Source organism: Acinetobacter gyllenbergii CIP 110306 = MTCC 11365 (genome assembly GCF_000413855.1).
Classification (GTDB): Bacteria; Pseudomonadota; Gammaproteobacteria; order Pseudomonadales; family Moraxellaceae; genus Acinetobacter; species Acinetobacter gyllenbergii.
The window spans coordinates 115,344-198,479 of record NZ_ATGG01000012.1 but is presented as its reverse complement, the minus strand read 5'-3'; the positions used below and the strand labels follow the sequence as shown (position 1 = coordinate 198,479).

The 83,136-nt window shown below is 40.7% G+C and carries 81 protein-coding genes (1 of these 81 cut by a window edge); 48 read left to right on the top strand and 33 right to left on the bottom strand.

The annotated features are described in order from the left end of the window. From F957_RS22120 to F957_RS12120, 3 genes are all read right to left on the bottom strand, one after another. Positions 1-131 (bottom strand): hypothetical protein (locus F957_RS22120; protein ID WP_016660292.1); only part of this gene is annotated, 131 nt, incomplete at its 3' end. Positions 132-370: 239 nt separating this feature from the next. Beyond that, positions 371-733 carry a 5-carboxymethyl-2-hydroxymuconate Delta-isomerase gene (locus F957_RS12115; protein ID WP_016541001.1) on the bottom strand — a complete coding sequence of 121 codons (363 nt, stop codon included), beginning with the start codon at positions 731-733 and terminating at the stop codon, positions 371-373. Positions 734-746: 13 nt separating this feature from the next. Next, positions 747-2,459, bottom strand: a complete 1,713-nt coding sequence (locus F957_RS12120) for an AAA family ATPase (protein WP_016660291.1) — start codon at positions 2,457-2,459, stop codon at positions 747-749. 194 nt (positions 2,460-2,653) lie between these two features. On the opposite strand from F957_RS12120, the gene F957_RS12125 reads away from it, so the two are divergent. Continuing rightward, a complete protein-coding gene (locus tag F957_RS12125) occupies positions 2,654-3,619 on the top strand; it encodes an alpha/beta hydrolase (protein WP_016540999.1) in 966 nt (321 codons plus the stop codon). Between the two features lie 30 nt (positions 3,620-3,649). Here the strand turns inward: F957_RS12125 and F957_RS12130 are convergent, their stop codons facing one another. Further along, positions 3,650-4,828 carry an ArsR family transcriptional regulator gene (locus F957_RS12130; protein WP_016540998.1) on the bottom strand — a complete coding sequence of 393 codons (1,179 nt, stop codon included), beginning with the start codon at positions 4,826-4,828 and terminating at the stop codon, positions 3,650-3,652. A gap of 127 nt (positions 4,829-4,955) precedes the next feature. Here F957_RS12130 and exaC point away from each other — a divergent pair, with 127 nt between their 5' ends. From exaC to F957_RS12155, 5 genes are all read left to right on the top strand, one after another. Beyond that, entirely contained in the window at positions 4,956-6,467 is a 1,512-nt protein-coding gene (gene exaC / locus F957_RS12135; protein ID WP_016540997.1) for an acetaldehyde dehydrogenase ExaC, read from the top strand. 207 nt (positions 6,468-6,674) lie between these two features. Further along, complete coding sequence (gene eat / locus F957_RS12140; RefSeq protein WP_016540995.1) at positions 6,675-8,105, top strand: ethanolamine permease; 1,431 nt, start codon at positions 6,675-6,677, stop codon at positions 8,103-8,105. A gap of 23 nt (positions 8,106-8,128) precedes the next feature. Then, a complete protein-coding gene (locus F957_RS12145; protein WP_016540994.1) occupies positions 8,129-9,514 on the top strand; it encodes an ethanolamine ammonia-lyase subunit EutB in 1,386 nt (461 codons plus the stop codon). 15 nt (positions 9,515-9,529) lie between these two features. Beyond that, complete coding sequence (eutC, locus tag F957_RS12150; protein WP_016540993.1) at positions 9,530-10,342, top strand: ethanolamine ammonia-lyase subunit EutC; 813 nt, start codon at positions 9,530-9,532, stop codon at positions 10,340-10,342. Between the two features lie 116 nt (positions 10,343-10,458). After that, on the top strand, positions 10,459-11,184 hold the full coding sequence (locus F957_RS12155) for a glutamine amidotransferase (protein ID WP_016540992.1): 726 nt from the start codon (positions 10,459-10,461) through the stop codon (positions 11,182-11,184). A gap of 474 nt (positions 11,185-11,658) precedes the next feature. Here the strand turns inward: F957_RS12155 and F957_RS12160 are convergent, their stop codons facing one another. After that, complete coding sequence (locus tag F957_RS12160; RefSeq protein ID WP_016540991.1) at positions 11,659-13,386, bottom strand: glutamine--tRNA ligase/YqeY domain fusion protein; 1,728 nt, start codon at positions 13,384-13,386, stop codon at positions 11,659-11,661. A 167-nt stretch (positions 13,387-13,553) separates the two neighbouring features. Between F957_RS12160 and F957_RS12165 the strand changes: the two genes are divergently transcribed. From F957_RS12165 to nfsB, 6 genes are all read left to right on the top strand, one after another. Beyond that, positions 13,554-14,063: a peptidylprolyl isomerase gene (locus F957_RS12165; RefSeq protein WP_004661403.1), complete on the top strand. Its 510-nt coding sequence runs from the start codon at positions 13,554-13,556 to the stop codon at positions 14,061-14,063. Positions 14,064-14,151: 88 nt separating this feature from the next. Further along, positions 14,152-14,868: a UDP-2,3-diacylglucosamine diphosphatase gene (locus tag F957_RS12170; RefSeq protein WP_016540990.1), complete on the top strand. Its 717-nt coding sequence runs from the start codon at positions 14,152-14,154 to the stop codon at positions 14,866-14,868. A gap of 166 nt (positions 14,869-15,034) precedes the next feature. Beyond that, a complete protein-coding gene (locus F957_RS12175; RefSeq protein WP_016540989.1) occupies positions 15,035-16,042 on the top strand; it encodes a chymotrypsin family serine protease in 1,008 nt (335 codons plus the stop codon). Between the two features lie 119 nt (positions 16,043-16,161). Then, entirely contained in the window at positions 16,162-16,446 is a 285-nt protein-coding gene (locus tag F957_RS12180) for a hypothetical protein (protein WP_016540988.1), read from the top strand. Beyond that, positions 16,433-16,870 (top strand): hypothetical protein, encoded by a 438-nt coding sequence (locus tag F957_RS12185; RefSeq protein ID WP_228129630.1) that lies wholly within the window; start codon positions 16,433-16,435, stop codon positions 16,868-16,870. Before F957_RS12180 ends, F957_RS12185 begins: the two co-directional genes overlap by 14 nt. Positions 16,871-17,038: 168 nt before the next feature. Further along, on the top strand, positions 17,039-17,692 hold the full coding sequence (gene nfsB, locus F957_RS12190; protein ID WP_016540986.1) for an oxygen-insensitive NAD(P)H nitroreductase: 654 nt from the start codon (positions 17,039-17,041) through the stop codon (positions 17,690-17,692). A gap of 40 nt (positions 17,693-17,732) precedes the next feature. On the opposite strand, the gene F957_RS12195 is transcribed toward nfsB, so the two are convergent. The 5 genes from F957_RS12195 to tsaE all read right to left on the bottom strand — a co-directional run bounded on the left by F957_RS12195 (position 17,733) and on the right by tsaE (position 22,639). Beyond that, the gene (locus F957_RS12195) at positions 17,733-18,593 is read right to left on the bottom strand and encodes an EamA family transporter (protein ID WP_016540985.1); all 861 of its coding nucleotides are present in this window, start codon (positions 18,591-18,593) and stop codon (positions 17,733-17,735) included. A gap of 81 nt (positions 18,594-18,674) precedes the next feature. Then, positions 18,675-19,190 (bottom strand): RNA chaperone Hfq, encoded by a 516-nt coding sequence (gene hfq, locus F957_RS12200; RefSeq protein ID WP_016540984.1) that lies wholly within the window; start codon positions 19,188-19,190, stop codon positions 18,675-18,677. A gap of 91 nt (positions 19,191-19,281) precedes the next feature. After that, positions 19,282-20,226 carry a tRNA (adenosine(37)-N6)-dimethylallyltransferase MiaA gene (gene miaA, locus F957_RS12205; protein WP_016540983.1) on the bottom strand — a complete coding sequence of 315 codons (945 nt, stop codon included), beginning with the start codon at positions 20,224-20,226 and terminating at the stop codon, positions 19,282-19,284. Positions 20,227-20,232: 6 nt separating this feature from the next. Then, positions 20,233-22,173 carry a DNA mismatch repair endonuclease MutL gene (mutL, locus tag F957_RS12210; protein ID WP_016540982.1) on the bottom strand — a complete coding sequence of 647 codons (1,941 nt, stop codon included), beginning with the start codon at positions 22,171-22,173 and terminating at the stop codon, positions 20,233-20,235. Continuing rightward, positions 22,163-22,639 carry a tRNA (adenosine(37)-N6)-threonylcarbamoyltransferase complex ATPase subunit type 1 TsaE gene (gene tsaE / locus F957_RS12215; RefSeq protein WP_016540981.1) on the bottom strand — a complete coding sequence of 159 codons (477 nt, stop codon included), beginning with the start codon at positions 22,637-22,639 and terminating at the stop codon, positions 22,163-22,165. The genes mutL and tsaE overlap by 11 nt, the downstream gene beginning before the upstream one ends. A gap of 120 nt (positions 22,640-22,759) precedes the next feature. On the opposite strand from tsaE, the gene F957_RS12220 reads away from it, so the two are divergent. From F957_RS12220 to F957_RS12235, 4 genes are all read left to right on the top strand, one after another. Continuing rightward, the gene (locus F957_RS12220; protein ID WP_004654374.1) at positions 22,760-23,053 is read left to right on the top strand and encodes a hypothetical protein; all 294 of its coding nucleotides are present in this window, start codon (positions 22,760-22,762) and stop codon (positions 23,051-23,053) included. An 18-nt stretch (positions 23,054-23,071) separates the two neighbouring features. After that, positions 23,072-24,031 (top strand): pseudouridine synthase, encoded by a 960-nt coding sequence (locus F957_RS12225; protein WP_016540980.1) that lies wholly within the window; start codon positions 23,072-23,074, stop codon positions 24,029-24,031. Between the two features lie 61 nt (positions 24,032-24,092). Next, positions 24,093-24,401: a type II toxin-antitoxin system RelB/DinJ family antitoxin gene (locus F957_RS12230; RefSeq protein ID WP_016540979.1), complete on the top strand. Its 309-nt coding sequence runs from the start codon at positions 24,093-24,095 to the stop codon at positions 24,399-24,401. A gap of 98 nt (positions 24,402-24,499) precedes the next feature. After that, positions 24,500-24,943, top strand: a complete 444-nt coding sequence (locus F957_RS12235; RefSeq protein ID WP_004654380.1) for a GNAT family N-acetyltransferase — start codon at positions 24,500-24,502, stop codon at positions 24,941-24,943. Here F957_RS12235 and F957_RS12240 read toward each other — a convergent pair. Continuing rightward, entirely contained in the window at positions 24,935-25,657 is a 723-nt protein-coding gene (locus F957_RS12240; RefSeq protein WP_016540978.1) for a pseudouridine synthase, read from the bottom strand. The two genes, F957_RS12235 and F957_RS12240, sit on opposite strands and share 9 nt — an antisense overlap. 246 nt (positions 25,658-25,903) lie before the next feature. Between F957_RS12240 and F957_RS12245 the strand changes: the two genes are divergently transcribed. Together F957_RS12245 and F957_RS12250 are read left to right on the top strand one after the other, a co-directional pair. After that, positions 25,904-26,416 (top strand): glycine zipper 2TM domain-containing protein, encoded by a 513-nt coding sequence (locus F957_RS12245; protein ID WP_005204696.1) that lies wholly within the window; start codon positions 25,904-25,906, stop codon positions 26,414-26,416. Positions 26,417-26,555: 139 nt separating this feature from the next. After that, positions 26,556-27,557 carry an LLM class flavin-dependent oxidoreductase gene (locus F957_RS12250; RefSeq protein ID WP_023270255.1) on the top strand — a complete coding sequence of 334 codons (1,002 nt, stop codon included), beginning with the start codon at positions 26,556-26,558 and terminating at the stop codon, positions 27,555-27,557. Positions 27,558-27,607: 50 nt separating this feature from the next. Here the strand turns inward: F957_RS12250 and F957_RS12255 are convergent, their stop codons facing one another. Together F957_RS12255 and ppsR are read right to left on the bottom strand one after the other, a co-directional pair. Continuing rightward, positions 27,608-29,707: a sensor domain-containing protein gene (locus F957_RS12255; protein ID WP_016660289.1), complete on the bottom strand. Its 2,100-nt coding sequence runs from the start codon at positions 29,705-29,707 to the stop codon at positions 27,608-27,610. Between the two features lie 275 nt (positions 29,708-29,982). Continuing rightward, a complete protein-coding gene (gene ppsR / locus F957_RS12260) occupies positions 29,983-30,819 on the bottom strand; it encodes a posphoenolpyruvate synthetase regulatory kinase/phosphorylase PpsR (protein WP_004654391.1) in 837 nt (278 codons plus the stop codon). Between the two features lie 158 nt (positions 30,820-30,977). Here ppsR and ppsA point away from each other — a divergent pair, with 158 nt between their 5' ends. The 7 genes from ppsA (at position 30,978) to cyoE (ending at position 39,662) form a co-directional block, all read left to right on the top strand. Continuing rightward, entirely contained in the window at positions 30,978-33,356 is a 2,379-nt protein-coding gene (gene ppsA, locus F957_RS12265; RefSeq protein WP_016540975.1) for a phosphoenolpyruvate synthase, read from the top strand. A gap of 351 nt (positions 33,357-33,707) precedes the next feature. After that, entirely contained in the window at positions 33,708-34,469 is a 762-nt protein-coding gene (locus F957_RS12270; protein WP_016540974.1) for an RDD family protein, read from the top strand. Positions 34,470-34,768: 299 nt separating this feature from the next. Next, positions 34,769-35,824: a ubiquinol oxidase subunit II gene (gene cyoA, locus F957_RS12275; RefSeq protein ID WP_016540973.1), complete on the top strand. Its 1,056-nt coding sequence runs from the start codon at positions 34,769-34,771 to the stop codon at positions 35,822-35,824. A gap of 3 nt (positions 35,825-35,827) precedes the next feature. After that, complete coding sequence (gene cyoB, locus F957_RS12280; RefSeq protein ID WP_004806017.1) at positions 35,828-37,819, top strand: cytochrome o ubiquinol oxidase subunit I; 1,992 nt, start codon at positions 35,828-35,830, stop codon at positions 37,817-37,819. A 4-nt stretch (positions 37,820-37,823) separates the two neighbouring features. Then, positions 37,824-38,444: a cytochrome o ubiquinol oxidase subunit III gene (gene cyoC, locus F957_RS12285; protein ID WP_005274296.1), complete on the top strand. Its 621-nt coding sequence runs from the start codon at positions 37,824-37,826 to the stop codon at positions 38,442-38,444. Further along, the gene (locus F957_RS12290) at positions 38,444-38,773 is read left to right on the top strand and encodes a cytochrome o ubiquinol oxidase subunit IV (protein WP_005242336.1); all 330 of its coding nucleotides are present in this window, start codon (positions 38,444-38,446) and stop codon (positions 38,771-38,773) included. The genes cyoC and F957_RS12290 overlap by 1 nt, the downstream gene beginning before the upstream one ends. A 10-nt stretch (positions 38,774-38,783) precedes the next feature. After that, positions 38,784-39,662 carry a heme o synthase gene (gene cyoE, locus F957_RS12295; RefSeq protein WP_016540972.1) on the top strand — a complete coding sequence of 293 codons (879 nt, stop codon included), beginning with the start codon at positions 38,784-38,786 and terminating at the stop codon, positions 39,660-39,662. Positions 39,663-39,816: 154 nt separating this feature from the next. On the opposite strand, the gene F957_RS12300 is transcribed toward cyoE, so the two are convergent. Further along, positions 39,817-40,311: a hypothetical protein gene (locus F957_RS12300; protein ID WP_016540971.1), complete on the bottom strand. Its 495-nt coding sequence runs from the start codon at positions 40,309-40,311 to the stop codon at positions 39,817-39,819. A gap of 175 nt (positions 40,312-40,486) precedes the next feature. On the opposite strand from F957_RS12300, the gene rpsF reads away from it, so the two are divergent. From rpsF to rplI, 3 genes are read left to right on the top strand one after another with little or no spacing between them, the layout of a single operon-like run. Further along, on the top strand, positions 40,487-40,870 hold the full coding sequence (gene rpsF, locus F957_RS12305; protein WP_004654408.1) for a 30S ribosomal protein S6: 384 nt from the start codon (positions 40,487-40,489) through the stop codon (positions 40,868-40,870). A gap of 11 nt (positions 40,871-40,881) precedes the next feature. Further along, positions 40,882-41,109, top strand: coding sequence for a 30S ribosomal protein S18 (gene rpsR, locus F957_RS12310; protein WP_000090661.1), 228 nt, complete (start codon positions 40,882-40,884; stop codon positions 41,107-41,109). A gap of 12 nt (positions 41,110-41,121) precedes the next feature. After that, on the top strand, positions 41,122-41,568 hold the full coding sequence (rplI, locus tag F957_RS12315) for a 50S ribosomal protein L9 (RefSeq protein ID WP_004654410.1): 447 nt from the start codon (positions 41,122-41,124) through the stop codon (positions 41,566-41,568). Positions 41,569-41,655: 87 nt separating this feature from the next. Here rplI and F957_RS12320 read toward each other — a convergent pair whose 3' ends face one another. Next, on the bottom strand, positions 41,656-42,210 hold the full coding sequence (locus F957_RS12320) for an NAD(P)H-dependent oxidoreductase (protein ID WP_016540970.1): 555 nt from the start codon (positions 42,208-42,210) through the stop codon (positions 41,656-41,658). A 124-nt stretch (positions 42,211-42,334) separates the two neighbouring features. Here F957_RS12320 and F957_RS12325 point away from each other — a divergent pair, with 124 nt between their 5' ends. The 4 genes from F957_RS12325 (at position 42,335) to F957_RS12340 (ending at position 45,903) form a co-directional block, all read left to right on the top strand. Continuing rightward, positions 42,335-42,670, top strand: coding sequence for a winged helix-turn-helix transcriptional regulator (locus tag F957_RS12325; RefSeq protein ID WP_004654415.1), 336 nt, complete (start codon positions 42,335-42,337; stop codon positions 42,668-42,670). Positions 42,671-42,790: 120 nt separating this feature from the next. Then, positions 42,791-44,236: a replicative DNA helicase gene (dnaB, locus tag F957_RS12330; RefSeq protein WP_005204716.1), complete on the top strand. Its 1,446-nt coding sequence runs from the start codon at positions 42,791-42,793 to the stop codon at positions 44,234-44,236. 60 nt (positions 44,237-44,296) lie between these two features. Then, complete coding sequence (gene alr, locus F957_RS12335) at positions 44,297-45,370, top strand: alanine racemase (RefSeq protein WP_016540969.1); 1,074 nt, start codon at positions 44,297-44,299, stop codon at positions 45,368-45,370. A gap of 62 nt (positions 45,371-45,432) precedes the next feature. Beyond that, positions 45,433-45,903 carry a DoxX family protein gene (locus tag F957_RS12340; RefSeq protein WP_016660288.1) on the top strand — a complete coding sequence of 157 codons (471 nt, stop codon included), beginning with the start codon at positions 45,433-45,435 and terminating at the stop codon, positions 45,901-45,903. A 55-nt stretch (positions 45,904-45,958) separates the two neighbouring features. Here the strand turns inward: F957_RS12340 and F957_RS12345 are convergent, their stop codons facing one another. From F957_RS12345 to F957_RS12360, 4 genes are all read right to left on the bottom strand, one after another. Further along, positions 45,959-46,693 (bottom strand): proteasome-type protease, encoded by a 735-nt coding sequence (locus tag F957_RS12345; protein WP_005293001.1) that lies wholly within the window; start codon positions 46,691-46,693, stop codon positions 45,959-45,961. 16 nt (positions 46,694-46,709) lie between these two features. Further along, on the bottom strand, positions 46,710-47,489 hold the full coding sequence (locus F957_RS12350) for a transglutaminase family protein (RefSeq protein ID WP_016660287.1): 780 nt from the start codon (positions 47,487-47,489) through the stop codon (positions 46,710-46,712). Next, the gene (locus tag F957_RS12355) at positions 47,486-48,088 is read right to left on the bottom strand and encodes an alpha-E domain-containing protein (RefSeq protein ID WP_016540967.1); all 603 of its coding nucleotides are present in this window, start codon (positions 48,086-48,088) and stop codon (positions 47,486-47,488) included. Before F957_RS12355 ends, F957_RS12350 begins: the two co-directional genes overlap by 4 nt. A gap of 67 nt (positions 48,089-48,155) precedes the next feature. Further along, positions 48,156-49,706 carry a circularly permuted type 2 ATP-grasp protein gene (locus F957_RS12360; RefSeq protein ID WP_016540966.1) on the bottom strand — a complete coding sequence of 517 codons (1,551 nt, stop codon included), beginning with the start codon at positions 49,704-49,706 and terminating at the stop codon, positions 48,156-48,158. 211 nt (positions 49,707-49,917) lie between these two features. On the opposite strand from F957_RS12360, the gene F957_RS21780 reads away from it, so the two are divergent. After that, positions 49,918-50,928, top strand: coding sequence for a helix-turn-helix transcriptional regulator (locus tag F957_RS21780; RefSeq protein ID WP_016540965.1), 1,011 nt, complete (start codon positions 49,918-49,920; stop codon positions 50,926-50,928). A 325-nt stretch (positions 50,929-51,253) separates the two neighbouring features. On the opposite strand, the gene F957_RS12370 is transcribed toward F957_RS21780, so the two are convergent. The 6 genes from F957_RS12370 to F957_RS12395 all read right to left on the bottom strand — a co-directional run bounded on the left by F957_RS12370 (position 51,254) and on the right by F957_RS12395 (position 56,552). Continuing rightward, complete coding sequence (locus F957_RS12370) at positions 51,254-51,565, bottom strand: putative quinol monooxygenase (protein WP_016540964.1); 312 nt, start codon at positions 51,563-51,565, stop codon at positions 51,254-51,256. Positions 51,566-51,641: 76 nt separating this feature from the next. Then, entirely contained in the window at positions 51,642-52,961 is a 1,320-nt protein-coding gene (locus F957_RS12375) for an adenylosuccinate synthase (RefSeq protein WP_016540963.1), read from the bottom strand. Positions 52,962-53,020: 59 nt separating this feature from the next. After that, positions 53,021-54,187, bottom strand: a complete 1,167-nt coding sequence (locus tag F957_RS12380; RefSeq protein ID WP_016540962.1) for an ATP phosphoribosyltransferase regulatory subunit — start codon at positions 54,185-54,187, stop codon at positions 53,021-53,023. 418 nt (positions 54,188-54,605) lie between these two features. Continuing rightward, positions 54,606-55,109, bottom strand: a complete 504-nt coding sequence (locus F957_RS12385) for a GNAT family N-acetyltransferase (protein ID WP_016540961.1) — start codon at positions 55,107-55,109, stop codon at positions 54,606-54,608. A 64-nt stretch (positions 55,110-55,173) separates the two neighbouring features. Then, positions 55,174-55,488, bottom strand: a complete 315-nt coding sequence (locus tag F957_RS12390) for a hypothetical protein (protein WP_016540960.1) — start codon at positions 55,486-55,488, stop codon at positions 55,174-55,176. A gap of 38 nt (positions 55,489-55,526) precedes the next feature. Continuing rightward, positions 55,527-56,552, bottom strand: coding sequence for a type I glyceraldehyde-3-phosphate dehydrogenase (locus tag F957_RS12395; RefSeq protein WP_016540959.1), 1,026 nt, complete (start codon positions 56,550-56,552; stop codon positions 55,527-55,529). Positions 56,553-56,809: 257 nt separating this feature from the next. Here F957_RS12395 and alaS point away from each other — a divergent pair, with 257 nt between their 5' ends. The 3 genes from alaS to csrA all read left to right on the top strand — a co-directional run bounded on the left by alaS (position 56,810) and on the right by csrA (position 61,347). Next, positions 56,810-59,500 carry an alanine--tRNA ligase gene (gene alaS / locus F957_RS12400; protein ID WP_016540958.1) on the top strand — a complete coding sequence of 897 codons (2,691 nt, stop codon included), beginning with the start codon at positions 56,810-56,812 and terminating at the stop codon, positions 59,498-59,500. 66 nt (positions 59,501-59,566) lie between these two features. Further along, positions 59,567-60,847, top strand: a complete 1,281-nt coding sequence (locus tag F957_RS12405) for an aspartate kinase (RefSeq protein WP_016540957.1) — start codon at positions 59,567-59,569, stop codon at positions 60,845-60,847. A 236-nt stretch (positions 60,848-61,083) separates the two neighbouring features. Next, on the top strand, positions 61,084-61,347 hold the full coding sequence (gene csrA, locus F957_RS12410) for a carbon storage regulator CsrA (RefSeq protein ID WP_004654447.1): 264 nt from the start codon (positions 61,084-61,086) through the stop codon (positions 61,345-61,347). Between the two features lie 56 nt (positions 61,348-61,403). Here csrA and rnhB read toward each other — a convergent pair whose 3' ends face one another. Next, the gene (rnhB, locus tag F957_RS12415; protein ID WP_016540956.1) at positions 61,404-61,970 is read right to left on the bottom strand and encodes a ribonuclease HII; all 567 of its coding nucleotides are present in this window, start codon (positions 61,968-61,970) and stop codon (positions 61,404-61,406) included. A 38-nt stretch (positions 61,971-62,008) separates the two neighbouring features. Beyond that, on the bottom strand, positions 62,009-62,392 hold the full coding sequence (locus tag F957_RS12420; RefSeq protein WP_016540955.1) for a hypothetical protein: 384 nt from the start codon (positions 62,390-62,392) through the stop codon (positions 62,009-62,011). A 224-nt stretch (positions 62,393-62,616) separates the two neighbouring features. Here F957_RS12420 and F957_RS12425 point away from each other — a divergent pair, with 224 nt between their 5' ends. Continuing rightward, positions 62,617-63,171 carry a cytochrome b gene (locus F957_RS12425; protein ID WP_016540954.1) on the top strand — a complete coding sequence of 185 codons (555 nt, stop codon included), beginning with the start codon at positions 62,617-62,619 and terminating at the stop codon, positions 63,169-63,171. Between the two features lie 41 nt (positions 63,172-63,212). Here the strand turns inward: F957_RS12425 and F957_RS12430 are convergent, their stop codons facing one another. From F957_RS12430 to F957_RS12445, 4 genes are all read right to left on the bottom strand, one after another. Continuing rightward, positions 63,213-64,211, bottom strand: a complete 999-nt coding sequence (locus F957_RS12430) for an adenosine deaminase (RefSeq protein ID WP_016540953.1) — start codon at positions 64,209-64,211, stop codon at positions 63,213-63,215. Positions 64,212-64,333: 122 nt separating this feature from the next. Then, on the bottom strand, positions 64,334-65,653 hold the full coding sequence (locus F957_RS12435; protein WP_016540952.1) for an NCS2 family permease: 1,320 nt from the start codon (positions 65,651-65,653) through the stop codon (positions 64,334-64,336). A 326-nt stretch (positions 65,654-65,979) separates the two neighbouring features. Next, positions 65,980-66,165: a hypothetical protein gene (locus tag F957_RS21870; protein WP_016540951.1), complete on the bottom strand. Its 186-nt coding sequence runs from the start codon at positions 66,163-66,165 to the stop codon at positions 65,980-65,982. A 317-nt stretch (positions 66,166-66,482) separates the two neighbouring features. Next, positions 66,483-68,687, bottom strand: coding sequence for a TonB-dependent receptor (locus F957_RS12445; protein WP_016540950.1), 2,205 nt, complete (start codon positions 68,685-68,687; stop codon positions 66,483-66,485). A 285-nt stretch (positions 68,688-68,972) separates the two neighbouring features. On the opposite strand from F957_RS12445, the gene F957_RS12450 reads away from it, so the two are divergent. The 4 genes from F957_RS12450 to F957_RS12465 all read left to right on the top strand — a co-directional run bounded on the left by F957_RS12450 (position 68,973) and on the right by F957_RS12465 (position 73,321). Beyond that, a complete protein-coding gene (locus tag F957_RS12450; RefSeq protein WP_016540949.1) occupies positions 68,973-71,045 on the top strand; it encodes a TonB-dependent receptor plug domain-containing protein in 2,073 nt (690 codons plus the stop codon). Positions 71,046-71,201: 156 nt separating this feature from the next. Continuing rightward, entirely contained in the window at positions 71,202-71,414 is a 213-nt protein-coding gene (locus F957_RS12455) for a DUF6500 family protein (RefSeq protein WP_016540948.1), read from the top strand. A 185-nt stretch (positions 71,415-71,599) separates the two neighbouring features. After that, positions 71,600-72,601, top strand: a complete 1,002-nt coding sequence (locus tag F957_RS12460) for an AraC family transcriptional regulator (protein WP_016540947.1) — start codon at positions 71,600-71,602, stop codon at positions 72,599-72,601. Positions 72,602-72,697: 96 nt separating this feature from the next. After that, entirely contained in the window at positions 72,698-73,321 is a 624-nt protein-coding gene (locus F957_RS12465; RefSeq protein ID WP_016540946.1) for a sterol desaturase family protein, read from the top strand. A 60-nt stretch (positions 73,322-73,381) separates the two neighbouring features. Here the strand turns inward: F957_RS12465 and F957_RS12470 are convergent, their stop codons facing one another. After that, the gene (locus F957_RS12470) at positions 73,382-73,714 is read right to left on the bottom strand and encodes a DMT family transporter (protein WP_016540945.1); all 333 of its coding nucleotides are present in this window, start codon (positions 73,712-73,714) and stop codon (positions 73,382-73,384) included. Positions 73,715-73,813: 99 nt separating this feature from the next. After that, on the bottom strand, positions 73,814-75,694 hold the full coding sequence (gene mnmG / locus F957_RS12475) for a tRNA uridine-5-carboxymethylaminomethyl(34) synthesis enzyme MnmG (RefSeq protein ID WP_016540944.1): 1,881 nt from the start codon (positions 75,692-75,694) through the stop codon (positions 73,814-73,816). 252 nt (positions 75,695-75,946) lie between these two features. Here mnmG and F957_RS12480 point away from each other — a divergent pair, with 252 nt between their 5' ends. The 7 genes from F957_RS12480 to F957_RS12510 form a co-directional block, all read left to right on the top strand. Further along, on the top strand, positions 75,947-76,339 hold the full coding sequence (locus F957_RS12480; RefSeq protein ID WP_016540943.1) for a hypothetical protein: 393 nt from the start codon (positions 75,947-75,949) through the stop codon (positions 76,337-76,339). A 183-nt stretch (positions 76,340-76,522) separates the two neighbouring features. Then, complete coding sequence (prmA, locus tag F957_RS12485; RefSeq protein WP_016540942.1) at positions 76,523-77,428, top strand: 50S ribosomal protein L11 methyltransferase; 906 nt, start codon at positions 76,523-76,525, stop codon at positions 77,426-77,428. Positions 77,429-77,442: 14 nt separating this feature from the next. After that, positions 77,443-78,303, top strand: a complete 861-nt coding sequence (locus F957_RS12490) for a DUF3426 domain-containing protein (protein WP_016540941.1) — start codon at positions 77,443-77,445, stop codon at positions 78,301-78,303. A gap of 374 nt (positions 78,304-78,677) precedes the next feature. Then, entirely contained in the window at positions 78,678-78,947 is a 270-nt protein-coding gene (fis, locus tag F957_RS12495) for a DNA-binding transcriptional regulator Fis (RefSeq protein ID WP_001086304.1), read from the top strand. An 82-nt stretch (positions 78,948-79,029) separates the two neighbouring features. Beyond that, entirely contained in the window at positions 79,030-80,604 is a 1,575-nt protein-coding gene (gene purH / locus F957_RS12500) for a bifunctional phosphoribosylaminoimidazolecarboxamide formyltransferase/IMP cyclohydrolase (RefSeq protein WP_016540940.1), read from the top strand. Positions 80,605-80,783: 179 nt separating this feature from the next. Beyond that, complete coding sequence (purD, locus tag F957_RS12505; RefSeq protein ID WP_016540939.1) at positions 80,784-82,070, top strand: phosphoribosylamine--glycine ligase; 1,287 nt, start codon at positions 80,784-80,786, stop codon at positions 82,068-82,070. Positions 82,071-82,681: 611 nt separating this feature from the next. Then, positions 82,682-83,136: the 5' portion of a MetQ/NlpA family ABC transporter substrate-binding protein gene (locus tag F957_RS12510; protein ID WP_016540938.1), read on the top strand. Its footprint extends 421 nt past the window's final position; the window shows 455 of its 876 coding nt (coding positions 1-455); it begins with the start codon at positions 82,682-82,684; its stop codon lies off the right edge, out of view.

Here is an 83,136-nt window from a genome sequence, read left to right as displayed (position 1 = left end):
TGATGCTGTCCATCAATACGCTGTAGGAAGACTTGAGTATTTAAATCTTGATTGGAAAATTGAATATGGATTGCACGTTTTTGTGCTGTAAGGCCCAAACTGTCCAAGGCCTGAAATATATTACTCAACATTATTTTAAAAATATTAACTAAAATTTACGCCATTTTATAAACAGCATACAAATCTGTCTATATTTTTAATGTTATGTTCTGCAACGAATATCAAAATAAGCCCTTTATTTTAATATAAATGATTAGAATAATTAGCAATATTTTTTTAAAGATCATTAAATCAAGACACACATCAATCAATATGTTTTATCAAATAAGGCCAATTCTCCCTATTTGATAAAACAGCGATGTTTTCAAAACTAAACTGTCGCTTTAAAATAATCTTCTTTGGGCATATCAATCACTTCAACACAGAGTTGAACGGGATAGTTGAGCTCAGATTGCATATAGCTTTTTTGCTGTAGTTGACGCAACAATGCCGCACCCGCTGCTTGCTTCTGCGCCTGCGTTCGTCCACTCAATATATACAGCTTTAAATGAATATAGGCCTCTTCTGTTTCATTCAAACCAATTAAAAATACGTCATCCTTAAATGCTCGAGATTTAATATCATTTGCGATAAACAATTCCGTTTCAACCAATGCAACATTCGCATCTTTTAATAATTGATGTGGATTTAATTCAGTTAAATTGGCTGAATAGTTGGCAATCAAATGCGGCATTTTTTTATCATTCCTATTCAATAAATAATAAGGCTAAACGGACTTGATCATACGCCATTCGCGGACTAGTGGCTTCCACAATAGGACGTAATTTAATTGCACCATCATCGGTAAAATGTTCGGGATTTTTACGTTTATGCAGACGCTTATAAATCTTGCGCACTTCTTCAATCACTTCATCACCTGGACTGGCCACCGAAATATCCAAACCCTGCTCTTTATGCAGACGTGCCAGATGATTAATAATCGTTGCAGGGGTTAAACCACGCTCATGTGCAATATCTTCAATTTCATAACCCTCTTCAAATAAAGTACGGGTTTCATCCAAGGTCGCTGCGGCATAGTTCTGTTTGGCACCCTTGGCAATTTTCTTTTCATTGCGGGCAATTTCAGTGGCATTCAATGTGCCACCACAATGTCGAATAAAAGCATTATGCTGGGTGGTTAAATCAATATTTTCAAAGTTGGTTTCTGCTTCAGTCGATAATTCCTGAAAACGGCGATCTGCTTTAATCGCCAAGCTATCTAGTTCAAGTGCCTGTTCATTAAAGCCAAGTAGTTTCAGCCCCGTCAGTGATTTTAAACGTGATAAAGCGACATAGCCCTGACCTTTTTCAAAGGTATGAGTCAGATTAATCTCTGCGGCTTCCAAAGTCATTCCCTGACTTTTATGGATCGTAATCGCCCAAGCCAAACGCAACGGAATTTGTTGGAAACTGGCAATCGCCTTCCCTGCTTCATTTTCAATCGACCATGTTTCAGGTTCAACCAAGAAGGTTGTACCATCAGTCAACTTCACTTTAGGCAGAATACCCTGCTTATCGTCTTCTTCAAAACCAATCACCTCACCCAAACTGCCGTTGATATAGCCCATATCAAAGTTGTTTTTAACAAACATCACTTTGGCATTTTTCTTTAAGGTCAGTTCTTCAGGCGCACGCACCGATGATTTTAAGGTTTCCATCAACTTTTCATTGCCATCGATAACCGCATTGAATTGATGGCTTTCATTGTCGATTTCATTGAGATGCTGATAATTAATATTATCGACATCCATATTGTGCGTATATAAACGAGTAAAGGTCTCGCCAATATCGTGCTGACGCGATTGCTGCAAAGCACTAATATGGTTGCTTTGAATATTCTGGGCACGAATCGCATTTAAAATCTGATTGAGAATTTCATCATCCTGACGATGCTGTTCTGTTAGATAACAGACACGGAATTTGGCTTCGACCCATGCATCAGACATAAAGCAGAATTTATCGCGATTGCTTTCATCCTTTTTACCAACGGGCGGTAACTGAAAGAAGTCACCTGCTACAATCACCTGAATCCCACCAAAGGCCTCATCACTTTCTTTAAAGTATTTCAGGACTTGATTGACCAGATTCAGTTGCTTGGCGTGCAACATGGAAATTTCATCAATAATCAGAACTTGGGCATTTTCCAAATGCTCTTTTAAATATTTACGCTCTTTCATTCGTTTCAGATCATCATCACTCAAACGATCTTTAATCCCGATTCCCGCCCAAGTATGAATGGTCATGCCATTCATATGGGTTGCCGCGATCCCTGTCGAAGCGGTAATTGCCACAGGTACTTTACGCGCTTTGAGATAATGGATGTATTGATTAAGCGTATAGGTTTTTCCTGCACCTGCTGAGCCCGTTAAAAAAACATTTTCGCCAGCTTTAAGTAACTTGAGTGCAGTCTCTTGTTTCATAATTTCTTCAGTCAAAATCAACAGCGCATAGCTTAACGATTTTTTACCCAAAATAAAAATGCAATACGAAATCTCACCGAATTTCCTTACCTAATCTCCAACATTGTTGAACGCTTGGTGTCGTAGAATTGCATTGACATACAGATGATTTCATTTAATGTGGTTGTTAATGAATTCAGACTTGATCTATAAAAATGACTACTTCAAATCTCTATGCATATCAACCAGATATACTCGGTGAAAATTACCAGCAACTGACCTTAAATTTTGCTGATGATTATGATGGAAAAGTTGTTGCTACTTTGGTTCGCAAGAAGGCTGCTGAAGCGACCAAAAAAGCGGTTTTATATATTCATGGTTTTGCAGACTATTTTTTCCAAAAAGAAATGGCTGAACAATTTAATCAGCATGGCTACGATTTTTACGCTCTTGACCTGAGAAAATATGGTCGCTCTCGCCTCCCTCACCAAAAATTTTACTATGTGCTTGATTTACGTGAATACGATGCTGAGATCAGCAAAGCACTGGAAATTATCGGTCAAGAAAATCACAATCAAGTGCTACTGGCAGGCCATTCCACTGGCGGTCTAATTGCCACCTTATATGCTGCACATTATCCAGACCATCGCTTAATCAAAGCAGTCTGGAACAACAGTCCATTCTATGATTTCTATAAAAGTGTGCTTGAGAAAAAAGTGGGGATTCCACTCTTGAGCGAAGTAGGCAAACGCCTACCGAATGGCAAATTTCCAAGTGGTCTAAACCAATGGTATACCCCAAGCTTACATAAAGATTTTTATGGTGAGTGGGATTTCAATCTGGATTGGAAACCAAAAACCATGCCTTTTGTGCACTTGTCTTTTGTGACGGCGATTCACGAAGCGCAAAAAGAAATTCATCAAGGTGTGACTTTAAATGTACCGACTTTGATCATGCATTCACATCAATCCAATAATCCAAGAAAATGGGGAATCGACGCTCAACAAAGCGATGTGATTCTCGATGTCAAAGACATGACCCAGAATGCCAAGAAAATGAAAGGTGATGTACAAACCCTGTCCATTCAAAATGGTCTGCATGATTTGGTGTTATCAGCACCGCCTGTGCGTGCACAGGTTTATAAAGATCTATTTGCTTGGTTAGCAGAAAAAATCCAGTAATACTGACGACCCTTTTCAATATCAGGATGCTCAGTGGTCATGGTACTTGCTGAGCATATTTTTAGCAGGATGCGAAGCTGGCAGTAATTCCAGTAAACGTTCAGCAGCATCCACCGCTTCAGGTGAATAGGCCAGATGCTTCAATAAAGCGTCACTGCCCTGTGTCTGAAAAATCGCATGACTCAAACGGGATTCCAAGCCATCTCGCCATGCACATAAAAATGGGCTTTCAGTTTTGGCCAAAAAAATGCCGGTATAACATTGCAGTGCGGTACTGATATAACCGGCATCCAAGGCTTGCTCAAGTTGCAAGAAATCTGCCTCAATGGCAACGTTGAGACGATAAGGTCGTGAACCAAGTGCATCACCCAAACGATCCCTTAAATGCGACATTTCTGCCTTTAAGGTCCCAATACTAACTTTACGCTCACCATAGAGAGCCTGATGTAAATTCTCTAAATTCAACCCCTGCGGGCACAAGGCCAAAATCACCAGAATTTCAATTTGTCTTGGAGTTAAAGTTAAATTCCGTCCGTTCAGCAAGACCTGTGCCGTATTTAAAGTCCGAAAATACAGATGCTGCTGTTGTAACTCCTGCACCGCCATTTGCAAAATTGCGGCACAACGCTCGACGGCCAATAGCCCTAAACTATTGTGGTTTTCCCATGTGGTCGATAAATCCACCACACCTAAAACCTGCTTGGAATAAGGGTCAATGATCGGTGCAGCATAACAAACCCAATCATGCACCGATGCCATATAGTGTTCATTGGAAAATACACAACTCGATTTACGGGTTTTGAGTGAAAGTGCCAAAGCATTGGTACCAACCAACTCTTCCTGCCACTGCCCCCCTGCAACAAAGTGAACTTGTTCAGCAGCATTGCGCATCTGTGTGCAAGATGCTGTCCAGATTATGGTACTGCCCATATCACCAACAGCAAGCACCATTGAAGACTGTTCTGCAATATGTTTAAGATCTTCCCGACAAGCTTGCAAGGCCAAGCTGAGTGAACTTCTTGGTTCAGTCAATTGATTAGATAAAGGGGCAGCCAGACGTTCTTTAGGAATATCAGCCAAACTCGAACGCTCCCATGAGCTGGCAATACTCTGTTCCATTTTTTCAGCATGCTGCGGGTTGAGGCTACTTTGCGTTCTCAGTTGTTCAACCTGCTTGCGCTGTTGCAATAATTCCTTTTTTGTATGCATTTGTAATTCCCTACGTCCTTGACATGCAATTCCAACCTTTTTCCAACCTTTGCCGCGATATGTTCAGTGTTAATAACGTACTTGGTACTTTATTTAAAAATATCACAACACATAAAGGAGTATGTCTATGCGCTATATTGATCCCAATCAATCTGGTTCAAAAATCCATTTCAAAGACCAGTATGAAAACTTTATCGGTGGGCAATGGGTTGCACCAGTCAAAGGAGTTTACTTTGACAATATTTCCCCTGTCGATGGCAAAAGTTTTACCCGTATTCCTCGCTCCAGTGCCGAAGACATTGAACTGGCACTGGATGCTGCCCATAAAGCCAAAAAAGAATGGAACAAATCCTCTCCGACCACACGCTCTAATTTGCTACTAAAAATTGCAGACCGCATGGAAGCCAATTTGGAAATGTTGGCGGTTGCTGAAACCTGGGATAACGGTAAACCAGTCCGCGAAACATTGGCAGCAGATATCCCATTAGCCATTGACCATTTCCGTTATTTTGCAGGCTGTATCCGTGCTCAGGAAGGTGGTATCTCCGAAATTGATGAAGATACCATCGCCTACCATTTTCATGAGCCACTCGGTGTGGTGGGACAAATCATCCCGTGGAACTTCCCGATTTTAATGGCGGCATGGAAACTGGCCCCCGCATTGGCAGCAGGTAACTGTGTAGTAATCAAACCTGCCGAACAAACCCCAGTCGGTATTTTATTGGTGGCGGAACTGATACAGGATCTATTACCAGCAGGTGTCCTCAATATCGTCAATGGTTATGGTGCTGAAGTTGGTCGCCCACTGGCCACCAGCCCACGCATTGCCAAAATTGCGTTTACTGGCTCAACCCAAGTTGGGCAATTGATTATGCAATATGCCACTGAAAACATTATTCCTGTGACTTTGGAGCTCGGCGGAAAATCACCGAATGTATTCTTTGCCGATGTGATGGATCATGACGATGATTTTCTTGATAAAACCCTTGAAGGTTTTGCGATGTTTGCGCTGAATCAGGGTGAAGTCTGCACCTGCCCATCTCGTGCTTTGATTCAAGAAAGTATCGCCGATCAGTTTATGGAAAAAGCCATCGAACGGGTCAAGCGAATTAAGCTTGGACATCCACTCGATACCGACACCATGGTCGGCGCACAAGCATCCTTAGAACAACAAGAAAAAATTCTACGTTGTATTGATACAGGCCGACAAGAAGGTGCTGAAATACTCTTGGGTGGGCATGGTCGTAACGAGGTAGGTAATGGTTATTACATCGAACCGACCATCTTCAAAGGTCATAACCAGATGCAAGTATTTCAGGAGGAAATCTTTGGTCCGGTGCTGTCTGTCACTACATTTAAGGATTTTGATGAAGCCATCCAGATCGCCAATGACACCATGTATGGTTTAGGTGCTGGGGTCTGGTCACGTTCAACCCATACCGCCTATCGTGCTGGTCGAGCCATTGAAGCGGGTCGAGTTTGGACCAATTGTTATCACATCTACCCAGCTCATGCCGCATTTGGAGGCTATAAAAAGTCAGGTGTAGGCCGTGAAAATCATAAAATGATGCTCGATCATTATCAACAAACCAAAAACTTGTTGGTGAGTTATTCAACCAAAGCGATGGGCTTTTTCTAAGTTTGTCGAATGATAAAAATACCGTATAAGTCTTGCGAAAAGAGCTTATACGGTCTTCGACAACCTGATGTTCATTGCTCAATAAACACGCTCTTTCCCTTCAAAACTGGATGATCCAAGCGAATAAAAATTAAATTTTGGCACAAGGTGTGCAACATCGGCATTGCTTTTGCATCTTGCTGATGAGACCCATACACGGAGCTTTGTATGAACAATCAAGACCCTATTTCTGCACTTTCAGCATCAACAACATCTTCCGAAGACTATTTTGCCCAAAGAAAACTCAAGCAAGGTGCCGTGGGCTGGTTATTACTGATCGGTTTAGGGGTCGCCTATGTCATTTCAGGTGATTTCGCTGGCTGGAATTTTGGTATTGCACAAGGCGGTTGGGGTGGCATGTTTGTTGCCACCGCAGTCGTTGCCGTGATGTATCTGTGCCTATGCCTTGCCATGTCTGAAATGGCGACCATGCTGCCAACAGCGGGGGGCGGTTATAGTTTTGCGCGTATCGCATTTGGCCCACTCGGTGGTTATTTAACAGGTACCGCAATTCTGATTGAATACGCGATTGCACCTGCAGCGATTGCGGTCTTTATTGGTGCCTATTGTGAATCGTTATTTGGTATTGGTGGCTGGCAAGTTTATTTAGCCTGTTATCTCATTTTTATGGGTATTCATCTCAAAGGTGCTGGTGAAGCCCTCAAAATTATGTTTGCCATCACATTGGTTGCGGCAATTGCACTGGCTGTTTTTATTGCTGCGATGCTGCCTCATTTTAATTCGCAGAATTTGTTTGATATTCCTGCGGGGCAACAATTTGGCGCAAGCAGCTTTTTACCCTATGGCTATTTAGGCATTTGGGCCGCTGTTCCCTATGCAATTTGGTTTTTCTTGGCTGTTGAAGGTGTGCCCTTAGCCGCAGAAGAAGCTAAAGATCCAGCCAAATCACTGCCACGCGGACTGATTGGTGCGATGTTAATTTTAACCGCTTTTGCCCTACTGATTTTATTTTTGGGCGCAGGTGCAGCCGGTGCCAGTACCTTGCAACACTCCAGTGCACCATTAGTCGATGCGCTCGTCAAAGTCTATGGTCAAGGCACATGGTTGGCAAACTTTGTCAATTTTGTCGGCCTTGCTGGACTCATCGCCAGTTTCTTTTCGATTATCTATGCTTATTCACGCCAAATTTTCGCCCTCTCCCGTGCCGGCTATTTACCTACATCGCTGTCATTAACCAACAAAAATCATGCCCCTTATTTAGCCATCATTATTCCTGGCATTATTGGATTCTTCTTGTCCTTAACTAAAGAAGGAGATTTACTGATTTTAATTGCAGTCTTCGGTGCGACCATTTCTTATGTCTTGATGATGCTGTCACATATTAAGCTCCGCGTATCTCGGCCCTTAATGCACCGCCCCTATAAAACACCTGGTGGTATCGTAACCTCAAGCATTGCCTTAATTTTAGCTGCCATCGCAGTTGTCGCAGGTTTTCTGGTCAATCCTAAAGTGTGGTGTATTGCAGCAGGCATTTATATGGTCTTTATTGCCTATTTTATCTTTTACAGCCGTCATCAACTCATTCAAGGAACACCAGAAGAAGAGTTTGCCCAGATCACCGCAGATGAAAAGCAATAATCAGGAAGATTAAGGAGAAGCGCATGCGTTACCGTCAAATCGTCGCCCAGCAACACTATCAGTTTGCTGATCTTAAAACCTTGCTGGCAAAAGCCACCCCTTTACGTTCTGGCGATCAACTGGCAGGCGTTGCGGCACAGGATGCAACTGAACGTGTTGCTGCACAAATTACGCTGGCAGAAGTGCCTTTAAAAAACTTTTTAAATGAAACCGTGGTGGACTACGAAAGCGATGAAATTACCCGTCTGATTATTGATGAACATCGTGCTGATCTGTTTGCACCGATTGCACATTTTACGGTTGGTGATTTCCGCAACTGGTTACTGAGTGAAGATGCAACTACAGACAAACTGCAACAACTTGCAGCAGGTCTCACACCTGAAATGGTCGCAGCTGTGAGTAAAATCATGCGTAATCAAGACTTGATTTATGTTGCAAGCAAATGTGAAGTGGTGACCAAGTTCCGTAATACTATTGGCTTGAAGGGACATTTATCCACCCGACTGCAACCCAACCATCCTACCGATGATGTGCTGGGTATTTCCTCCAGTATTTTGGATGGTTTAATGTATGGCAATGGTGATGCGGTGATCGGGATTAATCCTGCAACCGATAATCTGCATAATTTATCTGAACTGTTAAAACTGATCGATCACGTCATTCAGGAATATCAAATTCCGACCCAGTCTTGTGTTCTGACCCATATCAGTTCAGGCATTCAACTGGCAGAAAAAAATGTTCCAATTGACCTGATGTTTCAATCCATCGCAGGTACACAGAAAGCCAATGAGGGTTTTGGTATTTCTCTTGCCATGCTACAAGAAGGTTATGAAGCGACGTTGGCTTTAAACCGCGGTACGCTCGGCAACAATGTGATGTACTTTGAAACAGGCCAAGGCAGTGCCCTGTCCAGCAATGCACACCACGGCGTAGATCAACAAACCATTGAAGCGCGTGCCTATGCCGTGGCGCGTAAATACAATCCTTTATTGGTCAATACCGTAGTTGGTTTTATTGGCCCTGAATATCTGTATGACGGCAAACAAATTATCCGTGCGGGTCTGGAAGATCATTTCTGCGGCAAACTGCTCGGTCTGCCGATGGGCTGTGATATTTGCTATACCAATCATGCTGATGCCGACCAAAACGATATGGATGTGCTGCTGACCCTATTTGGTACGGCGGGAATTAATTTTATTATGGGCATTCCGGGTTCAGACGATGTGATGCTGAATTATCAAACCACTTCCTTCCATGATGCACTATACCTCAGACAACTGCTTGGGCTACAGCCTGCACCTGAGTTTGCATCTTGGTTAGAACAGCAAGGTATTTTAAAACAGCAACAACAGCATATTCATTGGGCAGAACAGATGCCTGCTCAATTCTCCAAGTTATTGATGCATTGAATTGAGGAGAATCAAATGAAACTTTCCAAAGACATTCAATTTCCTGCACAGGCGCATCAAGACCCGTGGGAAACCCTAAAACAGTTTACCGATGCCCGTATTGCCATTGGACGTGCAGGTTGCAGTATCCCAACCCGCGCTTTGCTGGATTTCCAACTCAGCCATGCTCAGGCCAAAGATGCGGTTTTTCAGTGCTTAAATGTTGAATTGCTGACTGAGCAATTACAGCAATTGGGACTCAATCCCATCCATGTGCAAAGTCAGGCAGAACATAAAGAGCTGTATTTAAAACGACCTGATTTAGGACGTTTACTTTCAACCGATTCGATGCAACAACTTCAGCAGATGCAACAAGATCAGCAGCGTTATGATGTCTGCATCGTGATTGGTGATGGTTTATCTGCCCGCGCCATTGAAGAAAATGCACTGCCTTTTATACAAGCACTAATCCAACCTTTTGCAGAACAACAATGGTCTTTAGCACCCGTTGTGATTGCCACAGGCAGTCGTGTTGCTTTAGGTGATGAAGTCGCTGAAATTTTTCAGGCGCGTATGCTGATTATGCTGATTGGTGAGCGTCCGGGTCTCAGTTCGCCTGATAGCATGGGACTCTATTACACCTTGGATGCATTCAGTGGCTGTCTGGATTCACAACGCAACTGTATTTCAAATATTCGTCCCGCAGGATTAAGTATTCCGATTGCTACTCAACGTTTACTGGCTTTAATGCATAATTCCAAACGACTGGGGCTTTCTGGCGTTGACTTGAAGGATGAACATGTTATTCCAACTCTAGAAGACAATCATCAACCTAAACTGCTTTTTTAAAATGGCGATGTGGGCAATACTATTTTTAAGCGCCGCCCACAGCGTACAACATCAAGACATCTGTCTTAAAAATGATTTAAGATACAACATAATTTTTATCCAATTGGTACTCGGTTATGACCCTCGCCGCTCATCTCAAAACTGTTTATGCCATTCAACATCTTGCTTTTGAAGACCTAGGCTCCTTAGAAGATATTTTTTATCAATTCGGTTTCCGTGTCCGTTATTTCGAAGCGGGTGTCGATGATCTGAGTCCTGCACTTAATTATGAAGGCTTAACCGTAATTCTTGGCGGTCCAATCGGCGTCTATGAAACCGAGGACTATCCATTTTTAGTAGATGAAATTGCAGGTTTAAAACAACGTTTAAAAGCTAATAAACCAACGATTGGGATTTGCTTAGGTGCACAACTGATTGCGCATGCATTGGGTGCAAAAGTCTATGCAGGACACCAAAAAGAAATCGGTTGGAGTCAGTTGGACATTAAAGCAGTTGAACACAACCCTTTAACTGCACTGGAAAATGTCGAAGTCCTGCATTGGCATGGCGATACCTTTGATTTGCCTCCAAATGCAACTTTATTAGCAAGTTCTGCAATTTATCCAAACCAAGCTTTTTCTATTGGCAACAATATTTTGGCACTGCAATTTCATCTTGAGGTGGTTGGGCAAAGTTTTGAGAAATGGCTGATCGGGCATACCTGTGAAATACGCCATGCAGGCTTATCCATTCCTCAATTGCGTCAAGATAATCAAGCTTATGCAATGCAACTTGAAAATCAAACCGTAAAAGTAATCCAGCATTTCCTCGACCGTTTAGGTTTGAACTCAAACGTTTCTTGATATTACTCTCAATGATCTACCCGCTACGACGAAACCGATGCAGCGGGTTGCTCTACTATCAAAAAATATAAAAAATCTTTTTTTATTAAGTCCTATACCTGCATGTAAATAAACACTTTATATCGTTATTCATAACGTTATAGGACAATTTTAAAAGCTTAAGCTCAAAATATTGAAATAGCATCTCAGTCACAATAAGATTGATCAAAACATAGGGTCATCACTCTATATTATTAATATTTTAGTGATTGCAAAAATGGTATTTTTAAAATTTATCAAAAGTTTTAATACGATTAATACTTACTTAGTCGTATCTGTTTTTTTCTTAATTGCTCTTTTGATTTATTTCTACCAAATCAATCCTACTTAATTTTAAAATAAGAAACATCAATCATGAACAGATTGTCCCTGTGACTATTTAGGTTGCATTTTTATTTGAAAAAAAGACCTAATATAAATTAGGCCTTTTTATAATTATTTCTTATCTGCTTTAAAGCTATCTTTCAGATCCAGAATACGGTTAAACACCGGCTTATCCGTTTGATGATCATATTGATCCGCAACAAAATAACCTTCACGTTCAAACTGGAAACGATCTTCAGGTTTTGCTTGTGCTAAAGCAGGCTCAATCACCGCTTGTACCACTTGCAGCGATTCTGGATTTAAATGTACCAAGAAATCATCATCTGCATCTGGTGCTGCTTCGTTAAACAAACGATCGTAAATACGAACTTCCGCAGGTACACCTTTGCTCGCAGAGACCCAATGAACCACACCTTTCACTTTACGCCCTTCAGGGTTTTTACCTAAAGTTTCAGGGTCGATTGAACACTTCAACTCAACCACTTCACCATTGGCATCTTTAATCACTTCATCGCACTTGATCACATAAGCATGGCGTAAACGCACTTCACCCTCAGGAATCAAACGTTTGAAACCTTTTGGTGGTACTTCTTCAAAATCTTTACGATCAATATAAAGTTCACGCGTTAACGGAATGATACGTTCGCCCATATCCACGTTTGGATGACGTGCATGAGTGAGATCCAATTCTTCAGGTAAATTAGTCAAGGTTACTTTCAATGGATTAAGTACTGCCATGCCACGTGCGGCGGTATTTTCCAATGACTGACGAATACAGAACTCAAGCATTGCCACATCGACAATACCATCCGTTTTAGAAACACCAACACGCTTACAGAAATCACGCAGACCTTCAGCGGTAAAACCACGACGACGCATTCCCACAACCGTTGGCATGCGTGGATCATCCCAGCCCTGTACATAATTGCCTTCAACCAATTTACGCAATTTACGTTTAGAAGTAATCGTATAGTCGATATTTAAACGTGAAGATTCATACTGACGCGGTACGGCTTGCGAATGTACTTTCTCTACAATCCAGTCATAGAATGGACGATGGTCTTGGAATTCTAAAGTACACAATGAGTGAGTAATACCTTCAATCGCATCCGACAATGGATGAGCATAGTCATACATTGGGTACATTTTCCATTTATCACCGGTTTGGTGATGCTCTGAATGCAATACACGATAAAGAATCGGATCACGCATATGCACGTTCGGGCTAGCCATATCAATTTTGGCACGGAGGACAGCACCACCCTCTTGAATTTCACCATTACGCATTTGTTCAAAACGCGCAAGGTTCTCCGCAACGGTTGCATCGCGATACGGTGAGTTTTTACCTGGCTCAACGAAATTACCACGGTTCAGCTTGATTTCTTCTGGGGTTTGCAAATCAACATAAGCATCCCCTTGTTCAATCAATTGAACAGCCCATGTATAAAGTTGATCGAAATAACCTGATGCATAACGAGGCTCACCATTCCAGTTAAAGCCCAACCATTTCACATCATTGGCAATACCATCAACGTATTCTTGCTCTTCGGCATCTGGATTCGTGTCATCGAAGCGTAAATTACATAAACCTTCGAACTCTTCAGCGATACCAAAGTTCAAACAAATCGCTTTCACGTGACCAATATGTAGATAACCATTTGGCTCAGGTGGGAAACGTGTCACTACTTTTTGGGTACGCCCTTCTTTAAGATCATCGGTAATCACTTGACGAACAAAGTCTAAGCCTGCCTGTTGTTCTTGCTGCGCGGCATCGACAGAGGCATGGGTATTCGGCGTCGGGGTCTTTGGCAGTTCAGAAACAACATCATTTGGCTTCATAGGGTGTAAATCACTTCTTACAGTTAAAAATGGGAAATAAAAACGCAATCTTTGCTATTTATGAAAGATTTTAACGTTTTTTACTTGCCTTGTAGTTTACAGTTTGCTTATGCTTCTCTCAACCAAAAACCCATGGTCAATTTGCCCATGTTTAGGAGATTAATGTAATGAGTTTTCCTCAAGTCGAATTAAACACCAACAAAGGTCGTATTGTTCTTGAGCTTAACGCTGAAAAAGCACCAAAAACGGTTGCAAATTTCTTAGAATATGTACGTGACGGTTTCTATGACGGCGTAATTTTCCACCGCGTGATTGATGGTTTTATGATCCAAGGCGGTGGCATGGACGAAAACTTCAAAGAAAAAGCAACCCGTGATTCAATCGAAAACGAAGCTGACAACGGCTTAAGCAACGATGAAGGCACAATTGCAATGGCGCGTACTCAAGCTCCGCACTCTGCATCTGCTCAATTCTTTATCAATGTTAAAAACAACTCTTTCTTAAACCACACTGGTAAAACAGCACAAGGCTGGGGTTATGCAGTATTTGGTAAAGTTGTTGAAGGTCTTGATATCGTAGAAGCGATCAAAGGCGTACGTACAGGTAACCGTGGTTATCACGCAGACGTTCCTTTAGAGAACGTTGTTATTGAATCTGCTAAAATTATCTCTGAATAAAAATCTCCCCTAACCCCTCTTTAAAAAAGAGGGGAACTCCTCCCTTTGTAAAGGGAGGTTGGGAGGGATTATAAAATAGGATAAAAGTGTGACCTACCTGTTTATTTCAGATCTACACTTGTCACCTGATCACCCTCGACTCGTTCGAGGGTTTTTAGCTTTATTGAAACAATACCAGCATAGAAACACGCAGCTCTATATTTTGGGTGATTGGTTTAATGCTTGGATTGGAGATGATTACACCGCCCCATGGTTAGATGAAATTGTCAGCGCTTTGCAAAAATTCACCGCATCGAATAACCAAATTTATTTCCAAGTGGGTAATCGTGATTTTGCCTTAGGTCAAAAATTCTTAAAACAATTCGATGGCATTTTACTGCCTGACGTTTATACCTTAAATATTCAGCAGCATACATTCCGACTGGAACATGGCGATGCACTCTGTACCGATGATGTTGCCTACCAGCGTTTTCGTAAAGTGATTCGAAACCCTCTACTACTCGGCTTTCTGAAAAGCTTGCCACTCAGCTTTAGACAAAAACTTGCCAATGGTTTCCGGAAAAAAAGTAGCGAAACAAAACAGCTGAAAAGCTATGACATTATGGATGTCAATGCTCAAGCAGTCGAATCCGTGATTGAACACGTTGATTATTTAATTCACGGCCATACCCATCGTCCAGAGATTCACCATGTCCTGAATAAACAGCGTATTGTTTTAGGCGATTGGCGAGCAGATTCAGCTTGGATTTTAGAGCTCAATGAGCAAGAAAATTATCAATTAGATTTTAAACAGTGGAATTATTAACACTCAAGACATATAAGTAAAATCAATAAATTAATATAAATTTCTTTAAATAAAATTTACTCCCAATATCATATAGCTGTAATTTTTAGTTTCATTTTATTTTAGCAAAACTTAACAATGCTCATCTATATTGAATTTACACAACACAATTCAGGATGATTTTTCGATGCTAAAAAGAATGTCTTTTCTCACTTTGTTAATTATTTCGACCAACTCTGCTTTCGCAGATGACTCAAATCTCATAAATGAGGCAGAAGCTTTAGCAATTGATGCAAAATTCTATGCAGCTTCATATGATGTACCTTATGATGAGGCCATACGAAGATTATTGATTATGCATGGGGCATCTTCTGATATTTCCAATATCAGAAATAATGTAAAAAATGATCTACAAGGAATGTATTTTGACAACAGTAAAAATGACTTTGCGTTAAAAGTGAATGTTGAGAATTACTCTAAAAATTTACCAACATCATTAACGATTAAGCCTATGCCTTCACAAGCAGTCCAAAGCATTATCTCAAGTAAAGGAAATTCTAATTTAAGAAAACAATTTAATATTAGCGATGCAGACATCAGAACAGTGGCTACACAATATTCACAACCATTGTCCGCTCCTATTAATTTTAGTCAACAAAATTATAAAACAAAAGAACAACGTTTAAAGAATATTGAATCTAAACGAGAGCAGCTAAAAAAATCACTCCCAGAACTACAGTTAGTCTATGACGATGAGAAAACAGGAAATGCGAAAGTGTATGTTAAATCGGATAAAGGCAATGCAAAACAAATAGCAGAAGTCCTTTTGGCTGTTCCTGTTGAAATTAGAGTTGTTCCTTTTGGGGGAAGAGTGGCTACTCGAGGAGGGTTACCTTTAAAAAGCTCGAATATTCCTGTTTGTTTTAGTGGCTTTATAGGTAAACGCCTTTCTGATAATAAGTTGGGCATAATTACAGCTGGTCATTGTGCAAATGATAAAAACTACTCTAATTATCAATATACTGATAAAGATGGGACGACATATTCAATAAACACCCTACCTGCGAATCAGCCACTAGTGGATGGCGTGATGACAGTGTTGCCGACCTTGGATTTCTTCCAGCAGGAACATCTACAGCCCAAGCCGCTAAAGCCGAATTTTATGCAGATTCAAGTGTCAATTTTCGAAAGTTAACAGCGACAAAAACTCGTACAGGAACTCCATATGATAATGGTACAGTTAATGGTGCATATATTTGCCATTTGGGCAAAACAGGTGAACTTGTAAGTACACTTACACAAAGTTGTGGTGAGGTGGATAGTATAAATAGCTCGAATGCAGATGGTAATGGCAATACATTTGTTGTTGTAAAAAATACCAATGGGAATGCAGGGCATGATCATACAACTGGACAAGGTTCTTTACGTTGCTATCCTGGAGACAGCGGCGGTCCTTGGTTTGCATTAACCACTGGGTATGGAATCATGCATAGCTGTGCATGGCAAACACAAAATAACTCTTCTACACCAGTGACTATAGCGATCTATACAAGTCTCGATTATTTAAATTCTATAGGTACTGCCATTGTTACACAATAAATTACCCCAACTATTCATAATAGGGCTTTCTTGTTTTGTATTTAGTGGCTGTACCACTAAATCGAAATCTGCAAGCACACCTATACCTCAGGTAGAAAATATTTCACAGAATGAAATCAACTTAATGACATACCAGAAAATGGGCAAAGGGTCCCGACTCACTTTTATTTTGGGTGTACTTCAGAAGGATATAAATAAGTGTATCTATATTTCCACTGGACAGAGAGATATCCCTATTATTTTTCCGAATAGTTTTAAAGTAAAAAATAATATTATTTCAGATGGGAATATCGAACTTGAAATTGGCCAAAAAATCATGGCAATAGGACATGCAACTTCAGTAGATAATGCAATCTCTACTTTAAACATTCCTTATTATGATTGTTTAAATAAAAAAGAAATCGTTTGGATCTATGGACAATAAATTTATAAACATAGGGTAAATAACAATGGCAGGACATGATGTCAAGATCATGTTCCTGCCAAGTTATTCAATATAAGTAGCTTTGTTTCATAAAAATTTAAGGCTGTACTAGATTTGCATTATGCTAATCTAGTACAGCCTTAAATTTTAAAATCGAGTAAATGACGGATGGATACTTTAGCTACGGCAAAAACACGTTACGCCACAAAAGCTTATGATGCAGAAAAAAAAATTCCCCAAGCGCAGTTTGAGAAGCTGTTAGAAGTATTACGTTTCAGCCCTTCCTCAGTCAATATTCAACCGTGGCACTTCTTGGTTGCAGAATCTGACGAGGCAAAGCAGCGTATCGCATCAGCATTGACAGGCAATTACATCTATAACGCAGCCAAAGTTCTCAATTCTTCACATACGCTCGTATTTTGTACCCGTACTGATATTTCTGCTGAGTACCTAGAGCAACTCTTACAGCAAGATGATCTCAGTGGTCGCTTTAAAGATGAAGCAGCAAAACAAGGCCAGCGAGATACCCGTTCTGGTTATGTTGAGTTTTATCGTAATGAACTTAAAAATCTTCCTGCATGGATGGAAAACCAGACTTACCTTGCACTCGGACAACTGTTGTTTGCAGCAGGCTTAGAAGGCATTGATGCCACCCCAATGGAAGGATTTGACCGAACACTGATTGATCAAGAGTTTGGATTAACCGAAAAAGGGCTAAAAGCCTCTGTAGTTGTTGCTTTAGGTTATCGCAGCGAAACGGACTTCAATGCCAAACTACCTAAATCACGACTCCCAGATGAGGTTGTTTTTACCCGTCTCTAATGATTTATTCTCAGGGAGTAACGCGGCTTACTCCCTTATTTTATTTCATCATTGCTTTGGCCAAACACAGAACTGCGACCACCCCACTGATCAATCCAATCCAGGTATAGGCCTTTAACCGTTCTTTAAATAGTACCACGCCACTGAGTACCCCCAATACCACGACAAGAATATTCATGCCCGCAAAAACAATCGCAGGAGTTTCTTTAAATAGCATGTGGGCTTTTACATATAAGGCGATATTGGCAAAATTCAACACACCTAAGAACAAACCAGTAAAAATGTTTTTAGGCTGCCAGTTCGGCTGAGTAATTGCGATATAAGCAATGGATAGAATGAAGGCTGCGATAAATGTTAAATTCAGCGTGACCGCAAACTGTAAACCTAAGCTACTACTATATTTTAGCAATACATCAATCGCAGCATAACCCGCCCAGACACTAAACAAAAACAAGGCTGATTTTAAATTCACGCCTTTACTTGCCTGTTCCGTGGCTTGACCGATGATAATCGCTAAAATCGCGATGATTCCTAGCCCCACTCCAATTAATTTTAATTGGCTAAACTGCTCGCCAAAAATAAAATAGGCTGCTAATAACGAAAGTATCACGGCTAAGCGCTGAGCAATCTCCGTTTTCAGAATCCCAGCAAATTGCAAAGACTTTGCTAAGCATAAAAATATACTGGGCAATAACACGGCTAAAGTGAGAATTAACCACCATGGGGTATTATTTAAAGAGATATGTGTAATATCAGTTTTAAACCAATAAAAACATAAGAGACTTGCGCTTAAATAATTCCACGCAATCATTTGAAAAACATCGAATCCCTTTGCTTTTAGGTATTTCAGTAAAATCGAAACCAATACACTACAACATGCCGCGGCTACAATCATTTCCATAGTATTTATTCTAGCTTTCTCATAGACAAAAAAATGCCAGTCTATTCTAAGACTGGCATTTTATTAAAGATCATCGATCAATTAACGATTGTTTTCGTCTTCTTGACCATCTTCAAATTTAGTTTCGCCGTCGAAGCCACCTTGATGACCGAAGCCACCTTGACCACCGAAGCCACCTTGACCGCCGAAGCCGCCGCCTTGACCACCGAAGCCACCTTGACCACCAAAGCCACCTTGACCACCGAAGCCGCCGCCTTGACCGCCGAAGCCGCCTTGACCACCGAAGCCGCCACCTTGACCACCGAAGCCACCAGCAGCGCCTTGACCACCGAAGCCACCAGTCGCACCTTGTGCAGGGAAGCCACCAGCAGTACCTTGAGCACCAGCTGGACGTGGGTTACGCGCAGGAACAACTGTAGAAATCGCGTGTTTATAAACCATTTGACTTACAGTGTTTTTCAACAAAACAACATATTGGTCAAATGACTCAATATGACCCTGCAATTTGATACCGTTTACAAGGAAAATAGAAACTGGAATACGTTCTTTACGGAGAGAATTTAAGAACGGATCTTGTAAAGTTTGACCTTTAGACATTTTTAACTCCAAAAAATTTTTAAATCAGCGCAAAAAAACTATCTTTATTTTTCAACTAAAAATTATAAAAAGACAGCCTGCGAATTTTGCTTTATCCAAAGAAGTTTCGCAAGTCTTCTTTCGCCTGCTTTATCGTCACGTAAGTTTTAAAATCGTGTAATTCTTGCAAAGAACGTAACCAAGTGTATTGACGTTTGGCTAATTGCCTCGTCGCAAAAAGGGCTTTGTTCTCCATTTCTACTTTATTTTTGAGACTTAGGTCACTTTTTAGTAAAAAATCCAAAGCTTGACGATAACCGACGGACCGCATGGACGGTAAATTATCATTTAAATCGTATTTTTTAATCAATTCCTCTACTTCATTTAAAAAACCAATGTTCCACATTTTGCTTAATCTTTGCTCAATGCGTTGATGTAATTCTAAACGATCTGGCATCAATGCGTAGTTATGAAATATGTAACGATATGGTTGATTTTTGGGCTGTTCAGCTTGTAGTTTTGTTATCGGCTCGCCTGTAATTCGATAGACTTCCAATGCTCGAATAATTCGTTGTTTATCTGAGACTTTAAATTTTTGCCCTGCAACAGGATCAACAGCTACTAACTCATCATAAACCGCTTGCCAGCCTTCATGATCAGCCTTAGCAACAATTGCATCACGGATTGCTTGGTCAGCATTTGGCAAATTATTCGCTAGCCCTTCTAACAGTGCTTTAAAATATAGCATTGTGCCACCGACCAAAATCGGGGTTTTACCGCGTGCATGCATATCATCGACCAATGGGCAGACATCTTCAACAAATTGTGCTGCTGAATAAACCTCTAAAGGCGTAATAATATCAATCAAATGATGCGGATATTGTTGTTGCTCTTCTTTGGTTGGCTTTGCTGTGCCAATATCCATATCTTTATACACTAAAGCCGAATCAACTGAAATTAGCTCAAAATTACCACGCTCATAGAGTTCACATGCCAATGCAGTTTTACCACTTGCGGTAGGCCCCATTAAATTGATGACGGGCAATTGATTTGACATGTAAAACTACTCTCCTCGAGCAAATAATTTATCTAATTGATGAAGTGGAAATGCGCGCCAAGTCGGACGACCATGATTACATTGACTGGCAAATTCTGTTTGTTCCATTTGACGCAATAAAGCATTCATTTCCGATAGGCTTAACTGGCGATGTGCACGTACAGCACCATGACACGCCATACCCGCAAGTAGCTCATCACGTTTTTGCAATAAACCTCGCGCCTCGTCATTCGGATCAAGATCATTTAACAATTCAGGAACTAAATTTCCGAAATCAGCTTTATGCAAAATCGCAGGTACACCACGCACAATCACCTGCTCATCGCCATACTGATCAATTTCCAGACCTAAGCGCTGCAATTGTGGTTGTAAATCTTCAACGCGAGTCGCTTGCATTCGCGTAATCGAAACAACTTTAGGAATCAATAGTTGCTGTGAGGTCCAGAATTCAGGTTTATCCCATGCCGACTTCATCTGCTGCAACAAAATACGTTCATGTGCTGCATGCATGTCCACAATAATCAGGCCTTCAGTATTTTGCGCCAAAATATAGATGCCATGTAGTTGTGCGATTGCGATTCCTAAAGGAAACTCATCCACACGTGATGGCCCATGATCATTTCCATCTTCTGTTTCTTCACGTAAAGGCGCTAAATAGCTTTTGAGTGCATTATTTAACTGTGCAGAGCCGTTATAACGTGGTTCTTGTGGTGTTGAATTATACTGCACTGCTTGTGGACGGCTTTGATTAAACTCAGCCAATAAATCTGTCGAAACAGCAACCTGCTGATTGGCTTGTCGCTCAGGCTCAGCGACTGCTCGATGCAAATTAAATTGTTCTTGGTATTTAGGTTGAGGCTGATAATTAAAATGTTCTGCTGAAGCTTCATCTGTTTTCATTGCTTGTGCTAAATCTGCACTGGCGGTCTGAAATTGAGACAAAGTTGCTTTGGCATAGTGACGTACAAATTCATGCACTTCACGCTGATTTAAAAACCGAATTTCATGCTTGGTCGGATGTACATTCACATCAATATTTTCAGGATCAACTTCTAAAAACAATAAATAAGATGAATATTGATGACCATGCAAAATCCCTTCATAGGCCATACGTAAAGCGTGTGAAATGGTTTTATCTTTGACAATACGACCATTCACATAGACATATTGCATGTCAGCCTGCGCACGTGCATCAGAAGGGTGTCCCAACCAGCCCGACAAACGCATATTGATACTTTCAGCATCAATCCAGTAGGCATTTTGAATAAACTGTTGACCCAATAATTGCTGAACACGTTGATAACGTAACTCACCGCTATCCGCCACAGGCAGATTTAAACGAATATTATCGTTATGTTCCAGTACAAAGCGAATATCAAAATGCGTCAACGCCAAACGGCGCACAATTTCTTCAATATGATTAAATTCAGTGCTTGGTTTTTTTAAGAATTTACGACGCGCTGGCACATTAAAAAATAGATCTTGGACACGAATATGCGTGCCTTTTTGTGCAGCCACTGCTTGGATCTGTTGATGATCGAATGCCGTACCGTTCACTTCAACCTGATATCCCACACCCTGCTCATCTTGGCTACTGGTCAAAGTTAAACGTGATACAGCTGCAATTGATGCCAATGCCTCACCACGGAATCCTAAACTAACAATGGCATGTAAATCATCTGCAGTTTGAATTTTACTGGTGGCATGACGCATCACAGCCAAAGGTAAATCCTCAGCGTGAATACCATTACCATTATCAATGATTTCAATCAGGGTCGAGCCGCCTTGTGCCACTCGAATAATCAGTTCAGTTGCACCAGCATCAATCGAGTTTTCTAATAATTCTTTGACTACTGATGAGGGACGTTCAATCACCTCACCCGCAGCAATCTGGTTGGCTAAGGCAGCATCTAGGGTATGAATACGACGAGTTGAATCATGCGCCATTCAATTGTTCCTGCAAAGTTTGTGATAAAGCATCAGACGCCGTGGTCAAAGTCACGAATCGAGTCAGTTCATCTTCCGATTTTTGAATATCAATCACAATATCTGGTTTTGGAATTTCATCACCACCTTTCGATGGCCATTCAAATAAAAATAAAGCATCAGGTGTATCTAAATAATCACGGATACCCATTAACTCTAACTCATAGGGATCATTCAAACGATACAGGTCAAAATGAAAGATCTCTTTACCTTGAATGGTATAAGGTTCAACCAAGGTATAAGTTGGACTTTTGACCGCCCCCTGATGCCCTAACTTTTGTAGAAAATAACGGGTAAATGTGGTTTTTCCTGCACCCAAATCACCAATTAAATAAATAATGCCTGAGTGCACATGCTGAGACAGTATTTGTGCAAAATGTTGAGTGTCTTGTTCATGATTTAGAGTAAATTTCACTGAAGATGACATGGCAAATAAAACAAAATTGGGATGGCAGCTATGATAACATTGCCCTGCTTTAAAGCCTAATCCATAGAAAGAAGTTGCTACTTTTTAATCCAATTACTATTTCAATTTTAAAGGATAGAAATGTCTTCCGAATCTTTATATATAGAGTGTGAATGTCATGGTCAAAATTACGCTGCAGTTGTATGTGGACATTTGATTCATAATAACAATAATCAACCTCTAGGCTTTATTGAAAATGTTTCAAACCCAACAAATCTGCAAGGATGGTGTTTAGCATGTGAATATGTTTTTACTCAAGAAAATGGTATGACAGATAAGTTTCATAATTTTAATAAAATGACTGTTGTATGCACTCAATGCTATAACGAGATAAAGAGTAAACATGATATCTACCCAGTTCTGCAATCTTCATAAAGCTGCTATTTACTAAATATGATTGATTCTACAATTCTCTTCCATCCCCCGCTCATCAATGGTGTCAGCGCCAGTAAAGTCTTTTTACCTCATGATGTTTCGGTACATACCATTTTTGATTATCTCTGCCAACACTTCCCCCATATTCTGGCGAGCGAATGGCAACAGCGTTTTGCAGATGAGCTAATTTATGCAGCAGATGGGACCAAACTCAAATTTGACAGCCCCTATACCCCCAATACGCATATTTTCTACTATCGTTTCCTTGCTCACGAAATTCATGTGCCATTTCAGCATGAAATTTTATTTGAAAATGATGATCTACTTGTCGTCGATAAACCGCACTTTTTAACCATGAGTCCGACAGGTCAATATGTGCAAGAAACCCTTTTGGTCAGACTAAAAAAACAAACAGGCTACGTCGACCTTACCCCAATTCATCGACTTGATCGTGAAACTGCAGGTGTGGTTCTATTCTGTAAAAAGGCAAGCTCAAGAGGCATCTATCAACAACTTTTTGCCGACAGAAAAGTGCAAAAAACCTACCATGCAATCGCAGCTTATCGCTCTGAACTGCATTTTCCGCAAATTTTGCAGCTCCATTTAGAAAAAAGTCAGCCTTTTTACACCATGCAAATTGATCCAAAAAAACCAGCTAATACTGAAACTTTGCTTGAATTATTGATGCATGATCAATGCTATGCCAAATATAAACTCAGCCCTAAAACAGGCAAACAACATCAATTGCGTGTTCATTTAAATTATCTGAATATTCCAATACTTAATGATTCTTTTTACCCCAATATTCAACATAAAGCAGAAGATGATTTTAGCCATCCTTTACAATTACTGGCCAAAGAAATTCAATTTTTTGACCCAATTTTAAAACAGGAAATGCGCTTTAGCTCTCACTTTGAACTTGCATTGCCACCACAACGTAATGACAAAAATTCTATTTTTTCACTTCAAAAATATTGAAATTACATTGCAATGGTTTAAAATACATGACGATAACTAAAAATATGTGGTTACTTTCTTCATGCGAAAAACAGAAGTTTATCAGGTTCGCCTCGATTCACAGGAAAAGAAGCAAGCTTTTGCTGTATTTAAACAGCTAGGGATCTCCCCTGCTCAAGCCGTTCGCCTTTTCTTCAAACAAGTGGTGCTGACCAAGTCAATTCCTTTTGCGATTGAAAACCAGAACATCAACATGGAACAGTTGCTTAAACTGCGTAAATCTAAAGCCGCAGCCAATGCTGAAAATCCATCTCTAACCGAGATTGAAGATGATCATGAAGATTTATTTGAAGAGTTGAATGCACTGCTTGGTGAGAGTGACAAAACTTAACAATGTTGCATTTATAAACAAGTTTTTATTTTTTAAGCTGAATTTTTTTCGCTATCCTGACAGTCCTAATAAAATTATAAGTGTAAGGATGGACAGGAATGATTGTTAAGCGAGCAACAAAGGAAGATCTTCATCAACTTGCTGTCTTGTTTGACGAATACCGTCAGTTCTACGGTGCATCATCAAATATTGAACAATCGTATCAATTTTTAAAACATCGCTTTGACAACAAAGACAGTGTTATTTTTATTCATGTTAAAGATGACGTATTTACAGGCTTTGTCTTGCTCTATCTGGCTTTTTCTTCAGTGGCTTGTGAAACTTATTACATCCTCGATGATGTCTATGTCACGCCATCTTACCGCAAACAAGGCTCCGCAAAACAATTGATTGATACAGCTATTTTGTTTGCACGCCATGAAAATGCACAACGCATCAGTCTTGAAACGCAAAAGAACAATTATCAATCTCACCGTCTTTATGAACAAATGGGCTTTATTCAAGACAGTGAGTTCAAAACCTTTCATTGTTTTTTAAAGTGACGGCTGCTCAAGCGCAATATTTTGGCTTAACTGTTTTTGCGAAGGCGTAAGATACATCCATTCACCTTGTTTTAATTCAGGCAACTCAAGTAAACCCACTTGATGACGGTGTAAAGTTTCAACCTTATTACCTACCGCAGCCAACATTCTTTTGACTTGGTGATAGACCCCCTGATGAATGGTCATCGCCAATTGATGGTTTGAGAAAAGCTGGACATCTGTTGCAGCATACACCCCTTTTTCATTTCGAAGTTCAACGCCCTGCTCTAATCCAATCTTCTGCTCAGCTGTGACAGGATCAGCAGTGGTGACATGATAGACTTTCGGTACATGTTTACGTGGATGAGTCAATGCTTGTAGATATTGACCATCGTCAGTCAGTAACAATAAACCCGTCGTGTCCTGATCCAGACGACCGACACATTGAATACCTCGATGAAGCAAAATTTCAGGGAAAAGGCTAAAGACACTCTTATGATGCGTGGCCTGATGCGAACATTCATAACCCTGAGGTTTATTTAAAACAATGTAGACATGCTCTCGATATTGATATTCTTCGCCGAATACCTGAAAGCGAAGTTGATCCGTGGCAATATTCTGCTTGGGATTGTCGCAGATCTGATTATCGATCTGAACAGAACCATTTTTTATTAACTGCTGGCAATACTTACGTGAACCAAAGCCTTGTGATTGCAAAATTTTTTCCAGCAGCATACATACGCCCTAATCTAAACTACGGCTATTGTACCCGATTCCCACGTTCATCGTTGGCTACTACGCATTCATTCTTTATTTTTATAATTTATTCACAATCTCTTCACTTGTAATACAACCCATACAAAACCATCGTCAAACTCTCTCAATCCAGATATTGCACTCCATATTTTCGCTTAAAAGTCTTGTTACATTTGTCGCAAGCAAAAAGAATATTGTCCAAAAGAATGGATAAGGAGTTTCACCATGAAATCGAATATGTGGTTATGTAGCGTTATCTTAGCAGCATCTTCAATGATGACTGTTGCACATGCCGACAATACTACACGTGTTGCAGCAACCTCAGCCCTAGGTAGTGTAGTGGGTACTGCCCTAGGTAAACAACTCGGTGGTGATACTGGTGCCATGATTGGGTCAGCCATTGGCGGTGCGGGTGGCGCAGCTGCTTCAAGTAATCGACGTGATCGCACTGAAGCTGCTATTGGTGGTGGTTTAGGTGGCGTGGGCGGTTATACCGTTGGCCGTAATATGGGTGGAAGCAATGGTGGCTATATTGGTGCTGCACTCGGTGCTGCTGGTGGTGCTGCCTTAGGTCAAAAGGTAGGTCAAGACCGCGATGCGGATCGCCGTTATGATGATCGTCGTTACGACCGCCGTTATGACAACCGCCGTTCTTATGATGATCGCCGTTATTATAATTCGCGTGAAAGCTACCGTCATGACAATGGTCGCCATCGTGGTTGGTACAAACACCGTTAATCAGATCAAAACGTTTAACCCTTTTAGCGCCCTCGGGCGCTTTTTTTTATTTCAGACAATAAAAATATATCGATCAAAAACGATATACAAAACCCAACTTGTATCGTATTATTTCGATATATGGTTTTGAGAATTAATGATGAAATCACTACAAGATATAAAGTTCTCTATTCTGGAACTTGCACCTGTTCGGGATGATAAAAGTATCGAGTTTTCACTGCGTCATGCACTTGAGTTAGCACAGCACGCAGAAAAACTAGGTTATGAACGTTTTTGGCTAGCTGAACATCATAATATGGATGGAATTGCCAGCTCAGCGACAGCAGTCTTATTAGGCTTTATTGCTGCAAATACCCAACATATTCGTCTAGGCTCAGGCGGTATTATGCTGCCAAACCATGCACCATTGGTGGTTGCGGAACAATTTGGGACGCTAGCGACATTATATCCAAATCGTTTTGAACTCGGTCTAGGTCGTGCTCCTGGTACGGATCAAATGACAATGCGTGCCCTGCGTCGTGGCCGTCAGGAAACTGAAGACCAATTTCCTCAAGATGTGATGGAAATTTTACAATATTTTAAAGCACCTGAGCCGAATCAAAGAATTATCGCTACACCAGGCCAAAATACCCATGTACCAGTCTGGTTACTCGGTTCAAGTTTATTCAGCGCCCAACTGGCAGCCAAGCTCGGCCTTCCTTATTCTTTTGCCTCACACTTTGCCCCAAGAATGTTAGGTCAAGCCATCGAACTTTATCGTGATAATTTTCAAGCTTCTGAATATCTGGACAAACCTTATGTTTCTATGGGGGTCCCAACCGTAGTTGCTGCAACGGATGAGGAAGCTCAATATTTAGCGACCAGTTCTTATCAACGTATTTTAAATCTGATCCGTGGTCACAGCTTAAAACTCAAACCACCGATTGACTCGACCCAAGGCCTTGCAACAAGTGCTGAACAACTGGCAATTCAGAATTTTTATGCCATGGCACAAATCGGTTCTCAAGAAACTGTTAAATCGGGTTTAAATAAAATCGCGGCGCAATATGATGTCGATGAATTTATCTTTACCTGTGATATTTACGATACCGAAAAACGCTTGCAAAACTTTAGCCGATTGATGGACATAAAGAACAATTAAGATTTTAGCTAGAGTCGACAAGGTTTATTCTCTCAATCAACCCTGTCGACTTAGCATCTGTATTCGTCCATCTGAATTCCAGCTTGAAGCATTTTTGTGGCTTGTTGTACATTGACCGCAGGGCTAAATAAATACCCCTGACCAATAGAACATCCAGATGATTTGAGCAATTCGAGTTGTGCAATGTTCTCAATTCCCTCAGCAACAATGTCCAAGGAAAGCTTTGGTCCTAAGGCAATAATGGCTTGAACGATGGCTAAAATCGCATCATCTTCATTCATTTGGCGGATAAATTCACAATCAATTTTCAAACAATCCACAGGATAATCACGCAAGCGGGTTAAAGACGAGTGCCCTGTTCCAAAATCATCCAGTGAAATTTTAACGCCTTGTTGTTTTAATAAATTTAATGCTCGAACTACATAATCAGAACCACGATCATCCAATATCTGTTCAGTAATTTCAATTTCCACTAAATGATGAGGAATTTTATACAGATTTAAACGATGTAATAAACGTTCAGCATAATTATCCTTCAGAAACTCGACAGGCGCTGCATTGATTGAGACAGGAACAACCTCTAACCCTTGTGCGATCCAAGCTGCGATATTTTTAAAAACTTTATTTTGCATCGCATCACTAATTTTAGTCGCTAGAATATAGTCGTGAAATGCTTGTTCAATCTTACGAGGTGAATGAATATGCTGATCGTCCGTTTGCCAACGTAATAATGCCTCGAAGCCTACAACCTTGGCATCCGTCAAACGTACCTTAGGTTGATAAAATGGAACGATTAGGTCATCACGGATAATATGCCGTGCGTCATTTAATTGAATTGCAATGTTTTGAGCGGCAATCTGCATCTGTGGGTTAAACATTCGAAATCCACCTCGCCCTGTCGCTTTCAAATCATTCAGTGCCGTATCAGCACACTTCATTAAATTAGCTGAATCTTTGGCATCTCGTGGATAAATCGTGCAGCCAATACTCATACTGCCGTTAATCAAATTCCCAGCATAAGTAATCGGAGCTTCTAACTGTCGACTCACATCGATTGCAATTTTCTCAAGCGCAGCTTGTGTCTCAATTCCGTTCACGACAATCGCAAACTCGTCACCACCTAAACGAGCAACAAAAGTATTTTCAGGTAAAATCTGTTCGATTCGCTTAGACAAAACACGGAGTAAATGATCTCCAGCTGCATGACCAAGCGTATCATTCACATGTTTAAAATAATCTAAATCCAATAACATCAAACCAAGTAGCTTTTCACTTTTTTTATGTCGATGTAATGAGCGTTTAAGTTGTAATTTAAAGAAACGACGATTGTACAATCCCGTTAAATCGTCCAGTTCACTCGAAAGTTGTAATTGTATTTCAGTCTGTCTTTGTGTCGTCACATCTCGAGACAGACACAGAACCTGAATGGTCTGCCCGTGATCATTTAATATCGGAGTGAGCAAATTATCCCAATATTGTCTTGCTGTACCTTCACCACTCATCCCCCGAAAACGTGCAGTTTTGCCTTTGAGAGCTGTTTTCAATGCATAAGCCGCCTTGGAACGTATTTCCGCAGGTAACAGTTCAGCCCACTTCATTCCAAAACTTTGCTGACTTTGAGAAATGTTAAGCGCAATGCATCCTGTTTTATTTACGTGCAGTAAAGAACCATCCGCTTCCAGTAATTTGATGCAATCAATACTATTATCCAGCATGTTGGTTTGAGCGTTGATACATTGGACTAAGTTTTGCTGATACTGCTTGGTTTCATGAATGTCGACACTGTTGATAAACCAATGTGCCTTTTCTTCTGAATTCGCTTCTATAAATCTAGCCGACAATAAAAACCAGCGATACGCACCTGATTGATGCTTTAACCGGCATTCCATTTGAAATGGCGTTTTATTGGCAAACGCTTGCTGCCACTCACTTTGAAAGAGTGGCTTTTCTTCACCATGGATTAAATCAGTCCAATCTTTCACAAAATGTTCTAAGTCATTGAAACCGATATACTCTTGGCTTACACTATTAAAAAAATAAGTGTCACCCTGCTCTGAGAGAAGCCAAACTAAACTTGGAATACGATTAAAAACGTTTTTCTGAGCTTCACTCATTTGACGATTAGCATGAAAAGAGATAGCCAAGTTCACAGACTTCTGTTCCAAACGGAACTCTTAGAATCAAGATATTCAGTTGCAATAAAAGCCATAGACCACCAACAACAAAAGTGAGATTTGAGTCACAATATTGTAGCAGAAATGCAATAAAATTATCAGCAATTACTGCACTGATAAGTTAAGTTTACTTTGTTATTCAATATCAATTATTTATTTAAAATTAACGATATTTATCAAACTTTTTCTTATAAAATCGATCAAAAAATTACGGACTACCCCATCCAGAAGGCTTAGGTAGCCCAATCTCACTAACCAATACGACGTTTCAATCCCGTCATTTGTAAAACACGTGTTGAGATTTCTTCAATCGACATCTCTGTCACATTCAGATATTTAATCCCTTCCGAGATATAAATTCCCTCAATGGCACGCAGTTCCATTTGACACTGACTAAAACTTGAATAACGGCTATTGGCTTTACGTTCACTGCGAATTGCAACTAAACGTTCCGCATCAATCATCAAACCAAACAACTTATTTTTATGTTCACGTAGCACTTTTGGCAAACGATTGTCATCAAGGTCTTCCTCAGTTAAAGGATAGTTTGCAACACGAATACCAAATTGTAATGACAAATAAATTGAGGTCGGCGTTTTACCAGAACGAGATACGCCAATTAAGATAATATCGGCTTTATCATAATGACGTGTTCTGGCCCCATCATCATTGTCTAGTGCGAAATGTACCGCATCAATACGTGCCTTATAATATTCTGAATCGGTGACAGCATGGGTTTGTCCAACCAAGGTCGTCGGCGGTGTACCCAACTCTTGTTCTAATTTACTAATCAGACCTTCAAAAACGTCGAGATTGACCGCCTTGGCAGTATTGATAATTTCACGGACATGTGGATCGACCAAAGTGTCAAAAACCAACGGTAAAGAACCATCTCGAGATTGGCAGGCATTGATCTCGGCCACGGCCACCATTGCTGCTTCTTCAGTGGCAATATACGGCATAATATGAATGTCAAAATCGACGTTTGGAAATTGCGCAAGTAGTGAATGTCCAAGGGTTTCTGCGGTAATTGCGGTACCATCTGAAATAAAAAAAACGCTCCGTTTAATTTCTTTACTTACGGGCATCAAAATTCTCCTTAAACATTTGTCTTAGTGCTCTATAATCTTTATAGTAAACTCATCTAACATGACTGTCGCTTAGTAAAACACTAAATCTAAGCACTTTTGTATAATTTCATACCAATGATGGTCATTCATACTGCAAAAAAAGTGGAGTAAATACTTTGGAAGCGCGCGTAATCGGTCTGGAAAAATTAGGAAAACACGATGTCGAACTCGTAGGTGGGAAAAACTCATCTTTGGGTGAAATGATCAGCCATTTATCCAATGCTGGTGTATCGGTACCTGGTGGTTTTGCAACAACTGCAGCTGCCTATCGTGAGTTCTTGGATCAAAGCGGCTTAAACGCTCGTATTCAGGCTGAACTTGCTCAGCTAAATGTAGAAGATGTAAATGCACTTGCTGAAACTGGTGCAAAAATCCGTAACTGGATTGTTGAAACTCCGCTTACTGCGACATTAGAACAAGAAATTCGTGAAGCTTTTGCTGCACTTTCAAACGGCAACCCAGACATTGCTGTTGCTGTACGTTCTTCTGCTACTGCTGAAGACTTACCTGATGCGTCTTTCGCAGGTCAACAAGAAACCTTCCTCAACATTCGCGGGATTGATAATATCTTAATCGCGATCAAAGAAGTTTTTGCTTCTCTTTATAATGACCGCGCGATTGCTTACCGTGTACACCAAGGTTTTGAACATAGTGTTGTTGCCCTTTCTGCTGGCGTACAACGTATGGTTCGTTCAGAGACAGGTGCTGCAGGTGTTATGTTCACCCTAGATACAGAATCTGGTTTCCGTGATGTGGTCTTTATTACTGCATCATACGGTTTGGGTGAAATGGTTGTGCAAGGCGCGGTGAACCCTGATGAATTCTATTTATCTAAACCACTTCTAAATGCAGGTAAACACTCAGTGTTACGCCGTAACCTTGGCTCTAAACACCAAAAAATGATTTATGGTGAAGAAGGTGCAGCGGGTAAATCAGTGGTGGTGGTTGATGTTGAAAAACAAGAACGCCAACAATTTGCCTTAAATGACCATGAGTTACATGAGTTGGCTAAACAAGCGCTGATCATTGAACAGCACTACGGTTCGCCAATGGATATCGAATGGGCGAAAGATGGTGATGACGGTCAGATCTATATCGTTCAAGCACGTCCAGAAACGGTAAAAAGTCGTCAAAACGTCGGCACAATGGAACGCTACCTGTTAAAACAACGCGGTACTGTGATTTGTGAAGGTCGCTCAATCGGTCAACGTATCGGTTCAGGTAAGGTTCGCGTTGTTACTTCAATTAAAGAGATGGATAAGGTTCAGGACGGTGACGTACTTGTCTCTGACATGACTGACCCAGACTGGGAACCAGTAATGAAGCGTGCTGCTGCGATCGTTACCAACCGTGGTGGTCGTACTTGTCACGCCGCTATTATTGCACGTGAGCTAGGTGTTCCAGCAATTGTTGGTTGTGGTAATGCCACTGAAGTCCTTTCTGATGGTCAAGAAGTGACTGTATCTTGTGCCGAAGGCGACACTGGCTTCATCTATGAAGGTGCATTAGATTTCGAAGTTCAACGTAACTCGATTCACTCAATGCCATCACTGCCGTTCAAAATCATGATGAACGTTGGTAACCCTGACCGTGCATTTGACTTTGCTCAAATACCGAATGAAGGGATCGGCCTTGCACGTCTTGAATTCATCATTAACCGTATGATCGGTGTGCATCCAAAAGCATTGTTAAATATTGAAAGCCTCCCACGTGAGACTCGTGCTGCTGTCATGGCACGTACTGCGGGCTATTCTTCTCCAATCGAATTCTATGTCGAGAAATTGGTTGAAGGGATCTCGACACTTGCTGCTGCATTTGCAGAAAAACCAGTCATCGTACGTATGTCTGATTTTAAATCGAATGAATATGCAAACTTGATCGGCGGTAAGCTTTACGAGCCTGAAGAAGAAAACCCAATGTTGGGTTTCCGTGGTGCAAGCCGTTATGTATCTGATAACTTCCGCGACTGTTTTGAGCTTGAATGCCGTGCCTTGAAAAAAGCACGTGATGAAATGGGTTTAACCAATATCCAAATCATGATTCCATTCGTTCGTACTGTTTCTGAAGCAAAACGTGTAATTGAACTACTTGCTCAAAATGGTTTGAAACGTGGTGAGAATGGTTTAAAAATCATTATGATGTGCGAATTACCAACCAATGCATTATTGGCTGAGCAGTTCCTTGAGCACTTCGATGGTTTCTCTATTGGTTCAAACGACTTAACACAATTAACACTCGGTCTTGACCGTGACTCTGGTATCGTATCTCACTTATTTGATGAGCGTGATCCAGCAGTTAAGGCACTCCTTTCTATGGCAATTCATGCTTGCCGCAAAGCAGGAAAATACGTTGGTATTTGTGGTCAAGGTCCTTCGGATCACCCTGACCTTGCTAAATGGCTTATGGAACAAGGTATTGAATCTGTGTCACTTAACCCTGACTCAGTACTTGATACTTGGTTCTTCCTTGCTGAAGAACAAATCAAGAAAGCCTAGTCTTTTTTAGAAAAAGGCCCTCTTTCGTAGGGTCTTTTTTCATCGTAGGGTCTGTTGAGATTTCAGAGATACTTGCGACAACGGACATTTTTAGACAATACAAGGCATGGCTTATGCAATTTAGCCATTCTAAATAATGAGCAGTGATTATAGCTGCGCAAGATAACGCAGTAGTGGCAAAAATGTCCTTGTCCCGTAGGGTTATGGCTAAAACCTCCCCAAACTTCGTTATGAAGCTTGACAAGGGAACTGCCATTGTCTACGTTTCATGCCTTGTTTGGGTTGTTTTAGCCTATAACGCCAGACATGTCTGAAATGTCAACACACCCTTGTAATTGAGATTTTAAAATTATGCAAATTTACTTGGCTCGTAACAATCAACAAGCAGGACCTTACAGTTTAGAACAAGTGAACCAGATGCTTGCCAGTCAACAAGTTTTACTAACAGATTTGGCTTGGCATGAAGGTATGACTGAATGGAAAACACTTGGTGAACTCACACAAGGTAAACTTGTCTACGAACCTGTAGGTTACTCTCCTTTTAGTGCTCAAATTAAAACTGAAACGAACGAACCAACTTACAAAATCAAGGTCGAACAAAAAGCGCCAGAACTCGCACCTTTTCATTCGCGCGCTCTTGCCAAAGTTTTTGATCTCATCCTTTGGCTACCGATGGCCTCTATCCCATCTTTCTTTTTTAATGAAAGCCAATACCAAGAATTATTTGAAATCCAAAAACAGATGCAAGCCACCCAAATGGCATCTGATAAAGCAGTGGAATTACAACATCAATTGATGCAATTAATTCCGAATGAAGCATGGATGATGATCTTTGCTTATCTGATTATCATGCTCATGATTCAAGCATTCTTTATTGCAAAATCTGGTCAAAGTATTGGTAAAAAAATCGCCAAGATTAAAATTGTAGACGCCGAGACCTCCACTCAAGTGAGTACAATTCGTGCCTTTTGGTTGAGAAGCGTATTATTCATTATTTTGAATCTTCTTCTCGTTCCAATCATCACTGTGATTGATTATGCTTTATTCGCTTTTACTCAAAAGCGTCAAACTTTGCACGATAAATTGGCAAAAACCAAAGTCATTAAACAGTGATCACAAATCAATAAACAAAAGAGGATTTATTCCTCTTTTTTTATATATTAAATTGATATCTATACAAAAAGAACTTAACTCAACCTTAATCCCTACAAAATAAATCGGGTTTTAAAACAAGCAGTTCAGGCCACTTTATCAGTAGCTTAGTTTTTCAATATGAGGCATAATGCCCAACAACGTTGCGGTGTCGCGTGATTGCTAAGCACTTTTTAAACAATTCTTATCAATCACGCGACACTTTAATCGCTATCCCATAATTTTAATTAGGGAATGGGACTCTTCACCGAGGTTGTAAAATGAGACAAACGATTTTAGCTGTATTGTCTTTATCAACGATGGCTGCGCTCTTAACTGGGTGTGGCGGTGATATGGTACTTCTAAACAATAAAGGTCCAGTTGGTCAAGGTCAAAGTAACTTGATGATGACTGCGATCTATTTAATGCTGTTGGTGGTAATCCCATCAATCGTTATGGCATTGTGGTTTGGTTGGAAATATCGCGCGTCGAATAAAGATGCAGACTATAAACCTACTTGGGCACACTCTACGACAATTGAGATCGTTGTATGGGGTGTACCTGTCATTATTATTGGTATTTTAGCTTGGTTAACTTGGTGGGGTTCCCACAAGTACGACCCTTACCGTCCGTTAGAATCAGATAAAGCACCATTGACTATTCAAGCTGTCGCTGAACAGTTCAAATGGATTTTTATCTATCCTGAGCAAAACATTGCAACGGTAAACGAAGTACGCTTCCCAGAACAAACACCAGTAAGCTTTAAAATCACTTCTAACTTTACGATGAACTCGTTCTTCATCCCACAGTTAGGCGGTCAGATTTACGCAATGGCTGGTATGCAAACTCACCTTCACCTATTAGCCGATGAACCAGGTATCTTCCGTGGTTTCTCAGCAAACTATTCAGGTTACGGTTTCTCACAAATGCGCTTTAAAGCACATAGCGTGACTGAGCCAGAATTTGCACAATGGGTAGAAGCAGTTAAAGCTGGTAATGGTACAAGTATTAACCCTGAAGCAATTCAAAAAGGTACACTTGACCAAGCTGAGTTAGCAACGCTTAAAGATGGCGATCGTTCTAAGCATCAGATCGAGCATTTAGTGAATCGTGCTAAAGCTGCTGGTGATGAAGAAGCACTTGCTAAAGCTGAAGCGATGAAACCGTTCCCGACTAAGCCACACCCTGTGACTTATTACTCATCAGTTGAACCAAAATTGTTTGAAACAATCATCAACCACTACATGAGTAACTATCACGGTGCTGACCATTCTGCTGGACATGATGCAACAGCAGAAACTCATGCTGCAGCAGAACACGCTGCTCAAGGGGAATAAGACATGGATATGATTTTTGGTAAATTAGGGTGGGATTCTATCCCGACTGAACCCCTTGTACTTGTCACCATGGTCTTTATGGCACTTGGTGCAATTGCTGTTTTGGGCGGTATCACCTATTTCAAGAAATGGGGATATTTGTGGAATGAGTGGTTTATCACTGTAGACCATAAAAAGATTGGTATCATGTATATCATCGTATCTGTTGTCATGCTGTTGCGTGGTTTCGCCGATGCGATCATGATGCGTCTACAACTTTTCCTCGCGAAAGGCGGCGGCGAAGGTTACTTACATCCTGACCACTATGACCAGATCTTCACAGCACACGGTGTGATCATGATCTTCTTCGTAGCAATGGGTCTCGTTGTAGGTATGATGAACATCTCTGTACCTTTACAGATTGGTGCTCGTGACGTTGCTTTCCCATTATTAAACTCTTTAAGCTTCTGGTTATTCGCAGGCGCTGCTGGTTTGATGATGCTTTCACTTGTATTGGGTGAATTTGCTGCGACTGGTTGGATGGCTTACCCTCCTCTATCTGGCATTCAATATTCTCCTGGTGTGGGTGTTGACTACTATATCTGGGCACTTCAGGTTTCTGGTCTAGGTACGCTTTTATCTGGTGTTAACTTCTTTGTTACCATCATCAAGATGCGTGCACCTGGCATGAAATTGATGGACATGCCGATTTTCACGTGGACTTCACTTTGTACGGCTGTACTCATCATTGCATCATTCCCTGTATTAACAGGTACGCTTGCAATGCTGACGCTTGACCGTTACTTCGGCTTCCATTTCTTCACCAATGAGCTTGGCGGTAGCCCAATGCTTTACGTGAACTTGATCTGGACATGGGGTCACCCTGAAGTATATATCTTGGTATTGCCAGCATTTGGTCTATACTCAGAAATCGTTGCAACCTTCTCTCGTAAAGCGTTGTTCGGTTATAAGTCTATGGTGTATGCGACGATTGCAATTACTGTACTTGCGTTCGTTGTATGGCTTCACCACTTCTTTACCATGGGTGCTGGTGCGAACGTGAATGCGTTCTTCGGTATCATGACCATGGTTATTGCGATTCCTACAGGTGTGAAAATCTTCTCTTGGTTATTCACCATGTATAAAGGTCGCATCACCTATACAACACCTATGTTATGGACGCTTGGCTTCCTTGTAACATTCGGTATCGGTGGTTTAACTGGTGTATTGATGGCTGTTCCACCTGCGGACTTCCTTGTACACAACTCATTATTCTTGATCGCTCACTTCCATAACGTAATTATCGGTGGTGTGGTGTTTGGTATGTTTGCCGGCATCATCTTCTACTGGCCAAAAATGTTTGGTTGGAAGCTCAACGAAGCATGGGGTAAAGCTGCGTTCTGGTTCTGGTTCATCGGTTTCTATTTTGCATTCATGCCACTTTATATCCTTGGTTTCATGGGTATGACACGTCGTTTGAATACATATGACAACCCTGAATGGGATCCGTACTTGGCGATTGCATTGTTTGGTGCTGTTCTTATCGCGATCGGTATTGCATGTTTCTTAATGCAAATCATCGTTGGTTTCTTACAACGTAAGGACAACATGGACCACACAGGCGATCCATGGGATAGCCGTACCCTTGAATGGGCAACGTCATCTCCTGCTCCGTTCTATAACTTTGCGCATGAACCAGATGCAAGCGGCGTTGACCGTTTCTGGACTGACAAAGAAAATGGTGTAGCATACGCACGTAACACTAAATATGAAGACATCCACATGCCGACTGATCGTGCTGCTGGTTTTGTCATTGCAATGTTCATTACGATTCTTGGCTTTGCACTCATCTGGCATATTTGGTGGCTCGCTGTCGTTTCTTTCGTTTCAGCAATTGTTAGCTTGATCGTAAGCTCATTCACTAAGAATGTTGACTACTACGTTCCTGCTGCTGAAGTTGAGCGTATTGAAAACGAACGCTATGCTTTACTTGAAAAACACTTGAAGAAGGACTAAGGAAATGGCTGAAGTACTTCATCACGACAACCACGGCCACGATGGTCATCATGAACATGATGATACAGACTTAACGGTCTTTGGTTTCTGGACATACTTGATGAGTGACTTGATTCTTTTCGGATCACTCTTCATTGCGTTCGCTGTATTAAGCAGTCATATTCCACCAGGAACTCCAAGTGCATATGACCTGTTCCATGATTCATTAGGCTTCGTGTTAACTGAAACATTTGCCCTATTGATCTCATCGGTAACATTTGGTTTTGCTGTACTTGCATCTTATAAAAAGAATGTAAATCAAGTGATCACTTGGTTATTCATTACATTCCTTTTCGGTGCATCGTTCATTGGTATGGAAATCTATGAGTTCCATCACCTCGTACACGAAGGTCATGGCCCAACTCACAGTGCATTCTTATCTGCATTCTTTACCTTGGTTGGTACACACGGTATCCACGTAACTTCTGGTTTGGTGTGGATGTTAGTGTTAATGTATCAAATCAAAAAGAATGGTTTGACCTTACCGAATACACGTCGTCTTGCTTGCTTAAGCTTGTTCTGGCACTTCCTTGACATCGTTTGGATCTGTGTATTCAGCGTCGTTTACTTACTGGGAGTTCTCTAATGAGTAGTCATGACCATAATGCTGCAGGTGCGTCACACGGTAACTTTAAACAATACACTGTTGGATTTATCCTTTCTGTTATCCTTACCATCATCCCATTCGGGATGGTGATGTCAGGTGGTTTCAGCCGTGGCGTTTTAGTTACAGTAATTGCAATTACTGCGGTTGCTCAGGTACTTGTACAACTTGTGTACTTCCTACACATGAATACATCGTCTGAACAACGTTGGAACCTTATTGCATTTATCTACACAATCTTATGTATCGCTGTACTTTTAGTCGGCTCTGTGTGGATTATGAATTACCTACACTACAACATGATGATCTAAACTGATTGTCATGTGGAAAAAGTACTTATTCCTGACTAAACCAGGAATTCTCTTCGGTAATTTTATTACCACCTTGGGCGGCTTCTTCTTAGCCGCCCAAGGCTCTATAGACTACCTCTTATTATTGCTTACCCTGCTCGGAACAACTTTTGTGGTTGCGTCTGGTTGTGTGGTCAATAATGTTATTGATCAAGACATCGATCAAAAAATGCAGCGCACAATGAATCGCGCACTTGTGACAAAAACCATTTCCCCTACTGTTGCCCTGTGTTATGCATTGGTTCTAGGTGTAATTGGCTTTAGCATGCTCTGGTTCTATGTCAATGCTTATGCATTTTTATTCGCTGTGATTGGTTTTGTAGTCTATGTCGGTTTTTATAGTTTGTGGACAAAACGTACCACTATCCATCAAACCGTCATCGGTAGTATTTCCGGAGCGAGTCCCCCTGTTATTGGTTATACGGCTGTAAGTCATCAGTTCGATATGGCGGCGCTACTGATCTTTGTTGCATATGCTTTATGGCAAATGCCACATTCATGGGCAATCGCAATTTATCGTTTTGACGACTACAAAAACGCAGGAGTTCCTATTTTACCTGTAGCCCGTTCCATCCTTAGAACAAAAATCGAATCACTGATTTATGTGGTTTTATTTACTCTAGCGATGAATGCACTCTATGTTTATGGATATACCAATATGGTTTTCTTGGTTATCTGTAATGTACTTTGCATTTACTGGCTCTACCTTGCTATTTTAGGATTCAAAGCCGAAGATGATCAGCTTTGGGCAAAACGCTTTTTCCTTTTCTCAGTAATTCTCGTTACTGTCATCAGTTTAAGCTTTAGCTTTACTTTTAAAAGCCCTGCACCACTCTTCCCTATTTTTTAAAAAGATAGAGAACACTCTATCTTTTTATGCTCTCCCAATTTTTATCATTTCGTGCAATAAAAACATTGAGTTCTTTATTGCCTAAATGAAAACTATGTATTGTTTATACTCTGCACCTATTTTTACAATCGTAAAAATTACGCTGCTACATCATTTAGCCAAAGAACACACTCTCTGGCTCAAATCGTCTAAACAATTGATCAATCTGATGTGAATATTTTTGATCTAATTTTTGCCATAATGCTTTTGGTAATGGGATGAACTCCAAGGTATCGGAACCATCAGAAGGCTCACAAAAACGGATTTCATAATCTGGCTGTAAAATTTGATTTAATGCTTTTAAGGTGGTATCTCGATCAGCACCCTCGCCCTGATAAGGAATGATCAGTGCTTGATCTTTGTAATGAAGACGAATGATAAAACCTTGGGTATTATCAGCACTTTCTGTCTCTACGCTTAAATTCCCTGTTTGCAATATTTTTTCGCAATATTCAACAATTACTTCATCTTCTTCTCTCCAATCAACAATCATTAAAACTTGATAAATACTCCCTTCATATTGCTCAAACACTTCAAAGTATGCCTCCTCAGTGCCTGACTGTAAAATTGACTCGATCAATGCAACTGTTTTTAAAAAGCGTTGTTCCATGCTTATTGCCTATTTTATTTAAAAAAATATCATGTAAAGACTATGGCAAATTTGCTTTATAGCGTCAATTTGAATATAATCCCCGCTTCGCAATTTGCGACATAACTTTTAAGTTATGACTCCTTGCTTCTAAATTTTTATATTTAGGGGCTGCTTAAACCGTAAGGAGCTGACAATGCGTCACTACGAAATCGTACTATTGGTACATCCAGACCAAAGCGATCAAGTTGTAGGTATGGTTGAACGCTATATCTCTCAGATCAAAGAAGCTGAAGGTCAAATTCACCGTTTAGAAGATTGGGGCCGCCGCCAATTGGCTTACCCGATTAACAAAATTCACAAAGCACACTACATTCTTATGAATGTTGAATGTGGTCAAACGACTCTTGATGAATTAGAAGAATTATTCCGTTATAACGACGCAATCATTCGTAACATCATCATCCGTCGTGAACACGCAATTACTGAAGAATCTTTACTTGCTAAGAGTGCTGAAGAAAAACGTGCGCGTAAAGCTCAACGTGAAGAAGCACAACAAGCAATTCAAGAAGCTGAATAAGGAGAACCTCAATGGCACGTTTTTACCGTCGTCGCAAGTTCTGCCGCTTTACAGCTGAGAATGTTGCGTACATCGACTACAAAGATATCGACACTTTAAAACAGTACATCACTGAAAACGGCAAGATTGTTCCTAGCCGTATTACAGGTACTAAAGCTCGTTATCAACGTCAATTAGCGTTAGCTATTAAACAAGCTCGCTATTTGTCTTTGATTCCGTACACTGACAACCATAAGTAAGTGAGGTGAGCTGTGGACGTTATCTTATTACAACGCATTAAGAACCTTGGTAAATTAGGCGACAAAGTATCAGTTAAAGCTGGTTACGGTCGTAACTTCTTGATCCCTCAAGGTAAAGCTGTAGCTGCAACTGAAGCAAACACTGCTGCTTTTGAAGCTCGTCGTGCTGAACTTGAGAAGCAAGAAGCTGAAGTATTAGCTGCTGCGAATGCACGTGCTGAACAATTGAACGAAGTTAACATCGTGATCACTGCGAAAGCTGGTGACGAAGGTAAATTGTTCGGTTCTATCGGTACTCGCGACATCGCTGATGCTTTAACGAATGCTGGTCTTGTTGTTGACCGTGCAGAAGTTCGTTTACCAAACGGTGCGCTTCGTCACACTGGTGAATTCAACATCGCAATCCAATTGCATCATGATGTTGTTGCTGAAGTTCTCGTTACTATCGTATCTGAGTAATTTCTGCAAAGAAAAGAGCATGTTTTACATGCTCTTTTTTTATGTCTAATGATCCTGTTTTAGGAATAAATCTGGTATAAAACATCATTAATGCATCGCTAATAAATATTTCACATAATCCTCTGCACTTTGCTCAACATCATTGATTGTAGGTAAAACCTCACCCTCCTCTGGCTGGGTTTCCATTCCATAAAAAGCATAAACAGGCTGATAATCGGCTTTGACATAACGTGCAGTCAATTCAAAAGGAGCACACAAAGTTTCTAAACTCACTTGATGTCGCCCATCCACTGAATAGTCATGTGCTTTACTTCCAGTCGATACTGCAAGGGTTATTTTCTTATTTTTTAACTGATTTCCTAATGAACCATAAGCCCAACCATAAGTGAGTACATCATCCAACCATTGCTTTAATAATGGTGGGCAGTTAAACCAATACATTGGGAACTGAAATACTAGATTTTGGTGTGCTTCAACCAAAGCTTGTTCTTTTAACACATCAATCTGAGCATTTGGATAACTTTGGTAAAGCTCATGTACAGTGAACTGCTCAGGATATTGATGTAATTTTTCAATCCAACATTTATTTATAATGGAATTATTAATGTCAGGATGAGCAACAATCACAAGCGTTTTTTTCATTTCAATAGACTCCATTGATCGTACAGTTATAGTGATGAGTCGATTATAAAAGCATGCTAGAGATAATTTAAGTACGGTCATGATGGTTATATACTAGACTAAAAGTTAGTGTCAGCAGAGAATAATGGAAACTTGCGCCCCACCCCAAATTGACTTAGAGCAAACAGATTTTGGATATACACTTTCCTTGATCAATGGCAAATACAAAATGATCATCATGTATTGGCTTTATCAGCATAAATCCATCATGCGATTCAATGAGCTAAAACGCTCCATCGGGAATATTTCTTTTAAAACTTTGAGTCTGACCTTGAAAGAAATGGAAAGAGACCAATTGATTATTCGTAAGGAATACCCACAAATTCCACCCAAAGTCGAATACAGCTTATCTGAACGCGGGCTGTCCTTAATTCCATTATTAGACATGATGTGCCAATGGGGTGCATCCAATCGGCTCTAACTGCGGAACCACACTTTTTCGCCACTTACACAATTTTCACTGAATTAAATTGTGCCGATACGCTCCATTTGGATTAAGATAGTCACTCGGTATTGTTTCATCTTTTTATTAGGTCTTGTTATGTCACAGGCGAATGCCAATTTTACAAAAAATTCTCCAAACACAGAGAGTAAAGTGAGTGACTCAGGTCAGCTAAAAGAATTCCGTACCCCACCGCATAACCTTGCCATCGAGCAAGCGGTCTTAGCAGCCTTAATGACGGTTGCAGAATCTTTTGAGCAAGTTAGTGACTTACTTAAAGAAAATGATTTTTATGCAACACGTCACAAATATATCTATCGTGCCATTGAGAAACTGGCACAAGAAAACTCGCCTTATGATGCTGTTTTGGTCAATGATTGGTTGCTCAAACAAAACTTGTTAGATGCCATCGGGGGTGAAGAATACTTGATGCAATTGATGGCAGACTCTCCATCAAGTTTCTATAACCTTGAAATTTATGCAAATAAAATCAAGGAATTTTCAACTCTGCGTAACATGATCAAGATCAGCAGTGATATTTTACAAAATGCCTATGACACCAAAGGTCGCCCTGTCAGTGAGATTCTTGATTTAGCAGAAACCAGTATTTTCTCTTTGGCCGAACAGCACAATAACAATAAAAAAGATTCTGGGCCTAAATCCATCAGCTCTGTCACTGCAGATGTCATTACTAAATTAGATGAATTGTCTAAACTTGATGGCAACATTACCGGTTTAACCACGGGCTTCTTGGAACTCGATAACAAAACCTCGGGAATGCAGGCTGGGGATTTAATTATTGTTGCGGCACGTCCATCAATGGGTAAAACCACATTCGCCATGAACTTGGTTGAAAGTGTACTGCAATACAACCGCCTGCCTGCTCTGGTATTCTCAATGGAGATGCCAGCAGACTCGATTGCCATGCGTTTAATTTCAGCCATGGGTAAAGTCCATCAAGGGCATTTACGTTCAGGTAATCTCGATGCAGACGAATGGACCAAAGTGACAGGCACCATTCTGCAATTGCAAGAAATGCATCTCTATATCGATGACTCGTCTGCCCTACCACCCACCGAACTTCGTGCCCGTGCTCGTCGTGTGGCCAAAATGCATGATGGGAAAATCGGCTGTATCATGGTCGACTACTTACAGCTGATGAAAGTACCTGGTATGGGCGATAACCGTGTCGGCGAGATCTCGGAAATTTCACGAAGCTTAAAAGCCTTAGCCAAAGAAATGCAATGTCCTGTGATTGCACTATCGCAGCTGAACCGTAGTTTGGAGAACCGACCAAACAAACGCCCAGTCATGTCAGACTTGCGTGAATCGGGTGCGATCGAGCAGGATGCCGACTTAATCATGTTCATTTACCGTGATGAAGTCTATAACAAAGAATCCAAAGAAGCAGGTACAGCCGAGATTATCATCGGTAAACAGCGTAACGGTCCAATTGGTAGTGTTCGTCTTGCCTTCGAAGGCCAATATACCCGTTTTAGTAACCTCTCGCCTGAGTTCTATGCTCAATATGAGGATGAGGAATAAGCCCTTCGCGATTCAAATTGCATTATCTCATTTCCTAGCCGACCCAAAGGAGAAATCAGGGTGCGCCAAGCAACAGTTTATATTGACAGTGCAGCACTGCAATATAATTTAAACCGTGTTAAACAACTTGCTCCACATTCAAAAATCGTCAGTATGGTCAAAGCCAATGCCTATGGACATGGAGTTAAGCACTGTTTAGCCGCCTTAGAGGCCACGGACGCTTTTGGTGTCGCCTGTTTAGAAGAAGCTTTGGAGATCAGGCAACTGGGATATACTCAACCCATTACCCTGATTGAAGGTGTATTTGCTGAAGATGAAATGACACAAGTTATTGAACAGAAACTTGAATGTATTGTCCATCACGCACAACAAGTTGAATGGTTGATTCAACATAAAACCGCTTACAACACATTAGGCTTAAAAGTTTGGGTCAAACTAAATAGCGGCATGAACCGCTTAGGTTTCAAAGTCGATGAAATCATTAAAGTCATTCAACGTTTAAAAACTGAAGGTTTTACCTGTGTACTTGCCATGCATTTTGCCAATGCTGATGTAGAGCATCCTTTAAATGAACAGCAGAAACAGCAGTTCTTACAGGTCAAACAAGCCTGTGAACCAATCTTGGTGTCTTGCTGTAATTCTGCTGCAATTTATAAATATCCTGAACTGCATTTTGATTTTGTTCGTCCCGGTATCATGCTTTACGGCGCATCACCTTTTGCCGATAAAAACGTACATGAACTCGATCTAAAGCCTGTCATGACCTTTAGTGCCGAAATCATTGCACTGAATCAGATTCAACAAGGTGAGTTTGTCGGTTATGGTTCAACCTATTCAGCCACATGTCCGACAGAGATCGCGATTGTTTCGATTGGCTATGGTGACGGCTATCCACGTGCGTATATCAAACAAAACTTTGTTGCCATCGACCAACAACTGGTCCCCGTTGTTGGTCGTGTCAGTATGGACATGATCGCGATTGATATCAGCACTGTTAAAGCAGAAATTGGCACAAAAGTTGAGCTTTGGGGCCAATCTCGCTTGGTTGATGATGTAGCAGCAGCCAACGGAACCATCGGCTACGAGCTACTTTGCCGCCTCACCCAACGCCCAATACGTCAATTAGATAACTAAACATGACTTGATCAATTTTTGGGTTTTACCTCTAATAAGGGTTTTAACCCATCCGATTCAGCATGTTCAAACTAATTTACGATAATCAGCTTTATAAAATGCCGATCCAGCAATTGGTTCTGTTTATGATCCGAATTTCGATCGGCATTTTTTTCTTTACTACAGGTTTCAACAAGCTTTTCGTTGAAAAAAACAAACTGATTATGCTAGAAACGATGACCGAAGCAGGCATTCCATTTCCAGAAATCATGAGCAGCTTTGTGTCAGCCACGGAGATGTTCGCAGGTTTATTCTTGATTATCGGTTTGTTAACTCAAATCAGTAGTATCTTGTTATTTATAATCTGTCTAACCGCTTTATACACGGTTGGGATCCATACCATCCCCAATGGATTAGACACGACAAGTTGGCTTAGTTGGTTCTTCTACATCCATGACCTGTTGTATATGTTTATTCTTGCGATACTGATTACATCTCGACCAAGCATCTTGTCGCTGGATCGCATCCTAAGCAAAAACAGACCAACCTCTTAGGATAATTCCCTCTCAAAAGGCTCTATGCATTCTTTTGAGAGAGACTTAACGGAAGTTATAAACCGTAGTCAGCAGTTGGTTTTGGCAATTCTTGCAAACCACGGCGCAAAGTCTCTGACCATTGTTTACTGATTTGGGTAAAGTAAGGATCATCTTCACCAATACGCTTACCTTCTGGAATTATAAAACTGTCTTTATGGTAAACCAAGGCATCTAAAGGTAGGCCGACTGAAACGTTAGATCGCAAAGTTGAATCAAAAGATATGAGTGAACAACGTAGAGCATCATCTAAGGGCATATCATAGTACAAGGCACGATCTAAAATCGGTTTTCCATACTTACTTTCACCAATCTGAAAATAAGGCGTATCAATGGTTGCACAAATAAAGTTGCCCTGCGGATACACATTATACAGCTGCATTTCTTCGCCTTGAATCTGCCCGCCGACCAAGATGCTACAAGAATAATTCATCTGTTCTTGCGTATCGCTGGTAATATCTTCAAGCACTTTACGTAATGTTTTACCCACCAGCTCAGCCACTTCAAACATGGTATTGGCACTATATAAGTTGGGTTCTTGGTGCAGCGCCAAAGCATTTTGCAAATGTCCTATCACAGCCTGAGTCGTTGCTAGATTACCCGATGTTTGTAGCGCAATAAAACGCTCGCCTTCCACTCCAAAGGTATGCAATTTGCGAAATACAGAAATATGATCGACCCCAGCATTGGTTCGAGTATCACTAATCAATACCAAACCCTGCTCTAATCTTAATGCACAACAATAGGTCATCTTTCTCTCTTTATACTTAACATGCCAAAACCTGTACCACAGACATCATGCTTTCCACCCCACCTTGCTCACGTATGCCACGCACTGGTGCCACATCTAAGTAGTCGCGCCCGACCGCGACATAAATATGATTTTGGGGTGTAAATATCTGGTTACTTACATCGAAACAATACCACTCATTATCCACAAAAATCTCGGCCCATGCATGACTGGCAAGGTGCGGTTGATTTTCATCGTAGATATAGCCTGATACATAACGCGCTGGTAATTGTAGCGCACGACACATGGCAATTAATATATGTGCATGATCTTGGCAAACCCCCTGACCTGCATAAAATGCATCAATTGCAGAGGTCGTGACTGAAGTACTTTCTGGTTGATAAGGTACTTGTTCTAGAATTTTTTCAGATAAAACAATCAAGTGCTGCCGATCTTTTGTCGTCACAATCGAATGTGCGAAATCCGACATGGTCAGGTCACAGCCAGTCATCGCAGTTCGCTGTAAAAAAATCATCGGTGAAATATCTGTCTCGACATAACCCAACTCCGTCGCATGCAAATCGACCACACCTTGCGCCATGATGGTCAGATATCGATAATCATGGCGTTGTGTTGCAGTAATCCACAGATTGTTAAATGCATCACGCTGACATGAATATTGTCCAGGCACACTGATATGCCAATTTTCAATGCTTTGATGCCGAGAACTCTGTGGCATCATTTTGATTGACTGGACACTATTCCGTGCAACTTCGCTATAGCGATAATGTGTCTGGTGATTGACCATAAGTTTCATGAGGATGCCTCAAATTGATTTTCCAATTTATAGGTAAATGCATAAAACTGACTCAAGTATGGCTGTTGTTTTAAAACCTCCCAACAGGGTTGTAAATCTTGCCATCCCAACTGGAATAACTGTTCAAGCGTCGGATCTATGGTATCAAATACCGTATGAAGATTATGTTGAAATCTAAAATAGGTATCGATTTGCTCAATACATTGCCCAATATGAAAGAATAGAAAAATATCTTCTTGTTCTGCTTTTAGGATCTCACAACAATTTTGCACCACAGTTTGAATCGCGAATCCATCCGCAGCCGTACTTTTAATCAAATAATTCAGTTCCGCATAGGCTTGTGCCGTCAATAAACCTCTTAATTCCTGAATATTGTCACGTGCAATCTCAAGTTGGCTTAACAAGGAATAAGGCTGCTGTCGGTCTAACATGAATTGGTTCAAGTTCTCTGCATCTTCAATATGCAAACAAAGCGCTTGTGCAAATTTTGAAGCCTGCTGATCATCTACAAAAGGTAGCTGTTCTGCCACATAGGCAATGCGGAATAAATAACGTCCTAACCAGTAAATATGTTGAGCACTTGAACTAAGTAAAAGCATAAATTTCCTCCCTTTTCTTTATATAAATGCCACAGCCCAGCTTACATCCAAGCTGTGGATATACCGCTTAGGAACGCAAGCTTTCAACCACCCAGGTATCTTTAATTCCGCCACCCTGAGAAGAATTAACCACCAAAGAACCCGCCTGCATAGCAACGCGTGTTAATCCACCTGGCACAATTTCAGTACGATAAGGTGAGCTGAGTACAAAAGGACGTAAATCAATATGGCGTTCGGCCACGCCTTCCATGGTCAGTGTTGGTGCAACGGAAAGTGCCAATGTCGGTTGGGCAATATATAAATGCGGTGTTTCAATCAATTTCTGTCTAAAACAATCGATTTGTTGTTGATCTGCTTGCGGACCAATCAACATGCCATAACCACCAGAACCTTGTGCTTCTTTAACCACCAGTTTTTCCAAATTGCTCAACACATAATCAAGTTGCTCAGCCTCTCGACATTGATAAGTGGGCACATTATTTAAAATCGGTGCTTCGCCTAAATAAAATTGAATCATTTGATCGACATAAGGATAAATCGATTTGTCATCTGCAACCCCAGTTCCGGGCGCATTGGCGATCACAACATTATGTTGTAGATAAGCAGACATTAAGCCAGCCACACCTAAGCTGCTATCAGGCCTAAAGCTAAGTGGATCAAGAAAATCATCATCAACACGGCGATAAATCACATCTACCTGCTGACGACCACGAATAGTTTTGACATAAACTTTCTCATCTTCAACAAATAAATCCCGACTAGTCACCAGTGGTACATCCATTTCCCGTGCTAGAAATGAATGCTCATAATAGGCGCTGTTAAAACGTCCAGGCGTAAGCACGACAATCAAAGGCTGATCAACATAGGCATTTTCTTCCAAAATTGCTCTTAACAGACTTGGATATTGCTCAATCCCTTGTAAATTATTGCTACTACATAAATCAGGCATCAGTTTCTGACTGATTTTGCGGCTTTCCAGCATATAAGACACACCCGATGGTGTACGTAAATTATCTTCCAATACAAAGAAATCGCCTTGACCATCACGAATGATGTCAATCCCACTGATTTGCGAATAAACCTTTCCTTTCAACTGATGCTTTAACATGTGTGGCTGAAAAGCCTCATGGGCAATCACTTGTTCCGCAGGGATTAAACCTTCTTTTAAAATATGCTGACCATGATAGATATCGTCTAAAAATAAATTCAGGGCTTTTACCCGTTGTGCACAGCCTGTTGCAATTTTTTCCCATTGTTTTTTTTCAATCACACGTGGAATAAGGTCATACGGAATGGTTCGTTCTGCGCCCTCCTGATCACCATAGACATTAAAGGTAATCCCTTGATAGAGAAAATGCTGCTTCGCTTGTGCTTCTAAAGTCTTTAAATCTTCAAGACTACGGATACTCAGCCATTGTTCAATTTTTTTCGATGCTTCACCGTTAAAACTTTTATCATCTAACATCTCATTAAAAAATTGTGATTTCAGTTGCTCAAATAGATTTGTACTAACATTGAGCTGAGGAATAAATGTAGACGTATCAACGGGAACTGCTGTATTTGGTTCTGCTGTAAAATAATCTGTACTGATATGTAGGCTGTTCTCTTGTTCTGACATAGAAACCTCGTCTCATCATTTATTTATATTTAAACAAAGCAATTTCAATGCCACTTATATAAATGATCAATTTTCAACCAGAACTAGAATATTTAAGCAAAAATGCCCCCATTTCAGTCGTAAATACGTAATCTGGATCAGATGGACTTGATAATTAAGTATAGTTTTTTTATTGTGTCTGCTTTAGACCATTGAATTACGTATTACGCTTATGTCATCCGTACAAGAAAAAGAAACATCCAATAGCCTTTATCGCCAATGGCAAATTTTATCCCGCCTTTCAACTGGGAAATGGATGGGTACTCGTGAATTACAAGAAATATTAGAACGAGAAGGTATTGATATCAGTTTGCGTACAATCCAGCGTGATTTAAACCAGATTGCCCAACGCTTCCCGATTGAAAGCAATAAAACCGTGCCTCAAGGTTGGCGTTGGCGCTCGGATGCACCGATTCAGAGCTTGCCACATATGACCAGCTCACAAGCCGTTACGTTTATGATGGTCGAAGAACATTTACGTCACTTGCTTCCACCGAGTTTATTAGAAGAAATGACACCTTGGTTTGACCTCGCCAAACGTAGTTTATCGACCCAGAACAATGTCAGACAATGGATCAACCGTGTGCGTATTGTGCCGGCAACTCAACCGCTGATTCCACCAGTAGTCGATAAACACGCGCAACAGGCGATTTACGAAGGTCTATTACAAGACAAACAAATCGAATGTATTTATCGTGCCCGAACTCATCAAGGTGAAGATAAGAGCTATATCCTCAATCCATTAGCCTTGGTTCAAAAAGGTGCAGTGATTTATTTAATCTGTACCCGCAATGATAAAACTGACGTACAGACTTTTGCATTGCACCGCTTTAAGGCAGCAACGGTATTGGAAAGCCGTGCCTTACATCCTGTGAACTTTGAAATTGATAATTATATTGAATCTGGCGCACTCGGATTCCGTGTTGACTATAACAAGCCAACTGAACAAATTCAGTTAAAGCTAACGATGACCGAAAGTACAGCCAAAAGTTTCTATGAAAGCCAACTAAGTAAGGATCAAATCATCCAACACTTAGAAGAGAATATCGTTGAAGTTTCTGCAACGGTTCCATTTACTTCACAATTGGTCTGGTGGCTTAGAAGCTTTGGTAAAAAAATCCTCAATATCGAGCCTGCAGCGGTCTACAATGCAGTCAAAGAAATCGAAGATCAATCCCAATAAAAAAGAGAACCTCACGGTTCTCTTCGATTTTTTATAAATTTTATTATCAAACACTCAGTATTATTTTTATTGTTTAAATGTTCAAACCAACCTCTCTCCCCGCCTTGATCAAAATTGGTTTGTACCTTTTTAAGCGCTTTGATTTAAATTAACATCGGCACGCTAATTCATAGCCATTGTAGCGGATTCTCTTTTTGGTCATGCTTAAACCCTCTTTGTTTGAACGTAGAATCACTATAACGAGGATTATTTGGGCTGTGAAATAACAAAGATTGGAATCAAAAGCTGTTTTTTTGCTATTGCTGATCTTTGAGCCAAGATCAGCTTATTCTTTATCGGATAATAAAGTTTCGAAACGATGCAAATGAGTAAAACGTCCCGCCTGTATCTGATATTGATCAATTTGTGGGACTAAGCGCTGAAAATGTTCCGATTGTACATGTAAATCCAATGCCTCACGATCTATCCATTCTTCAATAAAAACAAAATGTCCTGTTTGCTTATGATCATGATACAGATCATAGGCAATACAGCCTGCTTCAGTTCTCGTTTTCTCTATCAATTCCTGATAAAACGTTAATACCTCATTAATTTTATCTGGCTGGATATAGTCTTCAGCAATCAGTTTTAAAATCATTTAAGCCGCTCTCCCTAAATATTTACTATAAAAAAAGCTCTCAAATTCATGAGAGCTTTTTTATCATCTATTCAGCTTATGCTGAAAACGGATGACGCAATACAATTGTTTCTGCACGGTCAGGACCAGTTGAAACGATATCAATTGGGCAACCAATTAAAGTTTCAATACGACGTACATATGCCAATGCATTTGCAGGAAGTTGATCAATTTGAGTCAGACCTACAGTTGATTCGCTCCAACCTGGCATGGTTTCATAAATTGGTTTCAAGCTTTCGAATGAAATCGCATCAGAAGAACCTGCACAGCCTGAATCTACATCTTCATAGCCTACACAGATTTTTACTTCTTCTAAACCATCTAATACATCAAGCTTCGTTAAGCAAATACCAGATAATGAGTTCACGTCAACCGAACGACGTAAAATCTCAGCATCGAACCAACCACAACGACGTTGACGACCAGTAGATGCACCAAACTCATGACCAACTGTACCTAAGTGACGACCAATCGCATCACCTGTGTCTGTTGCTGCATCATAATGCAACTCAGTTGGGAATGGACCTGCACCTACGCGTGTTGTATATGCTTTGGTAATACCCAATACATAATCTAAATGCAATGGGCCCATACCTGAGCCAGAGCTTACGCCACCTGCAGTGGTGTTTGAACTGGTTACAAATGGATAAGTACCATGGTCGATGTCAAGCAATGAACCTTGCGCACCTTCAAACATGATTGCCTTACCTTCTTTGCGGTAATTATGCAGTACAGTCGTTACATCAATCACTAATGGTGCAAGCACTTCACGCCATTCGTTGCACAATGCAAGTACGTCTTCAAACTTAACTTCCTCAACGCCATAGAATTGAGTAAGTTGGAAGTTATGCAGCTCAAGCATTTCCTGAAGTTTTTCTTCAAGCAAAGCACCACCACGAATCAAGTCTGCAACGCGTACAGCACGACGTGCAACTTTGTCTTCGTAAGCTGGACCAATACCGCGACCTGTCGTACCAATCTTGGCATTACCACGTTTTTTCTCGCGTGCTTGGTCAAGCGCGATGTGGTTTGGCAAGATTAATGGACAGTTTGGAGAAATACGTAAACGTTCTTTAACAGGTACGCCTTCTTGTTCCAAAATCGCCATTTCTTTAATTAGGGCTTCAGGAGAAAGAACGACACCATTCCCGATTAAGCACAATACGTTTTCACGTAAAATACCTGATGGAATGAGGTGTAATACAGTCTTCTTACCACCTACGACAAGCGTATGACCTGCGTTGTGTCCGCCTTGATAGCGTACTACCGCAGCCGCTTGATCTGTGAGCAGGTCGACGATTTTACCTTTTCCTTCGTCGCCCCATTGGGTACCAAGTACCACAACATTTTTGCCCATAATAGCCTCATTACATCATGCTGTTAAAATTGGAAACCAAGTTTTAAATCACTTGGCAATTAAATTTTTTCAATTACCCATTGTCCATTTTGAGCCACCAACTGATGGGTCGCATATGGCACTGAGCTTAAATCATCATTACCCAACAACTGCACCACACGTGAACCTTGGCCACGCGCCTCTGCAATTGCATTTAATAAATCTTGATCATTGCCTTTTGGTGCAACCACAGTCTCAATTTCAACAAACTGTGTCGCGCCTAAAGCATATAAATCACAACTAAATCCGGTTGCTGGACGTGCACGTCCAAAGTGTTCACCGATACCATCATAACGACCACCTTGAGCCAGTGGTGCTGCACGATTTGGTGCATAAATGGCATACATTAAACCTGTATGGTAGTGATAACTACGCAACTCCACCACGTCGATGCCAACATTGAGGTCAGACCAACGCAATTGGATTTGTGCCAATGTCGATTTCAAAGCATCTAATGCAGTTTTAAAGTCAACATCATTTAAAATATCTTGGCTTAAATGCGTTTGTAATGCATCTAGATCGCTTGCATAACGACCTAATGCATAAAAATCCGCACCCATACTTAAATCTTGAGTGAACGCTTCCAATTCTGGCAATGCTTTACGCTGATATAAATCAGAAAGTTCACTTTCTGTATTTTTATTTAAACCAGCACGCTTAACCAAGCTACGGAATAAACCCACATGACCTAAATCTAAGTGAGCCCCTTCTAAAGTATGGGTATGCTCAATTAATGCGAGCATAACATTGATCATTTCAACATCGGCTTCAATGCTGTCATGACCATACAACTCTGCACCTAACTGTAAGGGTGCACGTGTTGCATTAAAATTCTGTGGTTTGGTATGCAATACTGAGCCTGCATAGCAATAACGTGCCACACCTTCAATTGGTCGAACATGGGCATCAATACGCGCAACTTGCGGTGTCATATCTGCACGAACGCCAAGTAGACGACCTGAAAGCTGATCAATAACTTTGAAAGTGACTAAATCTAAATCTTGATTAGATTCTGAAAGTAGCGAGAGCGATTCGATGTATTCAATAAATGGCGTATACACCAATTGATAACCTCGAACTGCGAGGAAATCTAACGCTTCTCGACGCAAGGTTTCAACCACTTGCGCTTGTTCTGGCAATACATCTGCTACCCCGTCAGGGAGCAACCATGTCTCTGAAATGGCCATGTTCCAAACCTAAAATCTGTTCAATGTGGAAGCATCCACACAAAAAGCAACCACATAAAAAAATCGGGTGAATGCCCGATTCAGCGTAGTGTAGCACGAAGATTTATGTGATGCACCTTCGAATTTGAATAAATATTTATAGTTTAATGCCTTATTCACTTAATCATCGAGATGAAATTTATGAATAGATTCAATAAATTAAAACCACACACCAAGAGTATAAGCCCATGTTCTTATCGCTAAGAACTGCCTAACATCTGAACTATCGTCCTAGTTATAATTGATCAAGTTTGATTTTCTATAGCATTGATTACTAGGGGGTTAAACGCAAAAAAGCCTATCCAAAATTCCGCGCCTCTTAAACAGCTATCACCCGAAATAAATGAAATACCCTAAAGTCCTGTTCTCCGCTTATATATTAAAAAATCACACATTCCATTTTTTGATTTCTTTCGCCTGAACCAAGAGCCAAAGACTCCCATTCGGGTATAAACACAAAACTATGTCTAAAGTAAAAATTCACTGCTCGCTCATTTTTTGGAGATACACTTAATACAATCCTAGAGTGTCCTTTAGAAACTGCTAAATTCTTAATTGCTGAAATCAGCAGATCGGCTACCCCTCTAGCACGGAACATAGGATTAACCCACATAGCGATCACATTAAATTCATCTGCAGTGTTTTGAGTTCCACCAATAATACCAACTGCCTGTCCTTCTTTAATTGCTAAAATATATTGATGTTGATTCTTGTGCGAGGCACGATTACGCCATTCTGACTCACTATATTTCTCTGCAGTGGCATAATTAACAGCGAAAACATTAGGACTATCCAGTAGAGATTCTAAACGAACAGTTTTTAGGATTTTCCAATCCTCCTCGGTGGTGAGACGAACTACCAATTCATTCAAGTTTTGGCTCATAAAATACCTCGAACTAATCGCAAATCTGAATTTTTATAAAAGATTCTCAGAAATTAGCTTAGATTTATTCAGTTCCTTTCCCACCTTTTACTACAATTTCTAGCAAATTCACCATTTCAACATTCTGTTTTTCTAAAGCAGCGATATTTGCCACAGTTCGATCTAAAACCTCTTGTTGTACATGCATCTTCTTGGCCAGATCTTGCATAATTTCCAAACTCTTTTTCAGATGTAGCTCTAGGTGTATAACCTTTTCTTCAAGGTGTAGCACCTGACTATCTGAGTTTGGTACGTCTACGCTTTTAAGCTGAAACCAGAATAAAAAAGCCACCGCCACCAATAAAACAGCAATAAATCCCCAAATCAACATCAATGTCATGCGACACCCCAGATTATTTTTATATCTTATTTAAAATATTAATCACAAAAAGTTTCACACAAATCTAACAAGCGATTTGCATAACCCCATTCATTATCATACCACGCAAAAACTTTTGCTTGATGCCCCACCACCATGGTTTGAGTTAAATCTACAATCAAAGAATATGGTGAATGATTAAAATCACTTGAAACCAAATCCTCATCCGTTACTTGCATAATCTGAGCATAATCAAATTGCGCCGCTTTGCTCAAAACCTCGTTGACCTTGTGCACAGTAATCGGTGAATGCGAAACAAAAGTGAGATCAATGGCCGCCACATTAATGGTCGGTACACGAATGGAATAACCATTGATCCGATCTTCCATTTTCGGCATCACTTGCTTCAATGCTCCCAAGGCACTCGATGTGGTTGGAATAATATTTTGCCCTGAGGCACGTGCGCGACGTAAATCCCGATGGGCATGATCCAAAACCGATTGATCGGCTGTGACCGCATGGATTTCTGTCATTAATGCGGTATCAATACCAAAGGCATCATCAATAATTTTGACCAACGGCACTAAGGCCTGCGTAGTACACGACACACTGGAGATGATTTGATCTGTGGCTTTCACATCATTGTGATTAACACCATAGACAATCGCAGCGTCTACAGAATCAAAAGGCGCAGCGCCGATAATCACACGCTTGGCACCTGCCTCAACATGACGAGTCGCATCAGCACGTGAACGGAATAGACCGGTACATTCAAGCACCACATCAATATCTAAGTCGCCCCAAGGCAATAATTCTGGCTGAGCCTGCTTAAAAACCTGTAGCTTTAACTGACGCTGATTAGACTGGATATTCAGAAAAATATGTTGATTTTCAATTTGAATTTCAACTTGACCGGCAAAACGACCATGTGTGGTGTCGTATTTAAACAAATGCACCAAGGTCTGCACATCAGCAATATCATTGATGGCAACAATATCAAACTGAAATTGCTTAGGACTCTCAAACCACGCACGTAATACATTCCGACCAATTCGACCAAATCCATTGATAGCGATACGTTGCATGTAGCGTCCTTATTCATCAAAACATCATCTTTTCTATGCTATATGGTAAAACATCAAGCGCATTGTTGAATATAGATTTTTAGCTTAAACACAGTTTTATATGATATTGCTTGTAAAATCGTTGGTGAGGCAAGTATTTTCCGTTATAATTTAGCACTTTTAAAATCTATGCCACGCACTGGGTTCGATTGTAGAACATTAGACACAACGTACCTTGTTGCATATAGCCAAATTCAAAATTATGGAGTGTCTTGGTTGTGAGTACTCGCTTTATGACATCAGCTGAAATCCGTGAAGCATTTTTGCGTTATTTCGAATCGCAAGGGCATACACGTGTCGCTTCGAGTTCTCTCGTTCCCGCCAACGACCCAACTTTGCTGTTTACCAATGCTGGTATGAACCAGTTTAAAGATTGTTTCTTAGGTTTAGAAAAGCGCGACTATGTCCGTGCTGTTTCATCACAAAAATGTGTACGTGCTGGCGGTAAGCACAATGACCTTGACAACGTCGGTTATACAGCACGTCACCATACTTTCTTTGAAATGTTAGGTAATTTCTCTTTTGGTGATTATTTCAAACAAAATGCATTGAAATTTGCTTGGGAATTTTTGACTAGCGAACAATGGTTAGGCTTACCGAAAGATCGTTTATATGTCACGGTTTATCATACCGATGATGAAGCATTTGATATCTGGAACAAAGAAATCGGGATCGATGCTGAACGTATTATCCGTATTGGTGACAATAAAGGTGGACAATACGCATCAGACAACTTCTGGGCAATGGGTGACACAGGTCCTTGTGGTCCATGTTCTGAAATTTTCTATGATCATGGTGACCATATTTGGGGTGGCTTACCAGGCACACCAGAAGAAGATGGCGACCGTTTCATCGAAATCTGGAACAACGTTTTCATGCAGTTCAACCGCACCGCGGATGGTGTCATGCACCCTCTTCCAGCGCCTTCTGTAGATACAGGTATGGGCTTGGAGCGTATTTCGGCTGTACTGCAACATGTCAATTCAAACTATGAAATTGACCTGTTCCAACACTTATTAAAAGCTGCTGCTGACATCATTGGTTTAGATACCACTGCCATTGAAGCTGAAGCGAAAGCACAAAATAAACCCGTTGAATATCCAGCATCGTTAAAAGTGATTGCAGACCATGCACGTTCATGTTCATTCTTGATTGCTGACGGTGTTAATCCTTCAAATGAAGGTCGTGGTTATGTATTGCGTCGTATTATTCGTCGTGCCGTACGTCATGGTAACAAGTTAGGTGCAACAGGTTCATTCTTCTATAAGATGTTGCAACCGCTGATTGAAGTGATGGGCGATGCTTATCCAGAACTTGCTGCACAGCAAGCACGTATCGAAGCACAGCTTCTTAAAGAAGAAGAGCAATTCGCGAAAACACTTGAGCAAGGTTTGAAATTGCTCGAAGGTGAATTAGCTCAACTGAAAGGCAATGTGATTGCTGGTGAAACTGTATTTAAACTGTATGACACTTACGGCTTCCCGACTGACTTAACGGCTGATATTGCACGTGAGCGTGATCTGACCATTGACGAAGCTGGCTTCGAAGTTGAGATGGCTGCACAACGCCAACGCGCACGTGATGCGGGTAAATTCGCAGTTGACTACAACAGCATTGTCAAAGTTGAAGGCGAAACTCAATTTGATGGCTATGATGCGACTCAAGGCCAAGGTCAAATTGTTGCGATCTATAAAGATGGCGTTCAAGTTGATGAAATCAACGAAGGTGACGAAGCACTGATCGTATTGAACCAAACCCCTTTCTATGCAGAAAGCGGTGGTCAGATTGGCGATACAGGTATTTTCAAAAACGATACTGGTATCTTTGAAGTACAAGATACCAAAAAATCTGGTGGCGCTTTTGTACACCAAGGTATCGTGACCATGGGTAGCCTCAAAGCAACTCAACCTGTTGAAGCAACGGTTAAAGCGGATATTCGTGCAGCAACAGCACGCAATCACTCTGCAACTCACCTTTTACATGCAGCTTTACGTCAGATTCTTGGTGAGCATGTTCAACAGAAGGGTTCTTTGGTTGCCAGCGATATTTTACGTTTCGACTTTGCCAATGACCAACCCGTTTCATTTGAACAATTGCAGCAGATTGAACGCTTAGTCAATGCCGAAGTGATTGCCAATACAGCGGTAAGCACTGAACTGCTTGATATCGAAACAGCAAAAGCCAAAGGTGCGATGATGCTGTTCGGTGAAAAGTATGGTGAAGAAGTTCGCGTACTTTCTATGGGTTCAGTGATTGATGAGAAAAACTTCTCGATCGAACTGTGTGGTGGTATTCACGTAAAACGCACAGGTGATATTGGCCTGTTCAAAATCACCTCTGAAGGTGGTGTCGCAGCTGGTGTTCGTCGTATTGAAGCGGTGACGGGTACTAAAGCACTTGACGTAGTTCAAAAAGCTGAAACTGATATCCAAACCATCAATGCTTTATTGAAAGCACAAAAAGAGCAAACCGTAGAGAAAGTTGAAGCGATTGTTGAAACTGCTTCTAGCCTACAAAAGCAAATTGAACAATTGAATCAAAAGTTAGCCAGCTTCCAAGCAGCTGAACTCTTGGATCAAGTCAAAGACATTGCTGGTCGTCAAACCTTGATTACCACGGTACAAGGTTTAGATGCCAAATCATTACGCAATCTTCATGACAGCGTAAAATCAAAATTAGAAGATGCAGTCATTATTTTAGCTGGTGTTGAAGGTGATAAAGTGAGTTTAATCGCCTCTGTCGCTAAACAATACACTGCAACTCTAAAAGCAGGTGACATCATCAAACACTTGGCTCAAGAGCTGGGTGGTAAAGGTGGTGGTAAACCTGACTTAGCACAAGGTGGCGCGCCACTTAACGAGAAGTTTGATCAAGTCATCGCAGCTTTACCTGCATGGCTTGCGCAATAATAAAGACTTCACTTTTGTGTAACTGACCCTGATGCCTCTCAGGGTCATGGCTTATATGGAACAACTATGGCTTTAATCGTTCAAAAATATGGCGGTACCTCTATGGGTACTCCTGAGCGCATTTTAAATGTTGCTCATCGTGTCAAGCGTTGGCATGATCATGGTCACAAAGTGGTCGTGGTTGTATCAGCAATGAGTGGTGAAACTAACCGCTTACTTGCGCTTGCCAAGGCCATTACCAGCACCCCTGACCCACGTGAATTAGATCAAATGGTGTCAACAGGTGAACAAGTAACGATTTCCATGTTAGCAATGGCACTGAATTCAATTGGTGTAGAAGCGAAGTCATATACAGGTCGTCAAGTTGGGATTAAAACCGACAGCGCATTTACTAAAGCACGTATTGAATCGATTGACACCGATGTGATGACTGCAGATTTAGATGCTGGTCGTGTCATCGTCGTTGCTGGTTTCCAAGGTTATGATGCCAATGGCAATATCACCACTTTGGGTCGTGGTGGTTCTGATACTTCAGGCGTTGCACTTGCTGCGGCCTTGAAAGCAGATGAATGCCAAATCTATACCGATGTGGACGGTGTTTATACAACCGATCCACGTGTGGCACCAAAAGCGAAAAAAGTTGACCGTATCTCTTTTGAAGAAATGCTGGAAATGGCATCTTTAGGTTCAAAAGTGTTACAAATCCGCTCTGTTGAATTCGCAGGCAAATATCAAGTTCCATTACGCGTATTATCAAGCTTTGATAACGAAAATGATGGCGCATTTGATGATGATTTCAAACAAAACGTAGGCACACTAATTACCACTGAGGCAGAAGACGATATGGAACAACCAATCATTGCAGGTATTGCATTTAACCGTGACGAAGCAAAACTAACGATTTTGGGTGTTCCTGATGAGCCAGGTATTGCCTCTAAAATCTTGTCACCGATTAGCAATGCCAACATCGAAGTGGATATGATTATCCAAAACGTTGAAGAAGATGGCACAACTGATTTTACTTTTACCGTGAATCGTAACGACTTGGCAAAAGCAAAAGCAATTTTAGAACAAACTGCAAACAGCATCGAAGGTTGTGAAGTTGTAACACGTGATGACATCGTAAAAGTGTCAATCGTAGGTGTCGGTATGCGCTCACATGCGGGTGTAGCGAGCAAAATGTTCACTGCATTGGCAGAAGAAAGCATTAATATTCTCATGATTTCTACATCAGAAATCAAAGTTTCTGTCATCATCGAAGAAAACTACTTGGAATTGGCAGTTCGTTGTTTACATACAGCTTTTGGTCTAGACCGTGAACACGGCGAAAGCAGTGCTCGTGCTTAATTAATAGCTGCTTAAACATATTTACTCGCAAGTAAATAAGAAAAAAAACAGAGCCACTATAGTTTTTTTAATAGTGGCTCTGTTATATTAGCCTTGAGGTTTTTAAGAAGCTTCTCACAGAACTTACTAAAAAAAATGTTTTTACATATTTCTGTTAGAATTTTCTGTATATTAGGCTGTGCTTTCAAACAATGAATTCCCTGTCGCAAGTTTAAGCGTTTAGCAAGGAGATAAACATGCTGATTCTGACCCGTCGTGTCGGAGAAACATTAATGATTGGGGATCAAGTCAGTGTTACTGTGCTTGGCGTAAAAGGCAATCAGGTGCGTATTGGTGTAAATGCTCCAAAAGAAGTTTCTGTGCATCGTGAGGAAATTTACCAACGTATCCAACATGAGCGTGCCATGCATGAGCATCTGCAACATCTTGATCAAGATTATCAACATTCTTATGAAGAAGAGAATAATGAGTTCCCTCGTCATAACAACTTCAATCGTTAATGCGCAGAATGCTTCTCGAATGATTAAAGCGACTATTCTTAGTCGCTTTAATTGTTTTATAGACCCAAAACTTTCTTGACTGGCCCATAACTGCGGCGATGTTCATCAATTACACCATGGGCCGCAATGGCTTCAAAGTGTGCTTTAGTTGGATAGCCTTTGTGCTTGGCAAAACCATAATCAGGAAATTGTTGGTCAAGTTCCTGCATTTGACGATCACGTGTTACTTTAGCCAGAATACTCGCTGCACTGATTTCAGCATGGCTGGCATCCCCACCAACAATCGCCTCACACGGAATCGTTATTCCTTTTGGAATCTGATTTCCATCCACGATCACTTTGACAGGTTGAGTTGCTAAACCTTCTACTGCACGACGCATGGCAAGAAACGTGGCCTGTAAAATATTCAACTCATCAATTTCAGTGTGACTTGCTTCAGCAATTGACCAAGCTAAAGCTTTTTCCTGAATCTCAACAAAAAGCTTTTCCCGTTTTTTTTCGGTTAGCTTTTTAGAGTCATTTAAGCCTTCAATCGGATTATTTGGATCTAAAATGACTGCGGCAGCAACAACAGAACCTACTAAAGGCCCACGCCCCGCCTCATCTACACCTGCAACTCTCATAAAAAATCTCTAAAGGCTGATGACTCAGCCTATTCTGCTTAACTAGCTTTTTGTAAAGTTTCTGCTACACAAGCATTCACAGTTTGCGAAACAACTTGAGTCACAATGGTCGCACGCGCAGTTGGGTCAATAGCAGCCGTCGCTAATTCAACCGCAGTCACGCTGTTTGGTGCCTTTTCGCTGACACAGCCACACACTTCAGTTTGAATATTGTCGCGCTGTTCCGCTGTCATCAAACGGGTCGCTGTTTTCCAAGCTGGAAGTGCATTGATTTCATTAATACATTTTGCATTTACTGCAACTTTCAATGCCGCCATACCTAACTGCTGAGAAGTTGCTCCAGCCGAATTACTTCCATCTGGCGTAACACATCCTGTTAAAGCTAAAACAACAGGGGCAACAATAAGTACCAACTTTTTCATGATTTCTAACCTGTATCTAAATTTTGGCAGGCGTATTGTGCCTAAATGATACGTTTTATGATATGACTCAGCGCGATCTTTACATAATATAACAATCACACGCCATTTATAAGCTTTACACCGTTCTACTCATAAAACGCTCCGTTACATTTACACTGTAGGAGAATGAAAAAGCGCTATCTATTATTAAAAATAATTACCTATAACAAAGCCAGGATGTTGCAATGTCAACCTCAGCACAATATTACACGCGTACGGCACAAGTTATTCACTGGCTCATGGCTGTTATTTTCATTGCCGCCTGGCTGATTGGCTTCTATAGTGGCAACTTCCTCAGCTATGAGGTTGATGGAAGCTTTAAGGGCAATGTGATTACGCTACATAAGAATATCGCGACCACCATCATTTTCTTGGTTGTGATTCGCATTTTTTGGCGCTATACCCACCCTGCCCCTCAATTGCCAGACACCATGTCGCCGCTGATGAAAACTTTGGCACATGTTGGACATTTCCTGCTGTATTTAATGCTACTCGCACTGCCAATTACAGGCTGTTTATTTAGCTGGAGCGCTGGACACCCTGCACCTGTTTTATATTTATTCGAAATTCCACGCCTAGTACAAGACAATCCAGACTTACTTGCAATTGTTAAACCAATTCACATTTATCTCTCATGGTTTGCGGGTTTATTGGTTGCAGGACATGCTTTAGCGGCAATCAAACATCATTTGATTGATAAAGATAATGTCCTACTCAGTATGTTGCGCCAACCCAAATAAATTTCCATGCATAAAAAAACCGCTTTACGCGGTTTTTTTATTTAGATTTGTTTTACTTCAGCAATCCACTTCTGTTTTTCTTCATCTGAAATAAATGAAGCTTCGAAAGAATTAATTGCCAACTGTTTTAACTCATCATTGTTTAAATCCAAAGCCTGCTGAATCGCCACAAAGTTATCATTCATATAACCACCGAAATATGAAGGATCATCCGAGTTCACAGTAACATGCACGCCCTTCTGTAATAAACGACGGATATTGTGATCAGCCATATCATTGACGACACAGAGTTTTAAATTACTCAAAGGACAAACCGTTAATGGCATTTTCTCAGCAATTAAACGCGTCATCAAACCTTCGTCTTCTTCTGAGCGCACACCATGGTCAATACGATTCACTTTCAGTAAATCCAGCGCTTCCCAGATATATGCTGGCGGACCTTCTTCACCAGCATGCGCTACAATCAAGAAACCTGCTTCACGTGCTTTGGCAAAAACACGTTCAAATTTCGCTGGAGGATGCCCAACTTCACTTGAGTCTAAACCAATCGCGATAATATCATCTTTAAATGGCAATGCCTGTTCCAACGTTTCAAATGCTTTTTCTTCGCTTAAATGGCGCAAAAAACACATGATCAACTGAGAACTGATCCCTAACTTTTCTTTTGCATCTGTACAGGCACGTTTTAAACCAGCCAACACGGTTGCAAACTCAACCCCACGCTCAGTATGCGTTTGTGGGTCAAAGAACATTTCGGTATGTACGACATGGTCTTCAGCACATTTTTCAAAATATGCCCAAGCCAGATCATAAAAATCTTGTTCATGCACCAGCACGTTCGCGCCTGCATAATAGATATCAAGGAATGATTGAAGATTATGGAAGTTATAGGCTTGCTTCACTTCTTCAACCGATTGATAAGGAATCTGAATCTGATTACGCTGTGCAATAGCAAACATCAGTTCTGGTTCAAATGTCCCTTCAATATGCACATGCAATTCGGCTTTGGGTAAAGCACGAATCAGCTCGATTTGATTCATATTAACTCCACGTCTAAAGAAAAAAGGGTGTTATCGAAATAACGCCCTTTAAGCTCTCTTGAAAATGAGCCATTACAACAACAGCTCAAAAAGAGAATGATAAAAGAATAGCGATGTTTTGCTTAGCCACCAAATGCAACAAATTTAAACACCCACAGCGCCGCAATAATCCAGACCATATAAGGAACTGTCTTTGCTTTTCCTGTCAGTAATTTAACTAAAGCATAGCTGATAAAGCCCATCGCAATACCATCCGCAATTGAATAGGTAAATGGCATAAATACGATGGTTAAAAATGCAGGAACTGCTTCAGTAATATCATCCCAATCAATATGTGTAATCCCTTGGATCATCAACACACCAATAAATAATAATGCAGGTGCAGTTGCAAAACCTGGAACAGATTGAGCCAATGGTGCCAAGAACAAGCAACCAATGAATAGGAATGCAACAACGACTGCGGTTAAACCCGTACGCCCGCCAGCTGCAACACCCGAAGCAGATTCAATATAAGGAGTTGTTGAAGAAGTACCTAAAGCAGCACCGGCAACAATTGCAGTTGAGTCAGCAAATAAGGCTTTCTTCAAGCGTGGCAATTTACCATCTTGCAACAAACCTGCACGATGTGATACACCCACTAAGGTTCCTGTACTGTCAAATAAATCGACAATAAAGAACACAAAAATCACCCCAACCATACTGGCAGTAAATAAACCTTTAAAATCCATTTGCATAAAGGTTGGTGCTAAAGAAGGAACTTGACCAACAACACCTTTAAACTCATTCAAGCCCATTGCAGTTGCAATTGCAGTCACCACCAAAATACTGAGGATGATGGCGCCACGGACTTTAAACTGATGTAAAACCACAATCATCAAGAAGCCAAATAAGGCCAATAAGACTGTTGGTTGCTTAATATCCCCAAGCCCCACTAAAGTCGCTGGATTATCAACAATAATGCCTGCATTTTTCAGTGCAATTAAGGCAAGGAATAAACCAATACCACCACCAATTGCAAATTTCAGAGACATTGGAATTGCATTGACAATCGCTTCACGGATTTTAAAGAAGCTGATTGCAAGGAAAACCAAACCTGAGACAAAAACTGCAGCGAGAGCAGTTTGCCAAGGCACGCCCATGCCTAAACAGACTGAATAGGTAAAATAAGCATTTAAGCCCATACCAGGTGCAAGTGCGATTGGGTAGTTCGCAATAATCCCCATGACCAAACACCCAATTGCTGCAGCCAAACAGGTCGCAACAAACACAGCACCGTGATCCATGCCAGTTTCTGAAAGAATGAGTGGGTTTACAATGATGATGTAACACATCGTCAAGAATGTAGTTACACCTGCTAGAACTTCTGTTCTAAAGTTGGTTTTGTTATCGCTTAATTTAAATAAGCGTTCTAGCAAACCAGCCGAAGCATTAGGCGTTGTCATAACATAGCACCTGTTGAAATCTAAGATCGTAGAATGTGAAATCTATACGTTTGTGTTTGCAATCTTTTTTGAATGTACACAAAAAGGTATACAAGGCTCAAAGCAATCTATATGCCAGTTTTGCACTTGCTACGCAGAGAATATGTATAGATTCGATTCCGATATCAAAACGTAAAAAGCCGCATCTCAAAATGCAGCTTTTTATTTAATGGTAAATATTTTAACAGATTCTACTCAAAACTTGAGTATCACAACACAAAAAAAGCGCATTTCATGCCCAATCTCGGATGATTGAGCTAACAATGGTCTTATATTCCCCACAAAAACTAATGTGTACGTTGATATGAGGATAAATGCGTATGAGGACTATGTTGTATTGTGTTCAAGCTACTTTCAGCATCTTGAACAATTTTAAGTAGTTCTTGGCGTTTTTTTGTTTGAGCATCCACATAAGCGACATAACCCAAAATAAGCACCAAAAAGGTCAAGATGATCGTAATTTTAATCTTCATTATTATTATCTCTATTATGAGTTTTCTTTAATGTTAACAAAAAAGAATGAAAACGAGAACAAAAACGCATATTAAAATCACAAATGATAACTACATCACAATTATATAGTTATTTTCATAATTTATTTGCTTAATTTTTACTCAATCAAATATTAGAATATTCCAGTTTTTTTTGCAATGACTTTTTATATAATTCAATAAGATAGATATAAACCATATCTTTGTAATAGAAAAAACTGTTCATTTTCAGCAGCTAAAAAATAAGAAAGCACTTTTGTCTAGACAAAAGTGCTTAAAGTCACAATAACGTATTTAGATTAGAACTGGTAGTTCAAACGCACCAAGAAGTTGCGTGGCGTACCTGGCATTGTATTTGATCTCCAATACACTTTATCTGTTAAATTACTTACCGCTAAGGTCGCACCCCAATGTTCTCCTTTATAACCAACGGCAGCATCGAAACGAGTCCAACCATCAATTTTTGTATCGGGATTATTAGAAATATTGGTATAAAAAGAGCCATTGTAGGTCGCCCCAATCTCTGTATAAATATTATCCAATGGCAAATAACGGATAAATAAATTACCAGTATTTTTGGCTGTATTAGCTAAATAATGTCCTACATTCTCTGGCCTTACTTTATCTTGTTTAACGTCAGCATCAGTATAACCATAGCCGCCACGCACAAATAGATTATCCATCATACGACCGATAAAACTAAACTCCGCCCCCTTAGATTGATGTTCCCCTCCAACGACATATAATGATGGCTCATCATCTGGATTCGGACGGTAACGAATATTTTTCTTACGGATATCGAAGACAGAAAATTGAGTACTTAAACGATCATCGAGCCAATCGCTTTTTATACCTATTTCATATTGTTCATTATATTGCGGTTCAGCATTGAATGTTTCTAAGTCAACCGTCCCACTAGTAAAAGGAGAAAGCCCAGCACTTCCACCAAATGGTGCAAAACTTTTACTATAGGATGTATATAAACTTTGACTGTCAATTGGCTGCCAAACAAATCCGATATTGGGACTAAATGTTTCCGCATCAATTTTAACAGTTGCTCCATAAGTTTGAGATATAGTAGAAGTATCGCGCGTAGAAACTTCATATTGATCATAGCGAGCACCAAGCATCATTTTTAATGTTGGTGTTAATGAAATCAGGTCTTGTACAAAAAATGCTAAACTATCATTATTTTGGTGCGTATAAGAAGTTTCGATTGGCCTACCATTAACTCGATCAAATGATGATTGATAATCTCTTGGATTGTAAGGATTAATTAATTGATAATACAATCCTGCTTTATCGCCACTTGAATAGTTGCCTAACTTCGGCTCTCGGTCTTCATGTGACCAATCTGCACCGACCATCAGTTGGTGTTCTAATTTCCCTGTATTAAACTTACCCGTAATATCAAAGGTATTCGTTGTTGTTTTATTCATGGTTTCTTGCCAAGCATATGATTGCTTGATGTAACCTGGTTTGCAGCCTTTTGTACTATCAGTACAATAACTTCCACCAAAGAAGTTATCGAAATCTTGATTCGCTTGTCGATAACTTAATGCCCAATGGAACTTCCAATCTGGCGCAAATTCGTATTTTAAGTCAGTACGTACTGTTTGTAATTCATCGATAATGAAATCCGATGAGGTTGCAAAACCTGTTTCTCTCAAGATATTTTCAGGGAAACGACTTAATACCGAAAATGAAGGCCCTCGATCTGGAACACGATCTAATTTGTCATAGGTATATTCTGTGGTCCAAAGTAGTTTTTCATCATCACTACGATAAGTCACACTTGGTGAAAACATAGATTGCTTTGTACCAATACCTGAACGAAAACTATTGGTATCAGACTTCTCTCCAACCAAACGTACAGCCCAATTATCATTGACCACTTGATTAATATCTAAAGTACCACCAATATTCTCATAAGATCCGCCATAAACACCAACAGAACTCTTTGAATCAAAATTAGCAAACTTGGTGACCATGTTCACGACACCACCGCCTGCACCACGACCATAAAGTACAGACGCAGGCCCTTTTAAAATCTCGATACGTTCTACATTGGCAGTACTACGACGTACTTGCCCCCCTTCACGCACACCATTACGATAAATATCACTGGTATCGGCACTGAACCCACGAATCATAATGCCATCGCCACGTGTATCATATGTGGTAGTTACGCCTGGCGTCCCTTGTAGCATGACACTAAGGTCATTTGCCCCGTAAATTTTATATTTTTGCACATCAATGGTATCGATGGTCTGCGGGATGTCTTTTTTCTTGAGGCCATTACGAGTCACGCTTGCCTGATCATAATCAATATAACTTTTGACTGGATCAAGCTCACTCATCGCCTCAATTTTAATGGTCGGCATCACTGCAGCTGGTGCAGCAGTCTCATTGGCAAACGCATACTGTGCTTGCAATAGCATCATGCTTAACAAGCTAAATTTAAAAATAGGCTTGTGATGCATATTTAAAGGTAAAGAACGCATAAAACTTCTCAAAAAACTCAGACAAAAATTAAAAAAATATTAAAAATTAAAAAACACTACAATTTTAATAAAAATCATTCTCATTTTCATCATTTTTTGCATTAATTTTTTAACTTAATAGGCCATTTCTTATGCATTTAAAATTTATGCTTTATTCTCATCTTCAAACCCAAGCTTGAAAATAATTTTTAAATCTTTGAGTTCTTAGGAGTAAATTCCATTTTTCTACACAATTTTACATTAGGCTACACGGAAAATAATTTGATCATTTTTTGGGGTTTGACAATGAAGAATACTATTTCTTATGGAAAGTTGAGTGTACTCAGCTCAGCCTTACTCAGTATAAGTGCATCCATTTACGCGACCGAACCCCAGATTAAGCCACCCACTTCAACGTCGACAGAATCAAGCACACAGCTTTTACCAACCCTTTCATTCAAAGCTTCTGCAGAACCCCAAAAAGCCAAAGATGATGACATTAGTGCGGTACCGAAAACTATCATTAGCCGTGAAGAAATGCTGCAATACGGCGACCAATCTGTGATGGATGCTTTAAGACGCGCTGCTGGATTTCAGATCCCTGCTTTTGGCCAAGGACCACGCGGTGGTAGTGGTGCTTCAGGCATGCGTTTTCGTGGTGGCGGAGCACCCACCTTTTTAGTCAACGGTGAACCAGTGCAAGGAGGTCCTCGTGGTGGGATGTCCGTCATTGATACCATTACGCCAGAAATGATTGAACGTATTGAAGTGATCAAACAACCGAGTGTTGCCCAAGCCTCAGTTGCATCCTCCGCTGTCATAAACATTATTTTAAAAGAGCCATTAGATATCCGCTTAAATGGAACAGTAAAATTAGGCTACGGCTTACGTGATAATGGTGAACAACAATCAGAGCGTAAACAAATCAACATTCAAGCAGACGGTCGTGAAAATCAGTGGTCGTATAGTGTCTCTGCCAATCAAATGTGGATAGACAATACCTCAATGACTAAAACAGAAACAGCAACAGGAACGCGTGAACAACTTCGTACCACTAACCGTACCATGCAGATGTTTTCCCCTCGCTTACAATATGATCTGGATGATCAACAAAAGTTGATTGCTGAATTGTTCTATCGCAATATCAAAATGGATGGCTATTCGGCCAATCAGACTCAAGATGACAAAAACGATAGTATTCGCTTAAACACCCGTTATGAACGTAAAGACAAAGATCTGAGTGATAAAATCCGTTTGTCTGTTGAACGTCAGACGGAAACCCAACTCACCCGCTCGCCACAAAATACAACTTATACCGATGAAACTGTAAATGAGTATGGTCTTGCCTATGATGGGGTTCGTAAATTAGATAAAGACCGTCAAATTAAATTTGGTTTTGATACACGTAGCAACGAACTCGATAGTAATGTGAGCAAAAGCCTTGATGAACAACGCTATGCTGTTTATGGTGAGGGTAGCTGGCGTTTTACCGACCGCCAAACCATCACTGTAGGTGCACGCCAAGAATGGTTAAATCGTTCGGGCTTGGTTGATTACCAAGATCAACATTTAAGTCCTGTTTTGGCATATCGTTTTGACCTAACCGAGCAATGGTCGATTCAAACCAATTTAAGCCAAGCGTTTAAAAGTCCGAATACCGATCGACTGATTCCGAATGTGACTGTCTCTACAGATACTGATGCAGGTAGCTTGAATAATCCCGATCGTGGCGGCAATCCCAATCTAAAACCAGAAAAAATCCGTGCAGCTGAATCTACCCTCGCCTATGACTCTGCCAGTGGTGGTGTGAGCGTCACGGCGTATCATCGTGAAATTAAAGATTACATCGAGAAAGTCATCGCACTTGAAGGCACACGTTATGTGGAGCGCCCACAAAACCAAGATCAAGCGACCACCTATGGTGTTGAATTATCTGGACGCTATGCACTCAAACAAACTGAAGCTGGGCATTCATTTATGCTCAATGGGCAAGTCTCAACAATTCGCGCCAAAATTGAAGATGAGCAACACCGTGAACGCTTAGCCAGTGATGTTGCGCCTTATAATACCAGTGCGGGCTTATCGTATAGCTATAAACCATGGCAACTTTCAACCAGTGTGAACGTGAGTTACACGCCTGAATTTACCCGCGCCTTAGATGGCCAACCGTATGATCGCACCACCAATGAACGTTTTAGCTTAGATTTGAGTGCAACCAAACGCTTTAGTCATGGCTGGGCAGCAAGTCTTAATCTAAATAATCTCTTAAGCACCCATTATAAGGAACGCCTCACCAATCAAACAGATGGCAGCTTATATCAGGCGAGAAGCAATGAAAGTATCCCCTCTATCCAATTCTCACTAGAGAAAAAATTCTAATTTTTTCGCTATAACATGATTAAAACCACTGAAGTCAGCTTATGCATCGCTGACTTTTTAATTTCAATAAAATAAGCAGTAAAGCGAACGAGGACAATCACTTATATGTAAAATGCTATACTGCAGCCAAACTTATCCATCAGAGCCTAGAACAACATGAGAGCCGAGTTAAAAGCCAAAATTATCCATATTTGCGATGAAAAAATTGCCAAAAAAGGCGAAACCGTCGGGCTTTCTTTTTATGCTTTCTTCGCCAATAAAAATGATGATCCTGAACTTCTCATGGAGGCTGCACATTGGTGGATCATGGAGCATCGACTGGATCACTTTGAAAAAGCCAGCAAGATTAAAGCACTGGTCTTAGCTTAATCTGATTGATTGTAAGGTTGAATACACATCACATTGACAACGTTGTTAAAATGGAATGAGTCAGCATAATTTACATGGTACTTATCTTTGCATAAGTACCTTCCCCGCTCGTATTTAAACTCAATCCATTTCTATATTAAAAAGAACAGCGTATATTATTTTAAAACACATCTTTATCCTGTTTTATGACTTCAAAAAAAACCAGTGATGCAGGTATCTTTTTATGGATGGTCTATCAAACCATGCAAAAAATGAATCTGGATGCCGCCGCGATCTTTGCTCGGGTTCATTTACCTGATCAACCACCTGATAAGTTTGTCCGCCGAGACAACGCCACACAACGGCGTTTTTGGCAAGCAGCACAACAAATCAGTCAAGATTCAGATGTTGGCTTGCATGTAGGTCACCATATTCCTCCTTTTCGGGGACAAGTCGTTGAATATCTTTTTTTGAGCAGCCCCACATTTGGTGAAGGCTTAAAACGTACGATTCGTTATCAAGCCTTGCTCACCGACGCAATGTCCTTCCAACTTGATCTCATTAACGAAACAACAGCGATGATCTCAGGTCTCAATCATCCAGTACGACATTATCTAGAATGTGCAATCGGGATTCTGCTTAACTTCTTAAAATATATTAGTGACGGAACTTTTACGCCGACTGAAATTGGCCTGCCTCACCCAGAGGGTGCGCATCAACAGGAATATCAAAAAATCTGGGGATGTCCCGTCAAACTCAGTCAAAGTAATGGCTATATCTGCTTTAATGCAACTCAGTTGAATACACCCTCTCCCGCCTATGAAGCCGAGTTGCTAAAAGTTCACGAACACCATGCTGCTTCACAACTTGAGTTACTGAATAAACATCAACTGATTTATGCAATCGAAAAGATCTTGGCTAATGGTTTACTAGAATCAGGGGAATTTGATCAAAATAGTGTAGCGCAACATTTAAATCGCAGCGCTCGTAGCTTAAGAGCTGATTTACAACTGTTAAATACCAGCTATGAAAAAGTCATTGCCCATTATCGTGAGCGTCTGGCACGGCGACTACTTTCCCAAACCCAAGAAAGCATCGACCAGATTGTTTATCTGACTGGCTTTTCTGAGCCCTCAGCATTTTCAAGAGCATTTAAACGTTGGACTGGGGAAACGCCAACGGCATATCGCCAACGCAAACAAATTTGAATTGATTGAACAGGCAAATAAAAGCTGCCAGATCAGTCAAAACAATTCCTGTAAACCTTCTTAAAATCCGATCCATGTTTTACGAGGTAATCTCTCATGATCGGTTTTCCAGTCGGTATTTTTGTCGCTAATGGTATGGAATGGTATTTTCACAAAGTCTGGTTACATGAATTTCCAAGCAAAAATAGAAACAGCCCATTCTTTACCCATATCGCGCATCATAAACGCGCTCGCTTAAATGACTTTCATGATGAAGGTTATGCTGAGTCGATGTTTAAAAATTCTGAAATGTATAATGAAAAATCAGCACTCATCGGCTTAGCTGCTGCATCCACCATTTTTCTACCGGTTGCACCTTTCTTTACCGCGGGTCTGTACTATGGCATTTGGAATTATTGGAAGGTGCATGCCAAATCACACCTCGATCCAGAGTTCGCTAAAAAACGCATTCCTTGGCACTATGATCACCACATGACCAGCAATCAAAATGCCAATTGGTGTGTGACTAAGCCATGGTTTGATTATATTATGGGAACTCGGGTGATGACTGATGCATCTGTGACCGAAACCAATCCCTTAGCGATCAACATGCCGAAATGGCTAGAAAGAAGAGTGAATCGCGTAGCACGCCACCTCTTACCAAAAGCCTATGCGCAAATTGATGCCAATACGCAATTTGATCAGCAAAATTTAAAACAAGAGATTGAGGTAGCGTTATAAAAATAGCCAAAGATTTTCTTAAACCGAGCTAATACAGCTCGGTTTTTTATTATTACAATATTAATGCGAGCTGGTTTTAGACAGCAAATTAAGAATCAACACACCACTCATAATCAAGACAATCCCAATGATTCCCCAAATATCCAGTTTTTGGTCGAACACAAACCACGCTACTGTAGTAATCAAAACAATTCCAACGCCAGACCAAATCGCATACGCAACGCCGACAGGAATCGTTTTTAAGGTTAGAGATAAGCAATAAAATGCAATCACATAACCCACCACAACCACAATAGAAGCAACAGGCTTGGTAAAACCTTCACTACTTTTTAAGGCAGAGGTTGCGATCACTTCTGCAGTAATCGCAATGAATAAAATTAGCCAATTGTTCATTTACTCATCGCCCCAATTAAACAGAATTTGCTTAGCAGAAAAAAACACCCTTCTACAAAGGGTGTTTTTAACATTAACGACAATAGACGAAGGCGGCAATTACGCCGACTTTTTCGCCATATTATTTTTACGGATCGTGATCATCAATAACTGTACCGCAGCTGGTGTTACCCCAGGGATACGACTTGCTTGCGCTAAGGTTTCAGGGCGAACAGTGTTTAACTTTAATGTGATCTCACGTGATAAACCTGAAATACCCTCATATTCAAAATCAGCAGGGATTCTAGTTTCTTCAAGACGTTTTAATTGAGCCACATCTTCATGTTGACGATTAATATAACCTTGGTATTTTACCGCAATTTCAATTTGCTCGCCCACTTGCTCAGATACTTCTGAACCAGTTAATTCAGCAATTTGAGTAAAATTGATATTCGGACGTTTCAGCAAATCGATGGCACTACATTCTTTACTCAGATCAGCACCGGTCATTTCGACGAATTTTTTACCCATTGGGTTATTCGGCGCCGCCCATAAATGCTGTAAACGAGAGGTTTCACGCTCAACTGCTTCCATTTTTTCACTATATGCAGCCCAACGCTCATCATCTACCAAACCAAGTTCACGGCCAATAGAGGTTAAACGTTGATCGGCGTTGTCTTCACGCAACATCAAACGATATTCCGCACGCGAAGTGAACATACGGTACGGCTCTTTGGTACCCAATGTAATCAAATCGTCAACCAATACACCCATATAAGCTTGATCACGTTTTGGTGTCCATTCTTCTTGTTCCCACGCACGGCGTGCAGCGTTTAAGCCCGCAAGCAACCCTTGTGCACCCGCTTCCTCATAACCAGTAGTCCCGTTGATTTGACCAGCAAAGTACAGATTTTGAATCGCTTTGGTTTCAAGTGTGAATTTTAATGCTTGCGGATTGAAGTAGTCATATTCAATTGCATAGCCCGGACGTAGAATATGTGCATTTTCCATACCACGGATTGAACGAACCAAATTGAACTGCACGTCAAATGGTAGAGAAGTTGAAATTCCGTTTGGATAAAGCTCATGGGTATCTAAGCCTTCTGGTTCCAAGAACACTTGATGTGAATCTTTATCAGCAAAACGATGAATTTTATCTTCAATTGATGGGCAATAACGTGGACCAACACCCTCAATCACACCGGTATACATTGGTGAACGATCTAGACCACCACGAATAATCTCATGGGTTTTTTCGCTGGTATGCGTGATATAGCAATTCACTTGTTCAGGATGCATAGAAGCATCCCCCATAAATGACATCACTGGAGATGGGAAATCACCCGGCTGTGGTGTCATGACAGAAAAATCGACGGTGCGGGCATCAATACGTGGTGGAGTTCCCGTCTTTAAACGCCCAACAGGTAATTTCAGCTCACGCAAACGATGCGCTAAAGCAATTGATGGAGGATCACCCGCACGGCCACCACTTGAGTTCTGTAGACCAACGTGGATCACGCCTCCCAAGAAAGTCCCTGTCGTCAATACCACTGTTTTGGTATCAAAACGGATGCCCATTTGGGTCACAACACCTTTAACGGTATCGCCTTCAACAATTAAGTCGTCTGCAGCTTGCTGGAAAATATCCAGATTCGCCTGATTTTCTAAAGTATCGCGAATCGCTGCTTTATAACGTACACGGTCCGCTTGCGCACGTGTTGCACGGACAGCCGCACCTTTACGAGAGTTTAAAATACGGAATTGAATACCACCTTTATCCGCAGCAAGTGCCATTGCACCACCAAGTGCATCGATCTCGCGAACAAGATGTGATTTACCAATACCACCAATTGCTGGGTTACAGCTCATCTGCCCCAAAGTTTCAATGTTATGCGTTAACAATAATGTTTGTCTTCCCATACGTGCCGCAGCAAGCGCTGCTTCCGTACCAGCGTGACCGCCGCCAATTACGATAACGTCGTAAACTTTAGGATAGTGCATAGTGGTAAATGTGTATTCAAAAAATGACAGAGCATTATACAGGAGTTTTGCATTAAATTGCCAAAAACCGTCAAGATAGTTGAGGATTGCAACTCCCTGTTCTGGCTACAGAACATACAAAAAGAAACCTTATGTTGCATTTTTCTCTTAGACGGCACACAGCGATTCATCACTATTAACTTGAACACCACTGTTTTATCTGCCCAGTTTCTTATTCTAAAAAGTGTATAAAAAATACTTTAGGACAATGATATGAACTCAAAGCTTTTATTTTCATCTCTTATTTGTAGCCTATGTTTTAGCGTAGCTGCGCATGCAGATACCAAAGCTAGCCAAGACCAACAGGCCAAAAAATATCAACAGGTCTGTAAAGGCAAAAAACAAGGTGATCCAGTTTCATTTGCATTTAAAGGCGTTGTTTTCAATGGTTCATGTGAGCCAAATGAAGCGGGTAAGTTAGCATTCCAACCGCCAACACCAGCATCTAATGCGACCGTCGAGACCCAAAGTCGCCTTTCTGAAACCCAGTCTGCTCCTCGTCCAGTCAGTAGTGCACCTGTAGACAATAGTACTGCGCCTATGGAAGCGCCTCCTATGGCTCCTACACCGCCAGTAGCGCCTGATGTCGAACAAACTGCACCTTAATGCAGAATAAACAAATGATATAAAAGAAGGCCAAATTTGGTCTTCTTTTATATAAAAACAATATAATAGATTGCATTAGGACAAAATATTTCATCTTAAAATTGTAATCTGTCTACTTTATAATCCCTTTAACAAGCATGAATCTATTACAATAAGCACAAATACATTTATTTAGGTTTTCCTGTGAACTGGCTACAAATTCATATTACTGTTGATCAAAACCAAGTCGAACTGACCGAAACATTACTCCTGTCATTAGGCGCGGTGAGCGTGACTTTAGATGATGCTGAAGACCAAGCTTTGCTTGAGCCATTACCTGGAGAAACCCCGCTTTGGAATAAAGTTATCGTCACGGGGATTTACCAACAAGAAGAAGATGACCCAATTGATGTCGATACTTTAGAAGCTTTCTTAAAAGGCCAACTTCCTGATGTACCTATGCGCCATGAATATCTGGAAAACCAAGTTTGGGAACGCGCGTGGATGGATTATTACGAACCAATTCAAATTGGTGAAAAATACTGGATCGTACCAGAATGGTTAGAACCCCCTGAAGCTGATGCAACCAATATCAAGCTAGATCCAGGTCTGGCTTTCGGTACTGGCAACCATGCCAGCACTTTCTTGTGCCTGCAGTGGTTAGGTAAAACCGATGTAAAAGACAAAGTTGTCATCGATTATGGTTGTGGTTCAGGCATCTTAGGTGTTGCGGCTTTACTATTGGGTGCTAAAAAAGTCTATGCGACTGATATTGACCCACAAGCGGTACTTGCGACTAAACAAAATGCAGAATTAAATGGTGTACTGGATCGTCTTTCTGTAGGATTACCCGAAGAGTTTGATCAAGAATTTAAACCACAACAAGCAGATGTCCTTGTCGCCAATATTTTAGCGGCACCTTTAATGGCACTTGCGCCTGAATTCTCAACTTTAATAAAAAATGAGGGCGAGTTCGCACTTGCTGGTGTAATCGAAGAGCAAGTTGCTGATGTTTCTAGTGTTTACTCACAGTTTTTTGATATATTAGAGATCGAAAAGCGTGAAGAGAACTGGTGTCGCATTTCAGGAAAACGTAAAACAACAATTTGAGAACATTGTTACTTATGAGTGAAAAACAAACCCGCTGCCCTAAATGTTCAACTGTGTACAAAGTGACCCTTTCACAACTCAGTGTTGCACAGGGTATGGTTTGTTGTCCAAAATGCGTCATTAACTTTAATGCATTAACCAACTTATTAGAAATAGACAGTGAAGCGATTCCGACACCTGTCAATCGCTCACTTTTTTCTTCAATTCAACCTGACAGCTCCTTTGCAGAAAAGCAAATGCAGATTTTGAGCATCTTTGATCAGAAAATTGAAAACTCAAATATTGATTTATTGACCTATCTCAACAACCTCAATTATTTCAATACTGAGCCTGTTACCGCCCTCCCCAATTTAAATCTTTCAGAAGATACTTTACTGATTGACCATGAGAATAATGAGAAACAGCATGGGTGGATGTATTACACCTTATGGGGTGTTGGCAATATTGCTTTGATTTTAGTTTTTGCATTTCAGATTTTGTGGTTCAACCCAAAACTCATGCACGAAAGCCCTGCGCTAAACCAGATGTTTAATTATGCCTGTGGTATTTTCTCGTGCCAAACCAGCAATGAGCAATACAAATATCTCAGCTTTGAAAAAGTAAAAATTAAGCGTGGCGAAAAAGACGCAACTGTTTTTTCGGGCGTACTTTTAAATCATCACGAGAATAGTGTAGTACTCCCTTCTATTAAAGTCGTGCTCAAACAAAATGATGAAGCTGTTTTTAATCTACTACTCAAACCACAAGACTATTTGGTTGACAGTTTAAAAACGATTCAACGCATTCCATCAAACAGTCCATTTCGCTTTGAATTTAGCCTTCCGAAAAGCAAAAATAGCTTCAATGACTATAGTTTAGAATTTGTACAGCCCTAAAAGATCAAAAAAGTGACAAAAAAACAAAAAAAAGTGCAGTTAATTTGCTCACTTTTTCGCTGACAGTGGTATGATACGCGCCACGAATGCTTTGACCTACTTACTCCTCGTAATTTACAGACAATAAAATCGTTAAACGAACTGTGCTTCTATCCCATAAGCGCATTGTTGGTTTTTTTGTTTTTAAAAGTAGGCGGTAACAAATATTTAACTATTGTTACGCTTATTTTTTACACAATTCGAGGATTTGTGGCAAGCTAATAGTCCTTTTGTTTTAGAGTCACTGTTTTAGGATCTAAAACAGGGCTCAGTAATTTAGACCACATTTATATTACTTTACCCAAGTGATATTTTGATTTTTCGGATTAAAACGCATGAATAGCAAATCTCCTATTTTTACGGCTCAATCTGATGTCGCTCTTCGCATCCATGTAGATCGCGCAGTTCGTCATTATTTTGCACAATTGCAAGGTGAGCAACCATCTCAAGTTTATGACATGGTTTTAGCAGAAATGGAGAAACCTCTTTTATCTGTGGTCTTAGAATATACTCGCGGCAATCAAACACGTGCCGCTGAGATTTTAGGCCTTAACCGCGGAACTTTACGCAAAAAGTTAAAAGCTCACGGTTTAATGAGTGAATAATTGATAAAATGCTCACGTTCTCGTGGGCATTTTTTTTGCCTTTTATTTTCAATCTGTAGACTTCAAACTGTTGACTAAAATCATGACTATCAAACGTGCTTTAATCTCTGTTTCCGATAAAACTGGAATCGTTGAATTTGCTCAAAATCTTGCAGCTCTAGGGGTAGAAATTTTATCTACGGGCGGTACATATAAGTTGCTTAAAGACAACAATATCGCCGTAGTAGAAGTTTCTGAACATACAGGTTTTCCTGAAATGATGGATGGTCGTGTAAAAACACTGCATCCTAAAATTCATGGAGGCATCTTAGCGCGTCGTGGTCTGGACGAAGCGGTGATGCAAGAACACAATATCGATCCGATTGATCTAGTGATTGTGAACCTGTATCCATTTGCAGCAACTGTCGCAAAACCAAACTGTTCTCTTGCAGATGCAATTGAGAATATCGACATCGGTGGCCCGACCATGGTCCGTGCCGCAGCAAAAAATCATGCTTCAGTCGGTATTATCGTAAATGCTTCTGACTATGATTCAGTTATTGCTGAATTAAAAGCCAATGGTGGCTTGTCTTATGAAACACGTTTTGACTTGGCGGTAAAAGCGTTTGAGCATACAGCACAATACGATGGCATGATCGCCTCTTACCTAGGTGCACGTGTAGGTAAAGCAGAAGGCGAAGCAGATGTGTTCCCGCGTACCTTCAATACACAGCTAAATAAAGCACAAGATTTACGTTATGGTGAAAACCCGCATCAAAACGCAGCTTTCTATGTAGAAGCCAATGCCAAAGAAGCATCTGTTTCAACTGCGAAGCAATTACAAGGTAAAGAGCTTTCTTATAACAATATTGCAGATACTGATGCCGCACTTGAATGTGTGAAATCATTTGCAAAACCTGCTTGTGTGATCGTTAAACATGCAAACCCTTGCGGTGTTGCGGTTTCATTAGATGGTATCAAGGCAGCCTATGATCTTGCTTATGCAACCGACCCTGAATCAGCATTCGGTGGCATCATTGCATTTAACCGCGAATTAGATGCTGCAACTGCACAAGCGATTGTAGATCGTCAATTTGTTGAAGTGATTATCGCTCCAAGCATTGCGGATGGCGTACTTGAAATTACTGGCGCGAAAAAGAATGTCCGTGTGCTGGTGTGTGGAGAACTTCCTGCGATTGATGCACGTACAGCACAACTTGACTATAAACGTGTAAATGGCGGTTTATTGGTTCAAGACCAAGACTTGGGCATGATCACCAAAGATGATCTTAAAGTTGTGACCAAGCGTGCACCAACTGAACAAGAAATTGATGACCTAATCTTTGCTTGGAAAGTAGCGAAATATGTGAAATCGAATGCGATTGTTTATGCCAAAAACCGTCAAACCATTGGTGTAGGCGCTGGTCAAATGAGTCGCGTTAACTCGGCACGTATTGCTGCGATTAAAGCGGAACATGCAGGCCTCGTGGTTGAAGGTGCTGTCATGGCATCTGATGCATTCTTCCCGTTCCGTGATGGTATTGATAATGCAGCTAAAGCTGGCATTAAATGTATTATCCAACCAGGCGGCTCAATGCGCGACGAAGAAACCATTGCAGCTGCGGATGAAGCTGGCATTGCCATGGTGTTCACAGGTATGCGTCATTTCCGTCACTAAATGATCTGAGTCTCAACGCAATCCCCCTAAATCCCCCTTTAAAAAAGGGGGACTTACTTTTTCACTCGAATAAGCTTGCTCCCCTCTTTCTCAAAGAGGGGTTTGGGGGAGATTCAGAGGGACTTTTTTATTCTGAACAGGTATATTCTTAGATACTGAAAAAGGGAAATAACTTAATAATGAATATTTTAGTTTTGGGTAGCGGTGGCCGTGAACATGCACTTGCATGGAAAATCGCACAAGATGCAAAAGTCACTCAAGTATTTGTTGCGCCAGGTAATGCAGGCACTGCAACTGAAGACAAATGTATCAATGTTGAACTCGATATTTTAAACAATCCAGCGATTATTGAATTTGCGAAGGCAAATGATGTTGCTTTGGTGATTGTTGGTCCAGAAGCACCATTAGTGAATGGTGTGGTGGATGCAGCACGTGAAGCTGGCTTAAAAATATGGGGACCAACCCAGTACGCTGCACAGCTTGAAGGCTCAAAGGCATTTGCCAAGCACTTCTTAAAACGTCATAACATTCCTACCGCTTTTTATGACGTATTTACTGAAGTTGATGCGGCTAAAGCCTACGTTGAACAAAATGGTGCACCGATCGTAATTAAGGCTGATGGCCTAGCTGCAGGTAAAGGCGTGATCGTGGCAATGACCAACGAAGAAGCTTTTGCTGCGATTGACGATATGCTTGCAGGTAATAAGTTTGGTGAAGCAGGCTCACGTGTTGTGATTGAGCAGTTTCTTGCGGGTGAAGAAGCCAGCTTTATTTGCATGATTGATGGCAACAACATCTTGCCGATGGCCACCTCACAAGATCACAAACGTATTTTTGAAGGCGATGAAGGTCCCAATACTGGCGGTATGGGGGCTTACTCTCCTGCTCCAGTCGTAACCGCAGAAGTCTTTGAACGGGTCATGAATGAAGTGATGCGCCCTACCGTTGATGGTATGGCAGCAGATGGTCATGTTTATACTGGCTTCTTATATGCTGGCTTAATGATTGATGAACAAGGTCAACCGCGTGTGATCGAATTCAACTGTCGTTTTGGTGACCCAGAAACCCAACCGATTATGATGCGTTTAAAATCGTCTTTGGTTGAATTAGTTGAAGCTGGTATTGCAGGTCATTTACCAAGCGAAGCTGAATGGGATGAGCGTAAATCAATTGGTATCGTACTTGCCGCTGGCGGTTATCCTGAAACGGTTCGCAAAGGCGATGTGATTTCAGGTCTTGGTCAATCTCCAGAAGACACCAAGATTTTCCATGCAGGTACTGCAATGAGCGCAGATGGTCATGTGATTACTGCTGGTGGTCGTGTACTGTGTGTAACAGCACTGGGTGATACCGTACTTGAAGCACAAATCAATGCATTAGAAGTATGTGGTCAAGTCACCTTTACAGGTATGCAATACCGTAGTGACATCGGTTACCGTGCCATTGCACGTGAAAAAGCTGAATAAGCCACTTCAAGCCAAAAAGCCTTCTTCGGAAGGCTTTTTTATTCCTGAAACAGCATAAAATCAACTTCTATATTCATTATTTAAATATAAACTTCAGAAAAATATATATTTATTATTTAATTGATCCATCTTTTTAAGTATTTTAGAAAATTTATAAAACTATCATCCATTTATATTTACTTAGCACATAATTTTCTTCAAATAATCAGTCTCTTATACGCAATGGTACAATTCTCCCCTCTATAACCCATACTCAATTATTGATATGATTGCCCCAATTTTAGATGTTGTTTTTATGTTAACTCCATATTCTTTTTCATGATTTTCAAATGATTAGAATATTTAACCTAACAAAACAAATTGCAGCTAAATCCAAATTTGATTAGAAAATAGGGTGTGTTATTCATTTTTTTCATTTCTGTGATACAGAATGGGCACATGAATATTCATTCATTTTTCTAGTGTTGTGGAAAGGACTCTAGTTCAAACTTCAAGAATAATTGACATGATTGTTTGAGGCCGATGCCAATTTACAACATACAAACCTATTGCAATCATTAATGCTAGAGAAATGCTGATTTTCTCGACATTATTCCGATTAGGATTTATACATGAAAAAGCTGATTAGTCTTTTTTTAAGTGTATCGGTGTTATTACTTGCCGCATGCAGTAAACAACCAGATACCGCATCGACCGAACAAAAAGGTGATGCTGCTGCATTACAAACTGTTGTAATCGCTTCTACGGGTTCAGACGCTGACATCTGGCGTTATATCGCAACTTTACCTGAAACTAAAGCTGCTGGTCTTAAACTCGACATTAAAAACTTCACAGATTATGTGGCAATGAATACTGCTGCTGCAAACAAAGAAGTCGATTTAAATGCATTCCAATCTTATGCTTACCTTGTTGCCTTTAATGCTGCAAACAAAGACAAGATTGCGCCTGTTTCAACGACTTATTTAGAGCCAATGGGGATCTACTCAAGTAAAGTGAAAAAGGTTGAAGAGTTTGCTGAAGGTGCAACCATTGCCATTCCAAATGATGGCGCAAACGAATCTCGTGC

What these genes read in the sequence shown, in the direction of transcription:
- F957_RS12175 (WP_016540989.1), top strand. Translation starts at nt 15,035, where the DNA reads ATGCTAAAAAGAATGTCTTTTCTCACTTTGTTAATTATTTCGACCAAC.
- F957_RS12225 (WP_016540980.1), top strand. Translation starts at nt 23,072, where the DNA reads ATGATTGATTCTACAATTCTCTTCCATCCCCCGCTCATCAATGGTGTC.
- F957_RS12390 (WP_016540960.1), bottom strand. Translation starts at nt 55,488, where the DNA reads ATGACATTGATGTTGATTTGGGGATTTATTGCTGTTTTATTGGTGGCG.
- F957_RS12465 (WP_016540946.1), top strand. Translation starts at nt 72,698, where the DNA reads ATGATCGGTTTTCCAGTCGGTATTTTTGTCGCTAATGGTATGGAATGG.
- mutL (WP_016540982.1), bottom strand. Translation starts at nt 22,173, where the DNA reads ATGGCGCATGATTCAACTCGTCGTATTCATACCCTAGATGCTGCCTTA.
- eat (WP_016540995.1), top strand. Translation starts at nt 6,675, where the DNA reads ATGAACAATCAAGACCCTATTTCTGCACTTTCAGCATCAACAACATCT.
- F957_RS12120 (WP_016660291.1), bottom strand. Translation starts at nt 2,459, where the DNA reads ATGAAACAAGAGACTGCACTCAAGTTACTTAAAGCTGGCGAAAATGTT.
- F957_RS12455 (WP_016540948.1), top strand. Translation starts at nt 71,202, where the DNA reads ATGAGAGCCGAGTTAAAAGCCAAAATTATCCATATTTGCGATGAAAAA.
- F957_RS12340 (WP_016660288.1), top strand. Translation starts at nt 45,433, where the DNA reads ATGTTCAAACTAATTTACGATAATCAGCTTTATAAAATGCCGATCCAG.
- F957_RS12300 (WP_016540971.1), bottom strand. Translation starts at nt 40,311, where the DNA reads ATGGAACAACGCTTTTTAAAAACAGTTGCATTGATCGAGTCAATTTTA.
- F957_RS12360 (WP_016540966.1), bottom strand. Translation starts at nt 49,706, where the DNA reads ATGTCAGAACAAGAGAACAGCCTACATATCAGTACAGATTATTTTACA.
- F957_RS12350 (WP_016660287.1), bottom strand. Translation starts at nt 47,489, where the DNA reads ATGAAACTTATGGTCAATCACCAGACACATTATCGCTATAGCGAAGTT.
- exaC (WP_016540997.1), top strand. Translation starts at nt 4,956, where the DNA reads ATGCGCTATATTGATCCCAATCAATCTGGTTCAAAAATCCATTTCAAA.
- F957_RS12165 (WP_004661403.1), top strand. Translation starts at nt 13,554, where the DNA reads ATGAGTTTTCCTCAAGTCGAATTAAACACCAACAAAGGTCGTATTGTT.
- F957_RS12380 (WP_016540962.1), bottom strand. Translation starts at nt 54,187, where the DNA reads ATGGCCATTTCAGAGACATGGTTGCTCCCTGACGGGGTAGCAGATGTA.
- F957_RS12445 (WP_016540950.1), bottom strand. Translation starts at nt 68,687, where the DNA reads ATGCGTTCTTTACCTTTAAATATGCATCACAAGCCTATTTTTAAATTT.
- F957_RS21870 (WP_016540951.1), bottom strand. Translation starts at nt 66,165, where the DNA reads ATGAAGATTAAAATTACGATCATCTTGACCTTTTTGGTGCTTATTTTG.
- F957_RS12430 (WP_016540953.1), bottom strand. Translation starts at nt 64,211, where the DNA reads ATGAATCAAATCGAGCTGATTCGTGCTTTACCCAAAGCCGAATTGCAT.
- F957_RS12385 (WP_016540961.1), bottom strand. Translation starts at nt 55,109, where the DNA reads ATGAGCCAAAACTTGAATGAATTGGTAGTTCGTCTCACCACCGAGGAG.
- F957_RS12155 (WP_016540992.1), top strand. Translation starts at nt 10,459, where the DNA reads ATGACCCTCGCCGCTCATCTCAAAACTGTTTATGCCATTCAACATCTT.
- F957_RS12235 (WP_004654380.1), top strand. Translation starts at nt 24,500, where the DNA reads ATGATTGTTAAGCGAGCAACAAAGGAAGATCTTCATCAACTTGCTGTC.
- F957_RS12435 (WP_016540952.1), bottom strand. Translation starts at nt 65,653, where the DNA reads ATGACAACGCCTAATGCTTCGGCTGGTTTGCTAGAACGCTTATTTAAA.
- purD (WP_016540939.1), top strand. Translation starts at nt 80,784, where the DNA reads ATGAATATTTTAGTTTTGGGTAGCGGTGGCCGTGAACATGCACTTGCA.
- F957_RS12245 (WP_005204696.1), top strand. Translation starts at nt 25,904, where the DNA reads ATGAAATCGAATATGTGGTTATGTAGCGTTATCTTAGCAGCATCTTCA.
- rpsR (WP_000090661.1), top strand. Translation starts at nt 40,882, where the DNA reads ATGGCACGTTTTTACCGTCGTCGCAAGTTCTGCCGCTTTACAGCTGAG.
- F957_RS12250 (WP_023270255.1), top strand. Translation starts at nt 26,556, where the DNA reads ATGAAATCACTACAAGATATAAAGTTCTCTATTCTGGAACTTGCACCT.
- hfq (WP_016540984.1), bottom strand. Translation starts at nt 19,190, where the DNA reads ATGTCTAAAGGTCAAACTTTACAAGATCCGTTCTTAAATTCTCTCCGT.
- F957_RS12355 (WP_016540967.1), bottom strand. Translation starts at nt 48,088, where the DNA reads ATGCTTTTACTTAGTTCAAGTGCTCAACATATTTACTGGTTAGGACGT.
- F957_RS12270 (WP_016540974.1), top strand. Translation starts at nt 33,708, where the DNA reads ATGCAAATTTACTTGGCTCGTAACAATCAACAAGCAGGACCTTACAGT.
- F957_RS12460 (WP_016540947.1), top strand. Translation starts at nt 71,600, where the DNA reads ATGACTTCAAAAAAAACCAGTGATGCAGGTATCTTTTTATGGATGGTC.
- cyoB (WP_004806017.1), top strand. Translation starts at nt 35,828, where the DNA reads ATGGATATGATTTTTGGTAAATTAGGGTGGGATTCTATCCCGACTGAA.
- F957_RS12425 (WP_016540954.1), top strand. Translation starts at nt 62,617, where the DNA reads ATGTCAACCTCAGCACAATATTACACGCGTACGGCACAAGTTATTCAC.
- F957_RS12220 (WP_004654374.1), top strand. Translation starts at nt 22,760, where the DNA reads ATGTCTTCCGAATCTTTATATATAGAGTGTGAATGTCATGGTCAAAAT.
- miaA (WP_016540983.1), bottom strand. Translation starts at nt 20,226, where the DNA reads ATGTCAAATCAATTGCCCGTCATCAATTTAATGGGGCCTACCGCAAGT.
- csrA (WP_004654447.1), top strand. Translation starts at nt 61,084, where the DNA reads ATGCTGATTCTGACCCGTCGTGTCGGAGAAACATTAATGATTGGGGAT.
- F957_RS12240 (WP_016540978.1), bottom strand. Translation starts at nt 25,657, where the DNA reads ATGCTGCTGGAAAAAATTTTGCAATCACAAGGCTTTGGTTCACGTAAG.
- F957_RS12325 (WP_004654415.1), top strand. Translation starts at nt 42,335, where the DNA reads ATGGAAACTTGCGCCCCACCCCAAATTGACTTAGAGCAAACAGATTTT.
- F957_RS12130 (WP_016540998.1), bottom strand. Translation starts at nt 4,828, where the DNA reads ATGCATACAAAAAAGGAATTATTGCAACAGCGCAAGCAGGTTGAACAA.
- rpsF (WP_004654408.1), top strand. Translation starts at nt 40,487, where the DNA reads ATGCGTCACTACGAAATCGTACTATTGGTACATCCAGACCAAAGCGAT.
- F957_RS12160 (WP_016540991.1), bottom strand. Translation starts at nt 13,386, where the DNA reads ATGAAGCCAAATGATGTTGTTTCTGAACTGCCAAAGACCCCGACGCCG.
- rnhB (WP_016540956.1), bottom strand. Translation starts at nt 61,970, where the DNA reads ATGAGAGTTGCAGGTGTAGATGAGGCGGGGCGTGGGCCTTTAGTAGGT.
- F957_RS12395 (WP_016540959.1), bottom strand. Translation starts at nt 56,552, where the DNA reads ATGCAACGTATCGCTATCAATGGATTTGGTCGAATTGGTCGGAATGTA.
- F957_RS12145 (WP_016540994.1), top strand. Translation starts at nt 8,129, where the DNA reads ATGCGTTACCGTCAAATCGTCGCCCAGCAACACTATCAGTTTGCTGAT.
- ppsR (WP_004654391.1), bottom strand. Translation starts at nt 30,819, where the DNA reads ATGCCCGTAAGTAAAGAAATTAAACGGAGCGTTTTTTTTATTTCAGAT.
- F957_RS12320 (WP_016540970.1), bottom strand. Translation starts at nt 42,210, where the DNA reads ATGAAAAAAACGCTTGTGATTGTTGCTCATCCTGACATTAATAATTCC.
- tsaE (WP_016540981.1), bottom strand. Translation starts at nt 22,639, where the DNA reads ATGTCATCTTCAGTGAAATTTACTCTAAATCATGAACAAGACACTCAA.
- F957_RS12125 (WP_016540999.1), top strand. Translation starts at nt 2,654, where the DNA reads ATGACTACTTCAAATCTCTATGCATATCAACCAGATATACTCGGTGAA.
- F957_RS12470 (WP_016540945.1), bottom strand. Translation starts at nt 73,714, where the DNA reads ATGAACAATTGGCTAATTTTATTCATTGCGATTACTGCAGAAGTGATC.
- F957_RS12450 (WP_016540949.1), top strand. Translation starts at nt 68,973, where the DNA reads ATGAAGAATACTATTTCTTATGGAAAGTTGAGTGTACTCAGCTCAGCC.
- F957_RS12480 (WP_016540943.1), top strand. Translation starts at nt 75,947, where the DNA reads ATGAACTCAAAGCTTTTATTTTCATCTCTTATTTGTAGCCTATGTTTT.
- F957_RS12375 (WP_016540963.1), bottom strand. Translation starts at nt 52,961, where the DNA reads ATGGGCAAAAATGTTGTGGTACTTGGTACCCAATGGGGCGACGAAGGA.
- cyoA (WP_016540973.1), top strand. Translation starts at nt 34,769, where the DNA reads ATGAGACAAACGATTTTAGCTGTATTGTCTTTATCAACGATGGCTGCG.
- eutC (WP_016540993.1), top strand. Translation starts at nt 9,530, where the DNA reads ATGAAACTTTCCAAAGACATTCAATTTCCTGCACAGGCGCATCAAGAC.
- dnaB (WP_005204716.1), top strand. Translation starts at nt 42,791, where the DNA reads ATGTCACAGGCGAATGCCAATTTTACAAAAAATTCTCCAAACACAGAG.
- F957_RS12405 (WP_016540957.1), top strand. Translation starts at nt 59,567, where the DNA reads ATGGCTTTAATCGTTCAAAAATATGGCGGTACCTCTATGGGTACTCCT.
- F957_RS12420 (WP_016540955.1), bottom strand. Translation starts at nt 62,392, where the DNA reads ATGAAAAAGTTGGTACTTATTGTTGCCCCTGTTGTTTTAGCTTTAACA.
- F957_RS12195 (WP_016540985.1), bottom strand. Translation starts at nt 18,593, where the DNA reads ATGGAAATGATTGTAGCCGCGGCATGTTGTAGTGTATTGGTTTCGATT.
- cyoE (WP_016540972.1), top strand. Translation starts at nt 38,784, where the DNA reads ATGTGGAAAAAGTACTTATTCCTGACTAAACCAGGAATTCTCTTCGGT.
- nfsB (WP_016540986.1), top strand. Translation starts at nt 17,039, where the DNA reads ATGGATACTTTAGCTACGGCAAAAACACGTTACGCCACAAAAGCTTAT.
- F957_RS21780 (WP_016540965.1), top strand. Translation starts at nt 49,918, where the DNA reads ATGTCATCCGTACAAGAAAAAGAAACATCCAATAGCCTTTATCGCCAA.
- cyoC (WP_005274296.1), top strand. Translation starts at nt 37,824, where the DNA reads ATGGCTGAAGTACTTCATCACGACAACCACGGCCACGATGGTCATCAT.
- F957_RS12370 (WP_016540964.1), bottom strand. Translation starts at nt 51,565, where the DNA reads ATGATTTTAAAACTGATTGCTGAAGACTATATCCAGCCAGATAAAATT.
- F957_RS12115 (WP_016541001.1), bottom strand. Translation starts at nt 733, where the DNA reads ATGCCGCATTTGATTGCCAACTATTCAGCCAATTTAACTGAATTAAAT.
- purH (WP_016540940.1), top strand. Translation starts at nt 79,030, where the DNA reads ATGACTATCAAACGTGCTTTAATCTCTGTTTCCGATAAAACTGGAATC.
- mnmG (WP_016540944.1), bottom strand. Translation starts at nt 75,694, where the DNA reads ATGCACTATCCTAAAGTTTACGACGTTATCGTAATTGGCGGCGGTCAC.
- fis (WP_001086304.1), top strand. Translation starts at nt 78,678, where the DNA reads ATGAATAGCAAATCTCCTATTTTTACGGCTCAATCTGATGTCGCTCTT.
- F957_RS12290 (WP_005242336.1), top strand. Translation starts at nt 38,444, where the DNA reads ATGAGTAGTCATGACCATAATGCTGCAGGTGCGTCACACGGTAACTTT.
- F957_RS12490 (WP_016540941.1), top strand. Translation starts at nt 77,443, where the DNA reads ATGAGTGAAAAACAAACCCGCTGCCCTAAATGTTCAACTGTGTACAAA.
- F957_RS12230 (WP_016540979.1), top strand. Translation starts at nt 24,093, where the DNA reads ATGCGAAAAACAGAAGTTTATCAGGTTCGCCTCGATTCACAGGAAAAG.
- F957_RS12345 (WP_005293001.1), bottom strand. Translation starts at nt 46,693, where the DNA reads ATGACCTATTGTTGTGCATTAAGATTAGAGCAGGGTTTGGTATTGATT.